Origin of the sequence: Diaphorobacter sp. MNS-0 (assembly GCF_019602835.1) — a bacterium.
Taxonomy (GTDB): Bacteria; Pseudomonadota; Gammaproteobacteria; order Burkholderiales; family Burkholderiaceae_C; genus Diaphorobacter; species Diaphorobacter nitroreducens.
The window spans coordinates 2,054,975-2,168,064 of sequence record NZ_CP080761.1 but is presented as its reverse complement, the minus strand read 5'-3'; the positions used below and the strand labels follow the sequence as shown (position 1 = coordinate 2,168,064).

99 protein-coding genes, 7 pseudogenes, 2 riboswitches and 1 other annotated feature (1 of these 109 cut by a window edge) are annotated in these 113,090 nt (G+C 66.0%); of the genes and pseudogenes, 42 read left to right on the top strand and 64 right to left on the bottom strand.

Annotated elements, in window-relative coordinates; genetic code table 11:
* The 3 genes from sbcB to K2L43_RS10360 all read left to right on the top strand — a co-directional run.
* On the top strand, positions 1-951 hold the 3' portion of the coding sequence (gene sbcB, locus K2L43_RS10370) for an exodeoxyribonuclease I (protein ID WP_220637486.1). It extends 489 nt beyond the left edge of the window; only the last 951 of its 1,440 coding nucleotides appear in the window; its start codon lies off the left edge, out of view; its stop codon occupies positions 949-951.
* A gap of 9 nt (positions 952-960) precedes the next feature.
* On the top strand, positions 961-1,845 hold the full coding sequence (locus K2L43_RS10365; RefSeq protein ID WP_220637485.1) for an NAD-dependent protein deacetylase: 885 nt from the start codon (positions 961-963) through the stop codon (positions 1,843-1,845).
* 70 nt (positions 1,846-1,915) lie between these two features.
* Entirely contained in the window at positions 1,916-3,925 is a 2,010-nt protein-coding gene (locus K2L43_RS10360; RefSeq protein WP_220637484.1) for a sigma-54-dependent Fis family transcriptional regulator, read from the top strand.
* Between the two features lie 111 nt (positions 3,926-4,036).
* Here K2L43_RS10360 and K2L43_RS10355 read toward each other — a convergent pair whose 3' ends face one another.
* From K2L43_RS10355 to K2L43_RS10340, 4 genes are all read right to left on the bottom strand, one after another.
* Complete coding sequence (locus K2L43_RS10355; RefSeq protein ID WP_088886849.1) at positions 4,037-4,438, bottom strand: DUF779 domain-containing protein; 402 nt, start codon at positions 4,436-4,438, stop codon at positions 4,037-4,039.
* 21 nt (positions 4,439-4,459) lie between these two features.
* A complete protein-coding gene (adhP, locus tag K2L43_RS10350) occupies positions 4,460-5,491 on the bottom strand; it encodes an alcohol dehydrogenase AdhP (RefSeq protein WP_011805140.1) in 1,032 nt (343 codons plus the stop codon).
* Positions 5,492-5,586: 95 nt separating this feature from the next.
* The gene (adh, locus tag K2L43_RS10345) at positions 5,587-7,110 is read right to left on the bottom strand and encodes an aldehyde dehydrogenase (protein ID WP_011805141.1); all 1,524 of its coding nucleotides are present in this window, start codon (positions 7,108-7,110) and stop codon (positions 5,587-5,589) included.
* A 289-nt stretch (positions 7,111-7,399) separates the two neighbouring features.
* Positions 7,400-9,115, bottom strand: coding sequence for a Na/Pi cotransporter family protein (locus tag K2L43_RS10340; protein ID WP_011805142.1), 1,716 nt, complete (start codon positions 9,113-9,115; stop codon positions 7,400-7,402).
* A 283-nt stretch (positions 9,116-9,398) separates the two neighbouring features.
* Between K2L43_RS10340 and K2L43_RS19165 the strand changes: the two genes are divergently transcribed.
* A complete protein-coding gene (locus K2L43_RS19165; protein WP_220637483.1) occupies positions 9,399-11,891 on the top strand; it encodes an AI-2E family transporter in 2,493 nt (830 codons plus the stop codon).
* 83 nt (positions 11,892-11,974) lie between these two features.
* On the opposite strand, the gene upp is transcribed toward K2L43_RS19165, so the two are convergent.
* From upp to K2L43_RS10320, 3 genes are all read right to left on the bottom strand, one after another.
* Complete coding sequence (gene upp / locus K2L43_RS10330; RefSeq protein ID WP_015913242.1) at positions 11,975-12,604, bottom strand: uracil phosphoribosyltransferase; 630 nt, start codon at positions 12,602-12,604, stop codon at positions 11,975-11,977.
* Between the two features lie 132 nt (positions 12,605-12,736).
* The gene (locus K2L43_RS10325) at positions 12,737-13,723 is read right to left on the bottom strand and encodes a threo-3-hydroxy-L-aspartate ammonia-lyase (protein WP_220637482.1); all 987 of its coding nucleotides are present in this window, start codon (positions 13,721-13,723) and stop codon (positions 12,737-12,739) included.
* A 170-nt stretch (positions 13,724-13,893) separates the two neighbouring features.
* Positions 13,894-14,736: an enoyl-CoA hydratase-related protein gene (locus K2L43_RS10320; protein ID WP_220637481.1), complete on the bottom strand. Its 843-nt coding sequence runs from the start codon at positions 14,734-14,736 to the stop codon at positions 13,894-13,896.
* A gap of 267 nt (positions 14,737-15,003) precedes the next feature.
* On the opposite strand from K2L43_RS10320, the gene K2L43_RS10315 reads away from it, so the two are divergent.
* Positions 15,004-15,708, top strand: a complete 705-nt coding sequence (locus K2L43_RS10315) for a YebC/PmpR family DNA-binding transcriptional regulator (protein ID WP_103738260.1) — start codon at positions 15,004-15,006, stop codon at positions 15,706-15,708.
* A 91-nt stretch (positions 15,709-15,799) separates the two neighbouring features.
* Here the strand turns inward: K2L43_RS10315 and K2L43_RS10310 are convergent, their stop codons facing one another.
* Positions 15,800-16,501 (bottom strand): glutathione binding-like protein, encoded by a 702-nt coding sequence (locus tag K2L43_RS10310; protein WP_220637480.1) that lies wholly within the window; start codon positions 16,499-16,501, stop codon positions 15,800-15,802.
* Positions 16,502-16,573: 72 nt separating this feature from the next.
* Complete coding sequence (locus K2L43_RS10305) at positions 16,574-18,082, bottom strand: helicase HerA-like C-terminal domain-containing protein (RefSeq protein ID WP_220637479.1); 1,509 nt, start codon at positions 18,080-18,082, stop codon at positions 16,574-16,576.
* A gap of 70 nt (positions 18,083-18,152) precedes the next feature.
* Here K2L43_RS10305 and K2L43_RS10300 point away from each other — a divergent pair, with 70 nt between their 5' ends.
* From K2L43_RS10300 to K2L43_RS10275, 6 genes are all read left to right on the top strand, one after another.
* Positions 18,153-18,872, top strand: a complete 720-nt coding sequence (locus K2L43_RS10300) for a YebC/PmpR family DNA-binding transcriptional regulator (protein WP_011805149.1) — start codon at positions 18,153-18,155, stop codon at positions 18,870-18,872.
* Between the two features lie 21 nt (positions 18,873-18,893).
* A complete protein-coding gene (gene purD, locus K2L43_RS10295; RefSeq protein ID WP_220637478.1) occupies positions 18,894-20,180 on the top strand; it encodes a phosphoribosylamine--glycine ligase in 1,287 nt (428 codons plus the stop codon).
* A complete protein-coding gene (hemF, locus tag K2L43_RS10290) occupies positions 20,177-21,166 on the top strand; it encodes an oxygen-dependent coproporphyrinogen oxidase (protein ID WP_220637477.1) in 990 nt (329 codons plus the stop codon). Before purD ends, hemF begins: the two co-directional genes overlap by 4 nt.
* A gap of 170 nt (positions 21,167-21,336) precedes the next feature.
* Positions 21,337-22,149: a ribosome silencing factor gene (gene rsfS / locus K2L43_RS10285; RefSeq protein ID WP_220637476.1), complete on the top strand. Its 813-nt coding sequence runs from the start codon at positions 21,337-21,339 to the stop codon at positions 22,147-22,149.
* Between the two features lie 15 nt (positions 22,150-22,164).
* Positions 22,165-22,632, top strand: coding sequence for a 23S rRNA (pseudouridine(1915)-N(3))-methyltransferase RlmH (rlmH, locus tag K2L43_RS10280; protein WP_011805153.1), 468 nt, complete (start codon positions 22,165-22,167; stop codon positions 22,630-22,632).
* 51 nt (positions 22,633-22,683) lie between these two features.
* Positions 22,684-23,310 (top strand): nucleoside triphosphate pyrophosphatase, encoded by a 627-nt coding sequence (locus tag K2L43_RS10275; RefSeq protein WP_220637475.1) that lies wholly within the window; start codon positions 22,684-22,686, stop codon positions 23,308-23,310.
* Positions 23,311-23,337: 27 nt separating this feature from the next.
* Here K2L43_RS10275 and K2L43_RS10270 read toward each other — a convergent pair whose 3' ends face one another.
* Genes K2L43_RS10270 through K2L43_RS10230 form a run of 9 tightly spaced genes read right to left on the bottom strand, consistent with a single transcriptional unit; the run spans position 23,338 to position 32,362 of the window.
* Complete coding sequence (locus tag K2L43_RS10270; protein ID WP_123675788.1) at positions 23,338-24,102, bottom strand: Crp/Fnr family transcriptional regulator; 765 nt, start codon at positions 24,100-24,102, stop codon at positions 23,338-23,340.
* Between the two features lie 53 nt (positions 24,103-24,155).
* Complete coding sequence (locus K2L43_RS10265) at positions 24,156-25,856, bottom strand: cytochrome D1 domain-containing protein (RefSeq protein ID WP_255580428.1); 1,701 nt, start codon at positions 25,854-25,856, stop codon at positions 24,156-24,158.
* Positions 25,849-27,069, bottom strand: a complete 1,221-nt coding sequence (nirJ, locus tag K2L43_RS10260; protein ID WP_220637473.1) for a heme d1 biosynthesis radical SAM protein NirJ — start codon at positions 27,067-27,069, stop codon at positions 25,849-25,851. The genes K2L43_RS10265 and nirJ overlap by 8 nt, the downstream gene beginning before the upstream one ends.
* A gap of 2 nt (positions 27,070-27,071) precedes the next feature.
* Positions 27,072-27,554, bottom strand: coding sequence for an AsnC family transcriptional regulator (locus K2L43_RS10255; protein ID WP_011805158.1), 483 nt, complete (start codon positions 27,552-27,554; stop codon positions 27,072-27,074).
* Positions 27,544-28,026 carry an Lrp/AsnC family transcriptional regulator gene (locus tag K2L43_RS10250; RefSeq protein WP_015913256.1) on the bottom strand — a complete coding sequence of 161 codons (483 nt, stop codon included), beginning with the start codon at positions 28,024-28,026 and terminating at the stop codon, positions 27,544-27,546. The genes K2L43_RS10255 and K2L43_RS10250 overlap by 11 nt, the downstream gene beginning before the upstream one ends.
* Positions 28,013-29,059: an Lrp/AsnC family transcriptional regulator gene (locus K2L43_RS10245; protein WP_220637472.1), complete on the bottom strand. Its 1,047-nt coding sequence runs from the start codon at positions 29,057-29,059 to the stop codon at positions 28,013-28,015. Before K2L43_RS10245 ends, K2L43_RS10250 begins: the two co-directional genes overlap by 14 nt.
* Positions 29,060-29,062: 3 nt before the next feature.
* Positions 29,063-30,277: a cytochrome D1 domain-containing protein gene (locus K2L43_RS10240; RefSeq protein WP_220637471.1), complete on the bottom strand. Its 1,215-nt coding sequence runs from the start codon at positions 30,275-30,277 to the stop codon at positions 29,063-29,065.
* Positions 30,274-30,618, bottom strand: a complete 345-nt coding sequence (locus tag K2L43_RS10235; RefSeq protein ID WP_220637470.1) for a cytochrome c — start codon at positions 30,616-30,618, stop codon at positions 30,274-30,276. Before K2L43_RS10235 ends, K2L43_RS10240 begins: the two co-directional genes overlap by 4 nt.
* Before the next feature lie 19 nt (positions 30,619-30,637).
* Entirely contained in the window at positions 30,638-32,362 is a 1,725-nt protein-coding gene (locus K2L43_RS10230) for a nitrite reductase (RefSeq protein ID WP_047351199.1), read from the bottom strand.
* Positions 32,363-32,572: 210 nt separating this feature from the next.
* Between K2L43_RS10230 and cobA the strand changes: the two genes are divergently transcribed.
* The 3 genes from cobA to K2L43_RS10215 all read left to right on the top strand — a co-directional run bounded on the left by cobA (position 32,573) and on the right by K2L43_RS10215 (position 35,967).
* Positions 32,573-33,397: a uroporphyrinogen-III C-methyltransferase gene (gene cobA / locus K2L43_RS10225; protein ID WP_041839006.1), complete on the top strand. Its 825-nt coding sequence runs from the start codon at positions 32,573-32,575 to the stop codon at positions 33,395-33,397.
* Positions 33,398-33,473: 76 nt separating this feature from the next.
* Complete coding sequence (gene rng / locus K2L43_RS10220) at positions 33,474-34,961, top strand: ribonuclease G (RefSeq protein ID WP_135148537.1); 1,488 nt, start codon at positions 33,474-33,476, stop codon at positions 34,959-34,961.
* Positions 34,962-35,148: 187 nt separating this feature from the next.
* Positions 35,149-35,967, top strand: coding sequence for an Arm DNA-binding domain-containing protein (locus tag K2L43_RS10215; protein WP_220637469.1), 819 nt, complete (start codon positions 35,149-35,151; stop codon positions 35,965-35,967).
* On the opposite strand, the gene K2L43_RS10210 is transcribed toward K2L43_RS10215, so the two are convergent.
* Positions 35,958-37,046 (bottom strand): IS5-like element ISDisp1 family transposase, encoded by a 1,089-nt coding sequence (locus K2L43_RS10210; RefSeq protein ID WP_011803559.1) that lies wholly within the window; start codon positions 37,044-37,046, stop codon positions 35,958-35,960. The two genes, K2L43_RS10215 and K2L43_RS10210, sit on opposite strands and share 10 nt — an antisense overlap.
* Before the next feature lie 93 nt (positions 37,047-37,139).
* On the opposite strand from K2L43_RS10210, the gene K2L43_RS10205 reads away from it, so the two are divergent.
* Both K2L43_RS10205 and K2L43_RS19225 read left to right on the top strand, forming a co-directional pair.
* Positions 37,140-37,757, top strand: coding sequence for a site-specific integrase (locus tag K2L43_RS10205; protein WP_370632947.1), 618 nt, complete (start codon positions 37,140-37,142; stop codon positions 37,755-37,757).
* 259 nt (positions 37,758-38,016) lie between these two features.
* A pseudogene (locus K2L43_RS19225) lies at positions 38,017-38,153 on the top strand (AAA family ATPase); the annotation flags it as partial.
* Between the two features lie 34 nt (positions 38,154-38,187).
* Here the strand turns inward: K2L43_RS19225 and K2L43_RS10195 are convergent.
* Entirely contained in the window at positions 38,188-38,430 is a 243-nt protein-coding gene (locus K2L43_RS10195) for a hypothetical protein (RefSeq protein WP_220637467.1), read from the bottom strand.
* Positions 38,431-38,569: 139 nt separating this feature from the next.
* Between K2L43_RS10195 and K2L43_RS10190 the strand changes: the two are divergent.
* From K2L43_RS10190 to K2L43_RS10180, 3 genes and pseudogenes are all read left to right on the top strand, one after another.
* Positions 38,570-38,949: pseudogene (locus K2L43_RS10190) on the top strand (transposase); the annotation flags it as partial.
* 60 nt (positions 38,950-39,009) lie between these two features.
* A protein-coding gene (locus K2L43_RS10185; RefSeq protein ID WP_085947515.1) for an IS3 family transposase occupies positions 39,010-40,244 on the top strand; the annotation gives its coding sequence in 2 pieces (ribosomal slippage) (positions 39,010-39,298 and positions 39,298-40,244; 1,236 coding nt in all).
* Positions 39,288-39,404: a sequence feature (AL1L pseudoknot), on the top strand. Its footprint overlaps the gene before it by 117 nt.
* Before the next feature lie 86 nt (positions 40,245-40,330).
* Positions 40,331-41,395: an alkene reductase gene (locus tag K2L43_RS10180; protein ID WP_220637466.1), complete on the top strand. Its 1,065-nt coding sequence runs from the start codon at positions 40,331-40,333 to the stop codon at positions 41,393-41,395.
* Between the two features lie 626 nt (positions 41,396-42,021).
* Here the strand turns inward: K2L43_RS10180 and K2L43_RS10175 are convergent.
* The 12 genes and pseudogenes from K2L43_RS10175 to K2L43_RS10125 form a co-directional block, all read right to left on the bottom strand.
* Positions 42,022-42,144, bottom strand: a pseudogene (locus tag K2L43_RS10175) (2-alkenal reductase); the annotation flags it as partial.
* Between the two features lie 52 nt (positions 42,145-42,196).
* Positions 42,197-43,711 carry an IS66 family transposase gene (locus K2L43_RS10170; protein ID WP_011804030.1) on the bottom strand — a complete coding sequence of 505 codons (1,515 nt, stop codon included), beginning with the start codon at positions 43,709-43,711 and terminating at the stop codon, positions 42,197-42,199.
* Between the two features lie 80 nt (positions 43,712-43,791).
* Complete coding sequence (tnpB, locus tag K2L43_RS10165; protein ID WP_011804029.1) at positions 43,792-44,103, bottom strand: IS66 family insertion sequence element accessory protein TnpB; 312 nt, start codon at positions 44,101-44,103, stop codon at positions 43,792-43,794.
* Between the two features lie 20 nt (positions 44,104-44,123).
* Positions 44,124-44,531: a transposase gene (locus K2L43_RS10160; protein WP_041835871.1), complete on the bottom strand. Its 408-nt coding sequence runs from the start codon at positions 44,529-44,531 to the stop codon at positions 44,124-44,126.
* A gap of 77 nt (positions 44,532-44,608) precedes the next feature.
* A pseudogene (locus K2L43_RS10155) lies at positions 44,609-45,649 on the bottom strand (S1C family serine protease); the annotation flags it as partial.
* Between the two features lie 23 nt (positions 45,650-45,672).
* Positions 45,673-46,273 (bottom strand): annotated as a pseudogene (locus tag K2L43_RS10150) (hypothetical protein).
* Between the two features lie 6 nt (positions 46,274-46,279).
* Positions 46,280-46,750, bottom strand: a complete 471-nt coding sequence (locus K2L43_RS10145; RefSeq protein WP_220637465.1) for a phosphate-starvation-inducible PsiE family protein — start codon at positions 46,748-46,750, stop codon at positions 46,280-46,282.
* 183 nt (positions 46,751-46,933) lie between these two features.
* Positions 46,934-48,493, bottom strand: coding sequence for a bifunctional diguanylate cyclase/phosphodiesterase (locus tag K2L43_RS10140; RefSeq protein WP_255580427.1), 1,560 nt, complete (start codon positions 48,491-48,493; stop codon positions 46,934-46,936).
* Positions 48,494-48,678: 185 nt separating this feature from the next.
* Positions 48,679-49,767 (bottom strand): IS5-like element ISDisp1 family transposase, encoded by a 1,089-nt coding sequence (locus tag K2L43_RS10135; protein WP_011803559.1) that lies wholly within the window; start codon positions 49,765-49,767, stop codon positions 48,679-48,681.
* 30 nt (positions 49,768-49,797) lie between these two features.
* Entirely contained in the window at positions 49,798-51,066 is a 1,269-nt protein-coding gene (locus tag K2L43_RS10130; RefSeq protein ID WP_255580426.1) for a PAS domain S-box protein, read from the bottom strand.
* A gap of 104 nt (positions 51,067-51,170) precedes the next feature.
* A complete protein-coding gene (locus tag K2L43_RS19065; protein ID WP_255352815.1) occupies positions 51,171-51,299 on the bottom strand; it encodes a hypothetical protein in 129 nt (42 codons plus the stop codon).
* Positions 51,296-52,258, bottom strand: a complete 963-nt coding sequence (locus K2L43_RS10125) for an IS5 family transposase (RefSeq protein ID WP_220638989.1) — start codon at positions 52,256-52,258, stop codon at positions 51,296-51,298. Before K2L43_RS10125 ends, K2L43_RS19065 begins: the two co-directional genes overlap by 4 nt.
* A gap of 600 nt (positions 52,259-52,858) precedes the next feature.
* Here K2L43_RS10125 and K2L43_RS10120 point away from each other — a divergent pair.
* Positions 52,859-53,947: an IS5-like element ISDisp1 family transposase gene (locus K2L43_RS10120; RefSeq protein WP_011803559.1), complete on the top strand. Its 1,089-nt coding sequence runs from the start codon at positions 52,859-52,861 to the stop codon at positions 53,945-53,947.
* Between the two features lie 150 nt (positions 53,948-54,097).
* On the opposite strand, the gene K2L43_RS10115 is transcribed toward K2L43_RS10120, so the two are convergent.
* From K2L43_RS10115 to lptF, 5 genes are all read right to left on the bottom strand, one after another.
* On the bottom strand, positions 54,098-55,249 hold the full coding sequence (locus K2L43_RS10115; protein WP_220637464.1) for a pyridoxal phosphate-dependent aminotransferase: 1,152 nt from the start codon (positions 55,247-55,249) through the stop codon (positions 54,098-54,100).
* A gap of 140 nt (positions 55,250-55,389) precedes the next feature.
* Positions 55,390-56,331, bottom strand: coding sequence for a CysB family HTH-type transcriptional regulator (locus K2L43_RS10110; protein ID WP_047351197.1), 942 nt, complete (start codon positions 56,329-56,331; stop codon positions 55,390-55,392).
* A gap of 74 nt (positions 56,332-56,405) precedes the next feature.
* Positions 56,406-56,789 carry a sirohydrochlorin chelatase gene (locus K2L43_RS10105; RefSeq protein ID WP_220637463.1) on the bottom strand — a complete coding sequence of 128 codons (384 nt, stop codon included), beginning with the start codon at positions 56,787-56,789 and terminating at the stop codon, positions 56,406-56,408.
* A gap of 18 nt (positions 56,790-56,807) precedes the next feature.
* The gene (gene lptG, locus K2L43_RS10100) at positions 56,808-57,917 is read right to left on the bottom strand and encodes an LPS export ABC transporter permease LptG (protein ID WP_220637462.1); all 1,110 of its coding nucleotides are present in this window, start codon (positions 57,915-57,917) and stop codon (positions 56,808-56,810) included.
* Positions 57,914-59,005 (bottom strand): LPS export ABC transporter permease LptF, encoded by a 1,092-nt coding sequence (lptF, locus tag K2L43_RS10095; RefSeq protein ID WP_220637461.1) that lies wholly within the window; start codon positions 59,003-59,005, stop codon positions 57,914-57,916. The genes lptG and lptF overlap by 4 nt, the downstream gene beginning before the upstream one ends.
* 23 nt (positions 59,006-59,028) lie before the next feature.
* On the opposite strand from lptF, the gene K2L43_RS10090 reads away from it, so the two are divergent.
* From K2L43_RS10090 to K2L43_RS19050, 5 genes and pseudogenes are all read left to right on the top strand, one after another.
* Positions 59,029-60,519, top strand: coding sequence for a leucyl aminopeptidase (locus tag K2L43_RS10090; protein WP_220637460.1), 1,491 nt, complete (start codon positions 59,029-59,031; stop codon positions 60,517-60,519).
* Positions 60,520-60,544: 25 nt separating this feature from the next.
* A complete protein-coding gene (locus tag K2L43_RS10085; protein ID WP_011805172.1) occupies positions 60,545-60,985 on the top strand; it encodes a DNA polymerase III subunit chi in 441 nt (146 codons plus the stop codon).
* Positions 60,982-61,410: a hypothetical protein gene (locus tag K2L43_RS10080; RefSeq protein WP_220637459.1), complete on the top strand. Its 429-nt coding sequence runs from the start codon at positions 60,982-60,984 to the stop codon at positions 61,408-61,410. The genes K2L43_RS10085 and K2L43_RS10080 overlap by 4 nt, the downstream gene beginning before the upstream one ends.
* A 139-nt stretch (positions 61,411-61,549) precedes the next feature.
* Positions 61,550-62,361 (top strand): annotated as a pseudogene (locus K2L43_RS19220) (branched-chain amino acid ABC transporter substrate-binding protein).
* 1 nt (position 62,362) lies between these two features.
* Positions 62,363-62,674 (top strand): ABC transporter substrate-binding protein, encoded by a 312-nt coding sequence (locus K2L43_RS19050; protein ID WP_255580424.1) that lies wholly within the window; start codon positions 62,363-62,365, stop codon positions 62,672-62,674.
* Positions 62,675-62,758: 84 nt separating this feature from the next.
* Here K2L43_RS19050 and K2L43_RS10070 read toward each other — a convergent pair whose 3' ends face one another.
* Entirely contained in the window at positions 62,759-63,766 is a 1,008-nt protein-coding gene (locus tag K2L43_RS10070) for a D-2-hydroxyacid dehydrogenase family protein (protein ID WP_015913270.1), read from the bottom strand.
* Between the two features lie 262 nt (positions 63,767-64,028).
* Here K2L43_RS10070 and K2L43_RS10065 point away from each other — a divergent pair, with 262 nt between their 5' ends.
* From K2L43_RS10065 to K2L43_RS10055, 3 genes are all read left to right on the top strand, one after another.
* Positions 64,029-64,541, top strand: coding sequence for a hypothetical protein (locus K2L43_RS10065; RefSeq protein ID WP_049756523.1), 513 nt, complete (start codon positions 64,029-64,031; stop codon positions 64,539-64,541).
* Between the two features lie 135 nt (positions 64,542-64,676).
* Positions 64,677-65,429: a 2OG-Fe dioxygenase family protein gene (locus K2L43_RS10060; RefSeq protein WP_047350653.1), complete on the top strand. Its 753-nt coding sequence runs from the start codon at positions 64,677-64,679 to the stop codon at positions 65,427-65,429.
* Between the two features lie 94 nt (positions 65,430-65,523).
* Positions 65,524-65,964 (top strand): universal stress protein, encoded by a 441-nt coding sequence (locus K2L43_RS10055; RefSeq protein WP_011805178.1) that lies wholly within the window; start codon positions 65,524-65,526, stop codon positions 65,962-65,964.
* Between the two features lie 94 nt (positions 65,965-66,058).
* Here K2L43_RS10055 and K2L43_RS10050 read toward each other — a convergent pair whose 3' ends face one another.
* From K2L43_RS10050 to K2L43_RS09995, 12 genes are all read right to left on the bottom strand, one after another.
* Positions 66,059-67,051, bottom strand: coding sequence for a tripartite tricarboxylate transporter substrate binding protein (locus K2L43_RS10050; RefSeq protein WP_220637458.1), 993 nt, complete (start codon positions 67,049-67,051; stop codon positions 66,059-66,061).
* A gap of 149 nt (positions 67,052-67,200) precedes the next feature.
* Entirely contained in the window at positions 67,201-68,385 is a 1,185-nt protein-coding gene (gene bktB, locus K2L43_RS10045) for a beta-ketothiolase BktB (RefSeq protein WP_011805180.1), read from the bottom strand.
* Positions 68,386-68,494: 109 nt separating this feature from the next.
* Positions 68,495-69,277 carry an SDR family NAD(P)-dependent oxidoreductase gene (locus K2L43_RS10040; protein ID WP_220637457.1) on the bottom strand — a complete coding sequence of 261 codons (783 nt, stop codon included), beginning with the start codon at positions 69,275-69,277 and terminating at the stop codon, positions 68,495-68,497.
* A gap of 31 nt (positions 69,278-69,308) precedes the next feature.
* On the bottom strand, positions 69,309-69,977 hold the full coding sequence (locus K2L43_RS10035) for an RluA family pseudouridine synthase (RefSeq protein WP_011805182.1): 669 nt from the start codon (positions 69,975-69,977) through the stop codon (positions 69,309-69,311).
* Positions 69,978-70,032: 55 nt separating this feature from the next.
* Positions 70,033-72,195 carry an ATP-binding protein gene (locus K2L43_RS10030; RefSeq protein WP_103738982.1) on the bottom strand — a complete coding sequence of 721 codons (2,163 nt, stop codon included), beginning with the start codon at positions 72,193-72,195 and terminating at the stop codon, positions 70,033-70,035.
* Between the two features lie 75 nt (positions 72,196-72,270).
* The gene (locus K2L43_RS10025; protein WP_011805184.1) at positions 72,271-72,672 is read right to left on the bottom strand and encodes an FKBP-type peptidyl-prolyl cis-trans isomerase; all 402 of its coding nucleotides are present in this window, start codon (positions 72,670-72,672) and stop codon (positions 72,271-72,273) included.
* A 70-nt stretch (positions 72,673-72,742) separates the two neighbouring features.
* On the bottom strand, positions 72,743-75,637 hold the full coding sequence (gcvP, locus tag K2L43_RS10020; protein ID WP_220637456.1) for an aminomethyl-transferring glycine dehydrogenase: 2,895 nt from the start codon (positions 75,635-75,637) through the stop codon (positions 72,743-72,745).
* A gap of 68 nt (positions 75,638-75,705) precedes the next feature.
* Positions 75,706-76,080 (bottom strand): glycine cleavage system protein GcvH, encoded by a 375-nt coding sequence (gene gcvH, locus K2L43_RS10015; protein WP_011805186.1) that lies wholly within the window; start codon positions 76,078-76,080, stop codon positions 75,706-75,708.
* 103 nt (positions 76,081-76,183) lie between these two features.
* Positions 76,184-77,314, bottom strand: a complete 1,131-nt coding sequence (gcvT, locus tag K2L43_RS10010) for a glycine cleavage system aminomethyltransferase GcvT (protein ID WP_220637455.1) — start codon at positions 77,312-77,314, stop codon at positions 76,184-76,186.
* Positions 77,315-77,358: 44 nt separating this feature from the next.
* A riboswitch (glycine riboswitch) is annotated at positions 77,359-77,473 on the bottom strand.
* Positions 77,474-77,492: 19 nt separating this feature from the next.
* Positions 77,493-77,585, bottom strand: a riboswitch (glycine riboswitch).
* 6 nt (positions 77,586-77,591) lie between these two features.
* Positions 77,592-78,869, bottom strand: a complete 1,278-nt coding sequence (locus tag K2L43_RS10005; protein WP_011805188.1) for a TRAP transporter large permease — start codon at positions 78,867-78,869, stop codon at positions 77,592-77,594.
* Between the two features lie 82 nt (positions 78,870-78,951).
* Positions 78,952-79,446: a TRAP transporter small permease gene (locus K2L43_RS10000; protein ID WP_015913282.1), complete on the bottom strand. Its 495-nt coding sequence runs from the start codon at positions 79,444-79,446 to the stop codon at positions 78,952-78,954.
* A gap of 77 nt (positions 79,447-79,523) precedes the next feature.
* Positions 79,524-80,495: a TRAP transporter substrate-binding protein gene (locus K2L43_RS09995; protein WP_220637454.1), complete on the bottom strand. Its 972-nt coding sequence runs from the start codon at positions 80,493-80,495 to the stop codon at positions 79,524-79,526.
* Between the two features lie 293 nt (positions 80,496-80,788).
* Here K2L43_RS09995 and K2L43_RS09990 point away from each other — a divergent pair, with 293 nt between their 5' ends.
* Complete coding sequence (locus K2L43_RS09990; RefSeq protein ID WP_220637453.1) at positions 80,789-81,244, top strand: Lrp/AsnC family transcriptional regulator; 456 nt, start codon at positions 80,789-80,791, stop codon at positions 81,242-81,244.
* A 67-nt stretch (positions 81,245-81,311) separates the two neighbouring features.
* On the opposite strand, the gene K2L43_RS09985 is transcribed toward K2L43_RS09990, so the two are convergent.
* The 4 genes from K2L43_RS09985 to K2L43_RS09970 all read right to left on the bottom strand — a co-directional run bounded on the left by K2L43_RS09985 (position 81,312) and on the right by K2L43_RS09970 (position 86,009).
* On the bottom strand, positions 81,312-82,106 hold the full coding sequence (locus K2L43_RS09985; protein WP_011805195.1) for an ABC transporter ATP-binding protein: 795 nt from the start codon (positions 82,104-82,106) through the stop codon (positions 81,312-81,314).
* Positions 82,107-82,122: 16 nt separating this feature from the next.
* The gene (locus tag K2L43_RS09980; RefSeq protein WP_011805196.1) at positions 82,123-83,010 is read right to left on the bottom strand and encodes an ABC transporter permease; all 888 of its coding nucleotides are present in this window, start codon (positions 83,008-83,010) and stop codon (positions 82,123-82,125) included.
* Positions 83,011-83,115: 105 nt separating this feature from the next.
* Positions 83,116-84,084, bottom strand: coding sequence for an ABC transporter substrate-binding protein (locus K2L43_RS09975; RefSeq protein WP_220637452.1), 969 nt, complete (start codon positions 84,082-84,084; stop codon positions 83,116-83,118).
* A gap of 218 nt (positions 84,085-84,302) precedes the next feature.
* Entirely contained in the window at positions 84,303-86,009 is a 1,707-nt protein-coding gene (locus K2L43_RS09970; RefSeq protein WP_196995326.1) for an electron transfer flavoprotein-ubiquinone oxidoreductase, read from the bottom strand.
* 520 nt (positions 86,010-86,529) lie between these two features.
* On the opposite strand from K2L43_RS09970, the pseudogene K2L43_RS19215 reads away from it, so the two are divergent.
* Together K2L43_RS19215 and K2L43_RS19210 are read left to right on the top strand one after the other, a co-directional pair.
* Positions 86,530-87,294 (top strand): annotated as a pseudogene (locus K2L43_RS19215) (MCP four helix bundle domain-containing protein); the annotation flags it as partial.
* Positions 87,286-88,101, top strand: coding sequence for a methyl-accepting chemotaxis protein (locus tag K2L43_RS19210; protein WP_370633111.1), 816 nt, complete (start codon positions 87,286-87,288; stop codon positions 88,099-88,101). The pseudogene K2L43_RS19215 and the gene K2L43_RS19210, both read left to right, overlap by 9 nt.
* A 73-nt stretch (positions 88,102-88,174) precedes the next feature.
* Here the strand turns inward: K2L43_RS19210 and K2L43_RS09960 are convergent, their stop codons facing one another.
* Positions 88,175-89,548, bottom strand: coding sequence for a HAMP domain-containing sensor histidine kinase (locus K2L43_RS09960; RefSeq protein ID WP_220637450.1), 1,374 nt, complete (start codon positions 89,546-89,548; stop codon positions 88,175-88,177).
* Entirely contained in the window at positions 89,545-90,225 is a 681-nt protein-coding gene (locus K2L43_RS09955; RefSeq protein ID WP_220637449.1) for a response regulator transcription factor, read from the bottom strand. The genes K2L43_RS09960 and K2L43_RS09955 overlap by 4 nt, the downstream gene beginning before the upstream one ends.
* A gap of 144 nt (positions 90,226-90,369) precedes the next feature.
* Here K2L43_RS09955 and K2L43_RS09950 point away from each other — a divergent pair, with 144 nt between their 5' ends.
* Together K2L43_RS09950 and K2L43_RS09945 are read left to right on the top strand one after the other, a co-directional pair.
* Complete coding sequence (locus tag K2L43_RS09950; protein WP_220637448.1) at positions 90,370-91,071, top strand: phosphatase PAP2 family protein; 702 nt, start codon at positions 90,370-90,372, stop codon at positions 91,069-91,071.
* Positions 91,072-91,234: 163 nt separating this feature from the next.
* Complete coding sequence (locus tag K2L43_RS09945) at positions 91,235-92,887, top strand: phosphoethanolamine transferase (RefSeq protein WP_220638988.1); 1,653 nt, start codon at positions 91,235-91,237, stop codon at positions 92,885-92,887.
* Between the two features lie 63 nt (positions 92,888-92,950).
* Here K2L43_RS09945 and K2L43_RS09940 read toward each other — a convergent pair whose 3' ends face one another.
* From K2L43_RS09940 to K2L43_RS09930, 3 genes are all read right to left on the bottom strand, one after another.
* Entirely contained in the window at positions 92,951-93,532 is a 582-nt protein-coding gene (locus K2L43_RS09940) for a peroxidase-related enzyme (protein ID WP_220637447.1), read from the bottom strand.
* Between the two features lie 16 nt (positions 93,533-93,548).
* Positions 93,549-94,232 (bottom strand): tRNA-uridine aminocarboxypropyltransferase, encoded by a 684-nt coding sequence (locus tag K2L43_RS09935; protein WP_220637446.1) that lies wholly within the window; start codon positions 94,230-94,232, stop codon positions 93,549-93,551.
* Between the two features lie 100 nt (positions 94,233-94,332).
* A complete protein-coding gene (locus K2L43_RS09930; RefSeq protein WP_220637445.1) occupies positions 94,333-95,787 on the bottom strand; it encodes a catalase in 1,455 nt (484 codons plus the stop codon).
* A 175-nt stretch (positions 95,788-95,962) separates the two neighbouring features.
* On the opposite strand from K2L43_RS09930, the gene K2L43_RS09925 reads away from it, so the two are divergent.
* Positions 95,963-97,243, top strand: a complete 1,281-nt coding sequence (locus tag K2L43_RS09925) for an NAD(P)/FAD-dependent oxidoreductase (protein WP_015913295.1) — start codon at positions 95,963-95,965, stop codon at positions 97,241-97,243.
* Between the two features lie 119 nt (positions 97,244-97,362).
* Here the strand turns inward: K2L43_RS09925 and K2L43_RS09920 are convergent, their stop codons facing one another.
* Positions 97,363-97,908: a PAS and helix-turn-helix domain-containing protein gene (locus K2L43_RS09920; RefSeq protein WP_088886809.1), complete on the bottom strand. Its 546-nt coding sequence runs from the start codon at positions 97,906-97,908 to the stop codon at positions 97,363-97,365.
* Positions 97,909-97,990: 82 nt separating this feature from the next.
* Here K2L43_RS09920 and K2L43_RS09915 point away from each other — a divergent pair, with 82 nt between their 5' ends.
* From K2L43_RS09915 to K2L43_RS09885, 7 genes are all read left to right on the top strand, one after another.
* Entirely contained in the window at positions 97,991-98,698 is a 708-nt protein-coding gene (locus tag K2L43_RS09915) for a CoA transferase subunit A (RefSeq protein WP_011805209.1), read from the top strand.
* Positions 98,699-98,701: 3 nt separating this feature from the next.
* Positions 98,702-99,340: a 3-oxoacid CoA-transferase subunit B gene (locus K2L43_RS09910; RefSeq protein WP_011805210.1), complete on the top strand. Its 639-nt coding sequence runs from the start codon at positions 98,702-98,704 to the stop codon at positions 99,338-99,340.
* Between the two features lie 151 nt (positions 99,341-99,491).
* On the top strand, positions 99,492-100,805 hold the full coding sequence (locus K2L43_RS09905) for an HD-GYP domain-containing protein (protein ID WP_220637444.1): 1,314 nt from the start codon (positions 99,492-99,494) through the stop codon (positions 100,803-100,805).
* Positions 100,806-100,940: 135 nt separating this feature from the next.
* Complete coding sequence (locus K2L43_RS09900) at positions 100,941-101,942, top strand: IS1595-like element ISCsp2 family transposase (RefSeq protein ID WP_011805635.1); 1,002 nt, start codon at positions 100,941-100,943, stop codon at positions 101,940-101,942.
* Between the two features lie 75 nt (positions 101,943-102,017).
* Positions 102,018-102,785 (top strand): translesion DNA synthesis-associated protein ImuA, encoded by a 768-nt coding sequence (gene imuA / locus K2L43_RS09895; protein ID WP_220637443.1) that lies wholly within the window; start codon positions 102,018-102,020, stop codon positions 102,783-102,785.
* Positions 102,751-104,160: a DNA polymerase Y family protein gene (locus K2L43_RS09890; RefSeq protein ID WP_220637442.1), complete on the top strand. Its 1,410-nt coding sequence runs from the start codon at positions 102,751-102,753 to the stop codon at positions 104,158-104,160. The genes imuA and K2L43_RS09890 overlap by 35 nt, the downstream gene beginning before the upstream one ends.
* Positions 104,157-107,351, top strand: a complete 3,195-nt coding sequence (locus K2L43_RS09885; protein ID WP_220637441.1) for an error-prone DNA polymerase — start codon at positions 104,157-104,159, stop codon at positions 107,349-107,351. The genes K2L43_RS09890 and K2L43_RS09885 overlap by 4 nt, the downstream gene beginning before the upstream one ends.
* A gap of 63 nt (positions 107,352-107,414) precedes the next feature.
* On the opposite strand, the gene K2L43_RS09880 is transcribed toward K2L43_RS09885, so the two are convergent.
* The 4 genes from K2L43_RS09880 to K2L43_RS09865 form a co-directional block, all read right to left on the bottom strand.
* Positions 107,415-108,668: an SEL1-like repeat protein gene (locus K2L43_RS09880; RefSeq protein ID WP_220637440.1), complete on the bottom strand. Its 1,254-nt coding sequence runs from the start codon at positions 108,666-108,668 to the stop codon at positions 107,415-107,417.
* A 35-nt stretch (positions 108,669-108,703) separates the two neighbouring features.
* Entirely contained in the window at positions 108,704-110,449 is a 1,746-nt protein-coding gene (locus tag K2L43_RS09875; RefSeq protein WP_220637439.1) for a DUF4384 domain-containing protein, read from the bottom strand.
* 94 nt (positions 110,450-110,543) lie between these two features.
* Entirely contained in the window at positions 110,544-110,963 is a 420-nt protein-coding gene (locus tag K2L43_RS09870; RefSeq protein WP_011805218.1) for a hypothetical protein, read from the bottom strand.
* A 66-nt stretch (positions 110,964-111,029) separates the two neighbouring features.
* Positions 111,030-111,620, bottom strand: a complete 591-nt coding sequence (locus tag K2L43_RS09865) for a hypothetical protein (protein WP_220637438.1) — start codon at positions 111,618-111,620, stop codon at positions 111,030-111,032.
* Between the two features lie 713 nt (positions 111,621-112,333).
* Between K2L43_RS09865 and K2L43_RS09860 the strand changes: the two genes are divergently transcribed.
* Entirely contained in the window at positions 112,334-113,047 is a 714-nt protein-coding gene (locus K2L43_RS09860; protein WP_162844542.1) for a response regulator transcription factor, read from the top strand.
* The last annotated feature ends 43 nt before the right edge of the window (positions 113,048-113,090 follow it).

The window sequence follows — 113,090 nt, the reverse complement described above, 5'->3', positions numbered from 1 at the left end:
GCCAACGGCCTGGCGCACGACGCCGCGCACGACGCGCTGTCGGACGTGCGCGCGACCATCGCGCTGGCGCGGCTCATCCGTTCAAGCAACCCCCGGCTGTTCGACTTCGCGCTGTCCCTGCACAAGAAGGACCGCGTGGCGGCTGAGCTGCGCCTGCCCACCACGGCGCAGGAGGCACGGCCGTTCCTGCACGTCTCGGGCATGTTCCCCGCCGAACGCGGCTGCCTGGCCGTGATGTGGCCGCTGGCCAGCCACCCGACCAACAAGAATGAGCTGCTGGCCTGGGACCTGGCGCAAGACCCTTCCGAGCTGGCACGGCTGTCCGCTGACGAGATCCGCACGCGCCTGTTCACGCGCGCAGCCGACCTGCCCGAGGGCGTGACACGCCTGCCGCTCAAGAGCGTGCACCTGAACAAGTCGCCGATGGTGGTGGGTAACCTCAATACGCTCACGCCGGCCATGGCGCAGCGCTGGGGCATCGACCTGCCACAGGCCGCGCTGCATGCCGCCGCGGCGCGCGCGTTGCCCGACCTGACAGCCGTGTGGGCCCAGGTGTTCCAGCGCCCTGCGGAGGGGCCGCTGGATGTGGACCAGGACCTGTACGGGGGCTTCGTGGGCAATGAGGACCGCCGCCGCCTGAACCGTCTGCGCGCATTGCCCGGCGAAGAGTTGGCGCACGAGCGCCTGGGTTTTGACGACGCGCGCCTGGCCGAGCTGGTCTGGCGCTACCGTGCGCGCAACTTCCCGCACACGCTCTCGCCCGAGGAGCAGGAGCGCTGGGAGGCGCACCGCGTCGCCATGTTGGTGGAGGGCGAGGGCGGCGGGCTGACGTTCGACGCGCTGTTCGAGCGCCTGGACACGCTGGGTGCCGAGGCCGATGACGAACGCACCGAGGCCATCCTCGGCGCGGTATACGACTACGCCGAGAGCATCGCGCCCGGCATGGACTGAGGGGCTGTGATGCAAGCTGCCGCCAACGTTGATGCGCTGCTTGACTTCGTGCGCCGCCATCCGCGGTTGTTCGTCATCACGGGCGCGGGCTGCAGTACGGAGGTGGGCATTCCCGACTACCGCGACCACAACGGTGAATGGAAGCGCCCCCAGCCCGTCACCTTCCAGGCCTTCATGGGCGATGAAGCCACGCGCCGGCGCTACTGGGCCCGCAGCCTGCTGGGCTGGCGGGTGATGGGCCGCGCCCAGCCCGGTTCTGCGCACCGTGCGCTGGCTGCGCTGGAAGCGGCGGGCCGCATCGAACTGCTGTTGACCCAGAACGTGGACGGCCTGCACAGCGCAGCGGGCAGCCAGCGCACGCTGGACCTGCACGGGCGCATCGACACCGTGCGCTGCATGGACTGCGGCATGCGTGCGCCGCGTGCCGCGTTGCAACACGAACTGGAGCGGCGCAACCCCGGATGGGTGGCCCTGCAGGCCGGCGCCGCGCCCGATGGGGACGCCGATCTGGAGGGGCTGGACTTCGGCGGCTTCGATGTGCCTTCCTGCGCGCACTGCGGCAACGGCCTGCTCAAGCCCGACGTGGTGTTCTTTGGCGAGAGCGTGCCGCGCGAGCGTGTGGAGGCCGCGCGCGCGGCGCTGGCACGCTCGCACGCGGTGCTCGTCGTGGGCTCGTCGCTCATGGTGTATTCGGGCTTCCGGTTCGTGCAGGCGGCGGTCGATGCGGGCCTGCCGGTGGCAGCGGTCAACCAGGGGCGTACACGGGCCGACGGGCTGCTGGCGCTCAAGCTCGAGCAGGACGCAGGCACTGCCCTGCAGGCGTTGGCCCACGCGTGGGCGCAGCCCCATGCCAGCGTGCCCGCCGCGGTTGCTGGGCTCGTCAGCGGCCGTTGATGCTATCGTGCGGTCCCAAAGCGCCGCCTGGCCGCGTGCCGTGCAGCGCATAGCTTGCATAGGAGACACCATGCACCGCACCGCAACGCCCGGCGCGCATCCTTCCGCGGGTGCCGCGCTGGCGCTGACCACGGCAGGCGTCGTCGCCCAGGCCCACGCCCGCTCGCAGTCGTTCGGGCTGCAGCCCCATGAGCAGGCCGACCTGCACCTGCTGGACCGCCAGACCCTGGCCTGGACCGTGGCACGCAACGAGGCCCTGTGCGCCCATGCGCGGCCCGTCATGGAAACCCTGGCGCAGCAGCTGCGCGGCACGCAGAGCATGGTGATGCTGACCGACGCGCAGGGGGTGATCCTGCATGCCGAGGGCGATGATGCCTTCCTGGACCGCGCCGGCCGCGTGGCCCTGCAGCCCGGTGCGGGCTGGTCGGAGCGCAGCAAGGGCACCAACGCCATTGGTACGGCGTTGGCCCTGGGCGATGCGGTGCAGATCAACGGGCGCCAGCATTACCTGGAAGCCAACCAGTTCCTCACCTGTTCATGCGCTCCCATCCTGGACCCGCAGGGGCAGATCCTCGGCGCGCTGGACGTGAGCGGCGACCGCCGCGGCCACAGCGCCCACACGCTGGCGCTGGTGCGCATGTCCGCCGCGATGGTGGAGAACCACCTCTTCGGCAAGGTGTACGAGGATGCCGTGCGCCTGCGCTTTCATGCGCGCGCCGAGTTCCTGGGCACGCTCATGGAAGGGCTGGCGGCGTTCACCCCGCAGGGGCGCTTTCTGGCGGCCAACCGCAGCGCGCAGTTCCAGCTGGGGTTGTCGGGACCGGCGCTGGCGGCACACACCTTCACCTCGCTGTTCGGCCTGTCGATGGGCGCGCTGCTGGAGCATGCGCGCCGCTCGGTGCCCACGCTGCTGGCGCTGCAACTGCCGGCAGGCGTGTCGGTGCACGCACAGGTGGAGTTTGCGCCACGCGGCGGCGTCACGCTGCCGGTGTGCCCGGACGTCCCGGCCGAGGCCCCGCCGCCGCGCGCGCGGCCTGCTGCGACCCCCGGCCTGTCCAGCCTGCGCTACCTGGACACGGGCGATGCCCAGCTGGCGCAGGTGATCGAGCGCGTCACGCGGCTGCTGGGGCGTGGCGTGCCCACGATGATCCTGGGTGAGACGGGCACCGGCAAGGAGCTGCTGGCGCGTGCCATCCATAACGACGGCCCGCGCGCGCGGGGGCCCTTCGTGGCGGTGAACTGCGCGTCCATTCCCGAGTCGCTGATCGAGGCCGAGCTGTTCGGCTACGAAGAGGGCGCCTTCACCGGCGCGCGCCGCAAGGGCAGCGTGGGCAAGATCGTGCAGGCGCACGGCGGCACGCTGTTCCTGGACGAGATTGGCGACATGCCGCTCGCCATGCAGGCGCGGCTGCTGCGCGTGCTGCAGGAGCGCAGCGTGGCGCCTCTGGGCAGCACGCGGCAGATCGAGGTGGACGTGAACGTGGTCTGCGCCACGCACCGCAACCTGCGCGCCATGATGGCCGACGGCCAGTTCCGTGACGACCTGTACTACCGGCTGAACGGCCTGGTAGTGCGACTGCCTGCGCTGCGCGAGCGCACGGACCTGGCGGTGATCGTGCAGCGGTTGCTGCGCGCCCAGCATGACTCTCCCGCCGCAGACAGCCCCATACCGGTGGCGCCCGAGGTGATGGCGCTGTTCGCCGCCCACGCCTGGCCGGGCAACCTGCGCCAGCTGTCCAACGTGCTGCGCACGGCGGCGCTGTTGGCCGAGGGCGCGGACGCGATCACGTGCGCGCACCTGCCGGAGGACTTCCTGGAGGAATGCGAGGCGCTGGCGCAGCAGGGCCGCGTGGTGGCGCAGGCGTTCTCTCAGCCAGCGGTGCCGCCAGCGGACGGCGCGCGTGCCGCGGCCCCGGCTCCGGCCCCGGCCAGCGTGCGGCCGCTGGGCGATGTGGCGGCCCATGCGCTGCAGCAGGCACTGGATGCGCACGCGGGCAATGTCTCCGCCGCCGCGCGCGCGCTGGGCGTGTCGCGCAACACGGTGTACCGCTACCTGCGCGCGCAGTCGTGTCGCTCCTGAAAAAGGAGCGCTTTGCGCTGGTTGGGCGGGCGATTTAGTCGAAATTGACCTGAAAAACGCCGCCGATACAGCGCGAGTAGCTATTAAATAAAGAGCAACTCTAGAACAGCGTCACTGGCCGCCCGTTGGCGGCGGCCCCAGCGCTTCGATGGCGGCCCATTCCTCGTCGGTGTACAGCCGTGAGCGCGTGAGAAAGCGCATGCCCGTGGGCCCTTCGAGCGAGAACATGCCCCCGCCGCCCGGCACCGCATCGATGAGGAGGTGCGTGTGCTCCCAGTACGCGAACTGCGAGCGGCTCATGTAGAACGGCTGCCCGGCGATCTCGCCCAGCAGCACGTCGGCACCGCCCAGCAGGAACTCCCCGCGTGCAAAGCACATGGGCGCGCTGCCGTCGCAGCAGCCACCCGACTGGTGGAACATCAGCGGCCCGTGCTGGGCCACCAGGCGCTTGATGAGCGCCGTGGCCTCGGGCGTGGCCGACACGCGGGTGGCGGGCGGCGCTGGCGTGGTCATGGCGTTACCTGTGCCGCGGCGTCAGGCCGCCATGTCCAGCACCACGCGGCCCTGGATCTGGCCCTTGTGCATGCGCGCGAACACGTCGTTGATGTTCTCCAGCTTCTCGGTGCGCACCGTGGCCTTCACCTGGCCGCGCGCGGCGAAGTCCAGCGACTCCTGCAGGTCCAGACGCGTGCCGACGATGGAGCCGCGCACGGTCACGCCGCGCAGCACCATGTCGAAGATGGGCAGAGGGAAGTTGCCCGGCGGCAACCCGTTGAGCGACACCGTGCCGCCACGCCGCACCATGCCCAGCGCCTGCTCGAAGGCCTTGGGCGACACGGCCGTGACCAGCGCGCCGTGCGCGCCGCCGATCTCCTTTTGCAGGAAGGCGGCCGGGTCGGTGTCGCGCGCGTTCACCGTCACGCTGGCGCCCAGCTGGCGGGCCAGCGCGAGCTTGTCGTCGTCCACGTCCACCGCAGCCACATTCAGCCCCATGGCGCGGGCGTACTGCACGGCCATGTGGCCCAGGCCGCCAATGCCGGAAATCGCCACCCAGTCGCCGGGCTTGGTGTCGGTCACCTTCAGGCCTTTGTACACGGTCACGCCGGCGCACAGCACGGGGGCGATGTCCACGAAGCCCAGGTCTTTCGGCAGGCGGCCCACGTAGTTGGGGTCGGCCAGCGCGTAGTCGGCAAAACCGCCGTTGACCGAATACCCCGTGTTGCTCTGCGACTCGCACAGCGTCTCCCAACCGCCCAGGCAGTGCGTGCAACGGCCGCAGGCCGAGTGCAGCCAGGGCACGCCCACGCGGTCGCCTTCCTTCACATGCTTGACGTTGGCGCCCACGGCGGCGACGAAGCCCACGCCCTCATGCCCCGGGATGAAGGGCGGATTGGGCTTGACGGGCCAGTCGCCCTCGGCGGCGTGCAGGTCGGTGTGGCACACGCCCGAGGCCTCGATCTTCACCAGGATCTGGTCGGCGGCGGGGGTGGGCACGGGCACCTCTTCGATCGTCAGCGGCTTGCCGAACTCGCGGACCACGGCGGCTTTCATTGTCTTGGCTGGCATGGGATAAACCTCCTTCTCTGTGCAAATGAACGCAAGGGGAGCCCCCGTGCACCAGCCGCCCCCGCTGGGACGGCCAGTGGGGGCGCTGTATGGGCTTAGAAGAAGCCCAGCGGCTGCTGGGTGTAGCTCACCAGCAGGTTCTTGGTCTGCTGGTAGTGGTCCAGCATCATCTTGTGGTTCTCACGGCCGATGCCCGACTGCTTGTAGCCGCCAAACGCGGCGTGCGCGGGGTAGTGGTGGTAGCAGTTGGTCCACACGCGCCCGGCCTGGATACCCTTGCCCATGCGGAAGGCGCGCGCGCCATCACGGCTCCACACGCCCGCGCCCAGGCCGTAGAGCGTGTCGTTGGCGATCTCCAGCGCCTCTTCTTCGGTCTTGAATGTGGTCACCGAGACCACGGGCCCGAAGATTTCTTCCTGGAAGATGCGCATCTTGTTGTGGCCCTTGAACACCGTGGGCTGCACGTAGTAGCCGCCGGCCAGGTCGCCGCCCAGGGCGGTGTTGCGCGCGCCGCCGATGAGGCACTGGGCGCCTTCCTGCTTGCCCAGGTCCAGGTAAGAAAGGATCTTTTCCAGTTGCTCCTGCGAGGCCTGGGCGCCGATCATGGTGTTCTTGTCCAGCGGGTGGCCCTGCTGGATGGCGGCCACGCGCTTGAGCGCGCGCTCCATGAAGCGCTCGTAGATCGATTCCTGGATCAACGCGCGGCTGGGGCAGGTGCAGACCTCGCCCTGGTTCAGCGCGAACATCGCAAAGCCTTCCAGCGCCTTGTCGAAGAAGCCGTCGTCGGCGGACATCACGTCCTCGAAGAAGATGTTGGGGCTCTTGCCGCCCAGCTCCAGCGTCACGGGAATGATGTTCTGGCTGGCGTACTGCATGATGAGCCGGCCCGTGGTGGTCTCGCCCGTGAAGGCTATTTTTGCGATGCGGTTGCTGGAGGCCAGCGGCTTGCCAGCCTCCAGGCCAAAGCCGTTGACCACGTTGACTACGCCCGGCGGCAGCAGGTCGCCAATGATCTCCATCAGTACCAGGATGGAGGCGGGCGTCTGCTCCGCGGGTTTCAGCACCACGCAGTTGCCCGCAGCCAGCGCGGGGGCGAGCTTCCACACCGCCATCAGGATGGGGAAGTTCCACGGAATGATCTGCCCGACCACGCCCAGTGGCTCATGGAAGTGGTAGGCGATGGTGTCGGCGTCGATCTCGCTGATGCCGCCTTCCTGCGCGCGCACGGCGCCGGCGAAGTAGCGGAAGTGGTCGATGGCCAGCGGAATGTCGGCTGCCATGGTCTCGCGCAGCGGCTTGCCGTTGTCGATGGTCTCGGCCACGGCGATCTGCAGCAGGTTGGCTTCCATGCGGTCGGCGATGCGGTTCAGGATGTTGGCGCGCTCGGTGGTCGAGGTGCGGCCCCACGCGGCCTTGGCTTTGTGCGCGGCGTCCAGTGCGGCGTCGATGTCCTTGCTGTTGGAGCGCGGCACGGCCGTGAACTTCTGGCCGTTGATGGGCGAGATGTTCTCGAAGTACTGCCCGTCCACGGGCGCCACCCACTGCCCGCCGATGTAGTTGCCGTACTGCTGCTTGTAGGGGTTGGCGATGCCAAGGCTGGCGATTTCGGCCATGTTCATGTGGTGTCTCCTGAATGCTTGTGAAGGAATGCCACCGATGCGGCGGCGGCAGTGCCTCAGTGCAAGCGCCGTGCCAGAACGGCTGCAGAGGGGAGGGGCGGTGGGGCGTGCCGCGGCTGTGCCGCAGCGGCGCAGCCGTGTGCCATAACGCAACAGTGCGTCGGCCCATGACGGAACACCCGTTGGGGGTGCAGCCGTACGGATGTGCTCAGATTGCTATGCTTTATATAGCTGCCAGCGCAGTATGCGAGGGCGTTTTAGGCGCTTTTGCCTGATCTACTCCCGCGGATCACTCGGCGCCGGGTGTGCCGCCTGTGGGGCCGTTGGCGGGCGGGGTGGGTTTGAGACGCGGCAGGGCTGCCAGATGCTGCGCTGCCTTGTGGGCCTGTTCCACGGCGCGGCGCAGGTCGCCCAGCAGGCCCGTCCACTCGTGCACGGCCGTCACTTCCAGCAAGCCCTGGGCACCCGCGCGCAGCACGGCGGCCTTGGCGGCTTCATACGCCGCGTCGAACACGGTGTGTGCGGTGTTCACCTGGTCCAGGTCGTGGGCCTTGGGATCGGCGGCGGCAAAAAAATCCAGCGCCGCGGTGAAGGCCAGGGGCAGCGCGGCCAGGGGGTGGCCTTCGGGCGTGGTGGGCGCTACCGTTGCGGGGTGCGTGACGCGCAGCGCCTGCTGGCCCACCTGGTGCATGACACGCGCCAGCGTGTCGTAGTAGCCCGCAATGCGCAGCAGCTCGGGCATCTGGTCGGCCACGTCGCGCGATAGCGGCTGGCGGCTCACGTCGCTCACAAACGCGCCCACCTGCTGCTGCAGCTGCTCCAGCGCCTGCAACTGGCGCGTGAGCTGGCTCGCGGCCTGTGCGCCGGCCGGTTGCCAGGGCAGGGCGACGGGCGCCATGCGGGTGGCATCCGACGCCAGCTGCAGTGCCAGGTGGCCTACGCGCGCCATCTCGCGGCGCAGCGCCTGCAGGGCCAGCGCGGGCACGGCGGCCACGTTGTGGTCCAGGAACTGCGCACGGGCCACGTCTTCGTCCGCCGAGCGAAAGCGTGCCAGCAGAAAGCGCGCAAGCGGCCCCGACAGCGGCCACATGAGCAGCACGCCCAGCAGGTTGAACGCGGTGTGGAAGATCACGAGCTGCGTCACTGCGTCTCCCTCACCCGTGAGCCATACGCCCAGGTGATGGATGGCCGCGAGCAGGGGCGACAGCAGCGCCAGGGCCGCCGCGGCCGTCACCACGTTGAACAGCACGTGTGCCGCCGCCAGGCGCCGCGCGTTGGAAGTGGCGTGGATGGCGGCCAGGATGCCCGTGAGCGTGGTGCCCACGTTGGCGCCGATGACCACGCCCGCGCCCACTTCCACCGCCAGCGAGCCGCCCGCCACGGCCGTGAGCACCACCGCCAGCGTGGCCGACGAGGCCTGCAGCACCACCGTCATGCCCAGGCCGATGAGCACTGCCAGCGCCAGGCCCGGCAGGTCGCTGGACAGCGGTGGCAGCGCCTGCGGACCCAGCCCGGTGAAGCCCTGGCGCAGCAGTTCGATGCCCAGGAACAGCACGCCGAACCCCGCCACCGCCTGGCCCAGCGCCCCGCGCCGCGTGCCGCTGCCGGTGATTTGCAGCGCCATGCCGATGCCGATGAACGGAAGGGCGAAGGCATCGGCCTTCACCGCAAAGCCTAGCCACGCGACGAGCCAGCCGGTGACCGATGAACCCAGATTGGAGCCGAACACCACCCACAGCGCGGAGCTGAAGCCCAGCAACCCCGCGTTGACGAAACCGATGGCCGCCACCGTCATGGCGGTGGACGATTGCACCAGCGCCGTGAGCGCCACCCCGGTCACCAGCCCGTGCAGCGGCGTGCGCGTCCAGGCGGCCAGGATGCGCTCCAGCGCGCGCCCGGCCGCCAGCTTGAGCCCGTCGGTCAGCATGGTCATGCCCAGCAGGAACAGGCCGATGCCGCCCAGCAGGGTGCCGGCGGCAATCAGGGGAGTGGCGGTGGCGGTCAAGGCGGCGGCGCGGTGGTTTTGTTCGGGTAGACCGGTAGGTGCGTGCCGACGGGGCGGTGCGGCAGAGGCGCTTTTATTTTGATAGCTGCTCGCGCTTGCTACAAGCGCTCTGGGGCTATTTTAGGTCATTGATCGGTAGTGTGGAGCGCCTTACGGGCGGCGCGGTGCACGGCGTGCGCTGTCAACCGCCCGCCCGCCCGCGTGCAGTCTGTGGCGGCTGCCGCCTACAGGGGCGCGGGGCCGCGCAGCAGACAATACGCGCCGGACACGACTTCGAGAAGCGATGCAAGGGGACAACGCCATGGGCAACAGCGGGCCGCAGGAGCCGACCGATTCCAGGCCGGCCAGGGATACGGGGGCGGCGCGCGGCGCCACCGCTTCGGGCTATCCGCCGCAGCGCACCGTGCACACCGCCACGGCCTTGGACGCCACGGTGCCCAGCCTGCGGTTCATGATCGGCCTGGTGATCGCGGCGCTGGTGGTCGCGGGCCTGTATTTCGGCCGTACGCTGCTGGTGCCGCTGGCATTGGCGTTCCTGCTGAGCTTCGTGCTGGAGCCGCTGGTGGCGCAGCTCAAGCGCATGGGCCTGCCGCGCCTGCCCTCGGTCATCGTGGTGGTGATGGCCATGCTGATGGTGCTGGGCGTGGGGGCGCTGTTCGTCGGTAACGAGGCGCGCGAGCTGAGCGCGCAGCTGCCCTCCTACCAGAGCACCATCCGCAAGAAGCTGCGCAGCCTGCGCCAGGAGTTGCGCGCGCCCGGCATGTTCGACGGCGCCAAGCGCACCTTCGACATCGTGCAGCGCGAGGTGGAGGCGGCCGCTCCCGCCTTGTCGGGTGCCACGCGCGCGCCGGCCGTGCAAAAGGTGCAGGTGCAGCCGCCCGTGCTGTCGCCCGCCAACCAGCTCATGGCCGCGCTCTCGGCGGTCAGTGGGCCGCTCACCCAGGCGGGCCTGGTGCTGGTGTTCGTGATCTTCATCCTGCTGGACCGTGTAGACCTGCGCGACCGCCTGCTGCGCCTGTGGGGGGGCAATCTGCACCGCGCCACCGATGCCATGGACGAGGCGGGCGACCGCATCACGCGCTACCTGACCATGCAACTGCTGGTGAACGTGACCTACGGCATTCCCATGGCGGCGGGCCTGTGGCTCATCGGCGTGCCCGGTGCCGTGCTGTGGGGGTCGCTGGCCGCGGTGATGCGCTTCGTGCCCTACCTGGGGCCGTTCATTGCCGCGGCGTTTCCGCTCACCCTCGCTTTCGCGGTGGACCCGGGCTGGGACCTGGTGCTGTGGACGATCGGCCTCATCGTGCTGCTGGAACTGGTGAGCAACAACGTCATCGAGCCCTGGCTGTATGGGTCCAGCACCGGGCTGTCGGCGCTGTCGCTCATCGTGGCGGCCACCTTCTGGGCGGCGCTGTGGGGGCCGGTGGGGCTCATCATGTCCACGCCGCTCACCGTGTGCCTGCTGGTGATCGGCCGGTATCTGCCGCAGTTGGCCTTCCTGGAGGTGCTGCTGGGCAGCCGGCCGGTGCTGGATGAGCCCACGCGCATCTACCAGCGCCTGCTGGCGGGCGACGCGGCGGAGGCGATCGAGTTGAGCACCACCCGCATCGAGGCCTTGAAGGGCGCCGTGCCCGCTTTCTACGGCCAGGTGGGCGTGCCCGTGCTGCGCATGGCCGTGGGCGACCATGCGCAGGTGGCCACGCCCGAGCACCGCCTGCGCCTGGTCGAAGGCATGGACGCGCTGCTGGACGAGCTGGAGGAGCAGTACCCGGTGCCCGACGCCGCTGCGCAAGAGCCGGTGGTGTGCCTGGGCGGCAAGTGGGAGGTGGATCTGTTCGCGGCGCGCATGCTGGCGCATGCGCTGTCGCTGCAGCATTGCCCGGCGCTGGCGCGCGTGGAGGGCGCCATGAGCGCCGAACATCTGGATGGCCTGGACCTGGACGCCGTGCGCGTGGTCTGCGTGGTGTGGCTCGCGCCCGAGCCCACCGCCGCCGCGCGGCACCTGTGCCGCAGGCTCAAGCGCCGCTGGCCGCATGTGCACATCGTGCTGGCGCTGTGGGGTGGGGTGCAGTCCCAGCCGCAAGACGAGCTGAGTGCCCAACTGGGCGCCGACGCGCTGGCCCTGTCGCTGGAGGAAACCCTGGCCCAGGTGGCGCAGCTGCAGGGCGCCAGCGTGGAAGGCGCCTACACCCCCGCGCCCATTCCCGCGGACGACGAGGCGCGCCTGCGCGCCCTGCAGGCCAGCGGCGTGCTGGACAGCCCCGCGCTGCAGCAGCTGTGCCAGCACACGGCCCAGCGCGCGGCCGACATCTTCGACGTACCGTTGGCGATGGTGTCGTTGGTGGATCGCGAGCGGCAGGTCACGCTGTGTGCGCACGGCCCGTTGTCGGCCGGCGGGGGGCAGGCCTGCTCGGCGGGTCAGGGCCTGCCGCGCGGCCTGTCGCTGTGCGGGCATGTGGTGGCGCGGCAGCGGTCGCTGGTGGTGCTCGACATTGCGCGGGATGCGCGCTTTGCCGGCAATCCGGCGCTGCGCGAGCAGGGTCTGCGCTTTTACGCGGGCGTTCCGCTGCGCGACGCGGCGGGCCATGCGCTGGGCGCGCTGTGCCTGATGGACACCGCGCCGCGCGCGTTCGATGAGCGGGAAAAGCGGTTGCTGCAGGCCATGGCCAATGACCTCATGGCCGGCTGGCGCGACGCCCAGGCCGCGGGCGGCCCGGCGCTACCCGCGGGCCAGGCCGCGCCATCGGCCACGGTGGGTCAGGTGGTGCCGCAGTAGCCGACGTCCGAAATCGTCCGAAATGGTCTGAAGTAGGAGCGACCGGCGCGGCCAGGGCCGGGGCAGGCCCTGTCTCCAGCGCGTTACTTGGTGCCGAAGATGCGGTCGCCCGCATCGCCCAAGCCGGGCAGTATGTAGCCGTGGTCGTTGAGTTCGCGGTCGATGGCGGCGGTGTAGATGGGCACGTCGGGGTGGGCCTTTTGCAGCGTGGCCACGCCCTCGGGTGCAGCCAGCAGGCACACGAACTTGATCGAGCGCGGCTGCAGTTGCTTGAGGCGCGCGACGGCCGCGGCGGCGGAGTTGCCGGTGGCCAGCATCGGATCCACGACGATGATGTCGCGCTCGGCCATCTCCGAGGGCATCTTGAAGTAGTACTCGACCGGCTGCAGCGTGTCCGGGTCGCGGTACAGGCCGATGTGGCCGATGCGCGCGCCCGGCACCACGTTGAGCATGCCGTCCAGGAAGCCGTTGCCCGCGCGCAGGATGGACACGAGCACGAGCTTCTTGCCGTCGATGACCTTGCCGGTCATGGTCTCCAGGGGGGTTTCGATCTGGATGTCCTGCAGCGGCATGTCGCGCGTGACTTCGTAAGCCATCAGGGTGGACAGCTCGCCCAGCAGGCGGCGGAAGCTGTTGGTGCTGGCGTCCTTCTTGCGCATCAGGGTCAGCTTGTGCTGTACCAGGGGGTGGTCGATGACGTGGACGTTGCTCATGGGCTGGTGCCTCTTATTGGGATAGAAAAAAGACCGGAGCCGGAATTTTGCACTCTGGCGCCAAGCCCCTGCGCGCGGGCAGCGCCGACGCACCGCCGACGCACCGCCGGCCAGAGGCCCATCCGCCTCAGGTCAATCTGCCGACGCCGCGGTCAGCAGCTGTGCGTAGCGGGTCATGTCCACGTTGCCGCCGCTGATGACGACGCCCACGCGCTTGCCCTGCAGCCGCACGCCGCCATGGCACGCGCCCGCCAGTCCCAGCGCGCCCGTGGGCTCGACCACGATCTTCATGCGTTCGGCAAAGAAGTGCATCGCGCTCATGAGCTGCGCATCGGTGGCGGTCACGATGTCAGAAACGCCGGCGTGGATGAGGGGGAAGGTGAGCGCGCCCAGTGCCTGCGTCTGCGCACCGTCGGCAATCGTCTGCGGTGTGTCGATGCGCACCACGTGGCCTGCGTTGAGGGACTGCTGTCCGTCGTTGCCGGTCTCGGGCTCCACGCCGACCACCTTGCACTGCGGCGCCAGTTCGCGCGCTGCCAGCAGGCAGCCCGACAGCAGGCCGCCGCCGCCCAGCGGCACGAACAGGTAGTCCAGGTGCGGCACGTCCTCGAACAGCTCCTTGGCCACCGTGCCCTGGCCGGCGATCACGTGGGCGTGGTCGAAGGGCGGAATCAGCGTCATGCCGCGCTCGGTGGCCAGGCGGCGGCTGATGGCCTCGCGGTCTTCGGTGAAGCGGTTGTAGGTGACCACCTCGGCGCCGTAGCCGCGCGTGGCGGCTATCTTTGCAAGCGGCGCATCCTCCGGCATGACGATGACTGCGGGAATCTCCAGCAGCCGCGCCGACAGCGCGATGGCCTGCGCATGGTTGCCCGACGAGAACGCGATCACTCCGCGCTGGCGCTGCGCCTCGCTGAACTGCACCAGTGCGTTGAACGCGCCGCGGAACTTGAACGCGCCCATGCGCTGCAGGTTTTCGCACTTGAAGAACACCTGCGCTCCGAGCAGCGCATCCAACGTGCTGGAACTCAGCACCGGCGTGCGGTGTGCCATGCCCTTGAGGCGATGGGCCGCTTCGGCAACGTCGTCGTAGGTGGGCAGCGGAGGGCGCGGCAGGTGCATGGCTGTGGGCGAACGCTGGTGAATGGAAACGCGGCGCGGTGCCGCGCCGCAGGCGGGTTGCCGCATCATAGCCCGACACCCGGCGGTATATGCCTCGATTGGCCTGCAACGCCCTTGCAGCAAGCGCACCCAGCTATCAACTTTGCAACCGGGGCCGCGCGGCGCGTGCGTCAGCCGAGTTCGCTAAAGCGCTTGAGCGGCGCCAGCGCCGGGAAGTCGCCCGCGCGCTTGGCCTGCATGGCGGAGACGGCCTCGCCCACGTGGCGGTTGCTCCAGATGGCGCCCTGCAGCCAGCCCATCTGGCGCAGGCTATCGTGCACGCCGTGGTCGCGCGCATAGCGCACGGCCTGCTTGGTGCCCCAGACGGCCACCGGCGGCTTGGTGGCAATCTCGTTCGCGCAGGCCAGGGCGCCGGCCACCAGCGTTTCGTGCGAGTCGAACAGCTGCGTGACCAGTCCGCATTCCAGCGCGCGCTCGGCCGGCAGGCGGCGGCCGGTGTAGGCCAGCTCGTTCAGCAGGCCCAGCGGCATGAGCTTGGGCAGGCGCTGCAGGCTGCCCACGTCGGCCACCATGCCGATGTTGATCTCCTGGATGCAGAAGAAGGCATCGCGCGTGGCATAGCGGATGCAGGCGGCCGCCACCATGTCCAGTGCGCCACCGATGCAGCCGCCGTGGATGGCCGCGATCACGGGGATGCGCAACTCTTCGATGCGCGTGAAGGTGGCCTGCATGTCCGTCAGCTGGTCGAACACGGCGGCGCGCCCCTCGGGGCTGCGGTCGTCCAGCGTGATCGCGCCGCCGAAGGTCTCCAGCGCCATGCCCGCGCTGAAGTGCTTGCCCGTGCTGCTGATGACCAGCGCGCGCGCATCGCTGCCGCGGTGCAGGTCGGCCAGCAGGGCGTCCAGCTCGCGCCAGAACTGCGGGTGCATGGTGTTCATGGCCTCGGGGCGGTTCAGCACCAAGTGGGCCACGTGGTCGGTGACGGTGAGGGTGAAGCAGGTGAGGGTGTTCATGGCGCGACTGTAGGAGTGGCCGGCGGGCCGGGACGTCGCTTGCGCGACGGTGCGGTGGTCATCGGGCACTGACCGAAATCGGCCTGCAGCGCTTGTAGGGCAAGCGCAGGCAGCTATTTGATGCATAGCAAAGAAGCGCCATCTCGCGCGGCGCCACCGGCAGGCGCCCCTCTGTCGCGGTCCAGCTCGTCTGGCGGCGAGGTATACACTTTGCCGCTGCGGCGCAGGCCGCATTTTTTGTTGGCTCCAAGCAAAGGAATCGCAGCCATGGGCGCGCAATGGAAGGCAAAGGGCAAGGCGCTGGTCGCCGATGCCAAGGGCAGGCTTTTTGGGAAGCTGGTCAAGGAAATCATCGTCGCCGCGCGCGCGGGCGCGGACCCGGCCGGTAATTCGCGCCTGCGCCTGGCCATCGAGGCGGCGCGCAAGGCGTCCATGCCCAAGGACACGCTGGAGCGTGCCATCAAGAAGGGTTCGGGCGTGGGGGGCGACGCGGTGAACTACGAGCGCGTGATCTACGAGGGCTTTGCCCCGCACCAGGTGCCGGTGATGGTGGAGTGCCTGACCGACAACGTGAACCGCACGGCGCCCGAGATGCGCGTGTGCTTTCGCAAGGGGCAGATGAGCGCCGTGGCCTGGGACTTCGACCACGTGGGCATGATCGAGGGCGAGCCCGAGCAAGCCGGCGCCGATGCGGAACTGGCCGCCATCGAGGCCGGCGCGCAGGACTTCGAGCCCGGCGAGGAAGAGGGCCAGACCCTGTTCCTGACCGACCCCTCGGACCTGGATGCGGTGGCCAAGGCCTTGCCCGGGTTCGGCTTCAAGGTGCTGTCGGTCAAGCTGGGCTACAAGGCCAAGAACCCGGTGAGCATGGCCAACCTTTCGCCCGAGGCGCAGGAGGAAGTGCAGGCCTTCCTGGCGGGCATCGAGAACAACGACGACGTGCAGAACGTGTTCGTGGGGCTCGTGGACTGATGCACGCCATGCACCGTGCCGCCAAGGCCCCCGTCCACCCACGAAAAAGCCGCTGAACAGCGGCTTTTTTCATGGGCGCCTCGGTGCTTGGTTAGCGGCGCACGGTGCCGGCGTCCTGGCCGAAGAGGATCTTCTTGGCCGCCTCGTCCACCGTGGGTGCGGTGTTGATGGTCTGTGCCAGCGCGTAGGCGCGGCCGGTGGCGGGCCGTGCCTGGATGCGCTCGAACCAGGCCCGCAGGTGCGGGAAATCCGCCAGGTCCTGGCGCTGCCTCTCATGCGGCACGATCCAGGGGTAGCAGGCCATGTCGGCAATGGAATAGTCCCCTGCGATGTAGTCGCGCCCGTCGGCCAGGTGCTTGTCCAGCACACCGTACAGGCGCGCGGTTTCCTTCACGTAGCGGTCGATGGCGTAGGGCACCGGCTCGGGCGCGTATTGCGTGAAGTGGTGGTTCTGCCCGGCCATGGGCCCCAGGCCGCCCATCTGCCAGAACAGCCACTGCAGCGCCTCGTTGCGCCCGCGTGAGTTGCGCGGGATGAACCGGCCGGTCTTGTCGGCCAGGTACAGCAGGATGGCGCCGGACTCGAACACCGACAGCGGCGCGCCGCCATCCGCGGGCGCCTGGTCCACGATGGCGGGGATGCGGTTGTTGGGCGCGATGCGCAGAAAGTCCGGCGCGAACTGCTCGCCCCGGCCGATGTTCACCGGGTGCACGCGGTAGGGCAGGCCGCTTTCCTCCAGGAAGAGGGTGATCTTGTGGCCGTTGGGCGTGGTCCAGTAATACAGGTCGATCATCGGACGCTCCTTAAATAATAGCTGTTAGCGCTTGATAGACGGGCGTTGGAGCTGAATTTGGCTTGGAACGCCTCAGCGCTTCCTGCCGCCGAAGATGCCGCCCAGCACGCCGCGCAGTATTTCCTTGCCCAGGCTGGTGCCCATGGTGCGTACGGCCGACTTGGCCATGGTCTGCACCAGGCCGTCGCGCTTGCCGCCGCGCGGCCCGGTGCTGCCGAACAGCACGTCGTTCAGGCCGCCCATGAGGCCGCTGTCGCCCTGCGCCGTGCCGTTGCCGGGGGCACTGGGGGCATTGCTGGCAGCCTGCTCGGCGCGGCCGCGCAGCTTCTCGTAGGCGGATTCGCGGTCCACGGCCTGCTCGTAGGTGCCCGCGACGAGCGATCCGCCGATGAGTGCGCGGCGCTGCACGTCGGTGATGGGGCCGATCTGGCTGCCGGGCGGCAGCACGTACACGCGCTCGGTCTCGCTGGGGCGGCCCTTGGCGTCGAGGAAGCTCACCAGCGCCTCGCCCACGGCCAGCTCGGTGATGGCGGCCTCGATGTCCAGGCCCGCCTTGGGGCGCATGGTGGTGGCCGTGGCCTTCACGGCCTTCTGGTCGCGCGGGGTGAAGGCGCGCAGCGCGTGCTGCACGCGGTTGCCCAGCTGGGCCAGCACGCTGTCGGGGATGTCCAGCGGGTTCTGGGTGACGAAATACACGCCGACCCCCTTGGAGCGCACCAAGCGCACCACCAGTTCGATGCGTTCCACGAGCACCTTGGGCGCTTCGTTGAACAGCAGGTGGGCTTCGTCGAAGAAGAACACCAGCTTGGGCTTTTCGGGGTCGCCGATCTCGGGCAGGGTTTCGAACAGCTCCGACAGCATCCACAGCAGGAACGTGGCGTACAGGCGCGGCGAGTTCATGAGCTTGTCGGCCGCCAGGATGTTGACCACGCCGCGCCCGTCCACGGTCTGCATGAAGTCCTGGATGTTGAGCATGGGCTCGCCAAAGAACTGGTCGCCGCCCTGCGTCTCGATCTGCAGCAGCCCGCGCTGGATGGCGCCCACGCTGGCCGTGGAGATGTTGCCGTACTCGGTGGTGAAGTCCTTGGCGTTGTCACCCACGTAGGTGAGCATGGCGCGCAGGTCCTTCAGGTCCAGCAGCAGCAGGCCGTTGTCGTCCGCGATCTTGAACACCAGGTTGAGCACGCCCAGCTGGGTTTCGTTCAGGTTCAGCATGCGCCCCAGCAAGAGCGGCCCCATGTCCGAGATGGTCGCGCGCACGGGGTGGCCCTGCGTGCCGAACACGTCCCACAGCGTGGTGGGGCAGGCCGTGGGCTCGGGCGCGGCCAAGCCGCGGTCGGCCAGCGTCTTGCCCAGCTTCTCGCCAATGGTGCCCTTTTGGCTGATGCCGGTGAGATCGCCCTTCACGTCGGCCATGAACACCGGCACGCCGATGCGCGAGAACTGCTCGGCCAGCGTCTGCAGCGTCACGGTCTTGCCGGTGCCGGTGGCGCCGGTGATCAGGCCGTGCCGGTTGGCCAGGCCCGGCAGCAGGTGGCATTGCGTGGAATCACGCTGTGCAATCAGGAGAGGTTCGGACATGGCGGTAGTGATGGGGTGAGTCAAAAGTAAAATCGCGGCCGCAAGATTAAATCAATCAAAGGACGCTGCAGTGGCAGGACACAGTAAATGGGCCAACATCCAGCACCGCAAGGGGCGCCAGGATGAAAAGCGCGGAAAGATCTGGACCCGCATCATTCGTGAAATCACCGTCGCGGCGCGCACGGGTGGCGGCGACCCCTCGGCCAACCCGCGTCTGCGCCTGGCCATCGACAAGGCCAAGGCCGCCAACATGCCGGCCGACCGCATCAAGTACAACATCGACAAGGCCTCGGGCACGCTGGAAGGCGTGAGCTACGAGGAAATCCGCTACGAGGGCTACGGCATCGGCGGCGCCGCGATCATCGTGGACACCATGACCGACAACCGCGTGCGCACCGTGGCTGAAGTGCGCCACGCCTTCAGCAAGTACGGCGGCAACATGGGCACGGAAGGCTCCGTGGCCTTTCAGTTCAAGAACGTGGGCCAGATCATCTTCGCCCCCGGCACCAGCGAGGACAAGGTCATGGAAGTGGCCCTGGAGGCGGGCGCCGAGGACGTGATCACCGATGATGAGGGTGCCATCGAGGTGCTGACCGCGCCCGGCGATTTCGAGGCGGTGCGCGATGCGCTGGGGGCTGCGGGCCTTCAGCCGGAGGTGGCCGAGGTCACCATGCGCCCCGAGAACACCATCGCCCTGGAGGGCGACGATGTCGCGCGCATGCAAAAGCTCCTGGACATGATCGAAGACCTCGACGATGTGCAAGAGGTCTACCACAACGCAGAGCTCTAGGAACTTGAGCACCGACACCCTATGAAAATCCTAGTCATTGGCGGCGGCGGCCGGGAACACGCACTGGCCTGGAAGCTGAGCCAGTCCCCCAAGACCTCCAAGGTGTACGTGGCGCCCGGCAACGGCGGCACGGCGCTGTCGCCAAAGTATGAGAACGTGCCCATCAGCGACGTGACGGCCCTGCGCGAGTGGGCGCAGGCGCAGAAGATCGCGCTCACCGTGGTCGGCCCCGAGGCACCGCTGGCCGCTGGCGTGGTGGACGAGTTCCGTACCCACGGCCTGCGCATCTTCGGCCCCACGCAGGCTGCCGCGCAACTGGAAAGCTCCAAGGCCTTCTCCAAGGCTTTCATGAAGCGCCACGGCATCCCCACGGCCGAGTACGAGACCTTCACCGACCCGCAGGCCGCGCATGCCTACGTGGACCGTCTGGGCGCACCCATCGTCATCAAGGCCGACGGCCTGGCGGCGGGCAAGGGCGTGGTGGTAGCCATGACGCTGCAGGAGGCCCACGACGCCGTGGACTTCATGCTGGTGGACAACAAGTACGGCGTCGCCCACAACGAAGGCGGCGCCCGCGTGGTGATCGAGCAGTTCCTCGAAGGTGAGGAAGCCTCGTTCATCGTGCTGTGCGACGGCAAGAACGTCCTGGCGCTGGCCACCAGCCAGGACCACAAGCGCCTGAAGGATGGCGACCAAGGCCCCAACACCGGTGGCATGGGCGCGTATTCGCCTGCGCCGGTGGTCACGGCCGACGTGCATGCGCGCGCCATGCGCGAGGTGATCCTGCCCACCATCCGTGGCATGGAAAAAGACGGCATCCCCTACACGGGCTTTCTGTATGCCGGCCTGATGATCGACGCGACGGGCCATCCCAAAACGCTGGAGTTCAACTGCCGCATGGGTGACCCCGAGACACAGCCCATCCTCATGCGCCTCAAAAGCGACCTGGTGGAGGTGCTGGGGGCGGCCGTGGACGGCAAGCTCGACCAGGTGGAACTGCAGTGGGATCGCCGCACGGCGCTGGGCGTGGTGATGGCTGCCCAGGGCTACCCCGAGAACCCGCGCAAGGGCGACGCCATCACCGGCCTGCCGCAGGACGCGGACGACGCCATGGTCTTCCACGCCGGCACACAGCTCGTGGATGGCGTGGTGCGTACCAGTGGCGGGCGCGTGCTGTGCGTGACGGCGCTGGCCGACAGCGTCAAGCAGGTACAGCAGCGTGTGTATGACGTGGCGCGCGGCATTCACTTTGACGGCGCGCAGTACCGCCACGACATTGGCCACCGCGCGGTGAAGGCCAACGGATGACCACACAAAAACCCACCTTCAACACGGCGGACACCGTGGCCCGCGTGCGCGGCTATCTGGAGGGCCTGCAGGCGCGCATCACCAGCGCGCTGGAGGACATCGAGGGGCCGCAAAGCCAGGGGGGGGCGCGCTTTCGGTCCGATGCCTGGCGGCGCGAAAGCGGCTCTGCACTGCAGGGCGACGGCATCACGCGCATCCTGGAAGGTGGGCGCGTGTTCGAGCGCGCGGGCTGCGGCTTCTCGCATGTGAGCGGGCCGCGCCTGCCGCCCTCGGCCACGCAGCACCGGCCGGAGCTGGCGGGTGCGCCGTTCGAGGCCATGGGCGTGTCGCTGGTGTTTCACCCGCGCAACCCCTATGTGCCCACGGTGCACATGAACGTGCGCATGATCGCAGCTGGCACAGGTGCGGCGGGCACAGGTGCGGCAGGTCAGGCAGGCCAGGGCCCCATCTGCTGGTTCGGCGGCGGCATGGACCTTACGCCGTACTACGGTTTCGACGAGGATGCGGTGCACTTTCACCGTGCCTGCCGCGATGCGCTCGCACCCTTCGGCGAAGGCCTGTACCCGCGCTTCAAGACCTGGTGCGACGAGTACTTCTACCTTAAGCACCGCAATGAGCAGCGCGGCGTGGGCGGCATCTTCTTTGACGACTTCGCGGAGCTGGGCTTCGAGCAGAGCCTGGCCATGACACAGAGCGTGGGCGATGCCTTCCTGGGCGCCTACCTGCCCATCGTGCAGCGGCGCATGCACATGGACCATGGCGAGCGCGAACGCGAGTTCCAGCTCTACCGGCGTGGCCGCTATGTGGAGTTCAACCTGGTGTGGGACCGCGGCACGCACTTCGGCCTGCAGTCGGGTGGGCGCACGGAATCCATCCTGCTGTCCATGCCGCCGCTGGCGGCCTGGTCCTACCAGCGCGAGCCGCAGCCGGGTTCGCCCGAGGCGCTGTTGACCGAGCGCTTTCTGCAGCGCCGCGACTGGATCTGAGTGTGTGAGCGCGGGTAACTATAATTTCAATAGCTGCCTGCGCTTGACTATCAAGCACCAGACCCGTTTTTGATATCTGAAACATGCCCTGACAACCGCTCCGCGCCCCCCTTGGCCGTGGCGGTGCTTGCAGGCTATATTGATTCCATTCCTTCACTGAAGACCACCTGATGACCACTTCCAGCAAATCGGAAACCGCCGCCAAGAAAGACGTCACCAAGCTCCAGCGCGCCATCGTCGATGGCCTGGAAGACGTCAAGGCGCAAGACATCCAGGTCTTCAACACCGAGCATCTCTCGCCGCTGTTCGAGCGCGTGGTCGTCGCCACCGGCAGCTCCAACCGCCAGACCAAGGCGCTGGCCGCCAGCGTGCGCGACGCCGTGCGCAAGGCCGGGTTCCCCAAGCCGCGCAGCGAGGGCGAGGACAACGGAGAATGGATCATCGTGGACTGCGGCCAGGCCGTGGTGCATGTCATGCAGACCGCCATCCGCCAGTACTACCGGCTGGAGGAGATCTGGGGCGAGAAGCCCGTGCGCCTGAAGCTGGGCGCTGCCAAGCCGCGCAAGATCATGGCCTCGGAAGGCGACGACGAGGCGCCCGCGCGCAAGCCGGCCGCCAAGAAGGCAGCAGCCAAGCCCGCCACAGGCAAGAAGCCGGCCAAGGCAGCGACCCCCTCGGCCGCCAAGCCGACAGCGAAGGCCGCAGGGAAGACCGCATCCAAGCCCGCTGGCAAGCTCGCGAGCAAGGCACAGAAGGCACCGGTCAAGGCCGCATCCAAACCCGCAGCAAAGAAGACCACGGCAAAGCCCGTGGCGGCGAAGAAGCCAGCTGTCAAGAACGCGGTGAAGACCGTCGTGGTGAACAAGCCTGTGGCCAAGAAGGCACCCGCCAAGGCCGCTGCTACCACCACGGCACGCAAGCCGGTCGCCAAATCCACCGGCAAGGCTGTTGCGAAGAAGGCCCCCGCACGCAAGAAGGCCTGAGCCTTGCGCTGACCCATGAAGCTGCTGATCGTGGCCGTGGGCCAGCGGGTTCCCGACTGGGCGCAGACGGCCTATGACGACTATGCCAAGCGATTCCCGCCCGAGCTGAAGGTCGAGCTCAAGGCCGTCAAGACCGAGCCGCGCGGCTCCAAGACGCTGGAGACGCTCTATGCTGCCGAGCGCGAGCGTATCGAAGCGGCCATCCCGCGTGGCACGCGTGTGGTGGTGCTGGACGAGCGGGGCACGGGTCTCACCACCAAGGCCCTGGCCCAGCGGCTGAAGGACTGGCAGCTCGGGGGGGACGACGTGGCCCTGGTCATCGGCGGCCCCGACGGCCTAGACCCGGCCTTCCGCCAGGCGGCGCACGAGCGCATCCGCCTGTCTGACCTGACGCTGCCGCATGCCATGGTGCGCGTGTTGCTTATCGAGCAGCTCTACCGTGCCTGGTCGGTGAATGCCGGGCACCCGTACCATCGCGAATAACTTTAGATTTGATAGCTGCTCGCGCTTGTTGGTCGGGCGCTGGAGGCCCATTTGACTCAAGAACACCGCTTCATCTACCTGGCCTCCCAGAGCCCGCGGCGCCGCCAGTTGCTGGAGCAGTTGGGGGTGCGCCATGAGCTGCTGCTGCCCAACGCGGCGGGGGACGAGGCCGAGGATGCCGAGGCCATCGAAGCCGTGCTGCCTGGTGAGGCGCCCACGACCTATGTCGAGCGGGTGACGGGGCTGAAGCTGGACGCTGCCGTGGCGCGCCATGCGCGGCGCGGGCTGTCGCCAGCGCCCATTCTGTGCTCCGACACCACCGTGGCCCTGGGTCGCACCATCTACGGCAAGCCCGAGGATGCGCACGACGCGGTGCGTATGCTGGGGGAGTTGGCGGGGCATGAACACCGCGTATTGACGGCCGTCGCGCTGCAGGTGGGTCCCCGACGCCTTACGGCGCTGTCGGTCTCGCGCGTGCGCTTTGCGCCCATGTCGCGGGCGCAGATCGAGGACTACGTGGCGACGGGCGAGCCGCTGGGCAAGGCGGGCGCCTATGCCATCCAGGGGCGCGCCGCCGCCTATGTGGAGCACCTGTCGGGCAGTTACTCCGGCATCATGGGCCTGCCCATGTATGAGACGGCGCGCCTGTTGCGCGCGGTGGGCGTGCTGGCCGTCTAGGCGCAGCCTGTCAGGCCCGGAGCCTGGTTACATCGGGTATTTGGCCAGGCGCGCCGTATCCGGGATGTGGATGTCGCGCTTGTCGATGTGGATCAGGCCGGCGGCCTCCAGGTCGTGCAGTACGCGAGAGAAATACTCGGGCGTGATCGACAGCCGCGAAGCGATGGTGGCCTTGCTCACCGGCAGCGAGATGCTGCGCGCGCTGGCTGGCGGCGCGGGAGCAACGGACTGCAGTGCCGCGCGGGCCGGGCATTGCGGCGGCACAGGCGCGGCAGGGGGATGAGGCGCGTCCTCGGGCAGGGCGTGCAGCAGGTAGCCGATCACGCGCTGCGCGCCGTTGTGCAGCGTATAGGTCTGCACGTCATGCACCAGGCCGTGCAGGCGGCGCGAGATGCCGGCGAGCATGCGCATGGCAAAGCGCGGCTCGTTCTCGATCTCGCGCACCACGGCCGCCTTGCCCACGGAGAGCAGCAGGGTATCGGTCAGGGCCTGGGCGTTCACGATGTAGGGACGATCGGTAAACATCAGCGCCTCGGCGAAGCTGATGCCGGGGCCGGCAAGCTCGATCACCTTCTCCTGCCCCGCTGGCGACAGTGCAAACAGCTTCACCTGCCCCATTACGGTGACGTGGAATTCCTCGCAGGGCATGCCAACGCTGAACACCATCTCGCCGCGCGCATAGCGGCGTAGCCGGCAGCCCGTGCCCAGGCGTTCCAGCTCCTGGGGTGCCATTTCCTGGAACAGGGGCAGTGCCGCAAGGTAGCGCGGTATGTCGAAGTGCGCGATGTCCATGCGCGCATTACAGGGGATACCCCTAGGCTTTGACTTGATCTACCCCAAATCGTTCAGTGCGATGTGCCCTCACTGCGGGTGATCTTGTTCCAGACGTTGTATTTCCCCACGGGCTTTTTCATGGGCAGGCGCTTGACTTCCTTGAAGGTGGCGGCGTCGTAGACCACCAGGGCGCCGTCCATTTCCCAGACACTGGCGAGGGCGTAGCGGCCATCGCGGGTGAACTCGATGTGCGCCAGCGTCTTGCCGGGCTCGCGCACCTGGGCCACCGGCTGCAGCGTGCGCTTGTCGATGATGGTCAGAGTGTCCTTGGCCGTGGGGCTCATCATGGAGTCGGTCCAGGCGTAGGGCGTGTCCTCATGGCTGCGCATGAAGAAACCCGGGCCGGGCGTGGCGATGGTGCGCACCGTCTTCCAGGTCTTCATGTCGATGACGTCCACGGCCCCGCCGCCCAGATTTGGGCTGGCCAGCACGGTGGTGTCGCCCCAGGCGAAGGTGATGCCCGAGCCCAGGTGCGGCATGCCGGCGATGGGCAGATCGGCCACCTTGCGCCGGATGTCCAGGTTCACGACCTGTGCGCTTGCGCGTTCGTCGGCGCCACTGCGCGGGCGCGTGGCGCCGAGTACGTGGCGGTAGGACTGGTCGAAGAAGAAGTCGTCCAGCGGCTCGCTCAGGGGGGTGCGCCGCACGCCCAGGTAGCCGGGCTTGGCGATGGCCTCTCCCATCTTGTAGTCGTGCACCAGACCATCGTAGATGGGGGCCGCGTTCCGGTCGTACGAGATTTCCCAGAGCTCGGGGATGTCCTTGAGCGCCACCACGAAGCTCTTGCGCGGCGTGGCGTCGTACACGGCCGAAACGCGTGAACTCGCCTTGCCGTCGAGCGTGGCTGCGGCGTATGTCTGCACGAGGTTCAGATCGGCATCGAACAGCGCCAGCGTGTGGGGCAGGTAGTTGGCGGCCATCACCCAGCGCCCGTCGCCGCTCACGGCCACGTTGCGCATGTTCAGGCCCGCGCGTACCTCGGCCACCACGCGCAGGCGCCACAGGTCGTATTTGGTGATCCAGCCGTCGCGCGAACCGAAGAACACGTAGCGCCCGTCCGGCGTGAACTTGGGACCGCCATGCAGCGCATAGCGGCTGGCAAAGCGCGTGATGACCTCGAAGCGGTCGCCGTCGAGCAGCGAGACATGGTGGTCGCCTCCTTCCACGACGAGGAAGAGGTTCATCGGGTCTGCGTTCCACTTCGGCTTGGCGGGCTCATCGTCGGGCACGGGCGTGAACGTGCGTGACGCCCGGATATCGTCCTCGCCCCAGCGCGGCGCGGGCACCACGGGGGTACGTACCCACGCGGCCAGGGCGCGAATCTCCGCGTCGCCCAACTGCTCGGAGAACCCGGGCATCTGGGTGGCGGGGCGCCCTTGCTGGATGACGCGCAACACCTCGGCGGGGCGCACACGCTCCAGGCTCTCGGGCAGCAGTGCGGGGCCCATGATGCCGGTGCGCTGCGCGCCGTGGCATACAGCGCAGTGCTGCTGGTACAGAGCGGGGGCGTTGGGCTGGAGGGCTTCGGTGGTTTGGGCGTGCAGGCCCGTGAGCCAGAACAGACCCAAGGCCGCCAGATAACGGCTCGGTCCAGACCAGCGGCTGCCGCGCAAGGGCCGCTTCGCCGCGGCGGTATCCACCTTTTTCGCGATAGCGCAGAGAAGGGGGAAGCGGCGTAGCCGCTCAGGGAAAGGTGTTTCTAGTTTACGCATGGGCAATCTCGATCGTGCGACGGCGCTCATGCTTGGCGGGGGACTCGAAGGGCGTGCTGGAGGCGCCCACTTCGGCATCGGTGAGGTAGCAGCCGGGGTCCTCGAACCAGGGGTTGCCCGTGAGCTGCTGTGCGCGCACGCGGGTGTTGCCATTGCAGATCGTGAGGTACTGGCAACTGGCGCAGCGGCCCTGGACAGGGCGCGGGTGCTGCTTGAGCCCCGCCATGAGCGGGTCGCTGGTGTCGTTCCAGATCTGCGAGAAGGGGCGTTCGCGCACGCTGCCCAGGTCGTGGTGCCACCACATGGTGTCGGGGTGCACATGGCCCAGATTGTCGATATTGGCCACCATCTGGCCGCTGGCATTGCCGCCCCAGGCCACCAGGCGCTGGCGCAAGGCGTCTTCCCATTGCGGCAGGTGCTCGCGCGCCCATTGCAGCAAATAGGGACCGTCAGCATCGTTGTTGCCGCTCACGTAGTCGTCCAGGCTGCCGGCCTGGGCATCGGCCCATGCGTGGTTGAACAGCAGGTCCATGGCCTGGCGTGTGGCCTGGTGGTGCGCGTCCTTGTCGCGGTGGATGTTGCCCCGCCCCGCGTAGTTCAGGTGCGAGAAGTAGAACTTGTTGGCGCCCTCGTCCTTCATGAGCTGCAGCAGCGCGGGCAGATCGTGTGCATTCAGCGCTGTCATGGTGAAGCGCAGGCCCACCTTGACGTTGTGCGTGGCCAGGTGGCGGATGGCGGCCAGGCTGCGGTCGAACGCACCGTCCAGACGGCGGAACTTGTCGTGCGTGGGCTTCAGGCCATCCAGGCTGATGCCCACGTAGTCGAAGCCTGCGCCCGCGATGCGCGCGGCCATGGGCGCGTCGATCAGCGTGCCGTTGGTCGAAAGGCCGGTATAGAAGCCCAGGTCACGCGCGCGCGCCGCGATCTCGAAGAGGTCGGGGCGCAGCAGTGGCTCGCCGCCCGAGAGGATGAGCGCCGGCACGCCGAAGGCCTTGAGGTCGTCCATGACGGTGTACACCTCTTGCAACGACAGTTCTCCAGCGTAGTCGTGGTCGGCCGAGAGCGCGTAGCAGTGCTTGCAGGTGAGGTTGCAGCGCCGGATCAGGTTCCAGATGACCACAGGGCCGCGCGCGTGCCGTTCGCGCGAAGTGGGGTAGGTTCCGGTGGCTTGGGCCTGGGCGAGTTCACGCAGGTACTGGCTGATGCGAAACATGGTCAGTCTTCCTTGAGGCGCAGGCCGGTCTTCTTGAGGATGGCCGTGGAGTACAGGATGTCGTGGGCGCGGCAGGCATCGCCCAGCAGGCCGGCAATCTGCTCGGCCTGTTGCTCGACATGCGCGCGGCTGGGGCCATGCAGCATGGCAAACAGGTTGTAGGGCCAGTGGGGCAGGTGGCGCGGGCGGCGGTAGCAGTGGCTCACGCCCGGCAGCGCGGCGACTTGGCGGCCCAGCGCGGCGACCTGGGTATCGTCCACGTCCCACACGCTCATGCCGTTGGCCGTGTAGCCCAGGCGGTAATGGTTGGGCACCGCGCCGATGCGGCGCACCAGGCCCTCGTCGATCATCCGGGCCAGGCGCTCGCGCACCTGCTCGCCAGGCACGCCCAGCATGGCGCCCACGGCTTCATAGGGGCGCGCCACCAGCGGCAGCCCGCCCTGCGTGGCGGCGATCAGCGCACGGTCGAAGGCATCAAGCGCCATGGTGTTCTCCGGTGGACTGGGCCGGCAGGGGCGGCAGGCGCAACTCCACGAAATACTCTTCTTCCTTGGGAAAGGCGTAGACCGGCAGGCCAGTCGCGGCTTCGATGCGTGCCAGGGTCTCGCGCGCCAGCGCGGGGGACTCGGCCGCCACCACGAACCACATGTTCAGCGCATGCTCGCGGCGGTAGTTGTGCGCCACCTCGGTGAAGGCGTTGACGGCAGCGCACACGGCGTCAAAACGATCCTCGGGCACAGCCATGGCCGCGAGGACGAATTGGCCGCCTGCGCGTTCGATCTGGAACAGCGGGCCGAAGCGCGTGAGCACACCCTGGGCGAGCAGGCGGTGCAGGCGTTCGATGACCTGCTCTTCGGTCCAGCCGATGTCGGCGGCGACGGCGGCGAAAGGGTGGTCCACCAGCGGAAAGCCGCCGTGCAGGTGGTCGATCAGCCGAGCGTCTTCAGGGGAGAGCATCGACGGCCTCCTGCATGGGTTCGGGAATGGCATGGGGCGCATGGTGGGCAAACCGCCGCGCACCCGTCTGTTTGAAGCGCCGTAACGAAAACAGCACGGCGCTGGGGCAAGTGGCCAGGCCCGCCTGGGCCACGGCCTGCGCCAGCTGGGTATGCACCGCTGCGCGGTCGCGCCCATGCACCATGCAGTACAGGTTGTAGCGCCAGTCTGGCGTGCGCGCACGGCGGTACGCCAGCGTTACGCCGTGCGCATGGGCCAGGGCCATGCCGTGGGTGTCCACGTGGTCGTCCGGCACGTCGAACACGGCCATGGCATTCGCTGTGTAGCCCAGTTCATGGTGACGCACCACCACGCCGAAGCGGCTGAGCAGCCCTTCGTCCTGCCAGCGGGCAATGGTGGCCAGCACGGCGGGCGTGCTGCTGTGAAGCTGGTCGGCCCATACGTCATAGGGCCGCTCGGTCAGCGGCAGGCCCTGCTCGGCCAGCGCGGCCAGGGGCCAGTCGCTGGATGCCAGGGGGATGCGTGCGCGGCCCGTGGGGCCCGTGGTGCCGACGCCGTCCCCCACGCCTGCGGATGTCCTCTCCAGGTCGAAGGCGGTGTCGATGCGGTAGGGGCGCAGCATGGGCAGGCGCTGCACGGGCAGGCCGGTGGTGTGCTCGATGGACTGGAGCAGACGCTCCACCTGGTCCGCGTCATGGCCGGTGGCCACGAACCAGAGGTTGGTGGTGTGCTCGCGCTCGTAGTTGTGGTTGACGCCCGGGTGGGCCGACACCGTGGCGGCCACGTCGTCGAGCCGCTTGGGCGGCACCGCCATGGCGGCCAGCAGGGAGGCGCCCCCCGCGCCCGGCGCGAACACCGCGCCGATGCGGCTGAGCGCGCCTGCCTGCCACAACCGTGCGTAGCCGCTGAGCACCGCCTCGGCATCCATCCCTAGGCTGTGGCCGATGGCCGCGAAGGGTTCGGCGCACAGGGGAAAGCCGCGCTGCCAGTGGTTGAGCAGCGCGAGGTGGGTTGCGTTCTGGCTGCTCGGCATGGCTTAGAACCCCATGCGCTGTGCGCGGGCAGTGAAGAAGATGCCGCTGGGGGCGTCCACGTCCAGCCTGGCTTGGGACTGCAAGGTGTGCGTGTCGTAGACCTGAACGCGGTTGTCGTCACGGCAGCTGATCCAGACCGATTCGCCGCGCGGCGTGAATTCCATGTGCAGCACGGCCTTGCCGGGCTCCAGCGTCTGCACCACGCGCTGGCTCGGAGTGTCGATGACCTGCACGCGGTTGTAGTCTGGCACAGAGAAGTTGACCCACACCTGACGTCCGTCGGGCCGCGCCATCACGAACACCGGCTGGCCCGCGACCGGAATGCGGCCGACCTCGGCCCAGGTGGCGGTGTCGACCACTAGCACCTCATGGCGGCCGATGGCGGGCAGATAAGCATGGCCTCCCGCGATGGCCCAGCCGCGCAGATGGGGCATTTTGTACACCGGCAGCGGTTGCTGGCCGCGGCCGTAGCCTGCGAGGATGCGGCGCACGCGCGGCGGGTTGTCCCAGAGGTCCACCATGGCCAGGCCGTCTTCACCGAACAGGCCGGCGATGTAGTGGCGTCCGTTGGGCGAGACCAGCGCGTCGTAGGGCTGGCGGCCGATGTTGGGGATGGTGGTGACCTGCGGCTTTCGGGGGGTGGAGCAGTCGGCGATGCAGATGGCGTTCGCGTCGAACAGGCTGTAGATGAACCGGCGCTGCGGCAGGTCGGCCAGGCCGACGACGCGCGAGCGTTCGCCACTGGCCGTGTGGGCGGGAAGGTCGGCCAGCAACTCAAGGGTGGCGGCGTCGAAGACCTTGACGCCGCCGGGCGTGTAGTTCTGCGCCACGACCAGGCTGCCGTCGGCGCTGATGGCCCCTCCGATGGAGTTGCCGGCCTGCATCACGCGGCCCGTGATGTGCTGGGTGAGCAGGTCTACCTGGGTCAGGCCGCCGTCGCGGCCGAAGACGTAGGCAAAGCGCTCGTCACGCGAGAACACCACCGAGGCGTGCGACAGGTCGCCCAGGCCGGTAACGCGGCCCACGGCTTCGCGCCGGCTGGTGTTGATCAGGGTGAGTGCGCCCTTGGCGCGCTCGATGACCACGCCCAGATCGCCCGTGCCCTGCAGCGTGGCTGCAGGAGCGGCGGAGGTGGAGGTGGTGGAAGAGGGAGCCGCACAGCCCGTGGCAATCAGGGGTGCACTGGCGGTAAGGGAGAGCAGGGCACGCCGTTTCATGGGGCGGACCTCCTGTTTTCTTCGGGGAACCCATTGGCCAGCTGTTCGGCGACCCACAGGGCCTCGCTTCCCTGCAGCATGGCGCTCCAGGGCGGCATGGGTGTTCCGGGGATGCCGTGGGTGATGACGGCAGCCAAATACTCGGGCGGCTTGCCGGCCAGGGCCTCGCGGGTGAGCGCGGGACCCAGGCCGCCCGTCAGGCGCATGCCATGGCACGAACCGCAGTCCTGCCGCACCATGCGCACGAGCTGGGCGGCTCGGTCAGGGTCGGGCGTGCCCTGTGCGCCGGCCGCCGAAGCGGCCAATGCCAGGGCCAGGGACAGGAACGCGGTGCGTGACATGGCTGGCCTTCGAAGTGCGTCAATAGACGTCGTGCTGGGTGTTGTACACGTTGAAGTGGCCGGTCGGCGTGATCAGGCGCGGGTCCTTGATCACGGACTTCAGCTTGAGCGTCTTGTCGTCCACGACGACCAGCGCACTTTGCTTGTCCTTGGCCGACCACACGGCGAACCACACTTCGTCACCTGCCTTGTTGTATTCAGGCTGGGTCACGCGCTTGGCGCCGCCGTCATCGGGCAGACCTGCCCATTCGGCGATCGGCAGCGTGACGTAGCCCTTGTCCAGGTTGTTGATGTCGAACACCACCACGGCTTGCGAAACCTTGGGATCAGGATTCAGCGGTGCGTCGGACCACAGGTGCTTGGACTTGGGATGGGTCTTGATGAACAGCGCTCCGCCGCCCGGGCCCTTGAGCTTGGCCACTTCCTTGAAGGCGTATTGCTTGTTCTTCTGCGGGTCGGTGCCGATCAGCGAGATGGTCTCGTCGCCCAGGTGACCCGTGGCCCACACCGGACCGTACTTGGGGTGCGTGAAGTTGGCGCCGCGGCCGGGGTGGGGGATCTTGCCCACTTCGGTCAGACCGGCCAGCTTGCCGTCCTTGGCGTCGATCGCAGCAATCTTGTTGCTGTTGTTGGCAGCCACCATGAAGTAGCGCTTGGATGCATCCCAGCCACCGTCATGCAGGAAGGGAGCCGAGCCGATCTCGGTGGTCTTCAGCGCATTCAGGTTGGAGTAGTCCACCATCATCGTCTTGCCGGTTTCCTTCACGTTCACCAGGAACTCGGGCTTGTAGTGCGATGCCACGATGGAAGCCACGCGCGGCTCGGGGTGGTATTCCTGCGTGCCGACGACCATGCCGCGGGTGGACACGATCTTCAGGGGCTCCAGGGTGTTGCCGTCCATGATGGTGTACTGGGGAGGCCAGTATGCACCGGCGATCGCCAGCTTGTCCTCATAGCCCTTGAACTTGGAGGTGTCCACCGAGCGTGCTTCCAGGCCCACGCGGATTTCAGCCACGTTGTCGGGCTTTTCCATCCACAGGTCGATCATGTTGATCTTGGCATCGCGGCCGATCACGAACAGATAACGCCCCGAAGCCGACATGCGCGAGATGTGCACCGCGTAGCCGGTCTTGACGATGTTGATGATCTGCTTGGTGTCGCCGTCGATCAGCGCCACTTCGCCCGTGTCGCGCAGCGTGGTGGAGAAGATGTTGTCCAAGTTGTACTTGTTCATCTTCTTCTTGGGACGCTGGTCTGGCGGCACGATGACCTTCCAGGTGTTCTTGGCGTCGGCCAGGCTCCACTCGGGCGGTGTGGGAGGGTCCTGCTGGATGTACCGGGCCATCAGGTCCACGGTCGCCTCGTCGAATTCGCCGGACGTCTGCCAGTTGGGCATGCCGGCGGGCGAGCCGTAGGCGATGAAGACCTTCAGGTAGTCCGTGCCCTTGCCCAGCGTGATGTCCGGGGTGAGCGGCTTGCCGGTGGCGCCCTTGCGCAGCACACCGTGGCAGCCCGCGCAACGCTCGAAGTAAATCTGGCGCGCGCGGTCGAACTCGGCCTGCGTCATCTTGGGTGCCTTGGGGTTCGTGCTCTGGTACATGGGCACTTCCGCCAGCGGCGATCCGCCTGCCTGGTAGTTTTTCTCGGCCTCCGAGACTGGCTTGGCGTCCTGCGCCATAGCGGTGGCAGACACCAGGGTGGCGGCCGCTAATGCGACCAGCCTGGCAATCCTCTTTGCTGTCATTGTGGGTCCTCTGCGTCACGGATCAGCGCTTGGGTGGGCCCTGGCGGCTGCCACGGCCACTCTCGCGAGGTCGCTGTCCATCCCCTCTTCATGCGAGTGGGAGCATCGTCGCAGCGGGTGTTGCCGCTGTCCTTGAACTGGTTCAAGGACGCAAACGGTGCAGCCTTTGAACAATGGAGCCACCCCATGATCCGCAAAGGAGAGGCCCATATGAGCTTCATTGAAGATGCGCGCTGGTTCACCGTGGCACCCGCAGCAGGAGAGTCCGGACAGCCCCCGAAGCCTGGACACGTGACGCTGGTGGGCGCAGGCCCGGGCGACCCTGAGTTGCTCACGCTGCGCGCCGTCAAGGCCCTGCGCGGCGCGCGCCTGGTGCTCTACGACCACCTGGTCGGCAAGGAGGTGCTGCGCTACGTGGCCGAGGATGCCGACCTGATCTACGTGGGCAAGCAGTCCTCGCACCATACGCTGCCGCAGGAATCGATCATCGACCTCATGGTGCGCCTGGCGCGCAGCGGGCGCAGCCTGGTGCGCCTGAAGGGCGGCGATGGCTTCATCTTCGGCCGTGGCGGCGAAGAGGTGCAGGCGCTGGCCGAGGCCGGTATCGCGTTCGACGTGGTGCCGGGCATCACGGCCGCGCAGGGGGCGGGCGCCTGCGCCGGCATCCCGCTCACGCACCGTGACCACTCCGCGACCCTGGTGTTTGCCACCGGCCACCTGCGCGGCGACAACGAAGTGGCGCTGGACTGGGAGGCGCTGGCGCGCCCGCGCCAGACCGTGGTGATCTACATGGGAATGGGCACGCTGCCGATCATCTGCCGCGAACTGGTGCGCCACGGCCTGCCGGACAGCACGCCCGCAGCGCTGGTGGAGCAAGCCTCTCTGCCCGGGCAGCGCTGCATCACCGGCACGCTGCAGGACCTGCCCGCGCTGGCGCAGCAGCACCGCGTGCGTCCGCCGGCGCTCATCATCGTGGGCGACGTGGTGGCGCTGCAGCCGCAACTCATGCAGGGCATGCTGGCGACGATGGTGTGACGGGCGCCGGGCGCCGGTAGGGCGGCGGGTAGCGCTGGTTCTGAGGCATCATGGGCGCCTCATCTGGCAAAAGCCCATGCAACAAGACATCCTCATCAACTGGTCGCCGCAGGAAACGCGCGTGGCCGTGGTCGAAAACGGCGCCGTGCAGGAACTGCACGTGGAGCGCACGCTGGAGCGGGGCCTGGTCGGCAACGTGTACCTGGGCAAGGTCTCGCGCGTGCTGCCGGGCATGCAATCGGCCTTCATCGACATCGGGCTGGAGCGTGCGGCCTTTCTGCACGTGGCGGACGTGTGGCACCGCCAGGAAGGCGGCGAGGCGCCGATGTTCGCGCGCAAGAACGAACCGCCCGTGCCCATCGAGAAGCAGGTCTTCGAGGGCCAGGCGCTCATGGTGCAGGTCATCAAGGACCCCATCGGCAGCAAGGGCGCACGCCTGTCCACGCAGATCAGCATCGCCGGGCGGCTGCTGGTCTTCCTGCCGCAGGACGACCATGTGGGCGTGTCGCAGAAGATTCCCCAGGCCGAGCGCGACGCCTTGCGCACGCGGTTGCAGAAGCTGGTGGATGACCAGGCATCGGGCAACGGTGGCGGCTTCATTTTGCGCACCAATGGTGAGGACGCCAGCGACGAAGAGCTGGCCGAAGACATCGCCTACCTGCGCAAGACCTGGGCAGGCATCCGGCAGGCAGCGCTGACGCATCCGCCCACCTCACTGCTGTACCAGGACCTGAGCCTGCTGCAGCGTGTGCTGCGCGACCTGGCGGGCGAGCAAACGCAGAGCATACGCATCGATTCGCGCGAGCAGTTCGTGGCGCTGAAGGCGTTCGGCAATGAATTCATGCCTGCGGCCGCCGCCAAGCTGCAGCTGTACAAGGGCGAGCGCCCCATCTTCGATCTGTATTCCATCGACGAGGAGATCGCCCTGGCGCTGGGCCGGCGCGTGCAGCTCAAGTCGGGCGGCTACCTCATCGTGGACCAGACCGAGGCGCTGACCACCATCGACGTGAACACCGGCGGCTACGTGGGCGCGCGCAACTTCGACGACACCATCTTCAAGACCAACCTGGAGGCCGCGGGCGCCATCGCGCGGCAACTGCGCCTGCGCAACCTGGGCGGCATCGTCATTGCCGACTTCATCGACATGCTGCGCGAGGACCACCAGGCCGCGGTGTTGGCGGAGTTCCGCAAGCAGCTCGCGCGCGACCGGGTCAAGACCATGGTGGGCGGTTTTTCACAGCTGGGCCTGGTGGAGATGACGCGCAAGCGCACGCGCGAATCGCTGGCGCACATGCTGTGCGAGCCGTGCCCCACGTGCCAGGGCGCGGGCCAGGTGAAGACCGCGCGCAGTGTGTGTTACGACATCCTGCGCGAGGTGCTGCGCGAGGCACGACAGTTCAATCCACGCGAGTTCCGCGTGGTGGCATCCCCGCGCGTGGTGGAGCTGTTCCTGGACGAGGAGAGCCAGCACCTGGCGGGCCTGTCGGACTTCATTGGCACGCCGATCTCCCTGCAGGCCGAAAGCGCCATGGGCCAGGCGCAGTACGACATTGTTTTGCTGTGAGGTTCAGGCGGGCTCATCCTGCCTCAATCGCCACACATAAGTGACTGTCGTGAAAGGAGATTTCGTCAGGCGAGCATTCTTGTCGTGTCTTGTGGTCCCATCCTTTCGCAACACTATTGGGTAGCTGCGTGGGTAGCTAGCCGGTGCGCTGGACCCGGCTTCTGCGTAGCGCCCAGGAGCATTGAGTATGGCGACCAAGAATGGACTGTTATCCGACCTGCAGTTGAAGCAGTGGGCCAAGGCGGGCAAATCTCTGGCAAAAAGTGACGGCAACGGCTTGACGTTCACGCTGTCCGCCGCGGGCAAGGCGGTATGGGTGCTGCGGTATCGGTTTGGTACGCGGCGGTTTGAACTGACCCTCGGCCCCTATCCCGATCTTGGCTTGGCGGAGGCCCGAGCCATGGCGACAGTAAAGCGGGCTGACATTCTTCGAGGCGTCAACCCGGTCGCCGAGAAGCACAAAGCCAAGGTTGTCCTTGCAAGGGACTGGACGCTGCGCAATCTCATTCAGGACTATCGGCTCAAAAAACTGGCCGCTCTAGGCAGCAGCACGCAACGCAGCTACGGCCGCCATCTCAAGCTGTTGGATCGACGCCTTGGAACGTTGAACGTTCGCGAAGCCGAAGCCGGCGATATCGTCGCTCTCATCGAGGAAAGCAAACTGACCTGGGTGGAGTCAAACATGTTGCTCGTGGCGACAAAGAGCGTGTTCACCCATGCTTGCGGAAAGCGACTGCTTGATGCCAACCCCTGCAAGGGGATCATGTTGGCAGCCCTTCTGGGGCCGCGGCCTCCGATTAGGAAGCGCTTGATGCTAACCCGGGAGGAACTGCATCTTCTGTTTAACAGGCCGTTGAAAAAGTGCTTTTCGAACGCATCAGGGACGCTGAGTGCGAAGACACGAGCTGCCCAGACGCGTCTGCGCAGCGATTGCAACGGCCCATCTGGCCGGTTTGCAGGCCCTCCCGCCCATTTCGGGCGCACGTATCCCTGGGCTCACGCATGATGCGCGTCCCACCAGCCGCCGATGCTGCCCATTCGCACAAGGTTGTAGGTGGCAAAGCACAGCAGCGCCTGGCCCGTGAGCTTGGCCTGACCGATCAGCTTGGTCTTTGCCAGACCACCGACGGTCTTGATCCAGCCAAAGGCCTCTTCGATGCGCTTGCGCACCTTCAGGCTGGTCTTGTAGCCCTCGTGCCGTGTCACTCGCGCATCCACCGCCGAGTGTTTGTCCTTGGCCGCCACGTGGGGCGTGACTTTGAGCTTTCTGCAGCCTTTGATGAAGGCCTTGCTGTCGTAGCCCTTGTCGGCACCGACCGTGGCCCGTTTGTTCCTGTTGCCCCGACGCTCCAACATGGCCAGCGCCGCCTCGCGCTCGGCCGTGCCGCTGGCGTGGGTGATCTCGACATCCACGATCAGCCCGTTGCGGTTCTCCATGAGGATGTGCCCCATGTGGCACAGGCGGGATTTGTCGCCCTGGCTCTTCTTGAACAGCCGGGCATCGGCGTCCGTGGTGCTCTCGTGGGTGTCGTTGCAGCGCTCCTGCCCCTTGAAGTCCACCTCGGGGTTGCGCCCAGGCGGCGTGCCGCTGTCGTCGTCTTTGCGCTTGAAGCTCTTGTGCGAGGCCCAGGCGTCAATGAGCGTGCCGTCCACGCTGAAGTGCTCGTCGCTGGCGAGCTTGCCCCACTGGGCACTGAGCTTGACGCGCTCGAAGAAGGCGCGGGCGAGGTCTTCGTTGAACAGACGTTCGCGGTTGGCGCTGAAAGTGGAGTGGTCCCAGACCTTGTCTTCGATGTTCAGGCCCACGAACCAGCGGTACAGCAGGTTGTAGTTGATCGCTTCGACCAACTGGCGCTCGCTGCGGATGGAGAACAGGATCTGCAGCAGCAAGGCCTTGAGCAGCATCTCCGGTGGCACCGATGGGCGGCCACGGCGGGCGTACACCGCTTCGAACTCGCGGTTCATGGTTGCCAGCAGCGCATCAACCACCGCGCGCAACTTGCGCAGCGGGTGTGCCTGCGGCACGCGCTCTTCAAGGCTGATGTAGCTGAACATCGCCCCCTGGAAATCTTGACTGCCTCTCATCGTCCTCGTCTGGGTCGTTCACCGATGGCTTCAGATCGTAGCGGCCAACGCGGGCGTCGGCGGGGGATTTTTCAACGGCCTGTTAATGCCAAGATGCGACGCGTCAACGCCCTGGCGATGAAAATCTTGCTGGCCTGTGGTGTGAGGAGTGCTGAGTTTTACATGGCAAAGTGGGAGAACGTCCACCTGGATGAAGTTCGCTGGCATGTGCCGGAGAGCAAGACCGGGCCTGCCATGGATATCCCATTGGTTCCTACGGTCGTCGGTTGGTTTGAGGAATTGCGTGTGATGGCCGGATCTTCCGCGTACGTGATGCCAGCGAGAAAGCAGGCGCGCGTGCGTCGCCAGAACGGCGACACTCATGTTTCGAAGGACACCATACGCGAGGCAATCGATTACTGGATCAATCAATACGAGCCAGACGTTCGTCGGTTCACCCCGCATGATTTCCGCAGCACGATGAAGTCGCATATGCGTGCACTTGGTGTTCAACGGGACATTTCGGAGATGTGCCTAAACCACAAGTTGACGGGGGTCGAAGGCATCTATGACCAGTACACCTACTACGAAGAGCGCCGAGAAGCGCTCCATATCTGGACGGACTTTCTCGTTGGGTGCGAACGGTCATTGTCTCCGCCGGCGATTTTGGGTTCTTCGCGAAGCGTCGTAAGGCGGGAGCGGTCTCCCAGGACTGCGGCGTGCCCCTGTTGAGAATTTCGATGCTTGCAAGTCTGGGTCGCGCTCGCGCCTGCCCTTGTGCCTCGATTTGTCTGCGCATGGGTAGTGCCCCCGAAGAATGGACTTCTTAGCTCATGACCACAGTGCTGGAAGGGAGCGAAGAAATGGTCGGCAAGCAAGTGCGTGGCAAGTACACGCAGGAGTACAAAGCGGAGGCGGTTCGGCAGGCTGAGGCCAGCCAATCGCTGGCAGTGCTGTGCTGGTCGAACTCAAGGCACTGCGCCCGCACGGCATGGCCGGCGCGTGGGCCGATCTGGTCGAGCAAGGCGGCGGCGAGGGGGCGGTGTGGGCATGAAGTACTCGCGCTGGCTGATCGAGCATCTGCTGCAGGCCGAAGGCACGGACCGTGCGATGCGCTCGGTCAGCCATTAGATGCACGCAGCGACCAATCCCATCTCCAAAGTTACGGGGTACTGGTTTCTTTGGCGACTTCTTTTGCGGCATCTTTGCAGGCCTTGACTTCGGCCTCATAACGCGCCTTGCGCAATTGGTTCAGGTACGGCGTCGTCTGTGCGCGCGGGCCATGGTCGAGCTGCAATACGAGTTTCTTGGGAGGACAGACCTTTTCTTGGTCTGGTGCGGCACTGGCCGAGAGACTGAAGCCAAGGGTCGTGGCGCCAACGAGAGCGATGAGCAAGTATTTCATGATGAACTCCTTGGATAGAAAAACCGAACGTGTGATTCAGCGATCCTCGGCCTCCCCGGTAATCCGCTGCAACCCCTGACCTGCAACCCGCCACCCGTACCAAGGCAATAGAGAATCCGCGCAACCGAGAGGAAGCGCGATGCGCAAGAGCAGGTACACGGACGAACAGATCATTGGGTTCATCAAGCAGGCCGACGCTGGCATGAGCGTTGCGGACCTGTGCCGCCGAGAGGGTTTCAGCTCGGCCACGTTCTACAAGTGGCGAGCCAAGTTCGGCGGCATGGAAGCCAGCGACGCCAAACGGCTGCGCGACCTCGAAGCCGAGAACAACCGGCTCAAGAAGCTACTGGCCGAAGCGGTGTTGGACAACGAGGCGCTGAAGGTGGCCTTCGGCGTAAAGCGCTGAGCCCACCGGCGAAGCGACGCGCGGTGGGCAAGATGTTGGAAGAGACCTCGATCAGTGAACGGCGCGCCTGCGCTTTGGTGGGACTGTCGCGCGACAGCTGGCGGCACCCGCCCCAGCGCGCACTGAACCGCCCCGGGTTTTGAGGAGGCTCCAACACTTGAGAAGATGGAGCTATGAACAAGTCACCGAAGTTCTCCCCGGAAGTGCGCGAGCGCGCCGTGCGCATGGTGCAGGAGCACCGAGCCGACTACCCGTCGCTGTGGGCAGCGATTGAATCGATTGCCCCCAAGATTGGCTGCGTGCCACAGACCTTGAACGACTGGGTCAAGAAGGCCGAGGTCGACAGCGGCCAGCGCCCCGGCACCACCACCTCGGATGCGCAGCGCATCAAGGAACTGGAGCGTGAGGTCAAAGAATTGCGCCGGGCCAACGACATCCTGAAGACGGCCAGCGCGTTTTTCGCGCAGGCGGAGCTCGACCGCCGACTCAAGTCGTGAAGGCCTACATCGACCGCCACCGTGATGACTACGGGGTCGAGCCCATCTGCCGGGCGCTGCAGATGGCCCCGTCGTGTTACTGGCGCCACGCAGCCCGGCAACGCAACGCGCAACTGCGCAGTGCACGCGCCCAGCGTGACGAGGGTTTGAAGGCCGACATTCAGCGCGTGTGGCACGCCAACTGGCAGGTCTACGGAGCCGACAAGGTCTGGCTGCAGATGAACCGCGAGGGCATCGTGGTGGCGCGCTGCACGGTCGAGCGTCTGATGCGTGCCATGGGCTTGCAAGGGGCACGCCGTGGCAGGGCGGTGCGCACCACCACGCCGGATACCTCGGCCCCGTGCCCGCTGGACCACGTCAACCGGCACTTCCATGCCAGCCGTCCCAACGAGCTATGGGTGTCGGACTTCACCTATGTCTCCACCTGGCAAGGCTGGTTGTATGTGGCCTTTGTGGTGGATGTGTACGCTCGGCGCATCGTGGGCTGGCGCGTCAGTCGCAGCATGCAGACGGACTTCGTGCTCGATGCCCTGGAGCAGGCTCTGTACGAACGCCAGCCAGCGGCCCATGTCTTGACGCACCATTCCGACAGGGGCAGTCAGTACGTCAGCATCCGCTACACCGAACGCTTGGACCAGGCGGGCATACAACCTTCGGTGGGCAGCAGGGGAGACAGCTATGACAACGCGCTGGCCGAGACCATCAACGGTCTGTACAAGGCCGAGTTGATTCACCGCCGGGGACCTTGGAAGACCAGGGAATCCGTGGAACTGGCCACCCTGCAATGGGTGCACTGGTTCAACCACGTCCGACTGCTCACGCCGATTGGGGGCATCCCTCCGGCAGAAGCTGAGGCAAACTACTGGAGGCAACTCGCCGCCAGCGACACCTCGACAGAAGTGTCAACTTAAACCAATCGGCCTCCTCGAAAGCCGGGGCGGTTCATACTGTTAGCTTTACCACTGTTTTCTGTTCACTAATCTGGGTTTTCATTCACATGCTATTCAATCCACTTCAAGTAGGTTCTCTCACCCTGCCCAACCGCATCCTTCTGGCACCACTGACACGCGCCCGTGCCGACGCTGGCCACATGCCCAACGCGCTGATGGCCGAGTACTACAGCCAGCGTGCCACCGGCGGCCTGCTGATTTCCGAATGCACCATGGTGGCGCCCGGTACATCAGCCTTCGTCAATGAGCCTGGCATCTACAACGACGCGCAGATTGCAGCCTGGAGACAGGTGACCGACGCGGTGCACGCCAAGGGCGGACGCATCTTCATGCAGATCTGGCACGCTGGCCGCGCAGCCTACCCTGGCGCTGCCGATGGCGCCCCCATTGTCTCCAGCAGCGCAACCGCCATTGAGGGTGAGATCCACACGCCCCAAGGCAAGGTGCCGCACGCGGTGCCCCGCGCCCTGACCATCGAAGAGATTCCCGGCATCGTGGCTGCGTTTGCTCAAGGCGCACGCAACGCCATTGCCGCCGGCTTTGATGGTGTGGAAGTACACGGCGCCAACGGCTACCTGATTGACCAGTTTCTGCGCGACACGCCCAACCAGCGCACCGATGCCTACGGCGGATCGCTGGAAAACCGTGCACGTTTGCTGTTCGAGGTACTCTCTGCCGTGACCCAGGCGATCGGTTCCGAACGTGTGGGCCTGCGCCTGTCGCCTCTCAACAGTTTCAACAGCATGAAAGACAGTGACCCGCTGGCCCTCATCGGCTTCCTGGCCGATAGGCTCAATGCCTTCAAGCTGGCCTACCTGCACGTGATGCGCGCCGATTTCTTCGGCGTGCAGAAGGCTGATGTCATGCCCGTAGCGCGTGAAAACTACAAGGGTGTGTTGGTGGGCAATATGGGTTACAGCGCTGATGAGGCAGAGGCAGCTATTGCCGAAGGTAAGCTTGACGCTGTGGCCTTTGGCACCGCCTTCCTGGCTAATCCGGACCTGCCCGCACGCATCAGGGTCAAGGCACCGCTGAACGCGCCTGACTCCAACACGTTCTACGCAGGTGGCGCCAAGGGCTATACAGACTATCCGACGCTGCAGGTCGCGTAAATCACCGCCCCAGAAGATCGAAGAAACGAGCCACGTTATACCCAAGGCTCTGCCCTTCGATCTTGCGAAGCTGTGAATCGATGGCGCCTACCGAGTGTTGTGCGCCATCACGATCTTTAATGGATAAGTTGCCTCGGTTTGCTTCGCCGCCCACCGAACTCGTACATCGTCTCCGGCTCAGGTAGTGCCGAGGCCACGCTATCCTCCCATATCGAGTTCAGTCAGGTTCGGAAATTCCTGGTCGCAATCTACGGCAGCAGACCCTCGAGACACCGCTGTAATTCTGCGCACCACCAGTGTCAGCTGTTCACCTGATACTTGCCCTTGGCTTGGTAAAACTGCGGGCACTCGGATAACGGTTATCTGTAAGACGCCCTGAGGTAACGGTTAGGCCGCGAACGGCAGCCCGCCGTTACTTACAGGGGGGCAAGATGCAAGCGTGATCTTCTGCTGTGCGTCGAGAGCTGCTGGCTGCTGCCGATATAAGGACTAGCGCAAGAAGAGGTCCGAGCCCAAAAGCAAAAAGCCTTGGCAACCAAAGTGTAGGGCATCAAGTTTCTGCGGCTCGAATACTTGATGCATCCATCGTTATTTTTTGCCGATCCCCAGAAGTCCTCAACTTCAGATCAGGCGCCAGGTTGCAACTCCACACGCACTTCCCTTGGCTTGCCGGCCCGCTCAACCGACAAGACAACAACATCTCCTACCTTCCGGTCGTCAAGCCGTGCTAGCAGCTTGGCGACATCGTCGTATCCGTCCGGCCACCCCATATTGACCGTCGCCGGCGGTCATGACTGAGACTCAGATCGTGGCGCTCTGCCACCGATGCGGCAACAGTTCCCCGATGCGGCTGTCCTTGTGTGTGGGCAGTCGGGTCATCACATCCTTGAGGTAAGCGTGTGGGTCGTGGCCATTGAGCTTGGCCGACTGGATCAGGCTCATCACGGCAGCCGCACGCTGTCCCGCCCGCAGCGACCCGGCAAATAACCAGTTCTTACGACCGAGCGCGACCGGTCGCATCTGGTTCTCGATCCAGTTGTTGTCGATCGGCAGTTGGCCGTTGTCCAGCAAGCGCGTGAGCGGCTGCCAGCGCCGCAGGCTGTAGTCGATGGCCCGTGCCGTGGCTGAACCCTCGGGTACCTTACTGCGGTGCTCGCTCAGCCAGGCGTGCAATTTGTCCACGATCGGGCGGCTGTGCTGCTGGCGCATTCGCAGCCGCTCGGTGCCATCGACATTGCTCGCCTGCCTCTCCACCTCGTAGAGCTGCCCGATCTGCACCAGCGCCTGCTCGGCGATCTGGCTCTTGTTGGCTGCGTGCAGCTCAAAGAACTTGCGCCGGGCGTGCGCCCAGCAAGCCGCTTCGGTGATGTGCTCGCCCATGAGCTGCTTGTAGCCCGCAAAGTCATCGACCAGCAGCGTGCCGCGCCAGCCGTTGAGAAATTCACCGGCGTGCTTGCCCGCGCGGCTTTCGCAGAAGTCGTAGACCACGGCCTTGAGGTCTTCGTGCCGCCCCGGGGTGTAGGCCCACAGGTAGGCGCGGTGCGTCTTGCCATCGCGCTCGCTGCCGCGCTTGAGCATCTGCACCGGGGTCTCATCGGCGTGCACGATGCTGTGTGCGAGCACCTCCTGACGCAGCGCATCGACCAGCGGCTGCAGTTGCACGCCGCAGCTGCCCACCCACTGCGCCAGGGTCGAGCGTGCCAGCGGCACCCCAGCACGGGCATAGATGCTCTCCTGGCGGTACAGGGGCAGGTGGTCCGCGTACTTGGCCACCAGCACCTGGGCCAGCAAGCCGGTGGTGGCCAGGCCCTTGTCGATGATGTGCGCCTCGACCGGCTGCTGCTTGAGCGTCTGGCAGCACGCGCACACCCATTTGCCGCGCACATGGCGGTGCACCATGAACACGCCGGGCGTGTAGTCGAGCTTCTCGGCCACGTCCTCGCCCATGCGGCGCATGGCCTGGCCGCAGCACTCAGTCACCTCGGGCTCGTGTGTGAATTCCTGGCGCAGCAGTTGTGCCGGCAATGGCAGGCGCTTGGGTTGCTGGCGTGGGCTGCGCTCTTCAGCCGAGCGCAGCTGCTCGATCTCCTCATCCACCGCCTGCAGGTCTTCTTCGAGCGCGTCTTCCAGCAGACTGCGCTGATCGGCGTTCAATGCCTCGGTCTTGGCGGCGAACTTCAGCCGCTTGAGGATGGCCATCTCGTAGCTGAGCTTGTCCAGCAGCGTCTGCTTGTGTTTGAGCTCGCTCATGAGGTGCTGCAGCATCTGGCGCATTTGCGCCTCGTCCATGCTCTGCAGATCCACCGGTTCGTTCATGGCCGTCATCATCCCTGATGGGTGGGCAGCCGCCTACTGGCATATCCACGAATTGAACGCCGCCCCAGGGGCGACCAACATCACAGCACCGTGATCACAGCGTCTTCTCCCAGGCGCTGCCAGGGCAAGCCCGTGACCAGGGCTTGCAGTTGTTCGACGCTGAGTGTGAGCCGAGGACCCAGGCGCTCATCGCCCCAGGCAAACTTGCCCTGGTTCAGGCGCCTTGCGGCCAGCCAGACGCCAAAGCCATCGTGCACCAGTACCTTCAGGCGGTTGGCCCGTGCGTTGGCAAAGAGATAAGCGTGGTGCGGGCGGGCCGCGCCAAAGACTTGCACCACTCTGGCCAGGGCCGTCTCGGGGCCGGCGCGCATGTCCAGCGGTTGCGTGGACATCCAGACCGCATCGACCCGGATCACCGCAACACCTCGCGCAAGAGCGCCCCGCACTGGCCCAGTGGGCACTGCAGGCTGACCACCAGTTCGCCGCGTTGCAGGCGCACATGGACTGGCGCAGACGGCAGCGGTAAAGGCGCGGATGGCGGTAATGCAGCCAGCGCCTGCTCCTCATGGGTGCTGTCCGCCATTGCCGTCAGCGGCAGCGAGATGAAGCCGGGCTCAGCATCCGAACAAACGCCCGGTTGAGCGCGCACAGGGCCCGCCTCCCGAATCCATCGGTGCACCATGTTCGCGTGCAGCCCGTGCGACAAGGCCACACCACCGACACTGGCACCGGGCTGCGCGCACGCAGCCACCAACTGTGCCTTGAACGCTTTGCTGTATTCACGCCGGCGCGGCCGGCCTTCGCTTGAAACCTGTTCCATCGTCTCCACGATCCTCCAATCGTGGGCACGATGCCCGCTTCTCACGGCGCGTTCAATATGGGGTCACCGGACGGATACACATCGTCGACGGGAGCGCCGTCTATGCCTGTGATGCGGTCTCCCGGCACGATGCCTTCGGGGCCAACGGTGATACCGCTCAGGCCCGCCTTTTGCGCCGCTGAGCCAGGGGCGACACGGAGCACGAACACGCCTTGGGTACTGGTCAGTGCCTGCAATCGGCGGTTGAGCTGCTCGTCTACCTCGATCCCAAGCGCCGGGCGGATGTATTTGCCGGTCTTGATGAGTTGTGGCACCACACGCATGACCGTGTCCACCGGTACGGCGAAGCCGATCCCAGCCGACGCACCGGAAGGGCTGTAGATCGCTGTGTTGATGCCGATCAGGCGGCCGGCGGAATCGAGCAACGGCCCACCCGAGTTGCCGGGGTTGATAGCGGCATCTGTTTGAATCAGGTGTTCGATGGTCACTCCGCCAGATTCTCCGGGCAGCGATCGATCTAGCGCGGACACGATGCCGTTGGTGAGTGTCCAATCCAGGCCGAAGGGGTTGCCGATGGCGAACACCTTTTGTCCCACCTTGAGGTCTGCGCTGGTGCCGACCGGAACGGCGGGCGGGAGCTGAAAACCAACGCCGATTTTGAGCACCGCGATATCGTGGGCCGGACTCACGCCGACCAGCGCGGCTTGGTAATCGCGGCCGTCGGCCAGTTTGACCGTGGCCTCCGACGCCCCCTGAATCACATGAAAGTTGGTAACAACATGACCGGCGTCATCCCAGATAAAACCCGAACCCGTGCCGCGCGGCACAGAAAAGACGTTGCGCGTCCAGACATCTCGTACCAGTTGGGACGTCGTGATGTAGACCACCGATGCCCGGGATTTCTCGAACAGCTCGATGGTGGCCTGTTCGTCAGCGGCCAGATCGCCACGCGGCGTGACGGTGCGCTCAGCGGCTTGGCGCGGGCTGAACCAGGCTTCGATGGCGGGCAGGAACTGCCAGAACAGCATGAGTGCTGCAACGCACGCAGTGATGACGAGCCACCGCCGGACGAAATGATCCGGAGCTGGGCGTTGTGGGTAAGGACCGGGGGAAGACATGACGGAGGCTCCTTTCGAGTGATTTAGCGCCAAAGGCCGCTCAGGCCCCGGCGTGGTGGGCACATCGGGGCGAACGACCTTGGCACGAGATAATCCGTTTGGAACGGCAGGGTCTGCGATGGCTGAGGCGCCAACTCCATCAGGCGCGCGATACGATCCTCTGCCGCCGTATGCGTGCGCAACCAAGACGGCTCGGGATTTCCCCAGCCGGGCAGACCATCCATGAGGGCAATGGAGGCAAGGCGCCTGGAGCCGGTGGCAAAGGCATTGACATTGACATTGACGATGCCGCTGGGCACATAGTACGGAACCGGCGTGTTCGGCAACCCGGCGCGCATTGTAAGCGCTCGCAGCAACGACCAGATTACGGGGGCTTCATTGCTGCGCAAGGGACGGACGCCATGCAGGCGCAAGGTCATCGCGGAGGCGACGACAGGTTCGATCAGCAGGGTCAATGCGCATGTTGCCAGTGCCAGCCAAAGGCCATGCTCGCCCAACAGCAGACTGCCAACTGCAGCCGCGATCCCCCACCAGGGTCAAAACCAGCAACACGGTTTGAAAGCGATTGAGCCAGCGGTGCCTCGACCTGGCATCGTGTCGACCGTCTAGACTATAAAGAGCCATGGTCAATCACTCGCTCTTCCGGTCGTCGCGTTCACGCATGAGCCAATAGGTCAGACCCAAGGCCAGTATCGTCCCCGCCAGGGCGGCCACTTTGGCAGGATCAACGTCGGGGTCAAGGATGATGAACTTGCGGGCCAGTGCCAGGATCGCGATCAGAATGACGGTCTTGACCTGGATGACGCTTTCCTTACGCAGCGCCACTTTGACGATTGAATGCTTGAATTCCATCGCGATCAGCAGCGTCATGGTAGCACCGAATACCAGCTGAAAAACCTTATGATCCAGTGGATTCAGTGCATCCATGACGAGCAGCGTGAAGACGAGCCGAATCAACTGAATCAGCGAAATCACAATCACCATCGACATGACGCCCGACAGCGTGATGGCAACAACCTGCTCGAAGCGCTCGTAAACCGTCATCAACCGCCACTGGGAGCGCATCTCGTCAAGGGCCGTGTGGCCAGATTCTTTATGCATAAGCGTTGCTCTCTCTTTCAATGAAACGTAAATGGAACGGGGAGTCCGAGAAGACGACTCGATTACACCTGGATTGCCGAGGCAATTGCGAAGCCACCCAGCGCATAATGTCCTGCGCGCCCGTGGCGCCGCCGATGGGTGGATCAGCCTCTTGCACGTCAACCCTTTGACCCATGCATGGCATCAATCCGGCTTCTGGTCTGGCGGCAGCAATCCCAGCAGATCCGCCTGCAAATGTTGCAACTTGTCGATGCCAGCCCTCAATGCCTCGACACGGCCGGCATTTTTCATTTCACTCAGGGTGTGCGCTAACTGCTGGATGCTCTGATGCAGGACATCGACCTGATCATCAGGATCCTTGCCGAAGAACGTAGGGCGGCCACTTTGATCCCGCCAGTATTGGAGTGCTTCGGGTTGAGGCGGCACTTGGGTCTTACCTGACAGATAGTCGATCATCTGGGAAATCCAGACCCGGTGGTCGACGTATGTGAACGGCACGGGCAGCGAGGAGCGACTGTCAGGTTTGAATCCCTTCCAGGATAAGGGTACCTGCCAGGTGTGTAGCCATTGCTCGAATTCATGCGCCGGCATCGGATGCCCGATGGCATAACCCTGGCCCCACTCGCATCCCATACGCAGCAGCATTTCACCATGCTGAATGGATTCGACTCCCTCCGCGATGCAGTTCCTGCCAAACGACCTTGCCAGTGCCAGTAGCGCATCCAGGATGGCGATATCGTCCGGATCCTCGAGCATGTCGCGTATAAAACCTTGGTCGATCTTGAGCAGGTGCGCGGGCAGGCGCTTCAGATAGGTCAGCGATGAATAGCCGCTGCCGAAATCGTCGAGGGCAAAACGCAATCCCATCCTCTCGCACAGCGCCATCAACTGAGACACTTGAACGAAGTCCTCCACGGCGCTGGTTTCGAGGATTTCCAGTTCAAGGTCTTGCGGCTGGGCGCCGGGATGTCGTGACAACATACCCCGTAGATGCATGATGAAGTCCGGTTGCAGCAAGTGCCGCGCACCGATATTCACGCTGATCGGGACATGAAGGTCGGCCTTGCGCCAAACTTCGATCTGGGTCAGCGCAGCCTCGATGGTCCATTTCCCCACGTCAATCCCGAGCGGATGGTTCTCAATGATGGGTATGAAGGAGGCAGGAGATAACAAGCCACGCGTCGGATGTTGCCAGCGGATCAAGGCTTCGGCGCCCAGCACCTCACCGGTGCGCATGTTGACCTTAGGTTGGAAATAAAGCAGAAACTGCCCATTGGCAAGTGCATTCTCTATGCTGTCAAATCCGTCGTGACGGGTGCGCAGCGTACGATCCTTCTCCGTATCGAAAACGTGATATCGATTCTTGCCGGCTTGCTTGGCACGATACATAGCCTGATCTGCCTGCCGCAGCAGTTGGTCGGCGTCGATATCTTCGCCTTGCGGGTAGTAGCTCACACCGATACTCGCGCTCACCTCGCACAGTGCGTCACCAATCGGTACGGGCTGTGCAGCCACCTCGATCAGGCGATCGAGAATCGGTATGCTGACGGAAATATCCGGCAGGTCGACCAGAATAGCGACAAACTCATCACCACCAAGACAGGCCAAGGTATCGCCTTCGCGCAACACCTGCGTCATACGCCTGGACAGGACGGAAAGCAATTTGTCGCCGACTGCGTGGCCGTGCTGGTCGTTGACCTTCTTGAATCCATCCAGATCGATGAAGACAACCGCCAGGTGCATGCCACGCCGACGTGTCTGACGAATGGCCTGCTTAACAGGCCGTTGAAAAAGTGCTTTTCGAACGCATCAGGGACGCTGAGTGCGAAGACACGAGCTGCCCAGACGCGTCTGCGCAGCGATTGCAACGGCCCATCTGGCCGGTTTGCAGGCCCTCCCGCCCATTTCGGGCGCACGTATCCCTGGGCTCACGCATGATGCGCGTCCCACCAGCCGCCGATGCTGCCCATTCGCACAAGGTTGTAGGTGGCAAAGCACAGCAGCGCCTGGCCCGTGAGCTTGGCCTGACCGATCAGCTTGGTCTTTGCCAGACCACCGACGGTCTTGATCCAGCCAAAGGCCTCTTCGATGCGCTTGCGCACCTTCAGGCTGGTCTTGTAGCCCTCGTGCCGTGTCACTCGCGCATCCACCGCCGAGTGTTTGTCCTTGGCCGCCACGTGGGGCGTGACTTTGAGCTTTCTGCAGCCTTTGATGAAGGCCTTGCTGTCGTAGCCCTTGTCGGCACCGACCGTGGCCCGTTTGTTCCTGTTGCCCCGACGCTCCAACATGGCCAGCGCCGCCTCGCGCTCGGCCGTGCCGCTGGCGTGGGTGATCTCGACATCCACGATCAGCCCGTTGCGGTTCTCCATGAGGATGTGCCCCATGTGGCACAGGCGGGATTTGTCGCCCTGGCTCTTCTTGAACAGCCGGGCATCGGCGTCCGTGGTGCTCTCGTGGGTGTCGTTGCAGCGCTCCTGCCCCTTGAAGTCCACCTCGGGGTTGCGCCCAGGCGGCGTGCCGCTGTCGTCGTCTTTGCGCTTGAAGCTCTTGTGCGAGGCCCAGGCGTCAATGAGCGTGCCGTCCACGCTGAAGTGCTCGTCGCTGGCGAGCTTGCCCCACTGGGCACTGAGCTTGACGCGCTCGAAGAAGGCGCGGGCGAGGTCTTCGTTGAACAGACGTTCGCGGTTGGCGCTGAAAGTGGAGTGGTCCCAGACCTTGTCTTCGATGTTCAGGCCCACGAACCAGCGGTACAGCAGGTTGTAGTTGATCGCTTCGACCAACTGGCGCTCGCTGCGGATGGAGAACAGGATCTGCAGCAGCAAGGCCTTGAGCAGCATCTCCGGTGGCACCGATGGGCGGCCACGGCGGGCGTACACCGCTTCGAACTCGCGGTTCATGGTTGCCAGCAGCGCATCAACCACCGCGCGCAACTTGCGCAGCGGGTGTGCCTGCGGCACGCGCTCTTCAAGGCTGATGTAGCTGAACATCGCCCCCTGGAAATCTTGACTGCCTCTCATCGTCCTCGTCTGGGTCGTTCACCGATGGCTTCAGATCGTAGCGGCCAACGCGGGCGTCGGCGGGGGATTTTTCAACGGCCTGTTAAGGCGGTCTCCAAGCAATAGTCGATTGGGCAAGCCGGTGAGCAGGTCGTAATGAGCAACGCGTTCAAGCTGTTGCTGGTTCTCCTTCAGCGCCGTGATGTCAGAAAACATGGCTGCGTAATGCTCGATATTGCCCCGCATATCCGGGACTGCACTGATCGTCAGCAGCGCGGCAAACTGACTGCCGTTCTTGCGTCGGCACCAGAGCTCTCCGTGCCAATAGTCGTGCTCACGCAGAGCCTGCCAAACGGTCTGATAGAACTCATCGTCATAGCGATCGGACTCGAGCAGACGAGGTGTCTGACCCATTACTTCCTCCCGCGCATAACCAGTGATCACGGAAAACGCCCGATTGACGTTGACAATGTGGCCTTGAGCGTCCGTAACGAGGATGCCCTCTCCTGCGTGCTCAAAAACTTTAGCCGCAAGGCGAAGCTCTTCCGCGGATCTTCTGCGTGAGGTGACATCATGGATATAGCCGTGCCAGAGGATGCACCCATCAGGCATGGCTTCAGGCGACGCCTCGCCTTCGACCCAGATCACCCGACCGTCTGGAAACTGCACTCGGTACTCGTCATGCCAAAGCGCGAGTGACTGCCCCGACGCCTGTATGGTTTCATGCACACGGTCGCGGTCTTCAGGATGGAGCGCAGCGAACGCAGGAGTGGCATCTTCAACAACATCCTCCGGTGCAACCCCGTATATTTCCCGTATCTTCGCGCTGGCATAAGGGAAGTGCGAGCTGCCGTCCGGACGAAGACGGTATTGGTAAAGCATACCGGGAACGTGGCTGGCCAACTCTTCTCGCTGTCGGCGCATAGAGTTCAGCGCCTGCTCGACCCTCTTGAGATCGGTGATGTCCTCTACCGTCCCGTCTGCCGCTCTGGGCCGACCAGAGGCGTCGCCCTTGAATGTTGCCCGCAGGTGTATCCAGCGAACCTGCCCTCCGCTGACGATGCGATACCGCAGATCAAGGGACTTTCCGCACATGGCAGCATCCCATGCCCTATCGAAGAGGGGGCGGTCTTCAGGGTGAATGCACTGCAGGAATCGCTCGAAGGCTATTGGCGCACCAACATCCAGGCCGAGCACGCGGCAGGCTTCATCGGAGCAAGTGAGGAGTTGCGAGCCAAGATCGAGATGCCAACTGCCCAAATGGGCATTCTGGTTAATCTGGCCACAGTGTCGGGCTGAGATTTGAGGAGTCTCGTTCAAAGGTGACGTTCCTTATGGGTGCTGATTTTTTGGAGTAAAAACTTTCGCAAGTTATTGAAATTAAATGAATTAAGGATGCCCTGAATAACTCGAATGCGTAAGTGCTACAAGGTCACCGGTTTCAGATAGTGCGATGGATGGCGTTTAGCCTGGGTCTTCGCACCACTTTCCACGCCCTTGCGGGCCATCTGCACCGCCTTTGCGGCCATTTGCCTGATTTCAGGGGCACTCATCCCTGCGCCTCCAGCAATTGATGGCGCACCATCCAAAGATTGGACAGCGCAAACAGCGTCTTGAGCTGCAACGTGTTCTTCTTCAATCCCCGGTAGCGCACCTTGGTGTATCCAAACTGTCGTTTGATCACCCTGAAGGGATGCTCCACCTTGGCACGGATGCTCGCCTTGATCTTCTCCACTTGGTCTATCAGCGCGTCAACGGGGTTGTTCTCTTTGTCCAGCGCTCTGCGTTTGCCTGGGCGCATCGCGATGTGCCACCGCACTGCCTCCTTGGCATCCGGGCGCTTGTCGATACCTTGGTAGCCCGCATCACCAAACCCGTCTGTCTCCTGCCCGTGCAGCAAGCTGTTGCCCTCTACAACGTCGGCCACGTTACCCGAGGTGCCTATGACGGTATGCACGAGTCCCGAGTCCGCATCCACGCCGATATGGGCCTTCATGCCAAAGTGCCATTCGTTGCCCTTTTGGCTCGAATGCATCTCTGGATCGCGCTTTCTGTCCTTGTTCTTGGTAGAGCTAGGCGCTGCGATCAGTGTGGCATCGACCGCAGTGCCTGCCTTGAGCAGCAAGCCCTGGGCTGCCAGAAGCTCGTTGACAGTGGCCAGAATCTGCTCGGCCAGCTTGTGTTTCTCCAGCCGATGACGAAACCTCAGGATGGTGCTCTCGTCAGGCACCCTCCCATGGGCATCAAGACTTGCAAACTCCCGGTAGATCGGGGTGTCAAAGAAGGCCTCTTCCATCGCCAGATCTGACAGGGTGAACCACTGCTGCATGCAGTGGATGCGCAGCATGGTCTCCAGGGCAAAGGGTGGGCGGCCGTTCTTGCCTTCGGGGTAATAGGGCGCAATGAGTTCGACCAGAGCAGCCCAGGGAACCACCAAATCCATCTGGGTCAGCAGTTCTTGCTTGCGGGTCTTTTTGGTGCTCAGGTTCAGGTCAAGGCTGCTTTGCTTCATAGCTTGGGAGGATGCCATGACTGTGCTGCTCCTATCAGGTCGCCATTTAGGTTTTGCAGGATTTCCTTAAATTGCAAGAATAGAACAGTACGACATCGTGCTGTTGTGAGTTGAGATCGAATTGGCCTCTGGCGCTTGTGGGACGGGCGCTGAAAGCTATCAAAAACATACCAACGTCGTGAACCAGGGTGCGCCGCGGCTATCGCCCGTGCCGGTCGACGGCGGAAAGGTCGAGGTGAATGCGGGTCCCTCTCGTGCGCCTCAGGTCTCCCGGCGGTGGCGGGCGGGCAATGGTGGCATCCGCCGTACTGCTCCACCGCTTGCTCGGCTGCGCGGCGCAGTGGCGCGACTTTCCGCGGCACCTCTGTGCCACACGGGGTGTCACAGGTGCAGGCCCGCGCCATGCGGCACGTCGCTCGCCGTCGATTGCGTGCGCCAAAAGGCAACGCTCCTGGGTGCTATTGAATGATGAGCTGCTAGCGCTTGCTGGATAAGCGCGGGGGCCTGTTTTGGCTTAACAGGCCGTTGAAAAATCCCCCGCCGACGCCCGCGTTGGCCGCTACGATCTGAAGCCATCGGTGAACGACCCAGACGAGGACGATGAGAGGCAGTCAAGATTTCCAGGGGGCGATGTTCAGCTACATCAGCCTTGAAGAGCGCGTGCCGCAGGCACACCCGCTGCGCAAGTTGCGCGCGGTGGTTGATGCGCTGCTGGCAACCATGAACCGCGAGTTCGAAGCGGTGTACGCCCGCCGTGGCCGCCCATCGGTGCCACCGGAGATGCTGCTCAAGGCCTTGCTGCTGCAGATCCTGTTCTCCATCCGCAGCGAGCGCCAGTTGGTCGAAGCGATCAACTACAACCTGCTGTACCGCTGGTTCGTGGGCCTGAACATCGAAGACAAGGTCTGGGACCACTCCACTTTCAGCGCCAACCGCGAACGTCTGTTCAACGAAGACCTCGCCCGCGCCTTCTTCGAGCGCGTCAAGCTCAGTGCCCAGTGGGGCAAGCTCGCCAGCGACGAGCACTTCAGCGTGGACGGCACGCTCATTGACGCCTGGGCCTCGCACAAGAGCTTCAAGCGCAAAGACGACGACAGCGGCACGCCGCCTGGGCGCAACCCCGAGGTGGACTTCAAGGGGCAGGAGCGCTGCAACGACACCCACGAGAGCACCACGGACGCCGATGCCCGGCTGTTCAAGAAGAGCCAGGGCGACAAATCCCGCCTGTGCCACATGGGGCACATCCTCATGGAGAACCGCAACGGGCTGATCGTGGATGTCGAGATCACCCACGCCAGCGGCACGGCCGAGCGCGAGGCGGCGCTGGCCATGTTGGAGCGTCGGGGCAACAGGAACAAACGGGCCACGGTCGGTGCCGACAAGGGCTACGACAGCAAGGCCTTCATCAAAGGCTGCAGAAAGCTCAAAGTCACGCCCCACGTGGCGGCCAAGGACAAACACTCGGCGGTGGATGCGCGAGTGACACGGCACGAGGGCTACAAGACCAGCCTGAAGGTGCGCAAGCGCATCGAAGAGGCCTTTGGCTGGATCAAGACCGTCGGTGGTCTGGCAAAGACCAAGCTGATCGGTCAGGCCAAGCTCACGGGCCAGGCGCTGCTGTGCTTTGCCACCTACAACCTTGTGCGAATGGGCAGCATCGGCGGCTGGTGGGACGCGCATCATGCGTGAGCCCAGGGATACGTGCGCCCGAAATGGGCGGGAGGGCCTGCAAACCGGCCAGATGGGCCGTTGCAATCGCTGCGCAGACGCGTCTGGGCAGCTCGTGTCTTCGCACTCAGCGTCCCTGATGCGTTCGAAAAGCACTTTTTCAACGGCCTGTTAAAGCGTGCGCAGGCGTTCGATGGCTGCACGCAGCGTTTCGTCCTTCTTGGCGAAGCAAAAACGCACCACGCGCTGGTCGAAGCCGTCGCCATAGAAGGCCGACAGGGGAATGGCGGCCACGCCGATCTCGCGCGTGAGCCACTGGCAGAAGTCCGCTTCGTTCAGGTCGCTCACGGCCGAGATGTCCACGCACTGGAAGTAGCTGCCGGTGCTGGGCAGCAGCTTGAGGCGCGAGCCCTCCAGCCCCTGGCGGAACAGGTCGCGCTTGGCCTGGTAGAAGGCCGGCAGCTGCAGGTAAGGCGCGGGGTTCTGCAAATAGTCCGCGAGGCCGTACTGCATGGGTGTGTTCACGGTGAACACATTGAACTGGTGCACCTTGCGGAACTCCGCCGTCATGGCGGCCGGGGCGGCCACCGTGCCCACCTTCCAACCCGTGACGTGGAAGGTTTTGCCGAAGCTGGAGACGATGAAGGCGCGTTCCGCGAGGCCCGCGAAGCGCGCGGCGCTCTGGTGCTCGGCGCCGTCGAAGACCATGTGCTCGTACACCTCGTCGCTGATCAGGAGCACGTCCGTGGAGGCCAGCAGTTCCTCCAGCGTGCGCATGTCGTCGGCCGTCCACACGGTGGCGCTGGGGTTGTGCGGCGTGTTGATGATCAACAGACGCGTGCGCGGCGTGATGGCCGCCGCGATCTTGGCAAAGTCAGGGCGGAAGCTGCCCGGCTTGAGCGGCACCCGGACCACGACGCCGCCGGCCAGTGCGATGTTGGGCACGTAACTGTCGTAGCAGGGCTCCAGCACGATCACCTCGTCGCCTGGCTGCACGCAGGCGAGGATGGCGGTGAGAATGGCTTGGGTCGCCCCGGCTGTGATGGTGATTTCGGCGTTGGGGCAATACTGGCGAGCGTGGAGTGCTTCAATTTTTGAAGCAACGGCCTGCCGCAGCGCGGGCACGCCGGCCATGGGCGGGTACTGGTTGTGGCCGGCCTGCATGGCGCGCGTGACGGCGTCGATCAGTTGCGGGTCGCAGTGGAAGTCAGGAAAGCCCTGGCCGAGGTTCACGGCTTGGTGTTCGGCCGCCAGCGCGGACATCACGGTGAAGATGGTGGTGCCCACGTTGGGCAGGCGGCTGGGAAAGTGGGGCGTGGTCATTGGGTGTCACTCATTCAAAACTGGCGCAACGCGTGGCGTTCCGACGGCCGCATGCCTTGCGAACACGGGTCTTGGGGCGGGCTTGCCCAGGCCGCTGGCGTCGTCCCCATGCGGGAAGCCTCAAAGCGGCTCAGGGCGCATCACAACTCATAGTCGTTGACGTGCCCGGTCATGGCGCGGGCAATCAGGTCGCGGCTCAGGCGGTCGCTCAGCAGCTCGGCGAACTTGTAGACGAAGTTGCGCAGGTAAGCACCACGCTTGAAAGCCACGCGCGCCACGCTCTGACCGAACAGATGGCCGACGGGGCGCACGACGAGGTCGCCCAGCGGGTCGTCGCGCATGGCCATCTCCGCCACGATGCCGATGCCCAGCCCCAGGCGCACGTAGGTCTTGATCACGTCGGAGTCGATGGCCTCCAGCACGATGCGCGGCTGCAGCTTGCGGGTGGCGAAGGCCTGGTCGATCTTGCCGCGCCCGGTGAATGAGGGGTGGTAGGTGATGAGCGACTCGTGCGCGATGTCCTCCAGTCCCACGCGCTCCTTTTGCGCCAGCGGATGGCTGGGGGGCAGCACCAGGACGTGCTGCCACTCGTAGCAGGGCAGGGTGACGAGGTCGGGATACTCCGCCAGCGACTCCGTGGCCATGCCGATCTCGGCCACTTCGTCGATCACCATGCGCGCCACCTCGTGAGGCGTGGCCTGGTGCAGGCTGATGTTGACCTTGGGATACGCCTCGCGCAGCTTGGCCACCGGTACGGGCAGCACATAACGCGCCTGGGTGTGGGTGGTGGCAATGGCGAGGGTGCCGCTGTCCTGGGCGCTGTACTGCTCGCCGATGCGTTTGAGGTTGCCCACCTCGCGCATGATGAGTTCGATGCTCTTGAGCACGTGCTGGCCGGGCTCGGTCACGCGCTTGAGCCGCTTGCCGTGGCGCGCGAAGATGTCCACGCCCAACTCGTCCTCCAGCTCGATGATCGCCTTGGATACCCCCGGCTGCGAGGTGTGCAGTGCCTTGGCGGCCTCGGTGAGGTTGAGGTTGCGGCGCGCCGCCTCTTGAACGAAGCGAAACTGGTGCAGATTCATATTGAAATGCGGCTAAGAGGTCGCATCATTATGCTGCATCAATCTAACGGCGGGCGCGAAAGGCGCAGATATCGTTAAGGCACCAATGCTTCGGCGGCAATGCGCGCCATCAGGGCCGTCATGCGTTCGTCCTCGCCGATGGGAGGGCTGAGGTGCAGGCGCATCTGTGGAAACGCCTGGGACAGTTCCTCGACCATGCGGGGGAGATCTTCGCGCGCATGCCGCCCGGTGCCGAGGAACATGGGCACGATGCCCACCTGGGTGATGCCCTGCGCCGCCATCGCGGCAACCGTTGAAGGCAGGTCGGGCGCGCACAGCTCCAGGTAGGCGCAGCGCACTTCCAGCGCGGGCTGCTCGGCGCGCATGCGCGCGAGCACCGCCTCCATGGGCAGGCGCCACAGGGGGTCGCGGGAGCCGTGTGCGAACAGCACGATGCCGTTGGGACTAGGGTTCGTCATGTGTCTACTGCGGTGGGTCTAGCGCCTCAATACCAGCCATCCAAACGCTGCCAGAGAAAGCACGGAATAGATCAGGCCCGGCGCGGCCGCGGTCAACCAGGGCGACCAGTTCTGCAGATTGCCCGCGAAGCCGAACACATTGTTCAGCAGGAAGAAGCTGATGCCGGCCATCACCCCGCCGAACACATAGCCCGCAATACCCCCCGAGCGGAAATGCAGGTAGGCGAAGGGCAGGGAGAGCACCACCATCACCAGGCAGCTCAAGGGGTAGAAGACCTTGCGCCAGAACTCGATCTCGTAGCGCTGTGCCGACTGGCCGTTGGCCTCCAGGTGGCGCACGAAGCGGAACAGTTCGATCGTCGCCATCTTGTCCGGCTTGAGCAGCGACGCGGCCACCATGTCGGGGCTGATGCGCGTGGGCCAACGCAACGTGGACTCTTGCAGGCGCGACACGCGCATGCCGCCATCGGCCTCGGCCTCAAAAAGGGTGCGCTGGACCTGCTGCAGATTCCACGCATCGCGGGCGTCGTCGAAGGTGGCCTGTTCCGCCTGGATGGTGGCGGCGACGCGTCCGCGCGCATCGAACTCGAACACCCGCACGCCGCGCATGGCGCCATTGGGGTCCACGGCGCGCACATTCACTGCGATCGAATGGTCGCCCTGGCGCTCCTTCAGCCATGCGCCCGTGGCGCCAGTGCTGATCTGGCCCAGCCGGCGGGCTTTCACGAGGGAGGCCGCTTTTTCGCTCGCCGGGGCAATGTAGTCCCCGACGATGACTGTGACCATGACGAACGCGCAGCCGAGCATCAGCAGCGTGCTCAGCGCCCGCCAGGGACCCAGCCCACTGGTGCGCATGATGGTGAACTCCGAACTCTGCGCCAGCCGTGCCATCACGAAGATGGTGCCGATCAGCACGGTGATGGGCAGCAGTTCGTAGAGGTGCTGCGGCAGGCTCAGCGCCACGAACAGCAGCGCGTGCGAGAGCTGGTAGCCATTGGCGCCCGCGCGGCCCACCCAGCGTAGCTCGTCCACCATGTCGAAGAAGAAGAACAGCGCGAGGAAGGCGAGGGTGACGAAGGCCACACCCACGACGACTTCGCGGTAGATGAAGCGGCGGATGGTTTTCATGCCGTCCTCCGGCCCAGGAGGCTGCGCAGCGACCAGTGGTTGTGGCGCGCGGCCAGCAGCAGCAGGCCCAGGGCCAGGGTACCGCCGTGCAGCATCAGCATGAACGGTAGCAAGCCCAGCCTGCCCACGCCGATCCATGTCTGTCCAACGGTCATGAGGTTGTAGTACACGACAAAGGCGAACAGTGCGAACACCAGGCTGGTGCTGCGCCCCGCCCGCGGATTGACGACGGCCACCGCCAGGCCCAGGACGACGAAGTTCAACGCGGCCAGCGCCATGCCGATGCGCCAGCCCAGTTCCGCCTGGTGGCGCGGCTGCGGGTCGCTGACCAGCTCCCAGGTGTCGCGGGTCTTGATGGAGGCCGCCTCGGGGTCGTTCTGCGATCCGCCACCCACAAGCGTGCCGTACTCGGCAAATTCACTGACGCGCAGGCCCGGCTTGTCCCGCAGCGTCTCCAGCCGCTGCCCGTTGCTCAACACCGCCATGCGTTCGCCATTGCGGATCTCCAGGCGCGCGCTTTGCGCGGAGGTGACGGTTTCGCGGTTGGGTTCGTTGGTGGCAATGAAAACGTTGCTGGCCGAGTTGGCATCCGGTGCGTCCTTGTCAATGAAGAACACGCGTGAGCCATTGGAGGATTCCTGGAATTCCCCGGGCGCGATACGGTCCACGTCGCTGCGCTGCTCGTATTGCGTCTTGAGCTCCTGGATCTGCCGGTTGGCCCAGGGCCAGACCACGAGCGACAGCGCGGCGATGGTCAGCATGACGGGCCAAGAAAACCGGAACAGCGGTGCCAGCAGGCTCATCAGTCCGCGCCCTGCCGAAAACCAGATGACCATCTCGCTGTCGCGGTACATGCGCGACAGCGCCCCCACCACCGTGACGAACAGGCTCAGGCTGAGGATGGTGGGCAGTTGTCCCAGCACCGTGAAACCCATGACCAGCATCACGTCGGAAGGGTTCACGCTGCCCCGGGATGCCTGGCCCAGCGTACGGATCAGCATCATGGTCATCACGACGGTGACCAGAACCACCAGGGTCGCGCCGAAGGTGCGGGCCAGCTCCTTGCGAATGGATGAATCGAATAACATTGGCTCGAAGGAAAACGCTGATTATGAACTTCGAACTGAAGACGCTTTCGCTGGCTGCCGCTGCTGCGCACAAATGCGACCTGCTGGTGGTGTTGGTGCCTGAAGGCTTCCTGCCGGGCAGCGACGTGCTGTCGACCATGGTTGAGCATGCGCTCAAGCAAGGCGATCTGGAGGTGAAGCCGGGCAAGCTCCTGCAGTGCTACGCCCCCGCCGGTGTTGCGGCGCGCCGGGTTGTGCTGCTGGGGTGCGGTGCGGCCGATGCACATGCGGTGCGCCAGGCCATGCAAGCCTTATCCCCCTCGTTCAAGTTGCCGTCGGTCAAGCGCATGGCGCTGGTGTTTGGAACCTCGGCCCAGCGGGGCGCCATCGGCGCTGCGGTGCGTGCGGTGGCCGATGGGAGCTATGTCTATACGGCCACCAAAACCAAGGCTGAGCCGCGTGCCTTGCTGCGTGTCACCCTGGGCGTGCCCGATGCGGGTGCGGTGCAGCCGGAGTTCGCCACGGCCACGGCCGTGGCGGCCGGTGTAGAGTTTGCGCGCGAGTGGGCTAATCGCCCTGCCAACCATGCGACCCCTACGCTGGTGGCCAATGCCGCCAAGACGCTTGCGAAATACCCCGGCGTCCAGTGCCAGGTGCTGGGCCCTACCGAGGTGGCCAAGCTGGGCATGGGGGCGTTTCTGGCGGTGGCTCAAGGGTCCGACCAGCCGCTTCGCCTGGTGGAATTGCGCTACAACGGCGCGGCCCGCACGCAGGCTCCCGTGGTGCTGGTGGGCAAGGGCATCACGTTCGACACCGGGGGAATCTCGCTGAAGCCCGCGGCGGAGATGGACGAGATGAAGTTCGATATGGGCGGGGCGGCGAGCGTCCTGGGCGTGTTCCGGGCGCTGGCGGAACTCCGGCCGGCGATCAACGTGGTGGGCCTCATTCCTGCGTGCGAAAACATGCCCGATGGTAAAGCGGTCAAGCCCGGCGATGTCGTGACGAGCATGAGCGGCCAGACCATCGAAATCCTCAACACAGACGCAGAAGGGCGTTTGGTCCTGTGCGACGCGCTGACCTACGCGGCACGCTTCAAGCCAGCCGCCGTGGTGGACATTGCCACATTGACAGGCGCTTGTGTGGTGGCGCTTGGTGGCCTGCGCAGCGGACTGTTTGCCTCCGATGACCTGTTGGCGGCACAACTCCTATCGGCAGGCGATGCCGCGCTTGACCCCTGCTGGCGTATGCCCTTGGATGACGAGTACGCAGAAGGGCTCAAGAGCAATTTTGCCGACATGGCCAATGTGGCAGGCCGGGCAGGTGGTTCGATCACCGCCGCGAAGTTCCTGCAGCGCTTCGTCGGGGACACGCCGTGGGCACACCTGGACATCGCTGGAACGGCTTGGAAGGGCGGTGCCGCCAAGGGCGCCACCGGCCGGCCTGTGGGACTGCTGGTGCACTATCTGCTGGAGCGGGCGACAGTGAGTACCGTGAAACCCAAGCAAAAGACGCGCAGCCGCAAGTCGGTGGCTTGAGGGCCATGTCGTTGAAGGTGCCGGCATGACACAGGTGGCATTCCACTTCAATGCACCCGACAAACTGGCGTATGTCTGTCGCCTGGTGCGAAAAGCCACCCGGCAGGATGCGCGGGTGACGGTCACGGGTGATGCAGACACCTTGCTGCGGCTGGATCGCCAGCTCTGGGCGTTGGCGCCTTCGGATTTCGTCGGCCATTGCCTGGGAGACGCCGACGAGGAAATTCTGCGTGCCTCTCCCACCGTGTTGGTGCAAGACCCTCGTACCAGTCCGAATCGGGACGTGTTGGTCAACCTGGGAAATGTCTTGCCCGAGGGATTTGCGCAGTACGCTCGGGTCGTGGAGGTGGTCAGCCAGGTGGATGAGGATGATCGGAAGCGCGCGCGGGAGCGCTGGCGCGGCTATGCCGCGCTGGGGTATGACATCGTTCGCCACGATCTGGTACTCAAGGAAAGCGCGGGATGACAACACCCACCAAGAAACCTCCCAGATTCGTGCCCACGCTCACCGACGTGGTGCAGATGCCCGAAGCCGAAGGGAGCTCGGCGCGTCCGTCGCCTCCGGTGACACGGCCTGCGACCACCGCTGCGTCGCTCTCTGTGCCTTTGCCAGGGGCTCCGCATTCACCACCGCCCCTCGCAGCTCCCGCGCCGGTTGCGCCGCTGCCTGCAGCGCTGCCCTACGGGTTTGAGGAGTACGTGGTGCATCGCGTGATGCAGCGCGTGGACGTCGTGCTGGACCAACGTTTGCGCGAGGCGATCGCAGTGGTGGTACAGGAGCAGACACGGTCCATGGTGCCTCGTCTGCGAGAGGAAGTGGAATCGGTAGTGCGGCAGGCCGTCTATGAAGCCGTGGCCGAGGAACTGGCAGGCGAGCGCAGCGGCCATTGATGCTGCGTCAGGGTATTTCCCTGTGTCGTTTCGCAGAACCTTCTTGTGTTCCCTAGTGATGTGGAACATAAATTGCGATATGTTTCTCCGCGTTGGTTCACAACAATATTTCCAGCGCTTTTCTTAATTGGAGATCCATATGCAACTGAAGTTGAAAATGACCGTGGCTGCTGCGATCGCAGCGGTTGCCGGTGTGGCCGCTGCTCAAGAGGTGGTGAAGATTGGTCACGTGGCACCGGTCTCCGGCGCCCAGGCGCACTACGGCAAGGACAACGAAAACGGCGCTCGCATGGCCATTGAAGAGCTGAACGCCCAGGGCGTCACGATCGGTGGCAAGAAGGTGAAGCTGGAATTGGTGGCGGAGGACGATGCCGCTGATCCCAAGCAAGGCACGGCGGCCGCACAGAAGTTGTGCGATGCGAAGGTCGCGGGGGTGGTCGGGCACCTGAACTCGGGCACCACGATTCCTGCTTCAAGGTCTACAACGACTGCGGGATCCCCCACGTCACTGGCGCCGCAACCAACCCCAACCTGACGCGCCCCGGCTACAAAACCACCTTCCGCATCATTGCGAACGACAACGCTCTGGGTGCTGGACTGGCGGCTTACGCGGCGGAAACCCTGAAGCTGAAGACCGTGGCCATCGTGGATGACCGCACCGCTTATGGCCAGGGCGTTGCCAACGTGTTCAAGCGCGTGGCAGCCGAGAAAGGCATGAAGGTTGTGGACGAACAGTTCACCACGGACAAGGCGACGGACTTCATGGCCATTCTGACGGCCATCAAGGCCAAGAACCCCGATGCGATCTTCTTCGGCGGCATGGATCCTCAGGCAGGTCCCATGTTGCGCCAGATGGAGCAACTGGGTTTGGCCAACACGAAGTATTTCGGTGGGGATGGCGTATGCACCACGGAAATTGCCAAGCTGGCGGCAGGCGCCGACGCTGGCTAACGTGATTTGCGCAGAGGGTGGCGCATCCCTGGCCAAGATGCCTGGCGGCACGGCCTGGAAGGCCAAATACGACGCCAAGTACCCCAACCAGTTTCAGGTCTACAGCCCGTACACCTATGACGCGACCATGCTGCTGGTGGACGCTATGAAGCGCGCCGGCTCCTGGGACCCGAAGGTGTATATCCCCGAGTTGCTCAAGTCCAATTACAAGGGCGTGACCGCGAACATTGCGTTTGAACCCAATGGCGAAATGAAGAATCCGGCCATTACGCTGTACACCTACAAGGAAGGCAAGAAGACGCCGTTGAACTGATCGACCTGTTCCGCCTCGCCTTGAGTGCGGATCTCGTAAAAAAGGGCTCCTTGGGGAGCCCTTTCTCTTGATATCAGCAACCGTTCAGCGTCGGACCTGCAGCGCGCCGGGGTTGACGATATTCGAGGGCGTGCCTTTGATGTAGTTCACCACATTGTCAAAGGCGGCTCCGAAATAAAGCTCGTAACTGTCTTGTTCGACGTAGCCGATGTGCGGCGTACAAATACAGTTCTCAAGCCGCAACAGCGCGTGGCCTTGCAAAATGGGCTCGCTTTCAAATACATCCACAGCAGCCATGCCCGGGCGGCCTCTGTTCAATGCGGCGATCAGGGCGTCGGGCTCGATGAGCTCGGCACGTGACGTATTGACGAGAAGGGACGTCGGCCGCATGCACGACAGGTCCTCTAGCGTGATCATGCCCTGCGTTTCCTCGGTCAAACGCACATGCAGTGAAACCACATCGCATTGGGAGAAAAACTCTGCCCGTGTGGCCGCTACCTGCAGGCCGTCGCTCAGTGCCTGGACCCGTGAGGCTTCCCGCCCCCACACGCGCACGTTCATCCCAAAAGCGCGCCCATAACCTGCCACGATCTGCCCGATCCTGCCGTAGCCCCAGATGCCCAGCGTCTTGCCACGCAGGACATTGCCCACCCCGAAGTTAGGCGGCATGGATGCGGCACGCAGGCCCGACTGTTGCCATGCGCCATGCTTGAGGTTGGCGATGTACTGGGGAAGACGGCGCATGGCGGCCATGATGAGAGCCCATGTGAGTTCCGCTGGCGCAACGGGGGAGCTCACGCCTTCAGCGACGGCGATTCCCCGCTCGGTGCAGGCAGCAAGGTCAATGTGCGCGCCCACGCGGCCGGTCTGGGCAATCAGCTTCAGGCGCGGCAGCTTGTCCACCAGTTGGCGCGTGATCTGCGTGCGATCGCGGATCAGCACGATGACATCTGCGTCCCGCAAGCGCACCGATAGCTGCCCCAACCCCTTGACGGTGTTCGTGTAGACCTTTGCGGAGTAGGGGTCCAGCCGTGCCGCGCAATGCAGCTTGCGCACGGCGTCCTGGTAATCGTCGAGTATTACGATGTTCATCTTGTCCACTTACTGCGCACACAGTGGCGCAGCTTTGTTTCTCTGCAATGGTTCCAAAGGAGCGCATTGCCGGTCTCAATGGATCATTGTCGCTGATAAGAAAACCTGTGCAGCGTAGTTCCACCGATGGGCACCAGGCGCATTACCGTGGCGAATACGCCATTGCTTACATCTTTCAGAGAGTATCTGCGCCTTTTTCCCATTTGTGCAGTTACAAATGGCCGTGCATTCCACCAGTTTGTTTTCGGCATCAGCAATCACCATGAAAAACCGCGAGCCTCACTCCCTCTCCTCAACCCTCCAACTGGCCCGCGGTTTGGCTATGGCCTTGGCCGTGGCAGCCTCCGCCGGTGGCGTGGCAGCCCAGACCTACATCAACGCCACGGTGGGCGGGCAAATCGCTCCCGGCGTCTACGGCCGCGTGGATATCGGCAACAGCGCGCCTGCGCTGCTGTACCCGCAGCCGGTGGTGATCGCTCCTCCCGCGGTGTATGTTCCCCGTTCGCCCATCTATATGTATGTGCCGCCGGGCCATGCCAAGAACTGGTCCAAGCACTGCGCGCGCTACTCTGCTTGCGGTCAACCCGTGTATTTCGTGAAGGAGCCCCCGCGCCGGCCCGGCAAATTCCGCGATGACCGCGACCGGTTCGATGGCCGTTCGTTTGACGATGGCCGCGGCCACTGGAACGGCCGCGACCGGGATGATGACCATCGCGGCCGTGGGAATGGAAAAGGCAACGGCAACGGCCGAGGCCACGGGCGCGGTGATCGCTGAGGCAGGCGTGAAGCCTGGCATCTGATGGCCGCAGCACGATGAGGGTCCAGGCTTTTCGAGGGAGGCATTTCCCTCCCGAAGTTTTCGCGCCAACACTGCGTGTGCTCGGCGGTGTTGCCTTAAGCTTGTGTGCCTATGGCACATGTGACGTTCTCCCCTCCCTATACACCGCCCTCACAGGTCGTCGCGCAGTTGCGTGACCGGGGTTATGCGGTGCTGCAACCCCGGGACACAGCGACATGGGTGGGATGTGCCTTGAACGATTTGCAGGCCCTGGCGGCCGACTGGTCGGATCTGGCCCCGGATGACTACCTCAAGGACGGAGGACGGTACCGCAGGCGGCGCCACTCCTGCTTCATTGTCGAGGGCCCCGCCGTGAAACAAGCACCGCACCGCGCGCACTGGCAGCCGGTGGAGTACAACGCGCTGCACGGAGGGCTGCAGCGCTGGTTTGCGCCCATGCGTGACGAAACGGTGGCTCGACCGGTGTGGCGGCAACTCATGCAGGCGGCTGCGGGCCTCTCGCAAGCGATGTGCGGGCAGCCGTCTCAACCCTGCTACATCGAAGCACATCAGTTCCGCATTGACACCGAGGGCGGCATCGGCCGTCCGACACCCGAAGGCGCGCACCGCGACGGCGTGGACCTGGTGGCGGTGTTCCTGGTAAGCCGCCAGGGCATCAAGGGTGGAGAGACCCGCATCTTCGAAGCCACGGGCCCGAATGGACAGCGGTTTACCTTGAGCGAGCCCTGGTCCGTCATGCTGCTGGACGATGCGCGCATGATCCATGAAACCACACCCATCCAGCCCACCGAAGATGGCGGCTGGCGCGATACCCTGGTGGTTACCTGCCGGGGCGGTGGCTTTCAAGGGGATGCGTCCCAATAATTGATGCGAATCAAGCCTTGGAGGCCGCGTACGCATCACACTCGTTGTTGTTGCGGGCCTTCCAGGCCTGCCACCCTAACCAAAAGGAGGTTCCATGTTCAAGCACATTCTGATTCCCGTCGATGGCTCGGAGACGTCCATGAAGGCCGTGGCCAAGGCGGCAGCGCTGGCCAAGACCTTCGGCAGCGCCGTGACGGCGCTGTACGTGATCGACCCTTATCCCTTCACGGGGGTGGGCGCGGATTTCGCCTACGGCCAGGCCCAATACCTCAGTGCCGCGACGGCCGAGGCAAACACGGCCCTGGACGCCGCCAAGGCCGCTGTCACCCAGGCAGGCGTCGCCAACGTCAACACCATGGTAGGCGAGGGGCATGCGATCCACGACGGCATCCAGCGCGCCGTCGAGAGCACGGGCGCGGACCTCATCGTGATGGGATCGCACGGTCGCCGCGGGCTGGAAAAATTGGTGTTGGGCAGCGTCACACAGCGCGTGCTGGGCGTGGCCCACGTGCCGGTGCTGGTCGTGCGGGATTGACCCGGGGCGTACGTCGCCACACATGAAAACGGCTCGCGTTGCGAGCCGTTTTCTTTTCGCGCCCCATCACGGAAGGGGGCGCCGCGAGCACGGGTTACTCAATCCGTGCACCCGAGGCTTCCACGATACCCTTCCACTGCACGTATTCGTTTTTGAGCAGGGTCGAGAACTGTTCCGGCGACATGGCCTGCGGCTCTGCGCCTTGCGCTTGGATGGCGGCCTTCATGTCCGCGGTGGCGAGCAGCTTGTTGACTTCCGCGTTGAGCGTGTTCACCACGGCTGGCGGCGTGCCTGCCGACGCCAGCACGCCGTACCAGGTGCTCACGTCAAAGCCCTTGAAGCCGGACTCGGCCACCGTGGGCACGTCGGGCAGCGACGAACTGCGCTTGGCCGAGGTGACCGCCAACGGGCGCAGCTTGCCCGCCTTGATCTGACCCATCGCCGAGGGCAGCGACGAAACCAGCAGTTCCACATTGCCCGCCAACGCATCCATGAGTGCCGGGTTGGAGCCTTTGTAGGGCACGTGGCTCAGCTTGATGCCGGCAGCTTTCTCGAACAGGTCGCCCGCCAGGTGAATGGAGGTGCCGTTGCCGGGCGAGCCATAAGTGACGGTGCCCGGCGCGGCCTTGGCGGCCGCCACCACGTCGGCCAAAGACTTGTACTTGGAGTTGACACTCGTGGCGATGACCACGGGCGTGTACGCCACGTGGGCCACGGCCGTCAGGTCCTTGGTGGGGTCCCACGGCAGGTTCTTGTACAGCCAGGGGCCGATGACCAGATTGTCCTTTTGGCCCATGACGATGTCATAGCCTGTGGGAGCGGCCTTCACCGCCTCGGTAATACCGATGGTGCCGCCAGCTCCCGGCTTGTTGTCGGCCACCACGGTCCATTTGTTGGCTTCCGTCAGCTTGGCGGCGACCAGGCGGGCCAGGATGTCGGTGCCGCCGCCGGGCGGGAAGGGCACGATCAAACGGATGGGCTTGGCGGGATAGGCGCCGGCAGCGGGTGCACTGGTCTGGGCATGGGCGGGCACAGCGCCCAAGGCACAGGCGAGGGTGGCAAGAGAAAGGATATGTCGACGAAGCATGGGGAAAAAGTCTCCTGGAGAACCTGGTATGGAACATGGCGCATCTGGCGCGCGCCCGCCTGGATGATGGCCCAGCCATCGTGGGCCGCACCGTGCCGAAGCGCGCGCATGCCATCGCCATCAGCGATGGCGGGGCGGGGCGAGGCGTCTCAGAGGCGCTCGAAAATGGCCGCGATGCCTTGCCCACCGCCGATGCACATGGTCACCAGCGCGTACCGGCCCTGGATGCGCTGCAGTTCGTGCAGTGCCTTCACGGTGATCAGCGCACCGGTGGCGCCGATGGGATGGCCCAGCGAAATGCCCGACCCGTTGGGGTTGACCTTGGCCGGGTCCAGGCCCAGGTCGCGCGTGACGGCGCAGGCCTGCGCGGCAAAGGCCTCGTTGGCCTCGATCACGTCCAGGTCGTTGACCGTGAGGCCTGCCTTCTTGAGCGCCAACTGCGTCGCGGGCACAGGGCCGATGCCCATGTACTTCGGGTCCACGCCCGCATGGGCGTAGGCCACCAGGCGCGCCAAAGGCTTTGCGCCGCGGGCCTGCGCTGCCTTGGCATCCATCAGCACCACAGCGGCAGCCGCATCGTTGATGCCCGAGGCATTGCCCGCCGTCACCGTGCCGTTGTCTTTCGCAAACACGGGCTTGAGCTTGGCCATGTCGTCCAGTGTCGCGCCGGCGCGGAAGTGCTCGTCGGTGGCGTATTGCACCTCGCCCTTCTTGCTCTTGAGGGTGACCGGGACGATCTGGTCCTTGAAGTAGCCCGCTGCCGTGGCACGCTCGGCACGGTTGTGGCTCTCCACGGCCAGGCGGTCCTGGTCTTCGCGCGTGATGCCCCACTTGGCGGCGATGTTCTCGGCCGTCACGCCCATGTGGATGTTGTGGAAGGGGTCGTGCAGGGCGCCGATCATCATGTCGATCATCTTGAAGTCGCCCATGCGCGCGCCCCAGCGGCTGGCGAGGCTCGCGTAGGGTGCGCGGCTCATCACCTCCGCGCCGCCGCCGATGGCCACGTCGGCATCGCCCAGCTGGATGGTCTGTGCGGCCGACACGATGGCCTGCAAGCCCGAGCCGCACAGGCGGTTCACGTTGAACGCGGGCGTGCCCTCGGCGCAGCCGCCCTGGATGGCCGCCACGCGCGAGAGGTACATGTCCTTGGGTTCGGTGTTCACCACGTGGCCAAACACCACATGGCCGACGTCCTTGCCGTCCACTTGCGCGCGTGCCAGCGACGCGCGCACCACGAGCGCGCCCAGCTCGGTGGGCGGAACGTCCTTCAGGCTACCGCCAAAGGTGCCAATGGCGGTGCGCACGGCACTGACTACGACGACGTCACGGGACATGGTTTTCTCCTGTAATGGTTTTGAATCAAATCAGGCTCTAGCGCTTATTGGATAAGCGCTAGCAGCTACAAAATGCATAGTAATGATTGCACTGCGCCGGGGCACGGCATCAGGCCTCGCGCACGTCGGCCACGGGGTTGGCGCCGAAGTCTGTACGCTGCAGCCAGGCGAGCACGCGGGCAGCCGCGGCGTCTGGCGAGGTGAGCATGCCGCCCGTCTTGAGGGCGGCGAAGTTCTGCACATCCGGAAAGTCGGCCGGGTTGGCGCCGCGCAGTTGGATCTGCATGTCGGTGTCGATCACACCGGGAGCCAGCGAGCATACCTTGGCGCCGTGGGGCTTGGCGGCTTCGTCCAGCGCCAGGCACCGCGTGAAATGGTCCATGCCGGCCTTGGCCGCGCAGTAGCCCGACTGCGACGCCATGGCGCGACGCCCCAGCCCCGAAGAGATGTTCAGCACCCTGCGCGCCACGGAGTGGGGCGGTGCAGCCCAGCCTTCGGTCGCGCCCAGGAAGGCGGCCGTCAGCAGCATCGGCGCCTCCAGTCCCACGCGCAGCGCGTTGGACAGCTCGGCCATGTCCTGCGGGCTGGCGCATGCCGACAGCGGTGCGATGCGCGGGATCACGCCGGCGTTGTTGATCAGCGTGGCGCTGGCGTATCGGCAGGCAGGCTGCGTGGCCAGCCATTCGCGCAGGCGCTGAGCGGCCTGCGCAGGCTGGGCCAGGTCCACGCTCCATTGCTCCAGCGTCGCGCCCTGCGGCACGGCCGTGGACAACGGCGCAGAGGTGCTGCGCGCCAGGCTGATCAGCGTGTTGCCGGGTTTCAGCAACTGGTGTGCCATGGCCAGGCCCATGCCGCGCGAGCCGCCGGTGAGGATGTAGAGGTGTTGCGTCATGCGGGCATGGTAACGGCCACGCACGCGGCGATCAAAACGGCGGTGCCGAGGCAAACGCGCACCAGCCACCCTGCAGCGGGTGCGCGAACTCCAGCACGCAGGCGTGCAGCAACAGGCGCGGTGCGCGGGCTTGTACCGACGCATCGGCATAGAGCTGGTCGCCCAGGATGGGGTGGCCCAGTGCCGCCAGGTGTACGCGCAGCTGGTGCGTGCGACCGGTGACGGGTTCCAGCTCCACGGAGGTGGTGTCGCGGGCGGCGTCGTGCGCCAGCACGCGCCAACGCGTGAGGCTGGGCTGGCCGTGCGTGGCATCCACCACGCGCAGCGGGCGGCGTTCCCAGTCCGCCGCGATGGGCAGCGCGATCTCGCCCCAGCCGTCCGCGTGCGCAGGGTCGGGCGGCGGCATGCGGCCCGCCACCACGGCGCGGTAGCGCTTGTGCACCAGCCGCTGGGCGAAGCTGTGGCTGAGGGCCCGCTGCATCGCGGCGCCCCGCGCCATGAGCACAAGTCCCGACGTGGGCTGGTCCAGCCGGTGCACGATGAGCGCGTCGGGCCACAGCGCCTGGGCACGCGTACTCAAGGCATCCTGCTTGTCGGGGCCCCGTCCGGGCACGCACAGCAATCCCGAGGGCTTGTCCAGCACCAGCAGCGTGTCGTCCACGTGCACGCTGCGGACGCCCTCTGATGGGCTGGCCGGCATACCCTGCAAAGGTGCATGCGCCCCCGCCGTCTGTACGGCCTGCGGCGCTGTCAACTCAACCGCCATGGGCCAGCCGGTCCACGGTCGCGCACAGCTCTTCCACGTCATCGGGCTTGTGGATCAGCGCGCGTGCGCCTTCGGCCAGCGCGGCCTGTTCGATTTCCGCCGTTACATAGCCGGAGGCCAGGGCCACTGGCAGGTCGCTGCGGATGGTGCGGGCCGCGCGCACGAGATCCAGGCCCGAGTAGCCCGGCATGTTGTAGTCCGTCACCAGCAGGTCGTAGCGCTCGGGGTGGGCCTGCAGGGCGTCTGTGGCTTGGTGCGGGTCGGTGAAACCGCTGACCTCGTAGCCGCGGCGGCGCAGCAGGCGCTGCACCAGAAAGACCAGCGCCTGGTCGTCGTCCACGTACATCACGTGCAGCAGACGGTCTGTTGCCGGCGCCACCGCGGGCGGGCTGGCGGGCGCGACCGGCGCGGGAACTTCCGGCAGGGCGGCGACCATGGAGTACGACGCCACGGGAAAGTACAGCGTGAAGCGGCTGCCCTCGCCGGGTGCGCTGTGCACGTCCACGCCACCACCGTGGGTGCGCATCACGCCGTGCACCACCGCCAGTCCCAGGCCGGTGCCCTGGCCCACGGGCTTGGTGGTGAAGAAGGGTTCGAAGATGCGCGACTGGGTGGCGGCGTCCATGCCCGGGCCGTTGTCATGCACGCGCACGGCCACGTAGTCGCCCGCGCTCAGGCCCAGGCTTTCGCGCATGCGCTGGTCGGGCTGGATCAGCGCAGCATCCACGCGAATGCGGCCACGGCGGCTGCCGATGGCGTGCACGGCGTTGGTGCACAGGTTCAGCACCGCTTGCTCCACCTGCGTGGCATCCGCCAATACGGGGGGCAGGTCGGGGGGGACATGCACGGTCAGCTCGATCTCAGGGGGCAGCGTGACCCTCAGCAGCCGTTCGGTGTCGTGCACCACCTCTGCCAGGGTGACGGCGGCACGCTTGGGCGGCTCGTTGCGGCTGAAGGTGAGGATCTGCCGCACCAGGTCGCGGGCGCGCCGGCCGGCCTTGTCGATCTCCAGCAGGCTTTCGTACATCGGCGTGCCGGGCGGGCAATCGGCTTTGGCCAGCTCCACGTTGCCCAGGATCGCATGCAGGATGTTGTTGAAGTCGTGCGCGATGCCGCCGGCCATGGTGCCGACGGCCTGCATCTTGTGCGACTCGCGCAGTTGTCCCTCCAGCGCGTTGCGGCGGGCTTCTTCGCGCTTGCGGGCCGTGAGGTCGCGGGCAAACACGGTGGTGGTCTCGCCTTCCGCATGGCGCTCGAACGACACGCTGATCTCCACCGCCAGCTCGCGGCCCGATGCCGTGAGCGCCGTCATCTCCCCCAGCGCCGCCTGCGTGGTCAGTTGCGCGAACGCCAGCACCTGCTGGGCCTCGGGCAGAAAACGGCTCAACGGGCTGCCCAGCGCGTCGCTGGTGGCGCACTGGAACAGCATCGCTGCCGTGGGATTGAACACGGTGATGCGCTCGTGCTGGTCCACGCAGATGATCGCGTCGAGCGCGGAGTTGATCACCGCTTCCAGCCGGCGCTCGCTGGTGTGCAGTTGCACGTTGCGCTCCTGCAGCTCCTGTGCGCTGCGCTGCAGGGCCTGGCGTTCGGCCAGCAGCGGCCCCTGGTCGATCACGGCGCACAGAAACTGCGTGAGCGGCGCGTCCTGCTCGGAGCGCGACTCGATGCGCGCGATGTGCAGGTCGCCAGTGATGTGGCGGCCCTCGCTGATGTGGAACACAACCTCCGTGGCCTCGGCCGTGCCCACGGCCCGCGCCTGGTCGAAGGCCTCGCGCACACGCGGCGCGTGGCTGTCGCTCACGAAGGGCATCAGTGCCGTCAGGGGGCGGTCCGTCTCGCGCGGTTGGAACGAGCGCTGTGCCATGGAGTTGGCCTGGACCACCATGTCATGCTCGTCCACCACCATGAGCGACAGCGGCACGCTGGAAAACAGGGCCTCGAATCGCTCGGAAGCGCTTTCGGCCGCGGCCTGGCTGTAGCGCAGCACCTGGTTCTGCGCCTCCAGCTCGGCCTGTGAGGCGCGCAGCTGCGCAATCAGCTCGGCCACGTCGCCGCTGGCCCGTTGAGGGCCGCGGCGCTCCGGCTGCTCAGGGGGGGACGAGGCAGGCTCCGCGGCGGGAAACAGCAGGGACAGGTCGGGGCGGCTCATGGGAATCGGGCAATCCGCAGGCCTGCCAGTGTACGCGTCTGCCTGGTGCCCCACAGGCCGGTGCCGCTGCCTCGTTCAGCGGCGCACCGACAGCAGCTCGATCTCGAAATTCAGCGTGGCGTTGGGCGGAATCACGCCGCCCGCGCCGCGCGCGCCATACGCAATCGCCGGCGGGCAGGTGAGCTTGGCCTTACCGCCCGGCTTCATGCGCTGTACGCCTTCGGTCCAGCAGGGGATGACGCGGTTCAGGGGGAACTCGGTCGGCTCGCCGCGCTTGTAGGAGCTGTCGAACTCCTTGCCGTCGGGGAAGGTGCCGCGGTAGTGCACCTTGACGGTGTCGGTGGCCTTGGGTGATTCACCGCTGCCGTCCTTGAGCGACTCATAGACCAGACCGCTGCCGGTGGTGACGGCAGGGGCCTGCGCCTGGGCTGCGGAGGCGAGGGCAAGCGATGCAAGCAGTGCGAGAGGGGGGCGCATGGGTCAAACGTTCAGAAGCAACAAAGGCCCGATGGTAGGGCCGTTGTGAATGCCTGAGCGGAGCAGGCCGTCAGCCCAGTTCGCTCACCGGAACACAGCTGCAGAACAGGTTGCGGTCGCCGTAGACGTTGTCCACACGGCCCACGGGGCTCCAGTACTTGTTCTGGCGCAGGGCGGCAACGGGATAGGCTGCCGCATCGCGCGGGTAGGGGTGCTGCCAGTCGGCTACCAGCAGGCACTCGGCCGTGTGGGGCGCGTTCTTGAGGGGGTTGTCGTCCTGCGGCCAGGTGCCGGCCTCGATCTGGCGGATCTCGCGCCGGATGGCGATCATCGCGTCGATGAAGCGGTCCAGCTCGAACAGCGTCTCGCTCTCGGTGGGCTCCACCATCAGCGTGTTGGGCACAGGGAACGACAGCGTGGGTGCGTGAAAGCCGTAGTCGATCAGGCGTTTGGCCACGTCCTCGGCCATCACGCCGCTGGTGTCTTTCAACTGGCGCAGGTCCAGGATGCACTCGTGGGCCACATGGCCGTTGGCGGAAGCGTACAGCGTGGGATAGTGGTCCTTCAGGCGCGCGCTGATGTAGTTGGCGCTCAAGATCGCTGTCTCGGTCGCGGCCTGCAGACCGTCGGCGCCCATCATGCGGATGTACATCCAGCTGATGGGTAAAACGGCTGCATTGCCCAAGGGAGCTGCGCTGACAGCTCCTGTTTTGGAAGCAATGCCGCCCGTGGCGTGGCCGGGCAGGTAGGGCACGAGGTCCTCCACCACGCACACCGGGCCCACGCCGGGGCCGCCGCCGCCGTGGGGGATGCAGAAGGTCTTGTGCAGGTTCAGGTGGCTCACGTCGCCGCCGAACTCGCCCGGCGCGGCCACGCCGACCAGGGCGTTCATGTTGGCGCCGTCCACATACACGCGCCCGCCGTGGCGATGCACCAGCTCGCACAAGGCCTTCACCTGGGTCTCGAACACGCCATGCGTGCTGGGGTAGGTGATCATCACGCAGGCGAGGTTGGCGCTGTGCTTCTCGCATTGGGCCTGCAGGTCGGCCATGTCCACGTTGCCGTTTTCGTCGCACTTGGTCACCACCACCTGCATGCCCACCATCTGGGCGCTGGCGGGGTTGGTGCCGTGCGCGCTGCTGGGGATCAGGCAGACCTTGCGGTGGCTCTCGCCACGGGCCTCGTGGTAGCCCTTGATGGCCAGCAGGCCGGCGTATTCGCCCTGGCTGCCTGCGTTGGGCTGCAGGCTGACGCCCGCGTAGCCCGTGGCCTGGCACAGCCAGGCGCGCAGTTGCTCGTCGAGCAGGCGGTAGCCTTCGAGCTGGTCGGCCGGGGCGAACGGGTGCACGTGGGCGAACTCGGGCCAGGTGATGGGGATCATCTCGCTGGTGGCGTTGAGCTTCATGGTGCACGAGCCCAGCGGGATCATGGTGCGGTCCAGCGCCAGGTCCTTGTCGGACAGCTGGCGGATGTAGCGCAGCATGCCGGTTTCGGAATGGTGGGTATTGAACACCGGGTGCGTCATGAAGCGGCTGGTGCGCGCCAGAGCATCCGGGAACAGCGCCGGTGCGCCGGCGGCGTCCATCGCCTCGATGGTGGGCAGTTGCTGGCCGTCCCGCGCAAAGATCTTCCACAGCAGCTCGATATCGGCGCGGGTGGTGGTCTCGTCCAGCGAGATGCACAGGTATTCATTCCAGGCTTTTCGCAGGTTTGCGCCCATCTGGACTGCGCGAGCAGCTATTGAATCCGTAGCATCCTTGGTGTGCAGGCTGAGTGTGTCGAAGGCCGAGCCATGGTGGCGGCTGGTGAACCCCAGCTGCGCCAGGCCGCGGCTCAGGATGGCGGTGAAGCGCGCCACGCGGCGGGCGATGCGCGTGAGGCCCTCGGGGCCGTGGTACACGGCGTACATGCTGGCGATCACGGCCGGCAGCACCTGGGCCGTGCAGATGTTGCTCGTGGCCTTCTCGCGGCGGATGTGCTGCTCGCGCGTTTGCAGCGCCAGGCGGTAGGCGGGCTTGCCGTGCACGTCCACGCTCACGCCCACCAGGCGGCCGGGCAGGCTGCGCTTGAATTCGTCGCGGCAGGCCATGAAGGCGGCGTGCGGGCCGCCGGCGCCCATGGGCATGCCAAAGCGCTGGGTGGAGCCCACCACGATGTCGGCGTCCCACTCGCCGGGGGCCTTGAGCAGCGTGAGCGCCAGCAGGTCGGTAGCGAAGATGGCGGCGGCCTGCTTGGCGTGGATGGCGTCCACGTCGGCCTGCCAGTCCTGCACCCAGCCGCTGCTGGCAGGGTACTGGATGAGGGCGGCGAAGAAGTCGCCGGCCAGGGCCGCCTGCCATTCCTCCTGGGAATTGGCCACCACCACGGTGATGCCGATGGGGGCGGCGCGGGTCTGGATGACTTCGATGGTCTGCGGGTGCGCATCGCCGGCCACGATGAAGACGTCGCTCTTGGACTTGACCGAGCGCTTGGCCAGCGTCATGGCCTCGGCGGCAGCGGTGGCCTCGTCGAGCATGGAGGCGTTGGCGATGGGCATGGCCGTGAGGTCGCACACCATGGTCTGGAAGTTGAGCAGCGCCTCCATGCGGCCCTGGGAGATCTCGGCCTGGTAGGGCGTGTAGGCCGTGTACCAGGCAGGGTTTTCCAGCACGTTGCGCAGGATGACGCCCGGCGTGTGCGTGCCGTAGTAGCCCTGGCCGATGAAGCTCTTGAGAATGCGGTTCTTCGACGCAATGGCCTGGAGTTCAGCCAGCGCTGCGGCCTCGGTGGCCGGCGCGGGCAGGTCCATGGGGCGCTGGCGCGCAATGGAGCGCGGCACGATGGAATCAATGAGCGCGCGGCGCGAAGCCTCGCCGATCACCGACAGCATGTGTGCTTCGTCGGCGGCGTCGATGCCAATGTGGCGGGGCAGGAATTCAGCGGCGTTTTCGAGCGCCGCCAGGGGCAGGGGGGAGGGCATCTGCATGGCGAGGGACCAGTCTCAAGAGCGATGGGGCGGTGCGGCGGCGCCGTGTGCACGGCGCCGCGGGTGCATCAGGCGTTCTGGGCGAAGGCGGTATAGGCCGTTTCGTCCATCAGGCCGGCGAGCTGGCCGGCGTCGCTGAGCTTGACCTTGAAGAACCAGCCGGCGCCCAGCGGGTCGGAGTTGGCCAGGGACGGGTCGGCGCGCAAGGCCTCATTGACCTCGACGATTTCGCCGGACACGGGCATGTAGACATCGGCAGCGGCCTTGACGGACTCGACCACACCGGCCACGTCGCCCTGGGCAAAGGTGGTGCCCACCGCGGGCAGGTCCACGAACACCACATCGCCCAACGCATCCTGCGCGTGGACGGTGATGCCGACGACGGCCGCGGCCGGGTCGGCTGCGTTGATCCATTCATGGTCTTTGGAAAACTGAATGCTCATGGGGGGCTCCGGGAAGAAGAGGTGGAAGGAAAAGGTTTGAGAGTGGTCAGCCCGCACTGTAGCCGGGCTGACCTGGGCGCGGTGGCAGTTCGCCGTGGTGAATTCAGCCGCGGTAGTAGCGTGTGGGAACAAAGGGCGTGGCAGCCACTTCCATGGGCACGGCCTTGCCGCGCACCATGGCGTTCATACGGGTGCCGGGGGCGGCATGGGCGGGCATTACGTAGGCCAGGGCGATGGGCTTGTCGGCAGTGGGGGCCAGCAGGCCGCTGGTGACTTCGCCGATGCGCTCGCCCGACTCGTTTTGCAACTCGGTGTGCTCACGCACGGGCACGCGCTCCAGCGCCACCAGGCCCACGCGCTTGCGCGTGAGGGTGGCCGGGCTGTCGATCTGGGCCAGCACCTTGTCGGCACCGGGAAAACCGCCAGCGCGCGCGCCGCCTGTACGGCGCACCTTCTGGATGGCCCAGTTCAGGCCGGCTTCGGGTGGGGTGGTAGTGGTGTCGATGTCGTTGCCATATAGGCACAAGCCGGCTTCCAGGCGCAGCGAATTGCGTGCGCCCAGGCCGATGGGCTTGACCTCGGGCTGGGCCAGCAGCGTGCGCGCCAGGGCCTCGGCCTGCGTGGCGGGCACCGAGATCTCGAAGCCGTCCTCTCCGGTGTAGCCGCTGCGCGTCACGAAGCACTGCGCCCCCGCGATGTCGAAATGCCCGCCGGTCATGAACACCAGTTTGTCCACGCCTGGTGCCAGACGCGCGAGCACCGCAGCCGCCTGTGGGCCCTGCAGCGCGAGCAGGGCCTGGTCGGGCATGGGAATCACCTGGCAGCGTTGGCCGATGCGCTCCTGGATGTGGGCAATGTCGCCCACCTTGCAGGCGCCGTTGACGATCACGAAGAGCTCGTCCTGCGCCATGCGGAAGAACATGAGGTCGTCGATGATGCCGCCCTCGTCATTGAGGAGCAGGCCGTAGCGCTGCTTGCCCACGGGCAGGTCGACCACGTCCACGGGCGTCAGCGTCTCGAACGCGGCAGCGGCGTCAGGGCCGACCAGCTTGAGCTGCCCCATGTGCGACACGTCGAACAGGCCGGCCGCCGTGCGCGTGTGGTGGTGCTCGGCCATCAGGCCCATGGGGTATTGCACGGGCATGGAGTAGCCGGCGAAGGGCACCATGCGGGCGCCCAGTTCGATGTGCAGGGCGTTGAGGGGAGTGGTGAGCAGGTCGGACATGGCGGACATGGCAATGGGCGAAGGCAAATGGTGGAGCGATCTCTCGATCGCCGATTTGCCCCGCTGTCCGCTTTACCTGAGAGATTCACCCCGCCTGCATGGCATGTCGCGGGGCTTGCTCCTTCGGTGGGCCGCATGCTGCTGCGGCCTCTCTCCAGCAAGGGAAACACCCGCATCCCTGCGGGCGTGTCGCCAGTCCTTTTGCCTGAGCGTTCGGCTGCTGCCTGCGCCTTCGGCGGCCCGGCCCTGAGGGGCGCGGACTCTCTCCTGACGGGACGGATTCTATCTATTTTGCGTACACGAGATCACGCAGGGCCAATGAAAGCGATGGCACGTAGGTGATGACCAGGAGGCACAGCAGGACCACGCCCACGAACGGCAGCAGGTGGGCGACGATGCGATCCAGAGAGATGCGCGCCACCGTGCACGCCGCGAACAGGTTCACGCCGAAGGGTGGCGTGATCATGCCGAGCGCCAGGTTCACCACCATGATCAGCCCGAAGTGCACCGGGTCCACGCCGAAGTGCTGGGCCACCGGCGCCAGGATCGGCGCCAGCACGATGATGGCGGCGCTGGTCTCGATGAACATGCCGATCACGAACAGCGCGGCATTCACGCCCAGCAGGAACAGCGCGGGCGACTGCAGCACCTCCTGCAGCCAGCGGCCGATGGCGTCCGGCACGCCAGCGCGCGTGATGAGGAAGGCAAACAGGCCCGCATTGGCAATGATGAACATGATCACCGCCGACGAGATGGCCGACTTGCGTAGGATGGCGAACAGGTCCGCGACGCGGATCTCGCGGTAGATCAGCATGCCCACCACCAGCGCGTAGAACACGGCCACGGCAGAGGCCTCGGTGGGCGTGAACACGCCGCCGTAGATGCCGCCCAGGATGATGACTGGCATCAGCAGTGCCCAGCCCGCCTGCAGCAGCGCGCGGCCGAAGGGCATGCGCCCGTCGCCGTCATGCTTGCCCCAGCCCTTGTACTTGCAATACACCCAGACGAACAGCATCAGCGCACCGCTGATCAGGATGCCGGGGCCGAAGCCGGCGATGAACAGCTCGCCGATCGATACCTCGGCCGCCACGCCGTACAGGATCATGGGGATCGACGGCGGGATGATCACACCCAGCTCGGCACTGGTGGCCTGCAGCGCGGCCGCGTAGCTGGTGGGGTAGCCATGCTTGATGAGCGCAGGAATCAGGATGGCGCCGATGGCGAACGTGGTCGCCACCGATGACCCTGAGACGGCCGCGAAGATCATGCAGGTGAGCACGCAGGTCATGGGCAGGCCGCCCTGCACGCCGCCCACGATGCTCTTGGCAAACTCCACGAGCCGGCGCGAAATACCGCCGGTCTCCATGAGGTTGCCCGCCAGGATGAAGAACGGAATGGCTGCGAGCGGAAACTTGTTGATGGAGGCGAACATCTCCTTCACGGAGATCAGCATGTTGGCGTTCGCCACTTGTATGCCCAGGATGGAGGCCAGCCCGATGGAGACGGCCACGGAGATGGTGAGCGCGAAGCACAGCACCATGGTGGAGATCATGACCGTGGTCATAGGGCCCCCACGCGCGTCATTTCATGTACCCGCCGCCCCCCGAGGAGGCCGCTCGCTTGCTTGAGGCGGCTCTGCGCGGCGCTCATTGGGCAGTCTCCAGTTCATGGCGCTGCGGGTCGATCAGATTGCCCACGATGCCGAGGATGCTGAACAGCCCACCCACGGGCATGGCCAGATAGGCCCAGAACATCGAAACCGACTCCAGCCCTGCCATCGACTGCACGCCGCCGCGGCGCGCGTAATCCCACCCCCACCAGATGATCACGGCGATGAGCGCCAGCGCTGCCAGGCACACCACCCAGTCCAGCACGCGGCGCAGCGGGCGCGGGCTCCAGCGGTAGAGCACGTCGACGCTGACCATGGCGCCCTGCCGGAATGCCATGGGAATCGCCAGAAACACCATCCAGATCAGGCTGAAGCGGATCAGCACCTCGGTCCACTCGGCCGGCTCTTCGAAAACGAAACGCATCAGGATCTGGAACATGCCGAGCGCCGAGGCCAGCGCCAGCATGGCGCAGGCGCCCCACATGGCGACGGCGGTGCTCCAGCGCTCGCAGGAGAGGAAGAAGGTTTTCATGCGCACTCACGAAAATATGAATAAAAACGCCCGTGGCGCATGATCCACGGGCGGTAGCAGCTACTGAAAAGTGAGCGTCACTTGTAGTTGCGGATCTTGTCGAGGTTGGCCTTGCCGAACTCTTTCTCGAACTGCGCGTTCACGGGCGCGAGCGCGGCGACAAACTTGGACTTGTCCAGATCGTCGATCACCGTCATGCCCTTGGCGCGCAGGTCGGCCACGCCCTTGGCGTCGTCCTCGTCCACGCGAGCGCGGTTGGCCTTGGTGCCCTCCTTGGCGGCGTCGATGAAGGCCTGCTTGTCCGCGGGTGAGAGCTTGTCGAACACCGCCTTGTTCATCACGAAGAGGCAGGGGGAGTACACGTGGCCGGTGAGCGAGAGGTGCTTTTGTACCTGGTCGAACTTGGCCGAGATGATGACGGGCAGGGGGTTTTCCTGGCCGTCCACCGTGCCCTGCTGCAGGGCTGTGAACACCTCGGGGAAGGCCATGGGCGTGGTGATGATGCCGAAACCCTTGTACGCGGCGATGTGCACCGGGTTCTCCATGGTGCGCATCTTCAGGCCCTTCAAGTCCTCGGGCGTCTTCACGTCGCGCTTGCTGTTGGTCATGTGGCGAAAGCCATTCTCCGCCCAGGCCAGCGCCTTGAAGCCCTTGGCATCGAATTTGTTCAGCAGGTCCTGGCCGATCGGGCCGTCGAGCACGGCGCGTGCGTGGGCCTTGTCACGGAACAGGAAGGGCACGTCCAGGATCTTGGTCTCGGGCACGAAGTTGGGCACCGGACCGGTGGAGCTGAAGGCCAACTCCTGCGTGCCCAACTGCACCGCCTCGATGGATTCGCGCTCGCCGCCCAGCGCGCCGTTGTAGAAGGTCTGCACCTTGTAGCGCCCGCCGGTGCGCTTTTCGACCTCCTTGGCAAACGTGTCGATGGCGACGCCCTGGTGGGAGTTCTGCGCCGTCGAGATGCTGATGCGCATTGTGGTTTGTGCCAAGGCCGTTGCGGCCATGCCCAGTGCCAAGCCCAGGCCCAGCGCAAGTTTGGTCAGCTGCATGTTGTCTCCTGTGAATCTGCGGGTGCTGCCGAAAAATTATGGCAATGCAACATGACGCAGGTCATAGGGGTTTGCGCGGGGACTTGAGAAGGCCGCCTTGGCCCGTCTTGCCAAGTCCCCGCCCAGCGGTAACCGGGCGGGGTCTCGTCAATGTCGTGCGCCCCGGTAAGAGCGCCTTGATGGAAAAGAAGTATGCGCCGCGGGTTGTGGATGAATTTGCTGAATTTCTCTATAAAAACCTACATTGAAGAAAAATTTTCTGTGGTATCTAGGTTTCACGAATAATGCAGCACATGGATCGCCTAGACAGAAAAATTCTCTCCGTCCTGCAAGGCAATGCACGCGCCAGCCTGCAAGAGATCGGCGCCGCCGTCGGCCTGAGCCCCTCGCCGTGCTGGGGCCGCATCAAGAAGATGGAGGAGGCCGGCGTGATCGAAGGCTATACCGTGCGCCTGAACCCGCTGGCGCTAGGGCTGGGCGACACGGTGCTGGTGCAGGTGACGCTGGACAGCCATTCGGACAACACGCTGGAGAAGTTCGGCGAGGTGCTGGCCAGCATTCCCGAGGTGGTGGAGGCGCATCTGGTGTCGGGCGAGTACGACTACCTGCTGCGCGTGGTGGTCAAGGACACGCGCGACTATGAGCGCCTGCTGCGCGAGAAGCTCTACAAGATCAAGGGCATACGCCACAGCCAGTCGAGCTTCGTGCTGCGCACGCTGAAGAAGGCAGACCTGCCTTTGGGTGTATGAAAGAAAAAAGCTGCTCGCGTCCATGAAATTGGCGCGAGCAGCTATCTTTTTCTGAGCGTGATGGAGCTCAGCCGAGCAGCAGCGCGTCGTCGGCCAGCTTCTCGCCGCGCACCTTCTCGAACATCTGCAGCAGGTCGGGCACGTCCATACGCGCGCGTTCGTCGCCCGAGACGTCCAGCACCACCTGGCCCTGGTGCAGCATGACGGTGCGCTGGCCTACGTCCAGCGCCTGGCGCATGCTGTGCGTGACCATCATGGTGGTGAGCTGGTTCTCGGCCACGATGCGGGCCGTGAGCTGCAGCACGAAATCGGCCGTGCGTGGGTCCAGCGCGGCGGTGTGCTCGTCCAGCAGCAGGATGCGCGAGGGCTGCAATGCCGCCATGAGCAGGCTCACGGCCTGGCGCTGGCCGCCCGACAGCAAACCGATGCGGTCGGTGAGGCGGTTCTCCAGACCCAGGCCCAGCGTGGCCAGGCGTTCGCGGAACATGGCGCGTTCAGACTGCTTGACGGCGCCGCGCAGGCCGCGACGCGTGCCGCGCTGCTGGGCCAGGGCCATGTTCTCCTCGATGGTGAGGTCTTCGCAGGTGCCGGCCATGGGGTCCTGGAACACGCGCGCCACGCGGCGGGCGCGCTCCCACACGGGCTGGCGCGTCACGTCCTGGTTGTCGATGGCGATACGGCCGGTGTCCACCGACAGGTCGCCCGAGATGGCATTCAGGAAGGTGGATTTGCCTGCCCCGTTGGAGCCGATGACGGTGACGAACTGACCCGCCGGGATGTCCAGCGACATGCCGCGCAGCGCGCGCGTTTCGATGGGCGTGCCGGGGTTGAAGGTGATGAAGAGGTCTTGTGCGCTCAGCATGGGGAGAGCCTTCCTTTCAGCGGCCGCCTGCGGCCAGCTTGCGCTTGAGCTGCGGGATGACGAGCGCAATGGTCACGAGCACGGCGGTCACCAGGTTGAGGTCCTGGGCCTTCAGGCCGATGAAGTCGCTGTTGAGCGCCAGCGCGATAAAAAAGCGGTACACGATGGCGCCGATGATCACGGCCAGCGTGGCCAGCACCAGGCGGCGCGAGGGCAGGATGCTCTCGCCCACGATCACGGCGGCCAGGCCGATGACGATGGTGCCGATGCCCATGGAAATGTCCGAGCCGCCCTGCGTCTGCGCGAACAGCGCGCCCGCCAGTGCCACCAGCGCGTTGGATACGGCCATGCCCAGCAGCACCATGGCGCCGGTGTTGATGCCCTGCGCGCGGGCCATGCGCGCGTTGGAGCCGGTGGCTCGGATGGCCAGGCCGCGCTCGGTGGCGAAGAACCAGTCCATGAACAGCTTGGCCGCGATCACGATCACCAGCAGGATCATCGGGCGCGACCAATAGTCGTCCAGGCCCGGCGGCTGGAGCAAGGTGAACAGCGTCTCGTCGTTGATCAGCGGTACGTTGGGGCCGCCCATGATGCGCAGGTTGATGGAGTACAGCGCGATCATCATCAGAATGGACGCCAGCAGGTCCATGATCTTCAGGCGCACGTTCAGCCAGCCCGTGACCAGACCGGCAACAGCCCCTGCAGCGGTGGCGGCCACCGTGGCCACGTAGGGGTTATGGCCGGTGGAAATGAGGATGGCGCAGACCGCGCCGCCCAGCGGGAAGCTGCCGTCCACCGTCAGGTCGGGAAAGCGCAGCAGCCGGAACGAGATGAAGACGCCCAGCGCGACCAGGCTGAAGATCAGGCCGATCTCGACGGCACCCAGCAGGGAAAAGAGTGACATGGACAGTGGCGGATAGAAAACAAAGCAGGAGCCATGGCGCCATGGCTCCTGCGTGGGGTGCCAGTGACCCGGGCTGCCGCGGCGGCCCGGCCTTGGCGCGAAGGTTTATTGGACCACTTGCGTGGCGGATTTCACCAGCGCGTCGGAGAGCTTCACGCCCTGCTTCTCTGCGGCGCCTGGGTTCACGAACAGTTCCATCTTCGTGCTGACTTCGGGCTTGATGTCGCCGGGCTTTTCGCCCTTGAGGATGCGCGCCACCATGCGGCCAGTTTGCTCGCCCAGGTCGCGGTAGTTGATGCCCAGGGCGGCGATGGCGCCGCGCTTGACGCTGTCGGTGTCGGATGCCACCAGCGGCACCTTGGCCTCCTGGCCCACCTTCACCAGCGACTCGTAGGCCGAGACGACGTTGTTGTCCGTGTTGGTGTAGATCACGTCCACCTTGCCCACCAGGCTGCGCGCGGCGCTGCTCACGTCCACCGAGCGCGGGGCAGAAGCCTCCACCAGCGTCATGCCCATCTTGGGCAACAGTTGCTTGAGTTCCTTGACCACGACGACGGAGTTGGCCTCGCCCGGGTTGTAGACCATGCCCACGCGCTTGGCGCCGGGCACGACCTGCTTGACTAGGTCCATCTGCTTGTCCAGCGCCAGCATGTCGGATACGCCGGTCACGTTGGTCTTGGAGGGTTCCCAGTTCTTCACCAGCTTGGCGGCCACGGGATCCGTCACGGCAGAGAACACCACAGGCACGGTCTTGGTGGCAGCCACTACGGCCTGGGCAGAGGGCGTGGCGATGGCGACGATGGCGTCAGGCTTGTCACCCACGAACTTGCGCGCGATCTGCGCGGCGGTGCCCGTGTTGCCCTGGGCGCTCTGGTATTGCCACTTGAGGTTCTTGCCCTCTTCAAAGCCGGCAGCCTGCAACTGGGCCTTCACGCCGTCGCGGATCGAGTCCAGGGCGGGGTGCTCCACGATGGCGGTCACGGCAACGGACTTTTGCTGCGCATGCGCCACGGGCGCGAGGGCGGCTGCGGCCAGGGCGATAGCGCCCAAGGGCACCCAAGACAAACTCTTCATAACGGTCCACTCTCCAATTGAACGTGCGGTGTTTTCCTGTGTTTGTAGTACCAGGCCGGCGCAGGAACCACGCGCGGCCTTGTGGGGAGTCTACCGTTTGCCTGCCGTCCGTGGACGGAACGGGCGCTGCGGCACTTTGGGATCAAAAGTGCCTCTACGGCTTTTCGGTCCAGCGCTAACAGCTATTAAAAATATAGCATTGCGCAGCAACCCCTTGGTTACATGCCCGAATAGTTCGGACCGCCGCCGCCTTCCGGTGTGACCCAGACGATGTTCTGCGTCGGGTCCTTGATGTCGCAGGTCTTGCAATGCACGCAGTTCTGGGCGTTGATCTGCAGGCGTTGTGCGCTGCCGCCCTTCGCTTCGTCCGGCACGAACTCATACACGCCGGCCGGGCAGTAGCGCGCCTCGGGGCCGGCGTACTTGGCCAGGTTCACATTCACCGGCACGCTGGCGTCCTTGAGCGTCAGATGCGCGGGCTGGTCCTCGGCGTGGTTGGTGTTGCTGATGAACACGCTGGACAGGCGGTCGAAGGTCAGCTTGCCGTCCGGCTTGGGATACACGATGGGCTTGCACTCGGCCGCGGGCTTCAGGTAAGCGTGGTCAGGCTTGTCGCGGTGCAGCGTCCATGGAATGTGGCCCTTGAGCACGAACTGCTCGATGCCGTTCATCACCGTGGCCGTGACCAGGCCCTTCTTGAACCAGGCCTTGAAGTTACGTGCCTTGTTCAGTTCGGTGTAGAGCCAGCTGCCCTCGAAGGCCTTGGGATAGGCCGAGAGCTCATCGTGCTGGCGGCCGCTTTGAATGGCGTCATATGCCGCCTCGGCGGCCAGCATGCCGGTCTTGATGGCGGCATGGCTGCCCTTGATGCGACTCACGTTCAGGAAGCCCGCCTCGCAGCCCACCAGCGCGCCGCCCGGGAAGACGAACTTGGGCAGGCTCATCAGGCCGCCGGCCGTGATGGCGCGTGCGCCGTAGCCCAGGCGCTTGGCGGGCTTGATGCCCCTGGCCTCGTCGCCCTCCAGGTACCAGCGGATGTTGGGGTGGGTCTTCCAGCGCTGGAATTCCTCGAACGGGCTCAGGTAGGGGTTGCTGTAGTCCAGGCCGGTGATGAAGCCCAGCGTGACCTTGTTGTCCTCCAGGTGGTAGAGGAAGGCGCCGCCGTAGGTGCTGTTGTCCATGGGCCAGCCGGCAGTGTGCAGCACGAAGCCGGGCTGGTGGCGCTGGGGGTCGATCTCCCACAACTCCTTGATGCCGATGCCGTAGGTCTGGGGGTCGCTCTCCGCATCCAGCTTGTAGCGGGCGATGATCTGCTTGCCCAGGTGACCACGCGCACCCTCGGCAAAGATGGTGTACTTGGCATGCAATTCCATGCCCAGCTGGAATTCGCTCGTGGGCTTGCCGTCCTTGCCCACCCCCATGTTGCCGGTGGCCACGCCCTTGACGGAGCCGTCTTCGTTGTAGAGCACTTCAGCGGCGGCAAAGCCGGGGAAAATCTCCACGCCCAGTCCTTCCGCCTGTTCGGCCAGCCAGCGCACCACGTTGCCCAGGCTGACGATGTAATTGCCGTGGTTCTGAAAGCACTGAGGCAGCAGGAAATTGGGCGTGCGCAGGGAGGACTTCTCGCCCAGGAACACCATGGCGTCGTCGGTCACGGGCTGGTTCAGCGGCGCGCCCTTGGCCTTCCAGTCGGGGATCAGTTCGGTCAATGCCTTCGGGTCCATGATGGCGCCGGACAGGATGTGCGCGCCCGGCTCGGAGCCTTTTTCGAGCACGACGACGGAAACGTCCTGGCCCTTCTCGGCCGCCAGTTGCTTCAGGCGGATGGCGGTGGCAAGCCCGCCGGGGCCGCAGCCGACGATCACCACGTCATATTCCATGGCTTCCCGGGGACCGTAGGTGCTCAGAATTTCGTCGTTCGTCATGGGTGTCTCTTCTGCTTCGATAGTGGAAAAAGGCAGGGTGCCGGCCTGGGGAGCGATGGCCCTGTGTGGTGACCGATTGTATTCAGGCCGTCGCACAGGAATCGCACGGTCGTTCACTTTTCGCAATGCCGTCCAGACACTTCATTTTGTGCAGTGCACAAGCGCAAACGGGGCGTTCGCGCGCCTTCGCTTTCTGGGGGAGCGAACTGAAAAACGGCAAGCGATGCCCGCTTTTTCGAGTCCCGCATTCCGTAATTTGGCAGCACTTTCGTTATGTGAAAGTGAAGGCCACGGCAAAACCCGAGTCTGGCACCGCAACGGCCAGCGCTGTGGTGTGGCAACCTGGCGGGAATTGGACGGGACACTAGGGTAAACACTTGGCTAGAGCAGGGGCATTCTGCGGGAGATGCTTGTTCCGAGCCATTTCCGAATGAAGTCACACTTATTTACATTTGGCGGTTTTTCCTTCTCGTGCTTGCTTCACGGACGGTAAGTCAGCCGTTCACGTTCCGAGGTACACATGGAAAACTTTCGTATCGGCACCCGCCTGACGGCTGGGTTTGGCCTGCTCATCCTGTTTGCGGTGCTCATGCTCACAGTGGGGGTGTGGCAGTTGCAGGGAGTGGCCGGGAGCACGCGGCAAATCCTCTCCGTGCCGCTCCAGAAGGAACGGCTGGTCACCGACTGGTACGGAGTGATTCGCGCCAGCATCCAGCGTGCCACTGCTGTCGCGCGCAGCAGCGACGACTCGCTGACGGAGTTGTTCGCCGCAGAGAACGCCGCGTCGAGCAAGGAAACCAACGAACGCCAGGCCCAGTTCGTCAAGCTCATTTCCGGCAGCGAAGAGCAAGCCCTCTTTGACACTCTCAGCGGACACCGTCAGGCATACATCCAGGCCCGTGACGCCATCATCGCCGCCAAGAAGGGCGGGCAGGCAGAGCAGGTGACCACCTTGTTCGAGCGCCAGTTCGTTCCTGCCTCCCGTGGCTATCTGGAAAGCCTGGCGGCGCTGCGCGACTTCCAGCGGGCCAGTATCGATCGCACCGGGCAAGACATCGACAGCAGCGCCACCGCAAGCTCCTGGCTGATGGGCGGCATCGGGCTGGTGGTCCTGGTGGCGGGCATCGGTGTGGCCTGGATTCTTACCCACAGCATCACCGCGCCGTTGGCCCGCGCTGTCCAAGCAACGCAGGCGGTCGCCGCAGGAGACCTCACGCACGCCGTGCACTCCAGCGGCCGGGACGAAGGTGCCCAGCTGTTGCAAGCGCTGCAAGCCATGACCGACCGTTTGCGTACCATCGTGGGCGAAGTGCGCCAGGGCGCCGACAGCATTGCGGGTGCGTCGGCAGAGATTGCCGCGGGCAACCTGGACCTGTCCCGGCGCACGGAACAGCAGGCCAGTTCGCTGGAGGAAACGGCCGCTTCCCTGGAAGAGCTGACGTCGACGGTGCGTCAAAACGCCGACAACGCCCATCAAGCCAACCAGCTGGCACGCACGGCGGCGGACCAGGCACAGCAGGGCGGCCAGGTGATGGACGATGTGATGCAGACCATGCGCGCCATCGACGCGTCGTCGCGCAAGATCGTTGACATCATTGGCGTGATCGACTCCATTGCCTTCCAGACCAACATCCTTGCGCTCAACGCGGCGGTCGAAGCGGCACGGGCCGGCGAGCAGGGGCGGGGGTTTGCTGTGGTGGCCTCCGAGGTGCGCTCACTGGCCGGCCGTTCGTCCGAAGCGGCGAAGGAGATCAAGGACTTGATCGGACGTTCGGTCGATACCGTTGAGGCGGGCAATCAGCTCGTGGCGAAGGCCGGCACATCCATCCAGGACATCATTCGCAGCGTTGACCAGGTGAGCGCGCTGGTGGGCGAAATCAGTGCGGCAAGCCGTGAGCAGAGCTCGGGTATCGAGCAGGTGAATATCGCGGTGGCGCACATGGACCAGGCGACGCAGCAGAATGCCGCGCTCGTCGAAGAGGCCACCGCTGCGACGCAGTCGCTGCAGGGCCAGGCGGCGCAAGTGGCCCGGGCCGTAGGGGTCTTTCGCGTTGATTCCTCGGCAGTCGCGTTGCCGGCACCGCAAGCCTGATCCTGGATGCGACCGCACTCGCCACCCCGCCGGGCGCCCGGGGGCTGGCGCTGGCGTATGGGCAACGGCTGGCTTACCTGGGCGTCAGCAACAGCCGCGCCTCGAACCCGCCAGCCTCGCCAGCCAGGGGTGACGTGAGTTGTAGCTGGGCATCGTGCTTGGCCGCAATGGTCGCGACGATGGACAGACCCAGCCCATACCCCGTGCGGTCCGCGCTCTGGCGCACATGGCGCTGCTGCAGGGTCTGCAGGCGGTCGCTGCTCACACCCGGGCCGTGGTCGCGCACGGCGATGGCGCAGCCGGGGCCCACGATGAGTTCCACCGCGCTGTCGCCGGCATAGCTCAGTGCGTTCTCCAGCAGGTTGCGCAGGGCAATGGCCAGGGCGTCGAAGTCGCCCCGCGCCACGGGCGCAGGCCCTTCGTAGGCGGTCACCAGGTCCAGCCGGTCGGCGGCGCGATCATCCTGCCAAAACTCCTGCGCCACCGTGGTGGCCAGTTGGGCCAGGTCCACGGGCTCCCGGGTATAGGGGGCACTGGACTCGGCGCGCGACAGCTGCAGCAGCTTTTCGGTGCGGCGGCTCAGCGTTTGCAGCGCGGCGATGGCGGCCTGCACATCGTCATGGTGCAGGCCATGTTCCAGCGCGGTCTGTAACCGCAGGCGGGCCGCGGTGAGCGGCGTGCGCAGTTCGTGCGCGGCGTTGGCGGCCAGGGCGCGCTCCACGTCCAACGCGCGGGACAGGCGGTCCAGCAACCGGTTCACATGGTCTTCCACGCTGCGCAGTTCGCGCGGCAGGCCGGGCAGGGCGATCGGGGTGAGCTGCTGCCCGTCGCGCAGGCTGATCTCGTGCGTGAGAGCGTCCAGCACCTGCAATTCACGCCGCGCGATGCGCCGCAGCAGCAGCGCCAGCAGGGGCAGCATGGCCACCATGACGATGCCCAGGCCGACCAGGGTGCGGTTCACCGCCTCGCGCCGCTCGTGCAGCGGGTCGGCCACCTGCATGAAGAGGGGGCGAGTGGGGTGCGACAGGGTGTAGACACGCCATCCGTGCGTGTTCGCGAAGCCCGGCGCCAGCGGTACGTCGAACTGCTCGGGCTGGGCCTCGGCCGACCGCGCCAGCACGCGCGTGTCGGGCGCGACGATCTGGTAGAGCAGGTCGGCATCGGCAAACGATCCCGGAGAGGGCAGGACCAGCGGCCCCTCGGTCGCGTCGCGCGGGCCGGCCGCGTCCAGGTGGTCCAGGTGGTCCAGGTGGTCCAGGGCAATATCGAAGAAACGGTGTGAGACCTCGACCAATTCGCTGTCGAAGTTGTAACTGATTTCGCGGTCCGTGTACCACACCACGCCCAGCACGCACAGCAGCCACACGCCGCCCACCCAGAGGATCAGGCTGCGCGTCAGTCGCCCCGCAAGGGTCTGCGTGCGCAATGGCCCGCGGTGTGTCCTCATGCCGTTGCGCCTTCGTCAGGACGGTGCACGAGGCGGTAGCCCAACCCGCGCAGGGTCTCGATGTGTTCGCGCCCCAGCTTGCGCCGCAGCCGGCTGATGAACACCTCCAGCGTGTTGCTATCGGCGTCGTCGTCAAAGCCATACAGCGCGTCCTGCAGGCTTTCGCGCGTGTGGATGCGCTCGGGGCGGGTTGCCATCACGCGCAGCAGCGCCCATTCCTTCTGCGTGAGCGCGATCGGCACCCCGGCGCGGCGCACCTGCTCGCGCGACAGGTCGATCTGCAGGTCGCCCAGCGCCAATACCGGTACATAGGCGGCGTTGCGGCGGCGTTCCACCGCGCGCAGGCGGGCCAGCAGTTCACCGGGGTCGTAGGGCTTGACGAGGTAGTCGTCCGCTCCCGCGTCCAGGCCGGCGATGCGGTCGCTGACCTGGTCGCGCGCCGTCAGCACGATGACGATGGGCCGGTCCTTGAGGGCACGGATCTGCGGCAGCAGGCTCAGGCCATCCCCGTCGGCCAGGTGCAGGTCCAGCAGTACCGCGGCGTACTGGGCCGCGCGCAGGGCGGCGCCGGCCTGCGCCAGGCTGGGAACGGCATCGACCACGAAGGCCTTGGCGTGCAGATAGCCGCACACGGCCTCGGACAGGGCTTCGTCGTCTTCTACCAGCAGCACGCGCATGCAAATTTCTCTAAGGTGGGTGAGGCCGAAAGTGTAGGGCGCTGTGCGGGCGGTCTGGTGTTCATGGTGCATTCAGGCCGCGGGCGTAGCCTGACGGGGTGCCGTTTTCTGCCCACGGCGGTTGTTGTGCCGCCAGCCCTTGCCATGCCCTTCTGGAATTTGCGCCGCCTGTATGCGGTGACGTTGTTGCTTTTCCTGTTGCTCGTCTTGTGGGACGCTTCGGGCCTGGATCTGCCATTGGCCCGCCTGTTTGGGGGGGCGCAGGGCTTTGCCTGGCGTGACCACCATACCTTTGGCCTGCTGACGCATGAGGGTCCGCGCTATGCCAGCGGTGCGCTGCTGGCCGCACTGGCGGTGGGGGTGTGGCGGCCCTGGGGATTCCTGCGCGTCATGGCGCCGGCGCAGCGCGCGCAACTGGTGCTGTCCGTCATCGGGGGGATGCTGGCGGTTTCGGTGTTCAAGCGCCTGAACACCACCAGCTGTCCCTGGGATCTGGCCGAGTTCGGCGGGGTGGCGCAGTACATCTCGCACTGGGTGTGGGGTGTGCGCGACCTGGGGCCGGGGCACTGCTTCCCTGCAGGGCATGCCTCGGCCGCGTTTGGCTTTGTAGCGGGCTGGTTCGTACTGCGCCGCGCGGCGCCGAACGTAGCGCGCCTCTGGCTGCCCGGCGCTCTGATGGCCGGGCTGGCACTGGGCTGGGCGCAGCAGATGCGCGGTGCACATTTCATGAGCCACACTCTGTGGTCCGCCTGGACCTGCTGGACCGTGGGCCTTGCGTGGGAAAGTCTGGCGCAGCTGCACGTGCGCCTTGGAGTAGCGGCAGATACAAAGCTGAACGAAGCCTGAGCGGCGTCTTCAGCTTGGCTTCAGTGGCAGGTTCCACGATGGCGGCATGTCTTCGCGCGCCTCCATTGCCTCTGCCTCCTCGGCCTCCGTGCCGCTTGTGTCATCTGCCAGCCCTGCCGACGAAGGCCTCTTGCGTGGTGCGTTGCGCCGGCTGGATGGCTGGATGACCGCCCCGCTGTCGGCGCAGCAGGTGGTGGTGCGCCTGTCGCTGTACCTGGTACTGGCGGCCAACTGGCCGCTGTGGCTGCAGATCACGCGCATTGGCGGCGCGCCCAGCCTGTACCTGCGTTCAGCGGCTGCCTTGGCCGTGCTGACGGCGTGCGGCACGGTGGCCATCCTGGCGTTCACGGCGTGGACGCGCGGAATGAAGCTGCTGTGGTGGCTGGTGGTGATGGTCGCCGCGCTGTCGCAGTACTACATGCTGACTTACAGCGTGGTCATGGATCCCGGCATGGCCGCCAATGTGCTGCAGACCGATGCGCGCGAGGTGGCCGATCTGCTGAGCCTGCGCATGCTGGCTGCGGTGCTGGCCGTCGCGGCGCTTCCCTCCTGGTGGTTGCTGCGTGTGCGTATTCCCGCCATGCGGCCGCTGCGCCAGGTGGGCCGCAACCTGGCGCTGCTGGTGCTGGCGCTGGGTCTGGCCGCCGGCACGGTGGCGGCCATGTCGCGGGACCTGGCGCCGCTGATGCGCAACCACCCGCACCTGCGCTACCTGATGAACCCCTTGGCCAGCCTGTACTCCACCTCCGTGTCGGCCCTGCGACCGTTGTTCGCGCGCAGCCGCACGCTGGTGCCGATGACCCAGGGCGCCGCGCTGGGCGCCAGCTATGCGGCCGGGGCGCGGCCCATGCTGTTCGTGCTGGTGGTGGGCGAGACGGCGCGCGCGGACCATTTCGGCATCAACGGCTATGGCCGCGACACCACGCCGGAACTGACCAAACGCAACGTGATGAGCTGGCGCGAAGTGCGCTCGTGCGGCACCAGCACGCTGGCGTCGCTGCCTTGCATGTTCTCGCCACTGGGCAAGAGTGCATTCGAGTCGCGTGACAACGACTACGAGAACCTGCTGGACGTGGCGCAAGCCGCGGGTATGGGCGTGCTGTGGCTGGACAACCAGTCCGGCTGCAAGGGCGTGTGCGACCGCGTGCCGCACGCATCGGCCGCCGAAGGCCTGGATGCCGAGGCGCGCAAGCAGTTGTGCGATGGCGGAGAATGCCGCGACGAGGCCATGCTGCACAACCTGGATGCGCGCCTGGCCGCCTTGCCTGCGGCGCAGCGCGAGCGCGGCGTGCTGCTGGTGCTGCACCAGATGGGCAGCCATGGGCCGGCCTACTACAAGCGCTCGGCCGATGCAGGCAAGCGCTTCATGCCCGAATGCCGCACGGAAGTGCTGGCCGACTGCACCCACGGCGAACTGGTGAACGCCTACGACAACTCCATCGCCGCAACGGACGCCTTCCTGGGCAAGACCATCGACTGGCTGCGTGGCCAGAGCGCCAAGTACGACACGGCTCTGCTGTACCTGAGCGACCATGGCGAGTCGCTGGGCGAGTACGGGTTGTTCCTGCACGGCATGCCCTACGGCGTGGCGCCCGACATGCAAAAGCACGTGCCCATGGTGGCGTGGATGGACACCTCCTTCCTGCGCCGTGACGGGTTGGCGGCCGACTGCCTGCGCGCCAGCGGCGATGCGCCGTTGACGCACGACAACCTCTACCACACCGTGCTGGGCCTGCTGGACGTGCAGTCGCCTTCCTACCAGCGCCCGCTGGATGCCTTCAGCGGCTGCCGGAGCGCCGTATTGGCATCCAAATAAAAACAGCAGCCAGCGCTTATCTATAAAGCGCGAGCAGCTATTGTTTTAAGAGCGTCTTGGCGCTCAGGCCTTCTTCTCGCGCGGCAGGCGGCCCATCAGGTAGAACTCGGGATTGGGCTGCATGCCGGCAAAGCTGGCCATGCGGTTGGACAGGCCGAAGAACGCGGTGATGGCGGCGATGTCCCAGATGTCCTCATCGTCAAAGCCGTGGGGGTACAGCGCCTCGTAGTCGGCGTCCTCGATCTCGTGCGCGCGCTGGCAGACCTTCATGGCGAAGTCGAGCATGGCCTTCTGGCGCGGCGGAATGTCGGCCTTGCGGTGGTTCACCGCTACCTGGTCGGCCACCAGCGGCTTCTTCTCGTAGATGCGCAGGATGGCCCCGTGTGCCACCACGCAGTACAGGCACTGGTTGGCGGCGCTGGTGGTGGTGACGATCATCTCGCGCTCGCCCTTGGTGAGGCTGCCTTCTTCCTTCAGCATCAGCGCATCGTGGTAGGCGAAGAACGCGCGCCATTCGGCCGGGCGGCGGGCGAACGCCAGGAACACGTTGGGGATGAACCCGGCCTTTTCCTGCACCTCCAGGATGCGGGCGCGGATGTCCTCGGGCAATGTGTTCAGGTCGGGGAAGGGATAGCGCTCGGCCATGGGTGTCTCCGATTTTTTATGAAAGGTCTGGTCCGAGCATAGCCGAGCGTGCTGCACCTTCGCGCGAGCACAGCAGCGCCATCAATGCGTCCATGGCCTGACCCAGTGCGGCGATGTGCGGGTTGGCGGGTTCCAGTTGTTGCAGTGCGCACTGCGCGGCCTCCAGCGTGCTGAGCTGGTGGGGCGCGTGCGCCTTGCGCACGGCGTAACGCGTGGGCGGTACCTGCTGCAGGGCCAGGCGCGGCAGGGCCTGCAACGCAGGGTTGGCCCACAGCATCCTGCGGCTCTTGCGCCAGGTACCGTCCAGCACCACCAGGCGCAGCCGTTCGGGCGCTGCCAGCCAGTCGGTCGACAGCGGCGGTGCGGGCAGCATGGGGTGCTGCGGGTCGGGCGGCGTGGGCGGGTACAACAGCACTGCGCGGCGCGGTGCCTGCCGGTCGCCATCAACCCAGGGGGCGTTGATTTCCTGTGCCAGCGCGGCGGCATCGAACGCCTCGCCCACCACGATGCGGCTGCCCGGCAGGCACAGGTGCAGCAGCCGTGCCGTGCCCTTGGCTTGGTGCTGCTCCAGCGGGTGCATGAGGATCAGTACCTGCACTTGGTGCGCCACGGGCCGCACGGCGGCGCAGATGCAGGCTGCGGCGGGGCGCTGGCAGCGGGGGCATACGGGCCGGCGGGGCAGGTGGGTGCAGGAGGGCATCGGGGTTGTCAAAAACAGAAGCGCCCAGCGCTTGTCGGGTAAGGGCTGGGCGGTATTTTGATGCCAGGCCCGGGTGCGGGCCTGGGCAGGGCGGCGGCGCTTATGACAGCGTGCCGGCGCGCACGGCTTCCAGGGCAGCCTTCACGCCGGCGCCGTAGGCCGGGTCGGCCTGGGTGCAGTGCACGATGTGGCGGTCAATGATGTGCTGCGACACGCCGTTGATGTTGCGCGCGGTGTTTTCGCACAGCAGGCGCTGCTTCTCCGGCGTCATCAGGCGGAACAGGTCGCCGGGCTGGGTGAAGTAGTCATCGTCGTCCTCGCGGAAGTTCCAGCGGCTGGCGTCGCCGTAGAGCTTTTCTACCGGTTCGGCGAACTCGGGCTGCTCCTGCCACGCACCCTTGGTGTTGGGTTCGTACGCAATGGTGCGGCCGGCGTTGCCGTCCACGCGCATGGCACCGTCGCGGTGGTAAATGTTGACCGGGCAGCGCGCGGCGTTCACCGGGATCTGGTGGTGATTCACGCCCAGGCGGTAGCGTGCCGCGTCGGCGTACGAGAACAGGCGCGACTGCAGCATGCGGTCGGGCGAAGGGCCGATGCCGGGCACCAGGTTGCTGGGCGCGAACGAGGCCTGCTCCACGTCGGCGTAGTAGTTGTCGGGGTTACGGTTGAGCTCCATCACGCCGACCTCGATCAGCGGGAAGTCCTTCTTGCTCCACACCTTGGTCAGGTCGAAGGGGTGGAAGCGGTAGGTCTGCGCCTGCGCTTCGGTCATGATCTGCACGCACAGCTTCCACTTCGGGAAGTCGCCACGGTCGATGGCTTCGAGCAGGTCGCGCTGGCTGCTTTCGCGGTCATGGGCGACCACGGCGGCGGCCTCCTGGTCGGACAGGTTCTCGATGCCCTGTTGGCAGACCCAGTGGAACTTCACGTAATGGCGCTCGCCCGCGTGGTTAATGAGGCTGTAGGTGTGCGAGCCGAAGCCGTGCATGTGGCGGTAGCCGCGCGGAATGCCGCGGTCGCTCATCACGATGGTGATCTGGTGCAGCGCCTCAGGCAGGCCGGTCCAGAAGTCCCAGTTGCTCTCGGCGCTGCGCATGTTGGTGTAGGGGTCGCGCTTGACGGCCTTGTTCAGGTCGGGGAACTTGAGAGGGTCGCGGAAGAAGAACACCGGCGTGTTGTTGCCCACCAGATCCCAGTTGCCTTCCTCGGTGTACATCTTCACGGCGAAGCCGCGGATGTCACGCTCGGCGTCGGCCGCGCCGCGCTCACCGGCCACGGTGGAAAAGCGCGCGAACAACTCGGTCTGCTTGCCGATCGCCGAGAACACCTTGGCGCGGGTGTAGCGGGTGATGTCGCCGGTCACCGTGAAGGTGCCGAAGGCGCCCGAGCCCTTGGCGTGCATGCGCCGCTCGGGGATCACCTCGCGGTGGAAGTGGGCGAGCTTTTCCAGGTGCCACAGGTCTTGCAGGAGCATGGGGCCGCGCGGGCCGGCGGTCAGGGAATCCTGGTTATTGGCCACGGGTGCGCCGGCGGCGGTAGTGAGGCGATGGGTCATGGGAGAGCTCCTTTCTGGACTGCTACAGGGTTAAATAGATACGAACTATTTGTTTTGAAGAATTATTGTTCTAATCTATTTAAAGGGCAAGCCAAAACCCATTGAATTTCCGCAACGCGGCAATAGGCGCAGGCTTGCCTACACTGTAGAGCGGTAACCTGAAAGAAGGTTTGACATGCATTACGACATCGTGATCGTGGGGGGTGGGGCCGGCGGCCTGGAACTGGCTGCGCGCCTGGGCCGCGCGCTGGGGCCGCGCCAAGGGCGTGAGCGGGTGCTGCTGGTGGACCGCTTTGCGTTCCACATCTGGAAGCCCACGCTGCACGAAGTCGCGGCCGGGACGCTGGACGCCCATCAGGAGGGTCTGTCGTACCCCGTGCTCGCACGGCGCAACCATTTCAGCTTCACCATGGGCGAACTGGCCGGGCTGGACGCCGCGCGCAAGACCATCGCCCTGGCCCCTCAGCGCAATGCACATGGCGAGGAGGTGGTGCCCGCGCGCACGCTGAGCTTCACGCGTTTGGTGCTGGCGCTGGGCAGCGGCTCCAACGCCTTTGGCACGCCGGGCATCGAACACGCCTATCTGCTGGAAAACGTGCGCGATGCGCAGCGCTTTCATGCCGACTGGCTGAGCGCCTGCGCGCGGGCATCGTTCACGGACAAGCGCGCCCTGTCCATCGCCATCGTGGGCGCGGGCGCCACGGGGGTGGAGCTGTCCGCCGAGCTGCTGGAAGCCCATGCCGAACTGCTGGAGAGCCTGGGCAGCAGCCAGCGTTTTCGGCTGGACGTGACGCTGGTGGAGGCGGGCGACCGCATTCTGGGCGGCCTGCCCGAGCGCATCTCTGCCCAGGCCGCCGTGGCCCTGCGCCGCAAGCAGGTGCGGGTGATGACGGGCACACGTGTGCTGGAGCTGCGTCCGGGCGTGCTGGTCACCTCGGCCGGAGAGATCGCGGCCGAGATGATGGTCTGGGCCGCGGGCATCAAGGCCGCGGACGCCAACGCCGCGCTGGGCCTGGAAGTGAACCGGCTCAACCAGTTCGTGGTGGACGAGCGGCTGCGCACCTCGGCCCCTGACGTGCTGGCCCTGGGCGACTGCGCGGCCTGCGTGTGGGAGGGCGGGCGCATGGTGCCGGCACGCGCGCAGGCCGCGCACCAGCAGGCCGACTACCTGGCGCGCGTGCTGCTGGCGCTGCTGCGCGAGCGCGAGGTGACGCAGCCCTTCGTCTACCGCGACTTCGGCTCACTCGTGTCGCTGGGCGAGAACAAGGGCGTGGGCAACCTGATGGGCGGCCTGGCGGGGCGCAACTTCTTCGTGGAAGGGCTGATCGCCAAGTGGATGTACATGTCGCTGCACTTGATGCACCACCGCGCCATCCTGGGTCTAGGCAAGACGGCGGTGCTGGCGCTGGCGCGGCTGCTGCAGCAACGCGTGTCGGGGCGGCTCAAACTGCACTGACCGGCGCGACGGCGGCTTCAGAAACCATAGCTGGCAGCGCTTGCTGCGATTGGATTTCAGGCAATAAACGCCTTGAACTGCTTGATTAGCAAGCGCCAACAGCTCACTTTTTTGATGACTTATCCCGCCAACAGCTTCTGCACCAGGTCCGCGGCCGTGGACGCGCCGTACTTGCGCATGAGCCGCGCGCGGTAGATCTCCACCGTGCGGTGGCTGATGTCCAGCGCGCGGCCGATCTCCTTGGAGGTCATGCCGTCCAGCAGCCGCGCGGCCACCTCGCGTTCGCGCGCCGTCAGCTCGGCGCGCACGGGGCGCTGCGCGCTCAGGTCCTCGAAGCTCCAGATGCCCGAGGCGTGCGGATCGTTGCGATCCAGCGCGCGACCGGACACGTGGCACCAGAAGGTTTCGCCGTTGGCGCGCTTCATGATGCGGTTGTCGGCATAGTGGCCGCGTGCGTTCAGGATGGGCGCCATGCGTGCGCCCAGCCGCTCATATTCGTCCGGGCTGGGGTAGAGGATCTGGAACGACTGGCCGATGAGCAGTTCGCGCGAGGCGCCGAACATCTCGCACACATGGCGGTTGCAATCCACCATGGTGCGGTTGCGCGAAATCACCAGGCCCACGGGTGCCATCTCGAAGGCCAAGCGGTAGTCGGCAACATTCATAGTGGTGCAAGTCTTTAGGGAAAACTACTTAGAAAACTACGTAGTATCGTAGCGCATCCACCCAGCAAACCAGGAGACTGTAGTGAACAAGCTTTACCCCTCGGCGGCCGAAGCGCTCAAGGGCGTCGTGGCCGATGGCCAGCTGATGGCCGTTGGCGGTTTCGGCCTGTGCGGCATTCCAGAGGCCTTGATCGATGCGCTGCAGGCCAGCGGCGTGAAGGACCTCACGGTGATTTCCAACAACGCGGGCGTTGACGGCTTCGGCCTGGGCAAGCTGCTGGAGACGCGCCAGATCAAGAAGATGATCAGCTCCTACGTGGGCGAGAACAAGGAGTTCGAGCGCCAGTACCTCGCGGGCGAGCTGGAGCTGGAGTTCACCCCGCAGGGCACGCTGGCCGAAAAGCTGCGTGCCGGCGGCGCGGGCATCCCGGCCTTCTTCACCAAAACCGGCGTGGGCACCATCGTGGCCGAGGGCAAGGAGCTGCGCGAGTTCGACGGCGAGACCTACGTGATGGAACGCTCGCTGGTGCCGCAGGTTTCGCTGGTCAAGGCGCAGCGGGCCGACAAGTCGGGCAATCTGCAGTTCCGCCTGACGGCACGCAACTTCAACCCGGCCGCCGCCATGGCGGGCAAGCTGTGCATCGTCGAGGTGGAGGAGGTGGTGGAGACCGGCGCGCTGGACCCCGACCAGATCCACCTGCCCGGCATCTACGTGCACCGCATCGTGCACAACCCGAACCCCGAGAAGCGCATCGAGAAGCGCACCATCACCGAGAAAGCAGGAGCCTGAACCATGCCGTGGACCCAAGACCAGATGGCGGCCCGCGCCGCGCAAGAACTCGAAGACGGCTTCTACGTCAACTTAGGGATAGGCATTCCCACGCTGGTGGCCAATTTCACCGGCGACAAAGAGGTGTGGCTGCAGTCGGAGAACGGCATGCTGGGCATCGGTGCCTTTCCCACCGAGGACAAGGTGGATGCCGACCTCATCAACGCCGGCAAGCAGACCGTCACCACCATCCCCGGTTCGTCCATCTTCAGTTCGGACCAGTCGTTCGCGATGATCCGCGGCGGCAAGATCAACCTCTCCATCCTGGGCGCCATGCAGGTCAGCGAGAAGGGCGACCTGGCCAACTGGATGATCCCCGGCAAGATGGTCAAGGGCATGGGCGGCGCCATGGACCTGGTGGCCGGTGTCAAGCGCGTGATCGTGCTCATGGAGCATGTGGCGCGCAAGAAGGACGGCACCACCGACCTGAAGATCCTGCCGGCCTGCACGCTGCCGCTGACGGGCGTGGGCGTGGTGGACCGCATCATCACCGACCTGGGCGTGATGGACGTCACCCCCGAAGGCCTGAAGCTGGTGGAACTGGCGCCGGGCGTGAGCTTCGAGGACATCCAGTCCAAAACCGGCGTGCCGCTGCTGCGCTGAGGGCAGGCACCCGCCAGGCCGCATGCGCATGCACGGCGGGGGCGCGGGGCCAAAACTACGGGCCGGGTGGGATCACCCGGCTTTTTTGTCTTTTTGCGCAAGGCAAAGCGCCGTATAGTGCGCGTGACATTTTTTAACATTTCGTCTGCGCATGAACGCACCCGACCTCAGCCCGGCGGCTTTTGCCGACGGAGACAGCCATTACCTGCGTGCCATCACCGATATGGCCGATCGCCGCACCGTGGTCACGCAGGAAGCGCTCTACAACGATCGGGGCATCAAGCTGGTGGACAAGGGCGCGCGCGTGGACAGCCGGCTCTACGACCGCTTGGTCAAGCACAAGCTGCGCGGCAGCATCGACGAGCATCTGGCCATGGACGACATGGTCAACGTGCAGTCCATCGTGCAACTGGCCGCGTCGCAGTGCGAGCACGACACGCTGGCCTATCTGCTGGTGCACACGCTGGAGGGCATGACCGCCGAGAAGCTGCTCGCGCCCGTGCGCGCCTTGCTGCTGCCGCCGTCCCTGGCCTTCAAGCTCACCGTCATGCGCGAGCAGCATCCGGTGCTGTTCGAGCACAGCGTGCGCATGATGCTGGCGGCCGTGTACCTGGGCATCAAGAGCGGCTGGAGCGACCGCGAATGCGTGCCTCTGGCGACGGCGGCGCTGCTGCACGACATCGGCGTGCTGCACATGGACCCCGTCTGGCACGACCCGGCCAACAAGATGACGGCCGTCGGGCGCCAGCAGCTCATGGCGCACCCCATCACGGCCATGTTGATCATCCGGGGGCAGAACATGTTCCCGCGCGTGGTGGAGCGGGCCGTGCTGGAACACCATGAATGCATGGATGGCAGCGGTTATCCGCGCGGCCTGCAGGGGGACCAGATCTCGCTCATGGGGAAGATCCTGATGGTGGCCGAGGTGGTGGCCGCCTTCTTCGAAAAATACGCCAACGAGGCCGCGGCCCAGCGCCTGTCGCTCACGCTGCGCCTGAACCACCGCAAGTTCCCCGCAGCGCTCATCGCCTGTCTGCTGCCCGTGCTGCAGATACGCGCCGTGCAGACCGATGTACAGGTTACGCCGGCAGATGTGGAGCGGCTCATTGAACAGCTGTCCACGGCCTTTGGCGACTGGGACACCCGCCGTGCCGGGCTGCCGCCAGAGGCTGCGGAATCCGAGGCCTGCGCCTTCGTGGCGCAGCGGCTTTCCGCGCTGCAAAAAACCCTGTTCGAGGCCGGCTCCCATCCCCAGCAGCAGGCCGAGGCCCTGCAATACCTGCAGGGCGATGAACAAGGCTTGGCCGAACTGGCTCTGCTGGGGCGGGAAGCCCTGTGGCAGCTGCAGGGCATCGTGGACGCCACCCACAGCCGCTGGCTCACGCTGGAGCACAGCCCGCAGGCGGGCGACCAGGCGGTCGTGCAGTGGCGCGATGCCTGCGCGGTGCGCTTGGCGCAGCGCTGAAATCTGCGCTCCTGACGCACCGCCGGATCAGACGCTAGGCCCTGACGCCGGCTGGGTTGGAGCCGCCAACCGCCGATGATTACTGTATATTTGAAAGGGGTATCTATTTAGCTCCAGTGACGTGAGAATAGCTGGATGGAAACCCAGATGCTAACGCCAACTCCTGGAGGGGACTACCCCCGCACCTGGAACGAATTTCTTGACTGGTTTGCCACCGAAGAGGCTTGCCAGGCGTTCCTGGAGAAGCTTCGGTGGCCCCAAGGCTTCGTCTGCCCGCGTTGCGGCAACGCTGGCGATGTGTACCGCGCCAGCCGCACCCGCCTGATGTGCCGCTCATGCCAGTACCAAGGCACAGTGACATCTGGAACCATCTTTGACAAGACGCGCACACCGCTGCGTGTCTGGCTGGCTGCAGCTTGGTACCTGACCAATCAGAAACAAGGCGTGAGCGCCCTGGGGCTGCAGCGCGTATTGGGTTTGGGGAGCTACCAGACCGCCTGGACCATGCTGCACCGGTTTCGACGTGCCATGGTCCGCCCGGGCCGGGACAAGCTCAAGGGGCTTGTGGAGGTGGATGAAACGTACCTGTCCATCACGGATCGCAAGAATCCCGCCACCCCTGCAGGGCGCAAGAGCAGCACCACCAAAGTGTTGATGGTCATGGCGGTGGAGATCGTGGAGCCCAAGGGGTTTGGGCGCATCCGGTTACGCCGCATTGACCGAGACGCCGCCACCCACGTAATCCCCTTTGTGCAGGAGGTGGTCGAGCCTGGAGCCCAGGTACGCACGGATGGTTCGGCGGCATACCGCGCTCTGGGAGAACTGGGTTACACCCACCAGCGCACCGTCATGCTCGGCTCAGGCGTACCTGCCCATGTCTCCATGGCGGGAGTGCACCGGGTCGCCTCACTGGTACAGCGCTGGGTGCTGGGAACACATCATGGCTCTGTACAGCCAGACCACCTGGACGCCTATCTCGATGAATTCGTGTTCCGTTTCAACCGGCGCACATCCAGCTCACGCGGGATGCTGTTTTACCGCTTGCTGCAGCAAGCGGTGGTTACGCCGCCAGTGACGTATGGGGATGTCGTGAGCAAGAACACCGGGGAGAGCCAATCGGATACCATTGCTGGATGAAATCACAGTATCAATGGGGCTGCTGGAGCTAAATAGATACCCCTTATATTTGAACAGTATTCATCGGCGGTTTGCATGGCGGCTTTTCTTTCCTCTTCCCTGAACGCGCTGCCCGGCGTCTGGCAGGGCGATGCCTGGGCGCAAGCGCCGCAGCCGGCGGTGGCCACGGGCCATGCGCCGCTGGATGCGCAACTGCCCGGTGGGGGGTGGCCGCTGGGGTGCATGAGCGAGTTGCTGCTGCCTCCCCAGGCCCATCCCGAGTGGACCCTGGTGATGCCGGCCCTGGCCGCGCACCTGGCGCAAGGCCCGGGACGCGCGGTACTGGTCACGCCGCCGCTGGAGCCCTTCCTGCCGGCGCTGCAACCCCTGGGGCTTGCCGCCGACCGGCTGTGCTGCATTCACCCGTCCAGCCCGCGTGCGGACATGGCCGCGGCATGGGCTTGCGAGCAGGCGCTGCGTTGCCGCGACGTGCGCGCCGTGCTGGCCTGGCTGCCGCAGGTGCCTGCCGCCGTGCTGCGGCGGCTGCAGCTGGCGGCCGCGCAGCACCGCCAACTGCTGTGGGTGATGCGTCCCGAGCGCTCGCGCGCGCAGGCATCGCCCGCGCCGCTGCGCCTGTGGCTGCAACCGCAGGGCGAGGAGCTGCACGTCCATGTCGTCAAGCGGCGCGGCCCGCCGCTGGCGCAGCCCGTGGCACTGCCCGCACGCACGCCGGTACTGGCCGCGGCGCTGCAGGCACAGGCCCAATGGCGCCGCCAGGTGCAGGCGGCCGCCTGGGGCATGGGGGGCCGCACACCGCAGGAGGTGGAGGATGCATTGGCTTGCCTGGCACTTGCCACCCATTGAGGCCACGACCGGGCCCGCCACCGGGTCCGTGATCGGCCTGCCGCCTGCCGCGCAGGGCTGGTGGGCGCTGCGCTTCACGCCGCGCGTGGCCCTTGTGGACGAAGCGCTGCTGCTGGAGGTGAGCGGTACCGAACGCCTGTGGGGCGGGCGCGCCGCTCTGCAAAGCCTGCTGCGTGACCACGCACCCCCCGGGCCCGAAACCCTGGAGGGCGGACCTCTCTGGGCCAGTGCGCCCACGGCGCTGCAGGCCCTGGCCCTGCTGCGCCTGCAGCGCCAGGGCCGGCCCGTGCCGCGGCGGCTGCCGCACGATCTGCCGGTTGCCACCCTCTCGGCGCTGCGCCCGCATGCCCAGGCGCTGCAGCAGCTGGGCTGCCGCACCTGGGGCGCCGTGCGTGCGCTGCCGCGCGCCGGGGTGGCGCGGCGCTTCGGCGCCGAACCCCTGGCGGCGCTGGACCGTGCCTGGGGCGACGCACCGCATGGCCTGGACTGGATCACGCTGCCCGAGCAGTTCGCGCTGGAGCTGGAACTGCCCGCGCTGGCCGAATCGGCCCCCGCGCTGCTGTGGGCCGGCCAGCGCCTGCTGGATGCACTGCAGGGCTGGCTGCGCGCGCGCCACCAGGGCGTGCAGGCGCTGGAGCTGGCCTGGCGCCATGACCTGCGCCGTATCGACGGCGTGGACCTGCCCCCCTGGCAGAGCCTCACGCTGCGCACGGCCGAACCGCTGCAGGGCATGGCGCACCTGCGCCGCCTGCTGGCCGAGCGCCTGGCGCACCAGCGCCTGGCCGCGCCCGTGAGCCGGCTGGCGCTGCGCAGCCTGCAAACCGCGCCCATGCCACAGGCCAGCGCGGACCTGCTGCCGCCCCAGCCAGGCGACGCGGGGGCGGGGCAGGGCGAGCCCTGGCACCAGTTCGTCGAGCGCCTCTCGGCCCGCCTGGGCGCGGACAGCCTGCGGGTGCCGCGGTCCCAGGCAGACCACCGTCCCGAATGCATGCAACAGTGGCAACCGGCCTTGGCGGCCCGCGCCGCGCCGCCGGCGCCCGCACAGAACTGCACCCTCGCGCCCTTGCTTCCGCCCTGGCTCGTGCGGCCTGCGCGGCCGCTGGCCCTGCGCGGCAGCCGGCCTTGCCTGCACGGCCAGCCGCTGCGCTTGCTGGACGGACCGCAGCGCGTGGAAACCGGCTGGTGGGAGGCCGCAGCGGACCTGAACGACGACGAGAGCGATGTGCACGGCAATGCACACAATGGCGCGCAGGATGGTGGCTCGGCCCTGGTGCGGCGCGACTATTTCGTTGCCCACAACCCGGCGGCGGGCACCGTCTGGATCTTCCGCGACCGGGCGACGGGCGGCTGGTTCTTGCAGGGGGTGTACGGATGATGCTGCCCGCCTACGCAGAGCTGCACGCGCTGAGCAACTTCAGTTTTCAGCGCGGCGCCTCGCACCCGCAGGAACTGGTGCAGCGCGCGCACGAACTGGGCTACAGCGCCCTGGCGCTGACCGACGAATGCTCCGTCGCCGGCGTGGTGCGCGCCCATGGCGCGGCGCAGGCGCTGGGACTGCCGCTCATCGTGGGCAGCGAGTTCTGCTGGGGCGACGTGCGCATCGTGGCGCTGGCGCGCGACGTGCAGGGCTGGGGCGACCTGTGCGAGTTCATCACCGCCGCGCGCCAGCGTGCCGGCAAGGGCGGCTACCGCGTGGATGCCCAGTCGCCCTGGGCGCTGCTGCAGGGCTGCGAGGTGCTGCTGGCGCCGCGGCGCGAGGCGTTTGTCGATGCTTCTGATTTAATAGCTGTCAGCGCTTGTCTAGAAAGCGTTAGAGGCCTATTTGGCTCTAACTGCTGGCTGGCGGTAGAGCTGCACACCGCACCGGACGACGGCCTGTGGCTGCGCACGCTCACGCAGGCCGGCGCGCAGTTGGGCCTGCCGTTGGTGGCCGCGGGTGACGTGCACATGCACTCGCGCGCGGCCAAGCCGCTGCAGGACGTACTGACCGCCGTGCGCCTGGGCCGCAGCGTGGCCGCGTGCGGCTTCGCGCTGCAGCCGCATGCCGAGAAGCGCCTGCGCCCGCGCAGCCGGCTGGCGGGCCTGTACCCGCCCGCGCTGCTGGAGGCCACGCTGCAGGTGGCGGCGCGCTGCACCTTCAGCCTGAACGAGATCAAGTACCGCTACCCGCTGGAGACCGTGCAGCCCGGCATGACGGCAAGCCAGACGCTGGCCTGCCTCACCTGGGAGGGCGCGCGTGTCCGTTACCCCGATGGCGTGCCAGAAGCGGTGGTGACGCAGGTCGAGAAGGAGCTGGCGCTGATCGCCGAGTGCGGGTACGAGATGTACTTCCTCACGGTGCACGACATCGTGCGCTATGCGCGCAGCCAGGGCATTCTGTGCCAGGGGCGGGGCTCGGCGGCCAACTCGGCGGTGTGTTATTGCCTGGGCATCACGGCGGTGGACCCGCAGAAGACGCGCCTGCTGTTCGAGCGTTTCATCAGCCGCGAACGCAGCGAGCCGCCCGACATCGACGTGGACTTCGAGCACGACCGGCGCGAGACCGTCATCCAGTACATCTACGACAAGTACGGGCGCGAGCGCTCCGCGATCACCGCGGTGGTCATCAGCTACCGCACGCGCAGCGCCCTGCGCGACGTGGGCAAGGCGCTGGGCGTGGCGCCGGCGTTGGTGGATGCGTTCGCCAAGGAGCACCACTGGTTCGACGACGTGCTGGCCACGGAGCACCTGCTGGCGCTGGCCGAGCGCCTGGGCGAGCCGCTGGGCGCGCACACGGCCGCGCTGTGGCTGCAACTGGCGCGCCAGCTGCGTGGCTTTCCGCGCCACCTGAGCCAGCACGTGGGCGGCTTCGTGCTCACCGAGGGCAAGCTCACACGCCTGGTGCCCGTGGAGCCGGCCGCCATGGACGGGCGCTCCATCATCCAGTGGGACAAGGACGATCTGGACGCCATGGGCCTCTTGAAGGTGGACGTGCTGGCGCTGGGCATGCTCAGCGCGCTGCGCCGCTGCCTGGAAATGCGTGCCGCGCTGCGGGGCGAATCATGGGACCTGGCCGACATCCCGCCCGAAGACCCGGCCACCTACGACATGGTCTGCCGCGCTGACACCGTGGGCGTGTTCCAGATCGAGAGCCGCGCGCAGATGAGCATGCTGCCGCGCCTGCAGCCGCGCGAGTTCTACGACCTGGTGGTTCAGGTGGCGATCGTGCGGCCCGGGCCCATCCAGGGCGGCATGGTGCACCCCTACCTGCAGGCGCGCGAGCGCCGGCGCCAGTGGCAGCGCAGGCAGCGCACGAAGCGCGAGGAGCCGTTCCCCATTGAATACCCGAGGCTCGGCAACGCCCTGCGGCGCACGCTGGGCGTGCCCATCTTCCAGGAACAGGTGATGCAGATCGCCATCGACGGCGCGGGCTTCAGCGCGGGCCAGGCCGACGAGCTGCGCCGCTCCATGGCCGCCTGGCGGCGCAAGGGCGAGGTGCACCGCTTCGAGAAGCCCTTCAAGGACGGTCTGTTGGCGAACGGCTACCCGCCGGAATTTGCCGACCGACTGTTCCAGCAGATTCTGGGCTTTGGCGAATACGGCTTTCCCGAAAGCCATGCCTACAGCTTTGCGCTGCTGGCCTACGCCAGCAGCTGGCTCAAGCGGCACGAGCCTGCGTGCTTCCTGGCCGCGTTGCTCAATGCGCAGCCGCTGGGCTTTTACACACCGGCGCAACTGGTGCAGGACGCGCGCCGCCATGGCGTGCGCGTGCTGCCCATCGACGTGGCGACGAGCGACGTGGACTGCACACTGGAGGAGCCCCTGGCACCCGTTGCCGGCGTGTCCTTGGCGCAGCCGGCCGTGCGCCTGGGCCTGCGGCTGGTGGCGGGGCTGGGCGCGGCGGCGGCCGAGCGGCTGGTGCAGGCGCGCGGCAGCGGCCCCTTCGCCAGCACCGAAGACCTGGCCCTGCGCGCGCGGCTGGACCGGCAGGATCTGCAGGCCCTGGCCGCGGCTGATGCGCTGCGCGCGCTGGCGGGCCACCGGCGCCAGCAGATGTGGGACGCCGCGGCCCAGCTGCGCGCTCCGCCGCTGCTGCAGGACGCGCCCGTGCATGAGGCCGCCCCGCAGTTGCCCACCGCACCAGAGGGCGAAGACATCTTGTGGGACTATGCCGCCACGGGCCTGACGCTGCGGCGCCACCCCCTGGCGCTGCTGCGCGAGAAGCTGCAGCGCTGGCGGCTGGCCACGGCGCAGCAGTTGCAATCGGCGCCCCATGGGCGGCGCGTGCGTGCCTGCGGCATCGTCACCGTGCGCCAGCGGCCGGGCTCGGCCAACGGCACGATGTTCGTCACGCTGGAGGACGAGACCGGCTCGGTCAATGTGATCGTGTGGCCCGCACGGCTGGAGCGCTGGCGCAGCGCGCTGCTGCGCTCGCGCCTGCTGGCGGTGGAGGGCGTGTGGCAGTGCGCCCGCGCACCGGGCGCGGACACGGCCGTGCGCCACCTGGTGGGCGAGCGGTTCAAGGACCTCACGCCGCTGCTGGGCCGCCTGGCGCAGGCGCTGGACGGCAGCCGCGACTTCCATTGAGTTTCAAGAGAAATAAGGCTCTGGCGCTTATGTGACAAGCGCTGACAGCTATCAAAACGATAGTCAGCATGGCCCCACGGGCCGGCCCGAGCGCCATTCCTGTGGAATCAGCGCGTACAGCGGCGTGGGGTCGCGCACGAACAGCTGCGGTGTGGGCGGCGGCTGCAGGGTGAGCACCGAACCCTCGGGCGACAGCTCCATGGTGGAGAGCTGGCGCATCCAGGCCACATCGATCGTGCCGTCGGGCGCGGGGCGGGAGTAGATCAGCTCCAGCATGCGCTTGGCGGGTCGGCTGCCGCTGGCGGCGGCGATCTGGTACAGGCGGATGGCTTCGGTGTAATTGGACGGCACGCCGTCGCCGCGGTGGTAGCGGCGCGCCTGCGCCAGCCATTCGTCGGCCGTGTGCGGGGCGGGCTGTGCGCTGATGGTCTGCTCCATGCGGCTGGCGAGCAGCCGGGCATTGGAGGCTGCCGCGGGCGAGCGCGGCGCCGCCGCGCGGAACTGTGCCAGCGCATCGGGCAAGCGCGCCGCGGCGATCTGGCGCAGGCCCAGTTCGTTGAGCGCCTGGGCACTGCCGGCCTGGGCGGCGCGCTGCAGCAGGGCTGCGTGTCCGTTCTCCTGTGGGGGGGCATCCGGCGCGCGCGGTGCGGCGGCGGGAGGCGGCAGCGGGGCCAGGCGCTCCTGCGCCCACCATTCCAGCAGCAGCGCCAGCGGCGCGTCCACCGCACGCAACTGGGCGATCCACGGGCGCGCGGCCGCAGGTTGCGGCGGGCCCACGCAGCCATCGATCTCGCACCAGGCCAGGCCGGCGCTGGCGTAGGGCTCACCCAGCGCGCGGGCGCGCTCGAACCAGTACCGCGCCTGCGTGCGGTCCAGGGGAACGCGCTCGCCATGCAGGTACAGCAGGCCCAGGACCCAGGCGCTGCGCGCGGCGGCCTTTTCCGCTGCGCTGCCCTTGCGCGCTGGCGCCAGGGCCGTGGCGCGCAACCGGCGCAACTGCGCCAGGGTGGCCTCGTCCTCGGGCTGGGGCAGGCGCAACGGTTCGGCCTGGGGTTGGCCGGAGGGCTGGATGCGCGGCACGCTGGAGGAGCCGGATGGCTCGATCAGCGGGGCCGCGGGCTGCACCGCCGGCGGCGTGAAGTCGCCGCCGCCCTGGCTGGGCTGGATGGCGGGCTGCGGCAGCGCTTCGATGCGCGCTTGGGCCGGAGCCAGCAGCGTGCACGCCAGGAGCAGCACGACCGGCAGGGCCAGTCGTCTGCCGCTGGGCGGTAGGGCGGCACCGGCCCGGGGCGCGAAAGGGCGGAGCAGGGGCGTCATGGCGGCGTCCTGGCGAGGTGGGGCGGGCCGCGCCCTCAGCGCTTGGCGGGCTGCGGGGCGGCAGGTGCGGCCGCCGCGGGCTGGGTTTTCTTGGGCTGGGTCTTCCAGTACACCTCGGACTTCACGTAGCCACTGGTGCCCACGCCCTGCTGGAAGGCCTTGTCGATGTCCTCGATGGTGCGGTAGCCGGGAATGTTGACCAGCCCTGCGCCTTGCAGTGGCGCGGGCAGTCGGGGCAGCACGTCGGTTTCGGCGGCAAAGCAGGCCACGCGCTCGGTGCCAGGGCGGCTCGCGTCCATGATGAAGGCGGGGTTGGGCACCAGCCAGTCGGGCAGTCGCAGCGCCTGGTTCGCCGCCACCAGCGAATGCGGCGTGACCTGGTTGGGCGTGAGTCGCATGACGTTGCCCGAGGGGTCGGCAAAGTAGCAGTACATGTGTGAGGTGCGCGACACGGTGGCCGACACGAACACCTGCTCGCCGACTTCGAAAGTGGGCTCCATGCCCGGGGGCAGCGCATTCTCGATCTGCATGTCGACGCGCCGTGGCGGGGGCGTGGTGGAGGTGAGCACGAGGCCCGAGGTGCGCACGGGCGTGGAATCCCCTTTGTTCTCGGCCATGCTGCCGGTGGGGCCCGACGGGCCCCAGCCCACGCGTTGCAGGGAGCCATCGGGTGCCAACGTCACGAAGTGGCGCATCGCGCGCTCGTAGGTGGAGAAGTCCAGCACGCCGGTGGGCACCAGCAGGCTGTCGATCTGGAACTGCGTGAGCGCGGTGCGCAGCGCGGGCGAATCCAGCGCCAGCAGGTCGGTGCCCGCCTGCAGGTAGCCCTGCGCGATCAGCGAGTTCTGCACCAGCGTGGCCTGGCCTACGCCGCCGCTTTCGTCGAACCAGTCGCGCATCTGGCGCTGAAAGTCGGGATGCGTTTGTTCCAGCGTCAGGCACTGCCAGTAGGGCACGCGTGCCCACTTGCCCACCAGCTCGATGGTGGCCAGGTCAATCAGCGTGCGCATGGCGCCGCCGGCGCCCAGCGCGTAGTCGCGCCCCACGTTGAAGTTGACGCCGTAGCTGCCGATGCGCCCGGCCACGTCCAGGCCCTGGCTGCCGCTGCCGATGACCACCTCATTGGCCGAGTCCAGTCCGGGAATCAGCGTGCGCGTGCGAAAGTCCCCCAGGTGCATCTCCAGGCCGATCACGGTGGCCGAGCGGTTGCGGCTGTAGCCTGTGTCCAGGCGGCTGGCGGAGGTGCCGGCGTCGAAGCGGTTGGTGGCCACGTTCTGGTCCACGAACGCAATGGCACCCGACACGTACAGCGCGGGGCGCTGCAGTTGCATGAGGTTGTTGTTGAGCAAGATGGTGGTGAGGTTCTGCACCGTATCCTGGCGCACGATGTCCACCTCATAGTCCACGTAGCGGAAGGCGTTGGACAGCCGCGACATCTGCGACAGAGAGGTGATGATCATGTCCTTGGCAGCAACAGGCACGCGGCTGGAATAATCGATGACCTGCTTGCTGGTGATGAGCGTGGTGGGCACCTGCGCGGCGCGCAGCATGTGGTCCATGCACATCAGCGAATCCGAGAAGCTGGAGACCGAGCGCGTCGGGCGCACGACGGGGCGGTCCGTCGTATAAGCCGCCTGCTGCAGCGATGCGTCCTTGCGGGGGTCTAGCGGCGTTGTGCAGGCACTGAGCAGTAGAGCGCCCGCCAGCATCAGCCAGGCAGCGCCACGGCGTGGGGCGCCGTTGCGGCCAGGACCGCGGGGAAGTGTGGTTGCGGTGTTCATGGCAAAGCCCTCTCGTCTTCGCGTTATCCAACCCTCTGGCGCGGCCGAGCAGGCGCGCGGCGCATGCCCGGCCGCGCCCGCACGCTGGTGGCCGTCACCAGCAGATATTGACCAGATCCCCTCGCAGCACCACCACCTGGTCGGCGCCGGGCTTGCCGGTGCCACCCGAGGCCGCGGTGCCGAAGTTGCTGCCCACGGATTGCGAGCACACGACCTTGGAGCCTTGCGTGTTCACCGCGTTGACGACGTCCTTTTCGGTCACGATGCCCGTGGTGTCGCCAGAGAACGCCTTGGCCACGTAACGGGTCAGGCGCGCCTGCTGCCAGGCGGGCAGGCCGGTGTCGTGGTTGATGTAGCCGGAGCGCGGCGCAGAAGGCAACGGCTGCATCTGCACATTGACCTTCTTGTCCAGCACCACCGGGTCTTCTCCCGGCGCGGCCCAGGCGGGTGCCGCGGCGCAGAGGGCCAGGGCTGCCGTGGCGGGCGCCAGGAAGCGTGTTGCGCGACTGAGCATGGCGAATCTCCTCAAGCAACCTGCACAAAAAGCGCCAGGCCTACAGTAGGCCCGGCGCTCGCGGACTCACCAGTTGGGGCGATAGCAGTTGCCGCCGGGGCAGGGATCCTCGGCGCAAGCGTCATTGGAGGAGATGTTCTGCACCGCGAACGAGTGCGAGCCCTTGGCCTGGTTGACTGCGCTGCCACCGATGAAATTGGCCGTCTGGGTAGAAGCTGCCGCTACCACCACATGCCCGTAGTTGGAGGCGACGTTCTGGGTGGCATGCGCATCGCTGCCATCGGCCAGGTTGCTCAGCACGGCACCCAGGCTGTTCACCGTCTGGGTGGAGGCAGCGCGGATTTCCACCTTGCCGTTGTTGCTGGCGAGGTTCTGGCGGGCAAGGGCGTCGTCACCCTTGGCTTCGTTGGTCACGGCACCCAGGCCCAAATTGGCGGTCTGTGTAGACGAGCCCCCAGCAAAGACCTGCACGGGGCCGGCGTTGGAGGCAATGTTTTGCAATGCCTCGTTGCGTGCGCCGGACGTATTGGTGATGGCGGTGCCAACCGAGTTGGTCATTTGCACGGAAGGCCCATTCAGGGTGATGGTGCTGGGCGGTTGCACTGCCATGGCAGCAGTCGCGACGGCACTCAACGCAAAAAATGCAAGAACTTTCATGACTGTCTCTCCTATAACGTGTCAAAAAGACCGCGCCCTCCGGTGGCTTGGGTTATGACCGGTGTCACGGCTACATCGACAAGAAGAAAGACCGCACCCGACCCGAGGAGGAATGCCGGAGGCCGCCCGTCTTTTTGTCTGGCTCCAGTTTCCGCAGGGGGGCCTCCGGCATCCATCTCCCATCGCGGGTAGCCGAAGAAGGGGGCGTCTCTGACAGCACTGGAAATGCGTGCGTCAGAGAGGAAAGAGGGCCAAGAGAGGCGCTGAAAAGGTCCGGCGCGGCGGTGTTTCCCAGGTAGTGTCATTCGGTAACAACCGAATCGCTGCGGATGGGATGTGTTTATTGCCAGTGGAGGTCAGACCGGGCGGGACTGCAAAAACGGCTGGCAAAGCCTGCATATTCTTTCGAAGGGAAAATTTCCCATTAATGCGTTTGAATGAGATTTATCCCTTATCTGTGTTAGTTTCAAAATGTGAGTCAGGTAACTCACGAAGAAATTACGAATATCTCCGGATGTTTCGGTGTAATTTGTTTTCCTGTGAGGAAAGCACCCAAAGCGTTGGGATGATCTTTCCGTGGTTACGGTGTGCAAACGCTGAGGGGCCGCCAACAGGCGCCCCCGTCTGGAGACTTCTTTATGCTGCCCGTCAACGATCCTCCTGGTGCAATGGCCGCTCCGCGGGGGACGTCTGTCACCCCAGGCCAATTCGCCATGCACCAGAATCCGCCCTCCATCTGGCCGGACTTTCTGGCGGGGCAACTGGAAAAGCCCGTGCGCGTTTTGCTGGTGGATGACGATGCGCACATGCGGCGCGTCATCGCGCAAGAGCTGATGAGCGACCAGCGTACGCTGCTGGTAGCGCAGGCCACCAGCGTGCGCGAGGGCCGCAAGGCCATCAAGCAGCATGAGTTCGATGTGATGCTCGTGGACCTGAACCTCGGTGATGGCGAGGGCTTCATGCTGATCGACTACATGAAGTCGGTGCGCCCCACGGCCGAGGCCATCGTCATCTCCATCATGCAGAACGATGAGCAGGTGCTGCACGCCTTTGAACTGGGTGCCACGGGCTATCTCGTCAAGAACTCATGGTTCGGCAGCTATCCCCAGGCGGTACTGCAGGTAGCCAACGGCGGTGCTTCCATCACCCCCAACCTTGCGCGTCGCCTGCTGCAGCGGTTTGACCCGAGCGGCGCCGCGGCCCCGCACGCCCAGCGGCGCGTGGAGCAGGAAACCGAGCGCCTGTCCCAGCGCGAGAAAGAAGTGCTGCGCATGGTGGCCAGCGGTTACACCAGCGCCGAGATCGGCAACCGGCTGTTCATCAGCAGCCTGACCGTGAACACGCACATCAAGAACATCTACCGCAAGCTGCAGGTGCGCACGCGGGCGCAGGCCGTGCGCTTCGCGTCACTGCGCGGGCTGTTCTGAAAGAAGAGCCGCCTGGGCGCACAAACGTCCGTCGCACCTGCCG

Coding starts and splice junctions, on each gene's coding strand:
- rsfS (WP_220637476.1), top strand. CDS start 21,337: ATGACCACTTCCAGCAAATCGGAAACCGCCGCCAAGAAAGACGTCACC.
- K2L43_RS09890 (WP_220637442.1), top strand. CDS start 102,751: ATGCATTGGCTTGCCTGGCACTTGCCACCCATTGAGGCCACGACCGGG.
- gcvT (WP_220637455.1), bottom strand. CDS start 77,314: ATGTCCGCCATGTCCGACCTGCTCACCACTCCCCTCAACGCCCTGCAC.
- K2L43_RS10365 (WP_220637485.1), top strand. CDS start 961: ATGCAAGCTGCCGCCAACGTTGATGCGCTGCTTGACTTCGTGCGCCGC.
- gcvH (WP_011805186.1), bottom strand. CDS start 76,080: ATGAGCATTCAGTTTTCCAAAGACCATGAATGGATCAACGCAGCCGAC.
- K2L43_RS10160 (WP_041835871.1), bottom strand. CDS start 44,531: ATGGAACAGGTTTCAAGCGAAGGCCGGCCGCGCCGGCGTGAATACAGC.
- K2L43_RS10235 (WP_220637470.1), bottom strand. CDS start 30,618: ATGTCACGCACCGCGTTCCTGTCCCTGGCCCTGGCATTGGCCGCTTCG.
- K2L43_RS10195 (WP_220637467.1), bottom strand. CDS start 38,430: ATGAAATACTTGCTCATCGCTCTCGTTGGCGCCACGACCCTTGGCTTC.
- K2L43_RS09945 (WP_220638988.1), top strand. CDS start 91,235: ATGACCGCCCCGCTGTCGGCGCAGCAGGTGGTGGTGCGCCTGTCGCTG.
- K2L43_RS10115 (WP_220637464.1), bottom strand. CDS start 55,249: ATGACCACGCCCCACTTTCCCAGCCGCCTGCCCAACGTGGGCACCACC.
- K2L43_RS09995 (WP_220637454.1), bottom strand. CDS start 80,495: ATGCAGCTGACCAAACTTGCGCTGGGCCTGGGCTTGGCACTGGGCATG.
- K2L43_RS10145 (WP_220637465.1), bottom strand. CDS start 46,750: ATGCATAAAGAATCTGGCCACACGGCCCTTGACGAGATGCGCTCCCAG.
- lptF (WP_220637461.1), bottom strand. CDS start 59,005: ATGTTATTCGATTCATCCATTCGCAAGGAGCTGGCCCGCACCTTCGGC.
- K2L43_RS09880 (WP_220637440.1), bottom strand. CDS start 108,668: ATGACGCCCCTGCTCCGCCCTTTCGCGCCCCGGGCCGGTGCCGCCCTA.
- K2L43_RS10305 (WP_220637479.1), bottom strand. CDS start 18,082: ATGTCCGAACCTCTCCTGATTGCACAGCGTGATTCCACGCAATGCCAC.
- K2L43_RS09885 (WP_220637441.1), top strand. CDS start 104,157: ATGATGCTGCCCGCCTACGCAGAGCTGCACGCGCTGAGCAACTTCAGT.
- K2L43_RS10120 (WP_011803559.1), top strand. CDS start 52,859: ATGAGAGGCAGTCAAGATTTCCAGGGGGCGATGTTCAGCTACATCAGC.
- K2L43_RS10040 (WP_220637457.1), bottom strand. CDS start 69,277: ATGACGCAACACCTCTACATCCTCACCGGCGGCTCGCGCGGCATGGGC.
- nirJ (WP_220637473.1), bottom strand. CDS start 27,069: ATGTTTCGCATCAGCCAGTACCTGCGTGAACTCGCCCAGGCCCAAGCC.
- K2L43_RS10105 (WP_220637463.1), bottom strand. CDS start 56,789: ATGACGAACCCTAGTCCCAACGGCATCGTGCTGTTCGCACACGGCTCC.
- K2L43_RS09960 (WP_220637450.1), bottom strand. CDS start 89,548: ATGAGGACACACCGCGGGCCATTGCGCACGCAGACCCTTGCGGGGCGA.
- K2L43_RS10270 (WP_123675788.1), bottom strand. CDS start 24,102: ATGGACATCGCGCACTTCGACATACCGCGCTACCTTGCGGCACTGCCC.
- K2L43_RS10060 (WP_047350653.1), top strand. CDS start 64,677: ATGGCACATGTGACGTTCTCCCCTCCCTATACACCGCCCTCACAGGTC.
- K2L43_RS10140 (WP_255580427.1), bottom strand. CDS start 48,493: ATGCACCTGGCGGTTGTCTTCATCGATCTGGATGGATTCAAGAAGGTC.
- K2L43_RS10180 (WP_220637466.1), top strand. CDS start 40,331: ATGCTATTCAATCCACTTCAAGTAGGTTCTCTCACCCTGCCCAACCGC.
- K2L43_RS10055 (WP_011805178.1), top strand. CDS start 65,524: ATGTTCAAGCACATTCTGATTCCCGTCGATGGCTCGGAGACGTCCATG.
- K2L43_RS10215 (WP_220637469.1), top strand. CDS start 35,149: ATGGCGACCAAGAATGGACTGTTATCCGACCTGCAGTTGAAGCAGTGG.
- K2L43_RS09990 (WP_220637453.1), top strand. CDS start 80,789: ATGGATCGCCTAGACAGAAAAATTCTCTCCGTCCTGCAAGGCAATGCA.
- K2L43_RS19165 (WP_220637483.1), top strand. CDS start 9,399: ATGCAAGGGGACAACGCCATGGGCAACAGCGGGCCGCAGGAGCCGACC.
- tnpB (WP_011804029.1), bottom strand. CDS start 44,103: ATGTCCACGCAACCGCTGGACATGCGCGCCGGCCCCGAGACGGCCCTG.
- K2L43_RS10310 (WP_220637480.1), bottom strand. CDS start 16,501: ATGATCGACCTGTATTACTGGACCACGCCCAACGGCCACAAGATCACC.
- K2L43_RS09900 (WP_011805635.1), top strand. CDS start 100,941: ATGGAAACCCAGATGCTAACGCCAACTCCTGGAGGGGACTACCCCCGC.
- K2L43_RS10005 (WP_011805188.1), bottom strand. CDS start 78,869: ATGACCACGGTCATGATCTCCACCATGGTGCTGTGCTTCGCGCTCACC.
- K2L43_RS10325 (WP_220637482.1), bottom strand. CDS start 13,723: ATGCACCTGCCGCGCCCTCCGCTGCCCACCTACGACGACGTTGCCGAA.
- K2L43_RS09985 (WP_011805195.1), bottom strand. CDS start 82,106: ATGCTGAGCGCACAAGACCTCTTCATCACCTTCAACCCCGGCACGCCC.
- K2L43_RS10110 (WP_047351197.1), bottom strand. CDS start 56,331: ATGAATCTGCACCAGTTTCGCTTCGTTCAAGAGGCGGCGCGCCGCAAC.
- K2L43_RS10320 (WP_220637481.1), bottom strand. CDS start 14,736: ATGAACACCCTCACCTGCTTCACCCTCACCGTCACCGACCACGTGGCC.
- K2L43_RS09925 (WP_015913295.1), top strand. CDS start 95,963: ATGCATTACGACATCGTGATCGTGGGGGGTGGGGCCGGCGGCCTGGAA.
- K2L43_RS10050 (WP_220637458.1), bottom strand. CDS start 67,051: ATGCTTCGTCGACATATCCTTTCTCTTGCCACCCTCGCCTGTGCCTTG.
- K2L43_RS10315 (WP_103738260.1), top strand. CDS start 15,004: ATGGGCGCGCAATGGAAGGCAAAGGGCAAGGCGCTGGTCGCCGATGCC.
- K2L43_RS10170 (WP_011804030.1), bottom strand. CDS start 43,711: ATGAACGAACCGGTGGATCTGCAGAGCATGGACGAGGCGCAAATGCGC.
- K2L43_RS10065 (WP_049756523.1), top strand. CDS start 64,029: ATGAAAAACCGCGAGCCTCACTCCCTCTCCTCAACCCTCCAACTGGCC.
- K2L43_RS09920 (WP_088886809.1), bottom strand. CDS start 97,908: ATGAATGTTGCCGACTACCGCTTGGCCTTCGAGATGGCACCCGTGGGC.
- K2L43_RS09975 (WP_220637452.1), bottom strand. CDS start 84,084: ATGAAGAGTTTGTCTTGGGTGCCCTTGGGCGCTATCGCCCTGGCCGCA.
- K2L43_RS09870 (WP_011805218.1), bottom strand. CDS start 110,963: ATGCTCAGTCGCGCAACACGCTTCCTGGCGCCCGCCACGGCAGCCCTG.
- K2L43_RS09905 (WP_220637444.1), top strand. CDS start 99,492: ATGAACGCACCCGACCTCAGCCCGGCGGCTTTTGCCGACGGAGACAGC.
- K2L43_RS10240 (WP_220637471.1), bottom strand. CDS start 30,277: ATGAAACGGCGTGCCCTGCTCTCCCTTACCGCCAGTGCACCCCTGATT.
- K2L43_RS10210 (WP_011803559.1), bottom strand. CDS start 37,046: ATGAGAGGCAGTCAAGATTTCCAGGGGGCGATGTTCAGCTACATCAGC.
- K2L43_RS19065 (WP_255352815.1), bottom strand. CDS start 51,299: ATGAGTGCCCCTGAAATCAGGCAAATGGCCGCAAAGGCGGTGCAGATG.
- K2L43_RS10080 (WP_220637459.1), top strand. CDS start 60,982: ATGACAACACCCACCAAGAAACCTCCCAGATTCGTGCCCACGCTCACC.
- K2L43_RS09950 (WP_220637448.1), top strand. CDS start 90,370: ATGCCCTTCTGGAATTTGCGCCGCCTGTATGCGGTGACGTTGTTGCTT.
- K2L43_RS10205 (WP_370632947.1), top strand. CDS start 37,140: ATGCGACGCGTCAACGCCCTGGCGATGAAAATCTTGCTGGCCTGTGGT.
- K2L43_RS09875 (WP_220637439.1), bottom strand. CDS start 110,449: ATGAACACCGCAACCACACTTCCCCGCGGTCCTGGCCGCAACGGCGCC.
- K2L43_RS10255 (WP_011805158.1), bottom strand. CDS start 27,554: ATGGCGCTTGATGCCTTCGACCGTGCGCTGATCGCCGCCACGCAGGGC.
- adhP (WP_011805140.1), bottom strand. CDS start 5,491: ATGCCAGCCAAGACAATGAAAGCCGCCGTGGTCCGCGAGTTCGGCAAG.
- K2L43_RS09955 (WP_220637449.1), bottom strand. CDS start 90,225: ATGCGCGTGCTGCTGGTAGAAGACGACGAAGCCCTGTCCGAGGCCGTG.
- bktB (WP_011805180.1), bottom strand. CDS start 68,385: ATGTCCCGTGACGTCGTCGTAGTCAGTGCCGTGCGCACCGCCATTGGC.
- K2L43_RS10250 (WP_015913256.1), bottom strand. CDS start 28,026: ATGCTCTCCCCTGAAGACGCTCGGCTGATCGACCACCTGCACGGCGGC.
- K2L43_RS10030 (WP_103738982.1), bottom strand. CDS start 72,195: ATGAGCCGCCCCGACCTGTCCCTGCTGTTTCCCGCCGCGGAGCCTGCC.
- K2L43_RS10025 (WP_011805184.1), bottom strand. CDS start 72,672: ATGCGCCCCCCTCTCGCACTGCTTGCATCGCTTGCCCTCGCCTCCGCA.
- K2L43_RS10135 (WP_011803559.1), bottom strand. CDS start 49,767: ATGAGAGGCAGTCAAGATTTCCAGGGGGCGATGTTCAGCTACATCAGC.
- lptG (WP_220637462.1), bottom strand. CDS start 57,917: ATGAAAACCATCCGCCGCTTCATCTACCGCGAAGTCGTCGTGGGTGTG.
- gcvP (WP_220637456.1), bottom strand. CDS start 75,637: ATGCAGATGCCCTCCCCCCTGCCCCTGGCGGCGCTCGAAAACGCCGCT.
- K2L43_RS10265 (WP_255580428.1), bottom strand. CDS start 25,856: ATGCGTAAACTAGAAACACCTTTCCCTGAGCGGCTACGCCGCTTCCCC.
- adh (WP_011805141.1), bottom strand. CDS start 7,110: ATGAACATGGCCGAAATCGCCAGCCTTGGCATCGCCAACCCCTACAAG.
- K2L43_RS10360 (WP_220637484.1), top strand. CDS start 1,916: ATGCACCGCACCGCAACGCCCGGCGCGCATCCTTCCGCGGGTGCCGCG.
- K2L43_RS10355 (WP_088886849.1), bottom strand. CDS start 4,438: ATGACCACGCCAGCGCCGCCCGCCACCCGCGTGTCGGCCACGCCCGAG.
- K2L43_RS10245 (WP_220637472.1), bottom strand. CDS start 29,059: ATGCCGAGCAGCCAGAACGCAACCCACCTCGCGCTGCTCAACCACTGG.
- purD (WP_220637478.1), top strand. CDS start 18,894: ATGAAAATCCTAGTCATTGGCGGCGGCGGCCGGGAACACGCACTGGCC.
- K2L43_RS19210 (WP_370633111.1), top strand. CDS start 87,286: ATGACCGACCGTTTGCGTACCATCGTGGGCGAAGTGCGCCAGGGCGCC.
- K2L43_RS10090 (WP_220637460.1), top strand. CDS start 59,029: ATGAACTTCGAACTGAAGACGCTTTCGCTGGCTGCCGCTGCTGCGCAC.
- K2L43_RS10085 (WP_011805172.1), top strand. CDS start 60,545: ATGACACAGGTGGCATTCCACTTCAATGCACCCGACAAACTGGCGTAT.
- rlmH (WP_011805153.1), top strand. CDS start 22,165: ATGAAGCTGCTGATCGTGGCCGTGGGCCAGCGGGTTCCCGACTGGGCG.
- cobA (WP_041839006.1), top strand. CDS start 32,573: ATGAGCTTCATTGAAGATGCGCGCTGGTTCACCGTGGCACCCGCAGCA.
- upp (WP_015913242.1), bottom strand. CDS start 12,604: ATGAGCAACGTCCACGTCATCGACCACCCCCTGGTACAGCACAAGCTG.
- K2L43_RS09860 (WP_162844542.1), top strand. CDS start 112,334: ATGCACCAGAATCCGCCCTCCATCTGGCCGGACTTTCTGGCGGGGCAA.
- K2L43_RS09930 (WP_220637445.1), bottom strand. CDS start 95,787: ATGACCCATCGCCTCACTACCGCCGCCGGCGCACCCGTGGCCAATAAC.
- imuA (WP_220637443.1), top strand. CDS start 102,018: ATGGCGGCTTTTCTTTCCTCTTCCCTGAACGCGCTGCCCGGCGTCTGG.
- hemF (WP_220637477.1), top strand. CDS start 20,177: ATGACCACACAAAAACCCACCTTCAACACGGCGGACACCGTGGCCCGC.
- K2L43_RS10035 (WP_011805182.1), bottom strand. CDS start 69,977: ATGCCGGCCAGCCCATCAGAGGGCGTCCGCAGCGTGCACGTGGACGAC.
- K2L43_RS10070 (WP_015913270.1), bottom strand. CDS start 63,766: ATGAACATCGTAATACTCGACGATTACCAGGACGCCGTGCGCAAGCTG.
- K2L43_RS10000 (WP_015913282.1), bottom strand. CDS start 79,446: ATGAAAACCTTCTTCCTCTCCTGCGAGCGCTGGAGCACCGCCGTCGCC.
- rng (WP_135148537.1), top strand. CDS start 33,474: ATGCAACAAGACATCCTCATCAACTGGTCGCCGCAGGAAACGCGCGTG.
- K2L43_RS09910 (WP_011805210.1), top strand. CDS start 98,702: ATGCCGTGGACCCAAGACCAGATGGCGGCCCGCGCCGCGCAAGAACTC.
- K2L43_RS09940 (WP_220637447.1), bottom strand. CDS start 93,532: ATGGCCGAGCGCTATCCCTTCCCCGACCTGAACACATTGCCCGAGGAC.
- K2L43_RS09935 (WP_220637446.1), bottom strand. CDS start 94,232: ATGCCCTCCTGCACCCACCTGCCCCGCCGGCCCGTATGCCCCCGCTGC.
- K2L43_RS10230 (WP_047351199.1), bottom strand. CDS start 32,362: ATGACAGCAAAGAGGATTGCCAGGCTGGTCGCATTAGCGGCCGCCACC.
- K2L43_RS09865 (WP_220637438.1), bottom strand. CDS start 111,620: ATGAAAGTTCTTGCATTTTTTGCGTTGAGTGCCGTCGCGACTGCTGCC.
- K2L43_RS09980 (WP_011805196.1), bottom strand. CDS start 83,010: ATGTCACTCTTTTCCCTGCTGGGTGCCGTCGAGATCGGCCTGATCTTC.
- K2L43_RS09970 (WP_196995326.1), bottom strand. CDS start 86,009: ATGACGAACGACGAAATTCTGAGCACCTACGGTCCCCGGGAAGCCATG.
- K2L43_RS10125 (WP_220638989.1), bottom strand. CDS start 52,258: ATGAAGCAAAGCAGCCTTGACCTGAACCTGAGCACCAAAAAGACCCGC.